This is a genomic window from Rhizorhabdus sp. P4_G6 (assembly GCF_056401045.1).
The window spans coordinates 1-106,790 of record NZ_JBFUKC010000002.1 but is presented as its reverse complement, the minus strand read 5'-3'; the positions used below and the strand labels follow the sequence as shown (position 1 = coordinate 106,790).

General features: G+C 64.1%; 122 protein-coding genes, 2 tRNA genes and 5 pseudogenes (1 of these 129 running past the window's edge). 53 read left to right on the top strand and 76 right to left on the bottom strand.

Annotated features, from left to right (window positions below; translation table 11 throughout):
- From AC1DPF_RS02780 to AC1DPF_RS02770, 3 genes are all read right to left on the bottom strand, one after another.
- On the bottom strand, positions 1-462 hold the beginning of the coding sequence (locus tag AC1DPF_RS02780; RefSeq protein ID WP_477871965.1) for an L-histidine N(alpha)-methyltransferase. It extends 528 nt beyond the left edge of the window; the window shows 462 of its 990 coding nt (coding positions 1-462); the start codon lies at positions 460-462; its stop codon lies off the left edge, out of view.
- 217 nt (positions 463-679) lie between these two features.
- Positions 680-756, bottom strand: a tRNA-Ile gene (locus tag AC1DPF_RS02775).
- A gap of 70 nt (positions 757-826) precedes the next feature.
- Complete coding sequence (locus AC1DPF_RS02770) at positions 827-2,665, bottom strand: sensor histidine kinase (protein WP_477871967.1); 1,839 nt, start codon at positions 2,663-2,665, stop codon at positions 827-829.
- 172 nt (positions 2,666-2,837) lie between these two features.
- On the opposite strand from AC1DPF_RS02770, the gene AC1DPF_RS02765 reads away from it, so the two are divergent.
- A complete protein-coding gene (locus AC1DPF_RS02765; RefSeq protein ID WP_477871969.1) occupies positions 2,838-3,314 on the top strand; it encodes an Lrp/AsnC family transcriptional regulator in 477 nt (158 codons plus the stop codon).
- Between the two features lie 44 nt (positions 3,315-3,358).
- Here the strand turns inward: AC1DPF_RS02765 and AC1DPF_RS02760 are convergent, their stop codons facing one another.
- Positions 3,359-4,627: a tetratricopeptide repeat protein gene (locus AC1DPF_RS02760; RefSeq protein WP_477959594.1), complete on the bottom strand. Its 1,269-nt coding sequence runs from the start codon at positions 4,625-4,627 to the stop codon at positions 3,359-3,361.
- Between the two features lie 198 nt (positions 4,628-4,825).
- Here AC1DPF_RS02760 and yaaA point away from each other — a divergent pair, with 198 nt between their 5' ends.
- From yaaA to gyrA, 3 genes are all read left to right on the top strand, one after another.
- Positions 4,826-5,602 (top strand): peroxide stress protein YaaA, encoded by a 777-nt coding sequence (gene yaaA, locus AC1DPF_RS02755; protein WP_477871973.1) that lies wholly within the window; start codon positions 4,826-4,828, stop codon positions 5,600-5,602.
- 62 nt (positions 5,603-5,664) lie between these two features.
- Complete coding sequence (locus AC1DPF_RS02750; protein WP_477871975.1) at positions 5,665-5,832, top strand: hypothetical protein; 168 nt, start codon at positions 5,665-5,667, stop codon at positions 5,830-5,832.
- 142 nt (positions 5,833-5,974) lie between these two features.
- Entirely contained in the window at positions 5,975-8,728 is a 2,754-nt protein-coding gene (gene gyrA / locus AC1DPF_RS02745; RefSeq protein WP_477871977.1) for a DNA gyrase subunit A, read from the top strand.
- A 35-nt stretch (positions 8,729-8,763) separates the two neighbouring features.
- On the opposite strand, the gene AC1DPF_RS02740 is transcribed toward gyrA, so the two are convergent.
- Entirely contained in the window at positions 8,764-9,498 is a 735-nt protein-coding gene (locus AC1DPF_RS02740) for a hypothetical protein (protein WP_477959592.1), read from the bottom strand.
- A 69-nt stretch (positions 9,499-9,567) separates the two neighbouring features.
- Entirely contained in the window at positions 9,568-9,852 is a 285-nt protein-coding gene (locus AC1DPF_RS02735) for a hypothetical protein (RefSeq protein WP_477871981.1), read from the bottom strand.
- Positions 9,853-9,872: 20 nt separating this feature from the next.
- Between AC1DPF_RS02735 and AC1DPF_RS02730 the strand changes: the two genes are divergently transcribed.
- Entirely contained in the window at positions 9,873-11,003 is a 1,131-nt protein-coding gene (locus AC1DPF_RS02730) for a hypothetical protein (RefSeq protein WP_477959590.1), read from the top strand.
- Entirely contained in the window at positions 10,996-12,384 is a 1,389-nt protein-coding gene (locus AC1DPF_RS02725) for a cytochrome P450 (protein WP_477959588.1), read from the top strand. The genes AC1DPF_RS02730 and AC1DPF_RS02725 overlap by 8 nt, the downstream gene beginning before the upstream one ends.
- A 105-nt stretch (positions 12,385-12,489) precedes the next feature.
- On the opposite strand, the gene gph is transcribed toward AC1DPF_RS02725, so the two are convergent.
- Positions 12,490-13,875, bottom strand: coding sequence for a phosphoglycolate phosphatase (gph, locus tag AC1DPF_RS02720; protein ID WP_477959586.1), 1,386 nt, complete (start codon positions 13,873-13,875; stop codon positions 12,490-12,492).
- Between the two features lie 59 nt (positions 13,876-13,934).
- Here gph and glmU point away from each other — a divergent pair, with 59 nt between their 5' ends.
- The 5 genes from glmU to AC1DPF_RS02695 all read left to right on the top strand — a co-directional run bounded on the left by glmU (position 13,935) and on the right by AC1DPF_RS02695 (position 20,744).
- Entirely contained in the window at positions 13,935-15,290 is a 1,356-nt protein-coding gene (gene glmU, locus AC1DPF_RS02715) for a bifunctional UDP-N-acetylglucosamine diphosphorylase/glucosamine-1-phosphate N-acetyltransferase GlmU (protein WP_477959584.1), read from the top strand.
- A gap of 182 nt (positions 15,291-15,472) precedes the next feature.
- Positions 15,473-17,299: a glutamine--fructose-6-phosphate transaminase (isomerizing) gene (gene glmS, locus AC1DPF_RS02710; RefSeq protein ID WP_477959582.1), complete on the top strand. Its 1,827-nt coding sequence runs from the start codon at positions 15,473-15,475 to the stop codon at positions 17,297-17,299.
- Between the two features lie 401 nt (positions 17,300-17,700).
- Positions 17,701-18,351, top strand: coding sequence for a sugar transferase (locus tag AC1DPF_RS02705; RefSeq protein WP_477871994.1), 651 nt, complete (start codon positions 17,701-17,703; stop codon positions 18,349-18,351).
- Positions 18,352-18,615: 264 nt separating this feature from the next.
- The gene (locus tag AC1DPF_RS02700; RefSeq protein WP_477959579.1) at positions 18,616-19,920 is read left to right on the top strand and encodes a UDP-glucose dehydrogenase family protein; all 1,305 of its coding nucleotides are present in this window, start codon (positions 18,616-18,618) and stop codon (positions 19,918-19,920) included.
- 509 nt (positions 19,921-20,429) lie between these two features.
- Complete coding sequence (locus tag AC1DPF_RS02695) at positions 20,430-20,744, top strand: hypothetical protein (protein ID WP_477959577.1); 315 nt, start codon at positions 20,430-20,432, stop codon at positions 20,742-20,744.
- A gap of 145 nt (positions 20,745-20,889) precedes the next feature.
- On the opposite strand, the gene AC1DPF_RS02690 is transcribed toward AC1DPF_RS02695, so the two are convergent.
- Positions 20,890-21,654 (bottom strand): class I SAM-dependent methyltransferase, encoded by a 765-nt coding sequence (locus tag AC1DPF_RS02690; RefSeq protein ID WP_477959576.1) that lies wholly within the window; start codon positions 21,652-21,654, stop codon positions 20,890-20,892.
- A 161-nt stretch (positions 21,655-21,815) separates the two neighbouring features.
- Between AC1DPF_RS02690 and AC1DPF_RS02685 the strand changes: the two genes are divergently transcribed.
- The gene (locus AC1DPF_RS02685; RefSeq protein ID WP_477872002.1) at positions 21,816-21,971 is read left to right on the top strand and encodes a hypothetical protein; all 156 of its coding nucleotides are present in this window, start codon (positions 21,816-21,818) and stop codon (positions 21,969-21,971) included.
- Positions 21,972-22,041: 70 nt separating this feature from the next.
- On the opposite strand, the gene AC1DPF_RS02680 is transcribed toward AC1DPF_RS02685, so the two are convergent.
- Positions 22,042-22,182, bottom strand: coding sequence for a hypothetical protein (locus AC1DPF_RS02680; protein WP_477959574.1), 141 nt, complete (start codon positions 22,180-22,182; stop codon positions 22,042-22,044).
- 172 nt (positions 22,183-22,354) lie between these two features.
- Between AC1DPF_RS02680 and AC1DPF_RS02675 the strand changes: the two genes are divergently transcribed.
- The 4 genes from AC1DPF_RS02675 to AC1DPF_RS02660 all read left to right on the top strand — a co-directional run bounded on the left by AC1DPF_RS02675 (position 22,355) and on the right by AC1DPF_RS02660 (position 25,126).
- Positions 22,355-22,666 carry a DUF6481 family protein gene (locus tag AC1DPF_RS02675; RefSeq protein WP_477872006.1) on the top strand — a complete coding sequence of 104 codons (312 nt, stop codon included), beginning with the start codon at positions 22,355-22,357 and terminating at the stop codon, positions 22,664-22,666.
- Between the two features lie 9 nt (positions 22,667-22,675).
- The gene (locus AC1DPF_RS02670) at positions 22,676-23,365 is read left to right on the top strand and encodes a spermine/spermidine synthase domain-containing protein (protein WP_477959572.1); all 690 of its coding nucleotides are present in this window, start codon (positions 22,676-22,678) and stop codon (positions 23,363-23,365) included.
- Positions 23,366-23,451: 86 nt separating this feature from the next.
- Positions 23,452-24,162, top strand: coding sequence for an SDR family NAD(P)-dependent oxidoreductase (locus tag AC1DPF_RS02665; protein ID WP_477872010.1), 711 nt, complete (start codon positions 23,452-23,454; stop codon positions 24,160-24,162).
- On the top strand, positions 24,152-25,126 hold the full coding sequence (locus AC1DPF_RS02660) for a 50S ribosomal protein L11 methyltransferase (RefSeq protein ID WP_477872012.1): 975 nt from the start codon (positions 24,152-24,154) through the stop codon (positions 25,124-25,126). The genes AC1DPF_RS02665 and AC1DPF_RS02660 overlap by 11 nt, the downstream gene beginning before the upstream one ends.
- Positions 25,127-25,481: 355 nt before the next feature.
- Here AC1DPF_RS02660 and guaA read toward each other — a convergent pair whose 3' ends face one another.
- On the bottom strand, positions 25,482-27,074 hold the full coding sequence (gene guaA, locus AC1DPF_RS02655; RefSeq protein WP_477872014.1) for a glutamine-hydrolyzing GMP synthase: 1,593 nt from the start codon (positions 27,072-27,074) through the stop codon (positions 25,482-25,484).
- A gap of 280 nt (positions 27,075-27,354) precedes the next feature.
- Here guaA and AC1DPF_RS02650 point away from each other — a divergent pair, with 280 nt between their 5' ends.
- Positions 27,355-28,203: a hypothetical protein gene (locus AC1DPF_RS02650; protein WP_477872016.1), complete on the top strand. Its 849-nt coding sequence runs from the start codon at positions 27,355-27,357 to the stop codon at positions 28,201-28,203.
- An 8-nt stretch (positions 28,204-28,211) separates the two neighbouring features.
- On the opposite strand, the gene AC1DPF_RS02645 is transcribed toward AC1DPF_RS02650, so the two are convergent.
- The 8 genes from AC1DPF_RS02645 to rpsM all read right to left on the bottom strand — a co-directional run bounded on the left by AC1DPF_RS02645 (position 28,212) and on the right by rpsM (position 35,264).
- Positions 28,212-28,847, bottom strand: coding sequence for a glutathione S-transferase (locus tag AC1DPF_RS02645; protein WP_477872018.1), 636 nt, complete (start codon positions 28,845-28,847; stop codon positions 28,212-28,214).
- Positions 28,840-29,802: an oxygen-dependent tRNA uridine(34) hydroxylase TrhO gene (trhO, locus tag AC1DPF_RS02640; protein WP_477872138.1), complete on the bottom strand. Its 963-nt coding sequence runs from the start codon at positions 29,800-29,802 to the stop codon at positions 28,840-28,842. The genes AC1DPF_RS02645 and trhO overlap by 8 nt, the downstream gene beginning before the upstream one ends.
- 64 nt (positions 29,803-29,866) lie before the next feature.
- Positions 29,867-30,334, bottom strand: coding sequence for a hypothetical protein (locus AC1DPF_RS02635; RefSeq protein ID WP_477872020.1), 468 nt, complete (start codon positions 30,332-30,334; stop codon positions 29,867-29,869).
- 120 nt (positions 30,335-30,454) lie between these two features.
- Positions 30,455-32,596, bottom strand: a complete 2,142-nt coding sequence (locus AC1DPF_RS02630; protein ID WP_477959570.1) for a prolyl oligopeptidase family serine peptidase — start codon at positions 32,594-32,596, stop codon at positions 30,455-30,457.
- An 87-nt stretch (positions 32,597-32,683) separates the two neighbouring features.
- The gene (gene rplQ / locus AC1DPF_RS02625; protein ID WP_340317069.1) at positions 32,684-33,106 is read right to left on the bottom strand and encodes a 50S ribosomal protein L17; all 423 of its coding nucleotides are present in this window, start codon (positions 33,104-33,106) and stop codon (positions 32,684-32,686) included.
- A 191-nt stretch (positions 33,107-33,297) separates the two neighbouring features.
- Positions 33,298-34,359 carry a DNA-directed RNA polymerase subunit alpha gene (locus AC1DPF_RS02620; protein WP_477872024.1) on the bottom strand — a complete coding sequence of 354 codons (1,062 nt, stop codon included), beginning with the start codon at positions 34,357-34,359 and terminating at the stop codon, positions 33,298-33,300.
- 86 nt (positions 34,360-34,445) lie between these two features.
- Positions 34,446-34,835, bottom strand: coding sequence for a 30S ribosomal protein S11 (rpsK, locus tag AC1DPF_RS02615; protein WP_011952170.1), 390 nt, complete (start codon positions 34,833-34,835; stop codon positions 34,446-34,448).
- Positions 34,836-34,895: 60 nt separating this feature from the next.
- Complete coding sequence (gene rpsM / locus AC1DPF_RS02610) at positions 34,896-35,264, bottom strand: 30S ribosomal protein S13 (protein WP_046194300.1); 369 nt, start codon at positions 35,262-35,264, stop codon at positions 34,896-34,898.
- A 266-nt stretch (positions 35,265-35,530) separates the two neighbouring features.
- Here rpsM and AC1DPF_RS02605 point away from each other — a divergent pair, with 266 nt between their 5' ends.
- Positions 35,531-36,664 (top strand): acyltransferase family protein, encoded by a 1,134-nt coding sequence (locus AC1DPF_RS02605; protein ID WP_477959568.1) that lies wholly within the window; start codon positions 35,531-35,533, stop codon positions 36,662-36,664.
- Between the two features lie 36 nt (positions 36,665-36,700).
- Here the strand turns inward: AC1DPF_RS02605 and gdhA are convergent, their stop codons facing one another.
- The 31 genes from gdhA to AC1DPF_RS02450 form a co-directional block, all read right to left on the bottom strand.
- Entirely contained in the window at positions 36,701-38,062 is a 1,362-nt protein-coding gene (gdhA, locus tag AC1DPF_RS02600; RefSeq protein ID WP_477959566.1) for an NADP-specific glutamate dehydrogenase, read from the bottom strand.
- 473 nt (positions 38,063-38,535) lie between these two features.
- Positions 38,536-38,748 (bottom strand): hypothetical protein, encoded by a 213-nt coding sequence (locus AC1DPF_RS02595; RefSeq protein WP_477872031.1) that lies wholly within the window; start codon positions 38,746-38,748, stop codon positions 38,536-38,538.
- A 70-nt stretch (positions 38,749-38,818) separates the two neighbouring features.
- Positions 38,819-39,466 carry an adenylate kinase gene (locus tag AC1DPF_RS02590; protein ID WP_477959564.1) on the bottom strand — a complete coding sequence of 216 codons (648 nt, stop codon included), beginning with the start codon at positions 39,464-39,466 and terminating at the stop codon, positions 38,819-38,821.
- A gap of 31 nt (positions 39,467-39,497) precedes the next feature.
- The gene (secY, locus tag AC1DPF_RS02585; RefSeq protein WP_477959562.1) at positions 39,498-40,865 is read right to left on the bottom strand and encodes a preprotein translocase subunit SecY; all 1,368 of its coding nucleotides are present in this window, start codon (positions 40,863-40,865) and stop codon (positions 39,498-39,500) included.
- A gap of 106 nt (positions 40,866-40,971) precedes the next feature.
- Complete coding sequence (gene rplO, locus AC1DPF_RS02580) at positions 40,972-41,526, bottom strand: 50S ribosomal protein L15 (RefSeq protein ID WP_477872037.1); 555 nt, start codon at positions 41,524-41,526, stop codon at positions 40,972-40,974.
- Positions 41,527-41,641: 115 nt separating this feature from the next.
- Positions 41,642-41,824 (bottom strand): 50S ribosomal protein L30, encoded by a 183-nt coding sequence (rpmD, locus tag AC1DPF_RS02575; RefSeq protein ID WP_340317061.1) that lies wholly within the window; start codon positions 41,822-41,824, stop codon positions 41,642-41,644.
- Between the two features lie 6 nt (positions 41,825-41,830).
- Entirely contained in the window at positions 41,831-42,562 is a 732-nt protein-coding gene (gene rpsE, locus AC1DPF_RS02570) for a 30S ribosomal protein S5 (RefSeq protein ID WP_477959560.1), read from the bottom strand.
- A complete protein-coding gene (gene rplR / locus AC1DPF_RS02565; protein ID WP_477872041.1) occupies positions 42,563-42,919 on the bottom strand; it encodes a 50S ribosomal protein L18 in 357 nt (118 codons plus the stop codon). It lies immediately after the preceding gene.
- On the bottom strand, positions 42,919-43,452 hold the full coding sequence (gene rplF / locus AC1DPF_RS02560; RefSeq protein WP_477872043.1) for a 50S ribosomal protein L6: 534 nt from the start codon (positions 43,450-43,452) through the stop codon (positions 42,919-42,921). The genes rplR and rplF overlap by 1 nt, the downstream gene beginning before the upstream one ends.
- Positions 43,452-43,847, bottom strand: a complete 396-nt coding sequence (gene rpsH / locus AC1DPF_RS02555; protein ID WP_477872045.1) for a 30S ribosomal protein S8 — start codon at positions 43,845-43,847, stop codon at positions 43,452-43,454. Before rpsH ends, rplF begins: the two co-directional genes overlap by 1 nt.
- 12 nt (positions 43,848-43,859) lie before the next feature.
- The gene (gene rpsN / locus AC1DPF_RS02550; RefSeq protein WP_477872047.1) at positions 43,860-44,165 is read right to left on the bottom strand and encodes a 30S ribosomal protein S14; all 306 of its coding nucleotides are present in this window, start codon (positions 44,163-44,165) and stop codon (positions 43,860-43,862) included.
- Positions 44,166-44,197: 32 nt separating this feature from the next.
- Positions 44,198-44,779 carry a 50S ribosomal protein L5 gene (gene rplE / locus AC1DPF_RS02545; protein ID WP_477872049.1) on the bottom strand — a complete coding sequence of 194 codons (582 nt, stop codon included), beginning with the start codon at positions 44,777-44,779 and terminating at the stop codon, positions 44,198-44,200.
- On the bottom strand, positions 44,772-45,089 hold the full coding sequence (gene rplX / locus AC1DPF_RS02540) for a 50S ribosomal protein L24 (protein ID WP_477872051.1): 318 nt from the start codon (positions 45,087-45,089) through the stop codon (positions 44,772-44,774). The genes rplE and rplX overlap by 8 nt, the downstream gene beginning before the upstream one ends.
- Entirely contained in the window at positions 45,089-45,460 is a 372-nt protein-coding gene (gene rplN / locus AC1DPF_RS02535; protein ID WP_011952186.1) for a 50S ribosomal protein L14, read from the bottom strand. Before rplN ends, rplX begins: the two co-directional genes overlap by 1 nt.
- A 19-nt stretch (positions 45,461-45,479) precedes the next feature.
- Positions 45,480-45,740 carry a 30S ribosomal protein S17 gene (gene rpsQ / locus AC1DPF_RS02530; protein WP_477872054.1) on the bottom strand — a complete coding sequence of 87 codons (261 nt, stop codon included), beginning with the start codon at positions 45,738-45,740 and terminating at the stop codon, positions 45,480-45,482.
- 12 nt (positions 45,741-45,752) lie between these two features.
- Entirely contained in the window at positions 45,753-45,956 is a 204-nt protein-coding gene (rpmC, locus tag AC1DPF_RS02525) for a 50S ribosomal protein L29 (protein ID WP_477872056.1), read from the bottom strand.
- A gap of 1 nt (position 45,957) precedes the next feature.
- Complete coding sequence (rplP, locus tag AC1DPF_RS02520) at positions 45,958-46,389, bottom strand: 50S ribosomal protein L16 (protein WP_477872058.1); 432 nt, start codon at positions 46,387-46,389, stop codon at positions 45,958-45,960.
- Between the two features lie 63 nt (positions 46,390-46,452).
- Positions 46,453-47,148 (bottom strand): 30S ribosomal protein S3, encoded by a 696-nt coding sequence (gene rpsC / locus AC1DPF_RS02515; RefSeq protein WP_477872060.1) that lies wholly within the window; start codon positions 47,146-47,148, stop codon positions 46,453-46,455.
- A gap of 1 nt (position 47,149) precedes the next feature.
- Positions 47,150-47,533, bottom strand: a complete 384-nt coding sequence (rplV, locus tag AC1DPF_RS02510; protein WP_477872062.1) for a 50S ribosomal protein L22 — start codon at positions 47,531-47,533, stop codon at positions 47,150-47,152.
- Complete coding sequence (gene rpsS / locus AC1DPF_RS02505; protein WP_046194320.1) at positions 47,533-47,805, bottom strand: 30S ribosomal protein S19; 273 nt, start codon at positions 47,803-47,805, stop codon at positions 47,533-47,535. The genes rplV and rpsS overlap by 1 nt, the downstream gene beginning before the upstream one ends.
- 3 nt (positions 47,806-47,808) lie before the next feature.
- On the bottom strand, positions 47,809-48,645 hold the full coding sequence (gene rplB / locus AC1DPF_RS02500; RefSeq protein WP_477872064.1) for a 50S ribosomal protein L2: 837 nt from the start codon (positions 48,643-48,645) through the stop codon (positions 47,809-47,811).
- Positions 48,646-48,649: 4 nt separating this feature from the next.
- Positions 48,650-48,964 (bottom strand): 50S ribosomal protein L23, encoded by a 315-nt coding sequence (locus AC1DPF_RS02495; protein WP_477872066.1) that lies wholly within the window; start codon positions 48,962-48,964, stop codon positions 48,650-48,652.
- A complete protein-coding gene (gene rplD, locus AC1DPF_RS02490; RefSeq protein WP_477872068.1) occupies positions 48,957-49,583 on the bottom strand; it encodes a 50S ribosomal protein L4 in 627 nt (208 codons plus the stop codon). Before rplD ends, AC1DPF_RS02495 begins: the two co-directional genes overlap by 8 nt.
- Positions 49,584-49,585: 2 nt before the next feature.
- On the bottom strand, positions 49,586-50,341 hold the full coding sequence (gene rplC / locus AC1DPF_RS02485) for a 50S ribosomal protein L3 (protein WP_477872070.1): 756 nt from the start codon (positions 50,339-50,341) through the stop codon (positions 49,586-49,588).
- Between the two features lie 269 nt (positions 50,342-50,610).
- Entirely contained in the window at positions 50,611-50,922 is a 312-nt protein-coding gene (gene rpsJ / locus AC1DPF_RS02480) for a 30S ribosomal protein S10 (protein WP_011952197.1), read from the bottom strand.
- A 140-nt stretch (positions 50,923-51,062) separates the two neighbouring features.
- On the bottom strand, positions 51,063-52,253 hold the full coding sequence (tuf, locus tag AC1DPF_RS02475) for an elongation factor Tu (RefSeq protein ID WP_477872073.1): 1,191 nt from the start codon (positions 52,251-52,253) through the stop codon (positions 51,063-51,065).
- Positions 52,254-52,329: 76 nt separating this feature from the next.
- Positions 52,330-54,405, bottom strand: coding sequence for an elongation factor G (gene fusA / locus AC1DPF_RS02470; RefSeq protein WP_477872075.1), 2,076 nt, complete (start codon positions 54,403-54,405; stop codon positions 52,330-52,332).
- Between the two features lie 117 nt (positions 54,406-54,522).
- Positions 54,523-54,993 (bottom strand): 30S ribosomal protein S7, encoded by a 471-nt coding sequence (gene rpsG, locus AC1DPF_RS02465; RefSeq protein ID WP_477872077.1) that lies wholly within the window; start codon positions 54,991-54,993, stop codon positions 54,523-54,525.
- A 13-nt stretch (positions 54,994-55,006) separates the two neighbouring features.
- Positions 55,007-55,378 carry a 30S ribosomal protein S12 gene (rpsL, locus tag AC1DPF_RS02460; protein WP_340317024.1) on the bottom strand — a complete coding sequence of 124 codons (372 nt, stop codon included), beginning with the start codon at positions 55,376-55,378 and terminating at the stop codon, positions 55,007-55,009.
- A 248-nt stretch (positions 55,379-55,626) separates the two neighbouring features.
- Positions 55,627-55,965: a divalent-cation tolerance protein CutA gene (gene cutA, locus AC1DPF_RS02455; RefSeq protein WP_477959558.1), complete on the bottom strand. Its 339-nt coding sequence runs from the start codon at positions 55,963-55,965 to the stop codon at positions 55,627-55,629.
- On the bottom strand, positions 55,965-56,888 hold the full coding sequence (locus tag AC1DPF_RS02450; protein ID WP_477959557.1) for a cation diffusion facilitator family transporter: 924 nt from the start codon (positions 56,886-56,888) through the stop codon (positions 55,965-55,967). The genes cutA and AC1DPF_RS02450 overlap by 1 nt, the downstream gene beginning before the upstream one ends.
- A gap of 180 nt (positions 56,889-57,068) precedes the next feature.
- On the opposite strand from AC1DPF_RS02450, the gene AC1DPF_RS02445 reads away from it, so the two are divergent.
- The 3 genes from AC1DPF_RS02445 to AC1DPF_RS02435 all read left to right on the top strand — a co-directional run bounded on the left by AC1DPF_RS02445 (position 57,069) and on the right by AC1DPF_RS02435 (position 60,227).
- A complete protein-coding gene (locus AC1DPF_RS02445; protein WP_477959555.1) occupies positions 57,069-58,355 on the top strand; it encodes a L,D-transpeptidase family protein in 1,287 nt (428 codons plus the stop codon).
- 171 nt (positions 58,356-58,526) lie between these two features.
- A complete protein-coding gene (locus AC1DPF_RS02440) occupies positions 58,527-59,165 on the top strand; it encodes a murein L,D-transpeptidase catalytic domain family protein (RefSeq protein WP_477872140.1) in 639 nt (212 codons plus the stop codon).
- 138 nt (positions 59,166-59,303) lie between these two features.
- Positions 59,304-60,227 carry a D-alanyl-D-alanine carboxypeptidase family protein gene (locus AC1DPF_RS02435; RefSeq protein ID WP_477959553.1) on the top strand — a complete coding sequence of 308 codons (924 nt, stop codon included), beginning with the start codon at positions 59,304-59,306 and terminating at the stop codon, positions 60,225-60,227.
- A 128-nt stretch (positions 60,228-60,355) separates the two neighbouring features.
- On the opposite strand, the gene AC1DPF_RS02430 is transcribed toward AC1DPF_RS02435, so the two are convergent.
- From AC1DPF_RS02430 to AC1DPF_RS02415, 4 genes are all read right to left on the bottom strand, one after another.
- Positions 60,356-60,559 carry a hypothetical protein gene (locus AC1DPF_RS02430; RefSeq protein ID WP_477959551.1) on the bottom strand — a complete coding sequence of 68 codons (204 nt, stop codon included), beginning with the start codon at positions 60,557-60,559 and terminating at the stop codon, positions 60,356-60,358.
- 128 nt (positions 60,560-60,687) lie between these two features.
- Positions 60,688-62,085 (bottom strand): dihydrolipoyl dehydrogenase, encoded by a 1,398-nt coding sequence (gene lpdA, locus AC1DPF_RS02425; RefSeq protein WP_477959549.1) that lies wholly within the window; start codon positions 62,083-62,085, stop codon positions 60,688-60,690.
- A gap of 15 nt (positions 62,086-62,100) precedes the next feature.
- Entirely contained in the window at positions 62,101-62,499 is a 399-nt protein-coding gene (locus tag AC1DPF_RS02420) for an acyl-CoA thioesterase (RefSeq protein ID WP_477872090.1), read from the bottom strand.
- A complete protein-coding gene (locus tag AC1DPF_RS02415) occupies positions 62,499-63,803 on the bottom strand; it encodes a pyruvate dehydrogenase complex dihydrolipoamide acetyltransferase (RefSeq protein WP_477872092.1) in 1,305 nt (434 codons plus the stop codon). The genes AC1DPF_RS02420 and AC1DPF_RS02415 overlap by 1 nt, the downstream gene beginning before the upstream one ends.
- A 147-nt stretch (positions 63,804-63,950) precedes the next feature.
- Between AC1DPF_RS02415 and AC1DPF_RS02410 the strand changes: the two genes are divergently transcribed.
- Positions 63,951-64,406 (top strand): universal stress protein, encoded by a 456-nt coding sequence (locus AC1DPF_RS02410; RefSeq protein WP_477872094.1) that lies wholly within the window; start codon positions 63,951-63,953, stop codon positions 64,404-64,406.
- Positions 64,407-64,432: 26 nt separating this feature from the next.
- On the opposite strand, the gene AC1DPF_RS02405 is transcribed toward AC1DPF_RS02410, so the two are convergent.
- Entirely contained in the window at positions 64,433-64,921 is a 489-nt protein-coding gene (locus AC1DPF_RS02405) for a GAF domain-containing protein (RefSeq protein WP_477872142.1), read from the bottom strand.
- A 79-nt stretch (positions 64,922-65,000) separates the two neighbouring features.
- On the opposite strand from AC1DPF_RS02405, the gene AC1DPF_RS02400 reads away from it, so the two are divergent.
- Positions 65,001-65,477, top strand: coding sequence for an HXXEE domain-containing protein (locus tag AC1DPF_RS02400; RefSeq protein WP_477959547.1), 477 nt, complete (start codon positions 65,001-65,003; stop codon positions 65,475-65,477).
- 6 nt (positions 65,478-65,483) lie between these two features.
- On the opposite strand, the gene arfB is transcribed toward AC1DPF_RS02400, so the two are convergent.
- Both arfB and AC1DPF_RS02390 read right to left on the bottom strand, forming a co-directional pair.
- Positions 65,484-65,909, bottom strand: coding sequence for an alternative ribosome rescue aminoacyl-tRNA hydrolase ArfB (gene arfB / locus AC1DPF_RS02395; protein WP_477872098.1), 426 nt, complete (start codon positions 65,907-65,909; stop codon positions 65,484-65,486).
- Positions 65,910-65,914: 5 nt separating this feature from the next.
- Positions 65,915-66,568 carry an RluA family pseudouridine synthase gene (locus AC1DPF_RS02390; protein ID WP_477959545.1) on the bottom strand — a complete coding sequence of 218 codons (654 nt, stop codon included), beginning with the start codon at positions 66,566-66,568 and terminating at the stop codon, positions 65,915-65,917.
- Between the two features lie 158 nt (positions 66,569-66,726).
- Between AC1DPF_RS02390 and AC1DPF_RS02385 the strand changes: the two genes are divergently transcribed.
- From AC1DPF_RS02385 to AC1DPF_RS02360, 6 genes are all read left to right on the top strand, one after another.
- The gene (locus AC1DPF_RS02385) at positions 66,727-67,353 is read left to right on the top strand and encodes a 50S ribosomal protein L25/general stress protein Ctc (protein ID WP_477872102.1); all 627 of its coding nucleotides are present in this window, start codon (positions 66,727-66,729) and stop codon (positions 67,351-67,353) included.
- 109 nt (positions 67,354-67,462) lie between these two features.
- Positions 67,463-68,035, top strand: coding sequence for an aminoacyl-tRNA hydrolase (gene pth, locus AC1DPF_RS02380; RefSeq protein WP_477959543.1), 573 nt, complete (start codon positions 67,463-67,465; stop codon positions 68,033-68,035).
- A gap of 48 nt (positions 68,036-68,083) precedes the next feature.
- Entirely contained in the window at positions 68,084-68,725 is a 642-nt protein-coding gene (locus AC1DPF_RS02375; RefSeq protein ID WP_477872106.1) for a glutathione S-transferase family protein, read from the top strand.
- A gap of 106 nt (positions 68,726-68,831) precedes the next feature.
- Positions 68,832-69,446 carry a hypothetical protein gene (locus AC1DPF_RS02370; RefSeq protein WP_477959541.1) on the top strand — a complete coding sequence of 205 codons (615 nt, stop codon included), beginning with the start codon at positions 68,832-68,834 and terminating at the stop codon, positions 69,444-69,446.
- 131 nt (positions 69,447-69,577) lie between these two features.
- The gene (ychF, locus tag AC1DPF_RS02365; protein WP_477872110.1) at positions 69,578-70,678 is read left to right on the top strand and encodes a redox-regulated ATPase YchF; all 1,101 of its coding nucleotides are present in this window, start codon (positions 69,578-69,580) and stop codon (positions 70,676-70,678) included.
- The gene (locus tag AC1DPF_RS02360) at positions 70,678-71,133 is read left to right on the top strand and encodes a MaoC family dehydratase (protein WP_477872112.1); all 456 of its coding nucleotides are present in this window, start codon (positions 70,678-70,680) and stop codon (positions 71,131-71,133) included. Before ychF ends, AC1DPF_RS02360 begins: the two co-directional genes overlap by 1 nt.
- A gap of 40 nt (positions 71,134-71,173) precedes the next feature.
- Here AC1DPF_RS02360 and AC1DPF_RS02355 read toward each other — a convergent pair whose 3' ends face one another.
- Complete coding sequence (locus tag AC1DPF_RS02355; RefSeq protein ID WP_477959539.1) at positions 71,174-72,385, bottom strand: cytochrome P450; 1,212 nt, start codon at positions 72,383-72,385, stop codon at positions 71,174-71,176.
- A 176-nt stretch (positions 72,386-72,561) separates the two neighbouring features.
- Here AC1DPF_RS02355 and AC1DPF_RS02350 point away from each other — a divergent pair, with 176 nt between their 5' ends.
- Entirely contained in the window at positions 72,562-73,347 is a 786-nt protein-coding gene (locus tag AC1DPF_RS02350) for an SDR family NAD(P)-dependent oxidoreductase (RefSeq protein WP_477872115.1), read from the top strand.
- Here AC1DPF_RS02350 and AC1DPF_RS02345 read toward each other — a convergent pair.
- The 4 genes from AC1DPF_RS02345 to petA all read right to left on the bottom strand — a co-directional run bounded on the left by AC1DPF_RS02345 (position 73,340) and on the right by petA (position 77,015).
- Positions 73,340-74,203 carry a phosphorylase family protein gene (locus AC1DPF_RS02345; protein ID WP_477872117.1) on the bottom strand — a complete coding sequence of 288 codons (864 nt, stop codon included), beginning with the start codon at positions 74,201-74,203 and terminating at the stop codon, positions 73,340-73,342. The genes AC1DPF_RS02350 and AC1DPF_RS02345 overlap by 8 nt on opposite strands.
- Positions 74,204-74,291: 88 nt before the next feature.
- A complete protein-coding gene (locus AC1DPF_RS02340; protein ID WP_477872119.1) occupies positions 74,292-75,134 on the bottom strand; it encodes a cytochrome c1 in 843 nt (280 codons plus the stop codon).
- A gap of 16 nt (positions 75,135-75,150) precedes the next feature.
- On the bottom strand, positions 75,151-76,437 hold the full coding sequence (locus AC1DPF_RS02335; RefSeq protein WP_477959537.1) for a cytochrome b: 1,287 nt from the start codon (positions 76,435-76,437) through the stop codon (positions 75,151-75,153).
- Positions 76,438-76,448: 11 nt separating this feature from the next.
- On the bottom strand, positions 76,449-77,015 hold the full coding sequence (gene petA, locus AC1DPF_RS02330) for a ubiquinol-cytochrome c reductase iron-sulfur subunit (RefSeq protein ID WP_477872124.1): 567 nt from the start codon (positions 77,013-77,015) through the stop codon (positions 76,449-76,451).
- Between the two features lie 194 nt (positions 77,016-77,209).
- Between petA and AC1DPF_RS02325 the strand changes: the two genes are divergently transcribed.
- From AC1DPF_RS02325 to AC1DPF_RS02315, 3 genes are read left to right on the top strand one after another with little or no spacing between them, the layout of a single operon-like run.
- The gene (locus AC1DPF_RS02325; protein ID WP_477959535.1) at positions 77,210-77,659 is read left to right on the top strand and encodes a tRNA (cytidine(34)-2'-O)-methyltransferase; all 450 of its coding nucleotides are present in this window, start codon (positions 77,210-77,212) and stop codon (positions 77,657-77,659) included.
- The gene (hemF, locus tag AC1DPF_RS02320) at positions 77,656-78,516 is read left to right on the top strand and encodes an oxygen-dependent coproporphyrinogen oxidase (protein ID WP_477872128.1); all 861 of its coding nucleotides are present in this window, start codon (positions 77,656-77,658) and stop codon (positions 78,514-78,516) included. Before AC1DPF_RS02325 ends, hemF begins: the two co-directional genes overlap by 4 nt.
- A gap of 43 nt (positions 78,517-78,559) precedes the next feature.
- Positions 78,560-79,144 (top strand): GNAT family N-acetyltransferase, encoded by a 585-nt coding sequence (locus AC1DPF_RS02315; RefSeq protein WP_477872130.1) that lies wholly within the window; start codon positions 78,560-78,562, stop codon positions 79,142-79,144.
- An 87-nt stretch (positions 79,145-79,231) separates the two neighbouring features.
- On the opposite strand, the gene AC1DPF_RS02310 is transcribed toward AC1DPF_RS02315, so the two are convergent.
- Positions 79,232-80,029, bottom strand: coding sequence for a hypothetical protein (locus AC1DPF_RS02310; RefSeq protein ID WP_477869882.1), 798 nt, complete (start codon positions 80,027-80,029; stop codon positions 79,232-79,234).
- A 108-nt stretch (positions 80,030-80,137) separates the two neighbouring features.
- Here AC1DPF_RS02310 and lipB point away from each other — a divergent pair, with 108 nt between their 5' ends.
- From lipB to AC1DPF_RS02295, 3 genes are all read left to right on the top strand, one after another.
- Positions 80,138-80,803, top strand: a complete 666-nt coding sequence (gene lipB, locus AC1DPF_RS02305) for a lipoyl(octanoyl) transferase LipB (protein ID WP_477869880.1) — start codon at positions 80,138-80,140, stop codon at positions 80,801-80,803.
- Positions 80,804-80,860: 57 nt separating this feature from the next.
- Entirely contained in the window at positions 80,861-81,115 is a 255-nt protein-coding gene (locus AC1DPF_RS02300; RefSeq protein ID WP_477869879.1) for a hypothetical protein, read from the top strand.
- Between the two features lie 87 nt (positions 81,116-81,202).
- Positions 81,203-81,856, top strand: coding sequence for a hypothetical protein (locus AC1DPF_RS02295; RefSeq protein ID WP_477869877.1), 654 nt, complete (start codon positions 81,203-81,205; stop codon positions 81,854-81,856).
- 57 nt (positions 81,857-81,913) lie between these two features.
- Here the strand turns inward: AC1DPF_RS02295 and queE are convergent, their stop codons facing one another.
- On the bottom strand, positions 81,914-82,546 hold the full coding sequence (gene queE, locus AC1DPF_RS02290; RefSeq protein WP_477869875.1) for a 7-carboxy-7-deazaguanine synthase: 633 nt from the start codon (positions 82,544-82,546) through the stop codon (positions 81,914-81,916).
- Positions 82,546-83,238, bottom strand: coding sequence for a 7-cyano-7-deazaguanine synthase QueC (queC, locus tag AC1DPF_RS02285; protein WP_477959533.1), 693 nt, complete (start codon positions 83,236-83,238; stop codon positions 82,546-82,548). The genes queE and queC overlap by 1 nt, the downstream gene beginning before the upstream one ends.
- Positions 83,239-83,465: 227 nt before the next feature.
- Here queC and AC1DPF_RS02280 point away from each other — a divergent pair, with 227 nt between their 5' ends.
- The gene (locus AC1DPF_RS02280; RefSeq protein WP_477959532.1) at positions 83,466-84,218 is read left to right on the top strand and encodes a proteasome-type protease; all 753 of its coding nucleotides are present in this window, start codon (positions 83,466-83,468) and stop codon (positions 84,216-84,218) included.
- Between the two features lie 155 nt (positions 84,219-84,373).
- On the opposite strand, the gene AC1DPF_RS02275 is transcribed toward AC1DPF_RS02280, so the two are convergent.
- The 4 genes from AC1DPF_RS02275 to AC1DPF_RS02260 all read right to left on the bottom strand — a co-directional run bounded on the left by AC1DPF_RS02275 (position 84,374) and on the right by AC1DPF_RS02260 (position 88,123).
- Positions 84,374-84,820: a hypothetical protein gene (locus AC1DPF_RS02275; RefSeq protein WP_477869869.1), complete on the bottom strand. Its 447-nt coding sequence runs from the start codon at positions 84,818-84,820 to the stop codon at positions 84,374-84,376.
- 127 nt (positions 84,821-84,947) lie between these two features.
- Positions 84,948-85,868: an Hsp33 family molecular chaperone HslO gene (gene hslO / locus AC1DPF_RS02270; RefSeq protein ID WP_477959529.1), complete on the bottom strand. Its 921-nt coding sequence runs from the start codon at positions 85,866-85,868 to the stop codon at positions 84,948-84,950.
- Positions 85,869-86,006: 138 nt separating this feature from the next.
- Positions 86,007-86,936, bottom strand: a complete 930-nt coding sequence (gene argF / locus AC1DPF_RS02265; protein ID WP_477869865.1) for an ornithine carbamoyltransferase — start codon at positions 86,934-86,936, stop codon at positions 86,007-86,009.
- Positions 86,933-88,123: an acetylornithine transaminase gene (locus AC1DPF_RS02260; protein ID WP_477869863.1), complete on the bottom strand. Its 1,191-nt coding sequence runs from the start codon at positions 88,121-88,123 to the stop codon at positions 86,933-86,935. The genes argF and AC1DPF_RS02260 overlap by 4 nt, the downstream gene beginning before the upstream one ends.
- Positions 88,124-88,328: 205 nt before the next feature.
- Between AC1DPF_RS02260 and AC1DPF_RS02255 the strand changes: the two genes are divergently transcribed.
- From AC1DPF_RS02255 to AC1DPF_RS02240, 4 genes are all read left to right on the top strand, one after another.
- The gene (locus tag AC1DPF_RS02255) at positions 88,329-89,333 is read left to right on the top strand and encodes a hypothetical protein (RefSeq protein ID WP_477959527.1); all 1,005 of its coding nucleotides are present in this window, start codon (positions 88,329-88,331) and stop codon (positions 89,331-89,333) included.
- Between the two features lie 148 nt (positions 89,334-89,481).
- Entirely contained in the window at positions 89,482-90,882 is a 1,401-nt protein-coding gene (gene thrC, locus AC1DPF_RS02250; protein ID WP_477959525.1) for a threonine synthase, read from the top strand.
- Between the two features lie 5 nt (positions 90,883-90,887).
- Positions 90,888-92,120, top strand: a complete 1,233-nt coding sequence (locus AC1DPF_RS02245; RefSeq protein WP_477959523.1) for a M16 family metallopeptidase — start codon at positions 90,888-90,890, stop codon at positions 92,118-92,120.
- A 122-nt stretch (positions 92,121-92,242) separates the two neighbouring features.
- Complete coding sequence (locus AC1DPF_RS02240) at positions 92,243-93,109, top strand: class I SAM-dependent rRNA methyltransferase (RefSeq protein ID WP_477959521.1); 867 nt, start codon at positions 92,243-92,245, stop codon at positions 93,107-93,109.
- A 432-nt stretch (positions 93,110-93,541) separates the two neighbouring features.
- Here AC1DPF_RS02240 and AC1DPF_RS02235 read toward each other — a convergent pair.
- Positions 93,542-93,658: pseudogene (locus AC1DPF_RS02235) on the bottom strand (HGGxSTG domain-containing protein); the annotation flags it as partial.
- 221 nt (positions 93,659-93,879) lie between these two features.
- On the opposite strand from AC1DPF_RS02235, the gene AC1DPF_RS02230 reads away from it, so the two are divergent.
- The 3 genes and pseudogenes from AC1DPF_RS02230 to AC1DPF_RS02220 all read left to right on the top strand — a co-directional run.
- Positions 93,880-95,271 (top strand): NfeD family protein, encoded by a 1,392-nt coding sequence (locus tag AC1DPF_RS02230; protein WP_477959519.1) that lies wholly within the window; start codon positions 93,880-93,882, stop codon positions 95,269-95,271.
- A complete protein-coding gene (locus tag AC1DPF_RS02225) occupies positions 95,272-96,054 on the top strand; it encodes a slipin family protein (protein WP_477869852.1) in 783 nt (260 codons plus the stop codon). It begins immediately after the preceding gene.
- A gap of 137 nt (positions 96,055-96,191) precedes the next feature.
- A pseudogene (locus AC1DPF_RS02220) lies at positions 96,192-96,620 on the top strand (tryptophan--tRNA ligase); the annotation flags it as partial.
- 273 nt (positions 96,621-96,893) lie between these two features.
- Here AC1DPF_RS02220 and AC1DPF_RS02215 read toward each other — a convergent pair.
- A pseudogene (locus AC1DPF_RS02215) lies at positions 96,894-97,010 on the bottom strand (HGGxSTG domain-containing protein); the annotation flags it as partial.
- A gap of 445 nt (positions 97,011-97,455) precedes the next feature.
- Between AC1DPF_RS02215 and AC1DPF_RS02210 the strand changes: the two are divergent.
- Positions 97,456-97,674: a hypothetical protein gene (locus AC1DPF_RS02210; protein ID WP_477959517.1), complete on the top strand. Its 219-nt coding sequence runs from the start codon at positions 97,456-97,458 to the stop codon at positions 97,672-97,674.
- A 93-nt stretch (positions 97,675-97,767) separates the two neighbouring features.
- On the opposite strand, the gene AC1DPF_RS02205 is transcribed toward AC1DPF_RS02210, so the two are convergent.
- Together AC1DPF_RS02205 and AC1DPF_RS02200 are read right to left on the bottom strand one after the other, a co-directional pair.
- Positions 97,768-97,932: a hypothetical protein gene (locus AC1DPF_RS02205; RefSeq protein ID WP_477959515.1), complete on the bottom strand. Its 165-nt coding sequence runs from the start codon at positions 97,930-97,932 to the stop codon at positions 97,768-97,770.
- Positions 97,929-98,408 carry a hypothetical protein gene (locus AC1DPF_RS02200; protein WP_477959513.1) on the bottom strand — a complete coding sequence of 160 codons (480 nt, stop codon included), beginning with the start codon at positions 98,406-98,408 and terminating at the stop codon, positions 97,929-97,931. The genes AC1DPF_RS02205 and AC1DPF_RS02200 overlap by 4 nt, the downstream gene beginning before the upstream one ends.
- Positions 98,409-98,689: 281 nt before the next feature.
- Here AC1DPF_RS02200 and AC1DPF_RS02195 point away from each other — a divergent pair, with 281 nt between their 5' ends.
- Positions 98,690-98,920, top strand: coding sequence for a hypothetical protein (locus AC1DPF_RS02195; protein ID WP_477959511.1), 231 nt, complete (start codon positions 98,690-98,692; stop codon positions 98,918-98,920).
- Positions 98,921-99,285: 365 nt separating this feature from the next.
- On the opposite strand, the gene AC1DPF_RS02190 is transcribed toward AC1DPF_RS02195, so the two are convergent.
- The gene (locus AC1DPF_RS02190) at positions 99,286-99,579 is read right to left on the bottom strand and encodes a 4a-hydroxytetrahydrobiopterin dehydratase (RefSeq protein WP_477959509.1); all 294 of its coding nucleotides are present in this window, start codon (positions 99,577-99,579) and stop codon (positions 99,286-99,288) included.
- A gap of 53 nt (positions 99,580-99,632) precedes the next feature.
- Here AC1DPF_RS02190 and AC1DPF_RS02185 point away from each other — a divergent pair, with 53 nt between their 5' ends.
- The 4 genes from AC1DPF_RS02185 to AC1DPF_RS02170 all read left to right on the top strand — a co-directional run bounded on the left by AC1DPF_RS02185 (position 99,633) and on the right by AC1DPF_RS02170 (position 102,283).
- Entirely contained in the window at positions 99,633-100,037 is a 405-nt protein-coding gene (locus tag AC1DPF_RS02185) for a metallopeptidase family protein (RefSeq protein WP_477959507.1), read from the top strand.
- Positions 100,034-100,618: a heme ABC exporter ATP-binding protein CcmA gene (gene ccmA, locus AC1DPF_RS02180; RefSeq protein ID WP_477959505.1), complete on the top strand. Its 585-nt coding sequence runs from the start codon at positions 100,034-100,036 to the stop codon at positions 100,616-100,618. The genes AC1DPF_RS02185 and ccmA overlap by 4 nt, the downstream gene beginning before the upstream one ends.
- Positions 100,619-100,626: 8 nt before the next feature.
- Entirely contained in the window at positions 100,627-101,274 is a 648-nt protein-coding gene (ccmB, locus tag AC1DPF_RS02175) for a heme exporter protein CcmB (RefSeq protein ID WP_477959821.1), read from the top strand.
- 172 nt (positions 101,275-101,446) lie between these two features.
- Entirely contained in the window at positions 101,447-102,283 is an 837-nt protein-coding gene (locus tag AC1DPF_RS02170) for a TIGR00266 family protein (RefSeq protein WP_477959503.1), read from the top strand.
- 127 nt (positions 102,284-102,410) lie between these two features.
- On the opposite strand, the gene AC1DPF_RS02165 is transcribed toward AC1DPF_RS02170, so the two are convergent.
- Positions 102,411-104,474, bottom strand: a complete 2,064-nt coding sequence (locus AC1DPF_RS02165; RefSeq protein WP_477959501.1) for a S9 family peptidase — start codon at positions 104,472-104,474, stop codon at positions 102,411-102,413.
- Between the two features lie 8 nt (positions 104,475-104,482).
- On the bottom strand, positions 104,483-104,998 hold the full coding sequence (locus AC1DPF_RS02160; protein WP_477959499.1) for a hypothetical protein: 516 nt from the start codon (positions 104,996-104,998) through the stop codon (positions 104,483-104,485).
- Positions 104,999-105,080: 82 nt separating this feature from the next.
- Here AC1DPF_RS02160 and AC1DPF_RS02155 point away from each other — a divergent pair.
- The 3 genes and pseudogenes from AC1DPF_RS02155 to AC1DPF_RS02145 form a co-directional block, all read left to right on the top strand.
- Positions 105,081-105,157: transfer RNA gene (locus tag AC1DPF_RS02155), tRNA-Arg, on the top strand.
- 305 nt (positions 105,158-105,462) lie between these two features.
- A pseudogene (locus AC1DPF_RS02150) lies at positions 105,463-105,873 on the top strand (helix-turn-helix transcriptional regulator); the annotation flags it as partial.
- Positions 105,874-105,879: 6 nt separating this feature from the next.
- A pseudogene (locus tag AC1DPF_RS02145) lies at positions 105,880-106,277 on the top strand (transposase); the annotation flags it as partial.
- A gap of 136 nt (positions 106,278-106,413) precedes the next feature.
- On the opposite strand, the gene AC1DPF_RS02140 reads toward AC1DPF_RS02145, so the two are convergent.
- Positions 106,414-106,790, bottom strand: a 377-nt coding sequence (locus AC1DPF_RS02140) for a TonB-dependent receptor domain-containing protein (protein ID WP_477959497.1), incomplete at its 5' end; no start/stop codon positions are given.

Below are 106,790 nucleotides of genomic sequence, written 5' to 3'. Positions count from 1 at the left end.
ATCGAATGCCTCGCGCATATTGGCGCGCACAGCCTCGACCCAAAGCTTTGGATATCGCGCCTGGACGCGGCGGGCGTCCTCGAGCAGGGCGGCGTGCTCGTGATCGACCGCGACATAGCCCCACGGACGGTCAAGCATGGCGAGCAGCAGCGCCGCCTGCGCACCGAAGCCGCGGCCGAGGTCGATCAGTTGCGCGCACGGCCCCGTCGCCGCCGCGATCGCCCCCGAATAGCCGCGCAGGATCTCCAGTTCGGCACGAGCCAGATAATATTCAGGAAGAGCGGTGATCCGCAAGAAGGCCGGAGAGCGCCGATCGAGCAGCATGTAGTCAGCGACGCTTTTCTCTTCGCGCAGCACACCGGCGAGGAAAAGCGCTCTAAAGTCGCCAGGTGGCGGCCCATGATCGTGGAAAGCAGCGATCTCGGAGCGCCGCCCCGGGTCGGCCGCAGGATGATCGGTCAAGCAACGTCTCCGCACCTGACGAGCGCGCCGCGATCGCCATTTTCCAGCCCCCGATCGGATGCGTAACAGATGGCTCCGACGCTAAACAGATCGTTATGCTGCGTAAGCCGCCGAACGTACCGCTTTGGGTCATAGTGGCAGCGTGGCGCTGGCGGTTGGGCCGCTGGTCGGCATTCGGCGATTTTCCGTTCGCGGAGCGCCGAACTGGCAGAAGCGCTGGTGGGCCCGGCAGGACTTGAACCCGCAACCTAGCCGTTATGAGCGGCCAGCTCTAACCAGTTGAGCTACAGGCCCCTACCAGCGCGGCGTCGCGATAGCCGAGGCTTTCGCGCGCGGCAAGCGGCTCGCGCGACCTTGCCGGTGCTCAAACCGCTCCCTGCTCCGCCCGCCCGTCATCATGGCGCAGCGGCAGGCTCAGGTGGAAACGGGTGGTGTCGATCTCGAGCATGCCGCCGCTGGCGATGGCGAGGTTACGGACCAGGCGTAGGGCGAAGCCGAGACCGAGCACCGGAGCGTCAGGCCAGTTGCCGCCGGGATTATAGCCCGGGTCGAGCAGCATCTTCTCGTCACGGCCATCGAGCGCCCGCGGGCGCATGATCGTCAGCAGCAAATGGGTCGCGCGGCGCGGATCACGTTGCAGGTCGACGCTGATATGCTCGCCCTCCCCCGCCATCGCAATGGTTGCGGCCAGCAGGCGCGACAACATGCGCTCGACCGTCGGCGCATCGACCGCGACCGGCGGCAGCGTCGAATCTATGCGGAAAGCGAGGCCGCTCGCGCGCTCCCTGGCGACGGTTTCGAAATTGGCGTGGAGCCGGGTCAGGATGGAGGCCGCATCGACTGCCGACGGCCCGCCGGCCGCGTCGGCGCGCGCCGATGCGACGAGATCGAGATCCTCCACCGCACTGAGCAGCTTCTTGCTCTGTTCGAGGATGTCCTGGGCACGGCTGCGATAGGGTGCTGCTGCGGGGCCGCGCATCTGGCCTTCGATCATCTCCGAAAAGCCGATGATCGCGTTGAGCGGCGTGCGCAGTTCGTGAGCGAGCTGGCGGAGCGAATCGTTGCGGTTCGGGTCTGGTACCGCCGGATCGCCGCCCATGGCGGTGGCGCTCTCATCCGCCCGCGGCCGTCGCGCGGTGCCGCGATAGCCGCTGAAACGCCCATCCTTCTGATCGAAGAACGGTACTGCCGAAATGCGCCACTCGCCCGAGGCCGGCCCATGGCCCGCGATCGTGAGCCGCGCATCCCGGAACGGCGTACGGCTGCGGTAGGCGCCTGCCGCGTGGCCATCCACGCCATGATCGGTCTGATGCGCGGCAACCGCTATGGTTTCCCCTATCAGCGGCCCGCGCGGTGCGCCCTGAACCCAGGAGATCACCCCATCGACACCGGTCTCGAAGCGGAAGCCCGAGACCGACGCAACCGGTTCCGCGGGGTCGCCAGTTTGTGCCGGTTCGGTCGCGACACCCTCAGAGGGGCTCGTCTGCGGATGACGCGTCCGGAATGTCTCGATACGGGACAGAAGTTCGCGGATCTGGCTCTCGCTGTTGGACATCGGCATCGCTGCGGGAATCGGCGACACCGCCACTTGAGCGGATGCCGGCTTCGGGTCGCCACGATCCGGATCGGCAGGGATAGCATCCGGTTCGAAAGCGAGCGGACGCGCATCGCTGTTCCGCGACTCTGCCACCAGCGCCTCAATCGGCGCGGCAAGCGGCGCGAGGCTGGTCTGCGGCGTCTGCACCGGCCCCGGGATCAGGAAGTCGCTGCTCCCGAAGCGTTCGAGCGCCTTTTCCACGTCGGCGCCAAGATCGCGCCGATTGCGGAGCAGGTTGCGCGCGCTGGGGTTGAGGCGCGGCAGAAGGTCCAGCCATTGCTGGGTCGCCAGGATGACATGGCCGAGCATCGGCGCGGCGATATGCGGCAGATCTTCTGCGAACAGCAGGACGAGATCGGGCGGCACGCGGCGACCGGCCAGGCCCCGACCGGCGGCCAGCCGAAGCTCCACTGGCATCTCCGCCCGGACCGAGCGCAGGAAATTATAGGCGTCCGTTGCACGCGGCGCATCGACAAGCGGATCGTCGGCGTGATGACCGCGTCCCTGCGCGAGCACATCGACGACCTGACGCCACAGGACCGCCCGCGCCTCGGGCGTCGGCGCGGGCTGGGCGAGCAACGTGGCCAACATGTCATCGAAACGCAAAGCCCGTCTCCACTCGGCCACGGACATGATCCGGGCCATAACCGACGGCGCCAGTGTAAATCGCATTGCGCCGCCCGAAAAGGGGCGTTCGGCCAATAGGCACATGCTATTTTAATTGCACTCCGTCGAAACTTTATTCTAAGAATAGCACCTCATTTTGAAAGGTTGCTCCGTGGCTGCCCCCTCCCTTGATCAAGTCGATCGGACGATTCTGCATGAATTGCAGGAGGCCGGCCGCATGACCAATGTCGATCTCGCTCGCAAGGCAGGGCTGACCGCTCCGCCGTGCCTCCGCCGCGTCCGGGCGCTCGAAGAGGCCGGCGTCATCGAAAGCTATCATGCCCGACTGAACGCAGCGTCGCTAGGTTATGGCATAATGGTGTTCGCGCTGGTCTCGCTGCGCAGCCAGGCGGAAGAAGACCTGCGGCATTTCGAGGCTCATGTCGCCGCGCTCGCCGAAGTCCGGGAATGCCACATGCTGAATGGCGAGATCGACTTCATCCTGAAGATCGTCGCGCACGACCTGCAGGCCTTTCAGCAATTCCTGACATCGCAGCTGACGACGGCGCCCAACGTCGCCAGCGTCAAGACCTCGCTGACGATCCGCACCTCGAAGGACATTCCCGGAATCCCGGTGGACGGTCTGTAAATTGCGAGCCGCCCTCGGATGGCCAGCATCCGAGGGCGGGTACTTCATGCTGCGGGGTGCTCCGCCCAGGTCTTCCCATAGGCTGCGAGCGGCGCATAGGGCCCCGACTGGACTGCCCCGAATGCCGCTGCCGCGCCAGCCTTGTCTCCCGACTGGGCGAGCGCAAGACCAAGGCGGAAATTGGCTTGGGAGACATCGGCGCCGGGCTTGGTCAGGGCGAGCCGGTACATTTCCGCAGCCTTGGCGAAATCCTTGTAACCATATTCCAGGTCACCGGTCGTCATTACCGATTTGAACGTGGCCTTCGGTCCGCTCGCGGCGGACACCGCGGCTGGGATCGATGCCTTGTCGGGGGCGAGCTTCGGCTTCGACAAAGCGAGTATTTCGCGGGTATTCTGGCTGGTGGCCGGGTTCAGCTTGCCGGCGGACACGCCCTCGTTCAGCACGTCCACAGCCTCATTCGGGAACTTCAGGTACACCGCCAGGGCATAGTCGACATAGTTGGCTTGCGCCGACAGTGGCAAGACGCCCGCGGCGCGCGCCAGGCGCAGCAGATCCAGATCGGGTTCACCCGACAGCGCCGCGATCTGGCGATAGATGAACAGCGAGTCGTGCCAGTTCTGTTTGACCGGATATGCCGCCAGCCAAGCAGCGGTGATCTTGACGAATTCGGCCGGCATCTTCGCGCGCGAAGCCATATCCGCGCCGCGGCCGTACCATTCGGACGGCACGGGCTTACCGGCGGCGGCGTTCGCATCCATGACCTTCTGCAGCGTGGCGATCGCCTGGGCCGGCTTGCCGTTGCGGGATTGGCTGTCCGCAAGGATTGCATAGGCATCCTGCTCGGTGGACCCGGCAGCGAGCGCCCTGGTCAACGCGGCCTCCGCCTTCGCGTAATTCTTCCCCTGATAGGCGAACTGCCCCTGATACCAATAGAATTTGGCACGCTGCGGATCATCGAGCCGGTTGGCTGCTTCACCGGTGGCGATCATCTCGTCGAGGGCGGTCGCGAGCTTCGCCTGATCACCACTGGCCTGTGCCACGTTGAGCGCATATTGCGCGACGACATATTTTTCATCCGGCGTGGTGGCAACCGAACGAGCGCTCACCACGGCGGTCTCGGCAGCTGGGATATTCTTGGCCTTGAGCGCGGCGTCCGCTTCCCCGAGCGGCTTGCGGACGGCGTCACCGAGCTTGAGCGCCGGCGCAGCCGCTTCATCCTTCTTCTTTGCGAACGCGGGCGTACCCGGCGCAACTGCGGCGATCGCCATGCCAAGTGCGGCGATCAGCGCATAACGGGACGGTGAATTCATGCTTCAGGCCTCCTAAAAGGCGACCGATAAGGGGCCGGCCGCCCATAAAACACGCCGGTTGACTAATGGGTCCGTCGCCTGCGCACAAGCACAGGCGGAACGATCCGGCTTCACCCGTCGCGCTCTAGGCACCGTTGGCTGAATGAGGATTGAACCGGCGCGGTTGATTGGTCCGTTCGGGGGGACTAGGTCAGCGTGATGATCCTTCTTCTATCCCCAGCCAAGTCGCTCGATTATACGAGCCCACTACCCGATCTGACGCCGACGACGCCGCGTTTCGCCGGCGAGGCGCTGGCTACTGCGCAGGCCGCCGCGAAGCTCGGTCCGAAGAAGCTGTCCAAGCTGATGAGCATATCGGACAAACTCGCGAGGCTGAACGCCGACCGCTACGCCGATTTCGCCGCACAGGATGAGAGGCCCGCGCTCTATGCCTTCTCCGGAGATGTCTATGTCGGTTTCGAGGCCAAGAGCCTGGACCAGCCCGCGATCGATTTCGCACAGGATCATGTGCGGATCCTGTCCGGGCTCTATGGGCTGCTGCGGCCGCTCGACCTGATCCGGCCCTACCGCCTTGAAATGGGCACCCGATGGGCGCCGGGACGCAAGAAGACGCTCTACCAGCTGTGGGGCAACAAGATCTCGGGCGCACTCGCAGCCGATCTCCTGGCCGAGCGCTCCGATGTGATCGTCAATTGCGCGAGCAAGGAATATTGGCACGCCGTCGAGCAGGCGCCTCCCAAAGGGGTGCGGATCATCACGATCGATTTCCGCGAGGACGGACCGGGCGGCCTGTCGTTCAACAGCTTCGCCGCCAAGAGGGCGCGCGGCATGATCGCGCGCTGGATGTGCGAGCACAGGATCACCGACCCGGAGGGCCTGAAGGGTTTCGACAGCGATGGCTATTCGTTCGCCGCCGACGGTTCCGATGACAATATCTGGCGCTTCGTGCGCGATCGTGCCCGCCTGGCGGCGTAACGCTGTCAGGAACTTGGCCGGCTCCCGCCCGTTGACCGGGTCAATTTCATGGGAGCTGATCAATGAGCGGCGATCGACATCATGACGATGGCAGCCCAGCCCATCTGAGCACCGAGGAAGCGCGCTCCGGTGCGACGCCGCACATGACGCGCCATATCCTGGGATGGGGACTGGCGCTGGTCATCGTCGGTTTTCTCGCCGTTCTGCTCTACTATATGCTCAGAACCTGAGCCGCCATTCTGCCCGGCTCAAGCTGGCCCGCAACTGACAGCGCCATCGGCTCTAGCCTTCCCGACCGTCCTTCGTTAGGAGCTTTCTGCTTGCCCCGTTTCGCGGGCGCAGAATAGCTCTAACGATACGGACGAACATACTTTGGCCAGCGTACCGCCGCCCATCGAAAACAGCGATATTTCTCCGATCTCGATCGTAGACGAGATGAAGTCGAGCTATCTCGACTATGCGATGTCGGTCATCGTCGCCCGGGCGCTGCCCGACGTGCGCGACGGCCTGAAGCCGGTTCATCGCCGCATTTTGTTCGCCTGCCAGGAAGGCGGGTTCGTCCCTGGTCGCCCTTACCGCAAGTCCGCAAAGATCGTCGGCGACGTGATGGGCAATTACCACCCGCATGGCGACAGCTCGATCTACATGGCGCTTGCCCGCATGGCGCAGGATTGGGCGATGCGCGTCATGCTGATCGACGGACAGGGCAATTTCGGATCGATGGATCCGGATATGCCCGCATCGATGCGTTATACCGAGGCGCGGCTCAGCAAGCCGGCGATGGCCCTGCTCGAGGATATCGAGAAGGACACAGTCGACTTCGGCCCTAACTATGACGGCTCGCTGAAAGAGCCGCTGGTCCTGCCGGCCCGCTTCCCCAACCTGCTGGTCAACGGCGCCGGCGGCATCGCCGTCGGCATGGCGACCAATATTCCTCCGCACAACCTGGGAGAGGTGATCGCGGCCTGCAAGGCGTACATCGCCAATGGCGGGATAAGCATCGAGGAACTGCACGAGATCGTGCCGGGCCCCGACTTCCCGACCGGGGGCCTGATCCTCGGCAAGGGTGGCGCGCGCAATGCCTACCACACCGGCAAGGGCTCGATCATCATGCGTTCGCGCCATGTGGTCGAGGAAGGCCGTGGCGACAAACGCTCCATCGTTCTCACCGAAATCCCCTACCAGGTCGGCAAGAACGGCCTGGTCGAAGGCATCGCGGAAGCGGCCAAGGACAAGCGGATCGAGGGCATCAGCGACATCCGCGACGAATCCAGCCGGCTGGGCGTGCGGATCGTCATCGAGTTGAAGCGCGACGCCACGCCGGAAGTCGTGCTCAACCAGCTATGGCGCCACACCCAGGCGCAGACCAGCTTCCCGGCGAACATGCTCGCAATCCGCGGCGGCCGCCCCGAAGTGCTCACGCTGCGCGACATCATCGAAGCCTTCGTGAAGTTCCGCGAGGAGGTGATCACCCGCCGCTCGAAGTTCGAATTGGCCAAGGCGCGCGATCGCGCCCACATCCTGCTCGGGCTGGTCATCGCCGTCACCAATCTCGACGAGGTCGTCCGCATCATCCGCGGTTCGGCGAGCCCGGCCGAAGCGCGTGCCGCGCTGATTTCGCGCGAATGGCCGCGCGGGGAGATCGAACCCTATATCAAGCTGGTCGAGGCGGTAGAATCGATCGGCACGTCGCCGACCTACCAGCTCAGCGAGATCCAGGTTCGCGCGATCCTCGACCTGCGCCTGCACCGCCTGACCGCGCTGGGCCGTGACGAGATCGGCGGAGAGCTGGCGACGCTGGCGTCCTCGATCGCCGAACTTCTGCACATATTGAGCGACCGCGCGCGGCTCTACGAGGTGATGATCGAGGAATTCGACGCGATCCTCACCGAGTTCGCGACACCTCGCAAGACCGAGATCGCGCCTGCCGGCGACACGATCGACGACGAGGACCTGATCGAGCGCGAGGACATGGTCGTCACCGTCACCCATGGTGGCTATATCAAGCGCACGCCGCTCGAGGCGTTCCGGGCGCAGAAGCGCGGCGGCAAGGGTCGTTCCGGCATGGCGACCAAGGACGAGGACGCCGTCACCGAGCTGTTCGTGACAAGCACGCACACGCCTGTCCTGTTCTTCTCCGATCATGGCAAGGTCTACCGCAAGAAGGTCTGGCGCCTGCCCGAGGGCGCGCCACAGGCGCGCGGCCGACCGATGATCAACCTGCTGCCGCTGGCGCAGGACGAGAAGATCACCACGGTGCTGCCGCTGCCGGAGGACGAGGAAAGCTGGGGCGCACTGCACGTCGTGTTCGCGACCGCGCATGGCGGCATCCGGCGCAACTCGATGGATGCGTTCGCCAACGTGCCGACCAACGGCAAATTTGCGATGCGCTTCGACGAGGACGCGACCGATCGGCTGATCGGCGTCGCGCTGCTCACCGAGACCGACGACGTGATGATGGCGACGCGCGGCGGCAAGGCGATCCGCTTCGCCGCCACCGATGTCCGCGAGTTCCAGAGCCGCACGTCGACCGGCGTCCGCGGCATATTGCTCAAGGATGGCGACGAGGTGATCTCGCTTTCGATCCTCAGGGGTTTCGAGGCAACCACCGAGGAACGCGACGCCTATCTCCGCGCGGCTCCCTGGAAGGACAATGGCACCGAGCCGACCTTGCCGCCCGAGCGGATGAAGGAGTTCGAGGAAGCCGAGGAGTTCATCCTCACGGTCTGCGCCAACGGCTATGGCAAGCGCAGCTCGGCCTATGAATATCGCCGCACCGGCCGCGGCGGCCAAGGCATCACCAGCATCGACAATCTCGAGCGCAACGGCCCGGTGGTCGCCAGCTTCCCCGCGCATAATGGCGAACAGCTGATCCTTGTCACCGACCAGGCCAAGCTGATCCGCATGTCCGTGGGCGACACCCGCGTGATCGGACGCAATTCAGCTGGTGTCCGCTTGTTCCATGTCGCGGACAACGAGCATGTCGTGGGCGCTGCACGCATCGAGGAAAGCGAAGAGGAAGCCGAGGTCGACCTGAGCGACGGGACCACCGAAACCGCTCCCCTGGATGACGCCGAAGTGGGCGATGACCTGGCCGATGGCGGCGAGGCTTCGGAGGAGAACTGACGTCGGGCGCGGCGCGCTCGACGACCTCGGCTGCTTCAGGCGTTACCGAGCTTGCCCGTTCCCCACATCACCGGCTCTCGATAGACCCGCCGGTAAGCGGCGAAGAAGGCCGAGGCGGTGGTTGCGATCACGACCGGAACCATTGCGGCTTCGCCGATCCGGAACAGCCATGCGAATGGGTCATCGATCAGCCTGAGCCCAAGGCGAAGCGCTATTCCCACCGCCAGCAGCGGCAATATCGCGCCGATCACGAGGGCGAAGGCGGGAATCCAGCCGGCCTGGGCGTGCCCAAGTGATCTGCGCAGCGTCATTCGACGATCATCCGTGAACAGAGCCACATACCAGGGCAGGAACGGAATCGAGATGAACAGCCATAGCAGCAGGGCGCCGGCAGGAATGAACATCCGCCCGGTGCGATAGAGCGGGGCCAGCGCGTCGCCGAGGCTGGTGAGCAGGAATTTGCTCGTCAGCTGGATCGCCATCATGACCGTGGCGCCCCAGGCGACCCGAAGGTTCAGCCGGACCATATGGTGGCGGTCACCACGAAAGCGCCACCAGCGCAGCGCGTAGATCATGACGATGAGCATGATGACGGTGTCGACGATGTTCGTGCCGATCAGGAAGGCCTGCTTGTAGCCGGCGGGCACGCTGCCAAAGACGATCAGCGCCCGCCGCAGCAGTTGCCAGGCAAGCAACAATCCCATCACCACCGGATTGGCGCTCGCAAATCCATATGCACGACGATAGATCGCCCCGATAGCCGAGCCCATTTCAGTATCCCCCACGGCCCGCGTCAGCGGGCTCGCCCCAGGACGTTATCACTGTTCCGCAGCCCGAACTCAATAGCGCGGGAAAATCTTGCGGATCAGCTGTCCCTGCCAGGGACGACCATGATAGTTGAAGAAGAACCAGCCGTAGAAAGTCGTGAAGAACAGCACCACCGGCGCCAGCCAGTCCTGGTTGGCGCGCATATGCCGATAGAGCGCCAGATCCGCGGCGCGGCGGTCGTGCTCGGTGCCGCCGCCATATATGCCATAGGCATTGTCATGGGCACGGCAGCCAGCGTTCCGATTATGCTTGGAGCCATCCATGAAGATGCAATAGTGACGCTCTTTGTCAGCCATCAGGCGAGTAAGCAGCGGCGATGCCGGCGTTCAAGCGCAAAATCTTCTATCTCAGCGGTTTCGATCCCAGGGGTGCACGCTTCTACCACCAACTCTTCGCGGAGCAGGCGGAGGGGTATAATCGGGTTGCGGACCGGCAGGTCAGCGTCGGCAAGCGCCGCCGCGAGCCGCCGCATTCGACGGCCTGGACGATCCGCGACGAGAGCCAGGACAGCGAGACCGACTACGTCTTCCTCGGCTGGGACGATGTGGTGCGCAGCCACTGGGTGAAGAACCCGCTGGCGCTGCTCAAGCGTTCGGTCGCGGCCTATTGGAACTTCACCCGCCTGCTCGACTGGCCGATCGTGCGGACCTTTCCGTTCGGCGTCAAATTCGCCTTCTACTATCCTGGCGTAACGACGATATTGCTGCCTATCCTGTTCGGCATCCTGCTGTGGTTGCCATTCGGCGCGCTGCTCGGCTGGCGTTGGGGATTGCTCGCGGCCGCGCTGATCGGCCTCGCCGTGGCGATGTTCGTGGTGAAGAAGATCCAGGGCTTCTGGCTGCTGCGGTTCATCATCTTCAACGACACGCTGGCCGGCGAACGCCTCCCCCCCGACGTCGACGCCCGCATGGACGAGTTCTCCGATCAGATCCACGCCAGCCTCGACGAGGACTGGGACGAGATATTGTTCGTCACCCATAGCAACGGATCGATCATGGCGGTGCCGATCATGGCCCGCCTGCTCAATGCCAGCGGCGGAACGCTGCCGGATCGCTTCAGCCTGGTAACGCTGGGCTCATGCATCGCGCTCATCGGCAACCGCAAGGACAGCAAGCGCTTCCACGGATTGCTGGATGCCGTCGGCCAGGGCGATTTCCGCTGGCTCGATATCGGATCGATCACCGACGGCGCCTGCATAGCGGGCATCGATCCGTGCATCAGCTGCCCTCGGCCGCGCAAGGCGCGCCTGTTCCAGACCAGCCCGCGCTGGTTCAAATATTGCGATCCGGCCAGCTATCAGGCGCGCCGGCGCAACAAATATGAGACCCATTTCGATTATCTGCGGACATTCGATCGGATCTCCCCGCTGGATTATATCGCGATAGCTTCGGGCGCGCGGCCGATCGAGCAGTCGATCGAGGCTTTCAAGGCCGAGAACGATGCCTGATCATCAGGGACATGACGGGCCACTGTTCACGCCCCCCTACCCCATACCGCACAAGAGCAAGGCATCGCTGCTCAAGCGTTTCCTGACCGGCTGGAACAGCTGGATCCACACGCTGTTCGACCGCAGCTACACGATGAAGATGGGCGAGATCCGCCTGCCCAAGCTGGACTTCTTCATCGCCAACGACCTGTCGGTGGTCGATCGGGTGATGGACGACAGGGACAGAGTCTTCCCGAAACATCGCTTCCTCAACGATCTGCTCGACCCATTGATCGGCAACAGCGTCTTCTCCGCAAATGGCCAGGACTGGGAAGATCAGCGCGAAATGGTCAACCCGGCCTTCGCGCACACGAACCTCAAGCGCGTCTTCCCGGCGATGCAGGCAGCGGTCGACGATCTGCTGGCGCACATCGCGACGCTCGATCGATCGCGGCCTCTCGAGGTCGATCCGCTGATGACCCACGTCGCCGCGGACATCATCTATCGCACCATCTTCTCGGTGAAGCTCGACCAGTCGAGCGCCGACCATATCTATCATTCCTTCCATCGCTATCAGAAGAATATCCAGCCGGGCGCGATGCTCCGGCTCTACGGCCTTCCGATGCTGGGCTATCGCAGGCGCGCCAAACGGGCCGCGGCAGAAATCCACGGCGTCTTTGGCCCCATCGTGAAGGCGCGCTACGACGCCTGGCACGATGGCGGTGAGGCCGGGGACGACATCCTCCAGTCGCTGCTGGAGGCTCGTCACCCGCGGACTGGCGAATCCTTCACCTATGGAAAGATCATGGAGCAGGTCTCGACGATCTTCCTGGCAGGCCATGAAACCGCTGCCTCTGCGATGACGTGGTCACTCTACCTGCTGTCCGAATGCCCGCATCTGCAAGAGGCGCTGGTCGCCGAGATCGAGCGGGAAACGGGCGGAGACCCGATCGCCTTCGAGCATCTCCGCGGGATGAACGGCATCCGCAATCTCTTCCGTGAAACGCTGCGCCTCTATCCGCCGGTCAGCTTTCTCGTCCGCGAGGTCACCGCCCCGACGACTTTCCGCGACAAGCTGGTCCAGGCCGGGGCGATGATCGTGGTTTCGCCGTGGCTGATCCAGCGCAACCGGGACAACTGGAAGTGCCCGCACGCCTTCGCGCCGGAGCGTTTCGACGACCCCGAAGAGGCCGAGGCCTGCCGCCGCGCCTATCTGCCGTTCGGCAAAGGGCCCCGCATCTGCATCGGCGCCGGGTTCGCGCAGCAGGAGGGAATGCTGATCCTGGCCAGCCTGATCCGCACGTTCCGGCTGCGCTATCCGGATATAGCCAAGCCCGAGCCGGTGAGCAGGCTGACCCTTCGACCGAAGCGGGCGGTGCGGCTGTGGTTCGAGCGTCGCTGACCCAAGCCGTCATGCCCGCGAAGGCTGGCATCCATGTCGGTCGCGCGGTCAGATGACATCTGATATGAGAGTGCTAGGCCCCAGACTTCGCTGGGGCGACGACTGTCACGGCCTCAGCAAAAGATCGTCCTTCTCGATCACCAACACGGAATTGGGCGACCAGCCGCGCCAATTGATGCGGGGAATTGCATGGCGGATCAAGGTCGCCGCATCGAATTCGCGTGTAAGATCATACTCATCTGGCAGCGCGAAGATCATGCCGAGCGTTCGCTGGATATCCTCGCCGCCGAAGGTGCGGACATGATCTTCCTGTCCGAATCTCGTTAAAGCTTCGGACTCAGCGATCGGACCGAGATCCTCGCCATAGTGGCCGCCGCGAATAATCGGCACACAACAAATATGCTTGCCCGACGGTGTCAACGCTCGATGGAGATGGAACAGGATCGCCGTGATGTTGCACGGAATATGCTCCATCACGTGGGAATGCAGGATCAGGTCGTAACGTCCCAGAGGGAGACGCGCAGCATCCTCGACCAGATCGATCCTTCGGATGTTGGGTGCGAAATCATAGAGGTCCGGATCGATGTCGACGGGCTCATAACCATCGCCGTAGAATGCGTGCAGGCGCTCCGCAAGCGGCCTTTCGGGTGCAATGTGCAGCACCCGCAGACCCGGTCGGAGCATGCCATGCTTCTCCAGCATCAGCCACAGGAGCCGCGCACGCTCGTTCGATCCGCAATCCCCGCACTGCACGTGGCCACGCTGCTGTCGCGCGACGAATTCCGTGGACCCGCAGATGTTGCAGCTCAGCCAGCTCTCCTCCTTTCCGAGCCGCTCCAGCGTCGGGATGAGATCGTCGAAATGGTCGACCAATGCGGTCGCGTCGAGCTGGTCGTGCGGTCGGTCCGAGAAGCCGAAGGTCACAGCAACCGTAGGGATATTTGCGTTACGCCCGGTGTCGGTATCGGTGATCGAGTCCCCCACATAGGCGGCGCGGCCCCCGCCGCATCTGGCAATCGCCTCGAACAGCGGCGCTGGATCGGGCTTGCGCACGGTCAAGGTGTCACCACCCACCAGCGCATCGAAACGGTCCTGCCAGCCGAGCGCATCGATGCATCGGCGCGCAAGCAGCTCAGCCTTGTTTGTGCATACCGCCAGCTTCACGCCCCGCGCTGCCAACTGATCCAGCGCCGCGTTCAGGCCTGGAAAAACCGTCGTACCATCGGCGATATGATCGAGATAATAGTCGATGAAGATGGGAAAACCTTCCTCGACCAGCGCCTCGGTCATCTCGCCGGTCGCCGCCAGCCCCTTCTGGAGCAGGGCGCGAGCACCATGGCCCACCATGTGACGGACATCCTCGGCCGGCACCGGCGGACGGCCGAGCACCAACAGGGCATGGTTCAGCGCGGCGGTAAGATCGGGGGCGGTGTCGGCAAGCGTGCCGTCGAGATCGAAGGCGACCACGTCGAAGGGGAAATCGGCTGTCATCGCGCGCTCCATCCCCGGCCGATATGGAAAAGGCAAGCGCTTCGTGGCAGACGACGCAGATGCAGACGCGCTCCTTCGCCGCGCTGATCCTTGCCGCAGGCAAGGGGACGCGCATGAAATCCGATCTCCACAAGGTGCTTCACCCGATCGCAGGCCGCCCGATGCTCGGCCATCTGATCGCGGCCGTCGACCAGCTGGGTGCCGCAAAGAAACTCGTGGTGACCGGCGCCGGGCGCGAGCAGGTCGAGAGCTTCGTGGCGCCGCTTGGTGTCGATGTCGCTACGCAGGAACCGCAACTCGGCACCGCTCATGCCGTCCAGCAGGGCGCGGCGGCGCTGGCCGGCTTCGATGGCGACGTGCTGATCCTCTACGGTGACGTACCGCTGGTGCGGCCAGAAACAATGGCACGCATGCTCGACCGGCTCAACGCCGAGGACCAGCCGGCCTGCGTTGTCCTCGGCTTCCGCCCGGCCGATCCGCTCGCTTATGGACGCATTCTCGTCCGGCACGACGGCATGATCGACAAGATGGTCGAGTATAAGGATGCGAACCCCGCCGAGCGCGCGGTGGATCTGTGCAATTCCGGGCTGATGGCCGTGCGCGCCGCGGATTTGTGGCCGCTGCTTGCCCGCGTCGGCAACGACAATGCCGCGCAGGAATATTATCTGCCCGACATCGTCATGATCGCGAAGGCAGACGGGCGTTCGTCGGCGGTGATCGAGGCCGAAGCCTGGGAGGTCGCCGGGGTGAATAGCCGTGCTGAACTCGCCCTGGTCGAGGGCGAATGGCAGAAGCGACGCCGCGACGCCGCTATGGCCGACGGCGCCACCCTGATTGCCCCCGAGACGGTGTGGTTCGCCCACGACACCTTCATCGGGCGCGACGTCGTGATCGAGCCGAACGTCTTCTTCGGCCCCAAGGTGCGGATCGGCGATGGCGTCACCATCCATGGCTTCAGCCACATCGAGGGCGCAACGGTTCGCAGCGGCGCGGAGATCGGCCCCTATGCTCGGCTGCGGCCCGGCGCCGACATCGGCGAGGGCGCGAAGATCGGCAATTTCGTCGAGGTCAAGAACGGCCGCTTCGGCCCGGGCGCCAAGGCCAATCACCTGTCCTACATCGGCGATGCCGATGTAGGAGCGAAGGCCAATATCGGCGCCGGCACGATCACCTGCAATTATGACGGCTTCCTCAAATATCGCACCGCCATCGGTGAAGGCGCGTTCATCGGATCGAACAGCGCGCTGGTCGCCCCCGTCACCATCGGCAGCGGAGCAATCGTCGCGGCAGGATCGGTGATCACGCGTGATGTCGAAGCCGATTCGCTGGGAGTTGCACGCGGCACGCAGGAGACGCGACCGGGCTGGGCCGGGCGCTTCCGCGAGGCGATGAAGGCGAAGAAAGCGACGAGGTGATTCCCGATCATGCCGACCGGAATCCACTTCTTTCCCACCGGCCCTTCAGAAAGGCTGCATCCGCCTGCCGACCGGGCTGGGTAGCGACAGAAGTGGCAATACTGCTCCCGCATTGTCAGCCGCGGTTAATAGTGCTTTGACCATCGGCGGGCTGGAATCGCGGGTAAGTGGGGCGTTCGTCGATGTGTGGCATTATCGGCATAGTGGGCAGGCAGGACGTGGCGGGCCGTCTCGTCGAAGGTCTTCGCCGGCTCGAATATCGCGGCTATGATTCGGCCGGCGTCTGCACCGTCCACGATGATCGGCTCGATCGCCGCCGCGCCGAGGGCAAGCTCGACAATCTCGCCCGCAAGATGGAGGCCGAACCGCTCGCCGGCCTGATCGGCATCGCCCACACCCGCTGGGCGACGCATGGTGCGCCGACCCAGGACAACGCCCATCCTCATGCAACCGGCGAGGTTGCCCTGGTCCACAACGGCATCATCGAGAACTTCAAGCCGCTGCGCGACGAACTCATCGCCAAGGGGCGGGTCTTCGAGAGCCAGACCGACACCGAAGTCGTCGCCCATCTCATCTCCTCGGATGTCGAGGCGGGAATCGATCCGGTCGAGGCGGTGCGCACCAATCTGAAGCGGCTGCACGGTGCCTTCGCGCTTGCGATCCTGTTCCGGCAGGATCCGGACATGCTGATCGGCGCGCGGCTCGGCTCGCCGCTGGTTGTCGGCTATGGCGAGAATGGCGAAACCTATCTCGGTTCGGATGCGCTCGCGCTTGCGCCGCTGACCCAGCAGATTTCATATCTGGAGGAGGGTGACTGGGTCGTCATCACCCGCGAGAAGACCCAGATCTACGATCGCACGGATCAGCCGGTCGACCGCGCGGTGGTCAATTCGGGGGTTTCGAACCTGACCATCGACAAGGGCAATCACCGCCACTTCATGCTCAAGGAAATATATGAGCAGCCGATTGTCGTGGCGCAGACGCTCAAATCCTATCTCCGTCGGCTCGAGGGTGAGGTATCGCTCCCCATTCCCGACTTCGACCTGAGTGCGATCCGCCGCGTCACGATCGTCGCCTGCGGGACGAGCTTCTATGCCGGCATGGTTGCGAAATACTGGTTCGAGCAATTCGCGCGCGTACCCGTGGACCTCGATGTCGCTTCCGAATTCCGATATCGCGAGCCGGTCATGGAGGATGGCGGTCTCGCGCTCTTCATCAGCCAGTCAGGTGAGACCGCGGACACGCTCGCGGCTTTGCGCCATGCGCGGGCCGAAGGACAGAAGATCGCCGTAGTGGTCAATGTGCCGACCTCCACCATGGCGCGCGAAGCCGACCTGTTGCTGCCGACGCATGCCGGACCCGAGATCGGCGTCGCCTCCACCAAGGCCTTCACCTGCCAGCTGGCGGTCCTCGCCGCGCTCGCGGCTAATATCGCGCGCGCCAAGGGGCGCCTGAGCGTCCGCGAGGAAAAGGAAATCGTCCGCCATTTGTCCGAGGCTCCGGCGGCGATCAACGGCGCGCTGGCTTATGATCAGGCGATCGAGTCGATGGCGGGCGTGATCGCGGTGGCGCGCGACGTGCTCTATCTGGGGCGCGGCACCGATTATCCTTTGGCGCTCGAAGGCGCGCTGAAGCTCAAGGAAATCAGCTATATCCACGCCGAAGGCTATGCCGCCGGCGAGATGAAGCACGGTCCTATCGCCCTGATCGACGAGAATGTACCGGTGATCGTGATCGCGCCTTCGGGCCCGCTGTTCGAGAAGACCGTGTCCAACATGCAGGAAGTCCAGGCGCGCGGCGGCAAGGTGGTGCTGATCTCCGACTATGACGGGATCGCCGCGGCGGGCGAAGGCTGCATGGCAACGATCACGATGCCCAAGGTGCATCCGCTGATCGCTCCGATCGTCTATGCCATTCCGGTCCAGCTGCTCGCCTATCACGTCGCGGTCGCCAAGGGCACGGATGTCGATCAGCCACGCAATCTCGCGAAGTCGGTGACAGTCGAGTAACGGGGCCCCGATACTCGACGCGCCAGCGGCGGAAAGCCTCCGGAATATCCCCGCCAGCATGTACACGGCGCAACCAGAGCGCTATTTTTCGCAGTTGCGAAATAAAATCAGGGCGGTTAACCTACCCTTAATAGTTGTTGGTGGAACATCGTTTCGCCTACGAACACAACCTCAGTGCGGAGCCAACGATCGAATCACGCCGAGAAATCGGCGGAAATTAGCGAATGTTACATCGGCGTGAATTCTCAGCCAGCCTCTTGTATCGGTCAATTGGTCGCCAAGTCGTTGATCGTCTATCGAAGCGATGCCATCAGGGGTAGGCTAGTATTCCGCAACGCAGCAAAAATGGGGTGGATATGCTTGCTGATATTGAATCGGGGGCGATTCAAAGGATTAGCTTCATGGCCGATGACAGGAATACTGCGCGCAGATCGGCCCAGTTCGATGCCCTGGCGGTACGCGCGCTGGATATCGTCACCGCCTTGGGGCTTCTGATCTTTCTCGCACCGCTGATGCTGATCGTGGCGGCGCTCGTATATCTCGTGGATCCAGGCCCCATATTCTTTGCTCACCGGCGGCTGGGCCGTGATGGCCGGACCTTTCCCTGCCTGAAGTTCCGGTCGATGGTCGTCGATGCAGAGCAGCGGCTCAGCCACCTGCTGGCGACCGATGCGGCGGCCCGCGACGAATGGGCCCGCGATTTCAAGCTTCGTCGCGATCCGCGGATTACGCGGATCGGCAACTTCCTGCGCCGGACGAGCATCGACGAACTGCCGCAGTTCATCAATGTGCTGCGCGGGGAAATGAGCATCGTCGGCCCCCGTCCGATCGTCGAGGGCGAAATCCCGCGCTACGGCCGCTATTTCGCCGAATATAGCAGCGTCAAGCCGGGCATCACGGGCCTGTGGCAAGTCAGCGGGCGAAACAACATCCATTATCGCCGTCGCGTGGCGCTGGATGTCAGCTATGCGCGCAACAGGAACCTGGGGCTCGACCTTCGCATATTGGCGATGACCGTTCCGGCCGTGCTGCTGGCAAGAGGCAGCTTCTGAGATCGGGACGCTGGCAATCTGGACCGGCGCGGTTTCTCTCGAATATCGGCGCGCATCGGCGCATCGCGTCGCCCCTTTCCGCATGATCCATGACATGCTCAGCAGCATAAGATTGGCATGGCATGTTGCGTAGCCACCGCGCATCCGGCAATCCACAGACCAACGGACCGATCCATCGTGACGTGGCGCATAACGCCCGTCACGCACCGACGGCATGATCCACGGATATGCTTTCGGAGGAAAGGTCATGAATAAGGAGCGAACATGCGTTTAGCGATTATCGGCACGGGTTATGTCGGTCTGGTTTCGGGGGCCTGCTTTTCCGAGTTCGGCCATGAGGTCACCTGCGTCGATATCAACGAAGCGACGATCGCGAAGCTCAAACAGGGCGAGATCCCGATCTTCGAACCGGGCCTCGATGAGTTGGTGAAGCGCAACAGCCGCTTCGGCCGTCTCAAGTTCACAAGCGACATCAAGGAAGGTGTCCGCGACGTGGACGCCGTGTTCATTGCGGTCGGAACCCCCTCGCGCCGCGGCGATGGCCATGCGGATTTGTCCTATGTCTATGCCGCCGCCCAGCAGGTTGCGGAATCGATTACCCGACCTTGCCTGATGGTGACGAAATCGACGGTGCCGGTAGGGACCGCCAAGCATGTCGCAGCCATCGTCGCCAAGGCGCGGCCGGATATGACGATCGATGTCGCGTCGAACCCCGAATTCCTCCGCGAAGGGTCCGCCATCGAGGATTTCATGCGGCCCGACCGGGTCGTGTGCGGCACCTCGAGCGAGAGCGCGCAAGCGGTGCTCCGCGATATCTATCGCCCACTGTCGCTGCGCGAGGTCCCGATCCTGTTCGTCGAGACCGAGACGTCGGAAATGATCAAATACGCCGCCAACGCCTTCCTCGCGATCAAGATCACTTTCATCAACGAAATCGCCGACCTGTGCGAGAAGACGGGCGCCAACGTCCAGAATGTCGCGCGCGGCATCGGCATGGACAATCGCATCGGCGGCAAATTCCTGCACGCCGGTCCCGGCTATGGCGGATCCTGCTTCCCCAAGGACACGACCGCCCTGCTCAAGACCGCCGAGGACCATGAGAGCCCGATGCAGATCGTCAAGGCGACGGTGGACGTCAATAATCAGCGCAAGCGCATGATGGGGCGGCGCGTGATCACTGCGGCAGGCGGATCGGTGGCGGACAAGAAGATCGCTCTGCTTGGCCTGACCTTCAAACCCAATACTGACGATATGCGGGACTCACCCAGCATCGACATTGTACGCGTCCTCCAGGACAACGGCGCGCGGGTCAGCGCCTTCGATCCCGAGGGGCGGCACCAGGCCGAGAAGATGCTCGAGAATGTCGAGTTCGCCGAAGATGCCTATGACGCGATGCAGGACGCCGATGTGCTTGTCCTCGTCACGGAATGGAACGAGTTCCGTGCGCTCGATCTGGAGCGGGTGAAGCGGCTTCTCAAGAGCCCGACGATCGTCGATCTGCGCAACATCTATCGTCCCGACCAGATGCAGGCCGCAGGCTTCGCCTATACGTCGATCGGGCGCCCGTGAAAGCGGCGCCTCATAACGCCCTTATGGCGAGATAGATAAGGCTCCAGAGCACGACCGGGGATCCAATGATCAGGAGCAGCCGCAGCGCCCGCGGCGCCTTCTGAACATCGGGCGGGTCAGCGTATCGGCTCTGCCCGGGCAATCGTGGGTGGGGGGGCGCAAGACTTTCGTCAGGGCGCTCGATCGGAGCATCGATGATCCGTTCGTCTGCTTTGTCAGCCTCGCGAACGCGGGTGATCGGCAATCTATCCTCTCCGTCCCCTGCGAGGGGCAGGCTTGTTGCCGCTCCGAGGCCTGTTGGTTGCGCGCCGATGCGCTTCCCTTTGATCCAAGCCCCGAGTGGCTAATCCAAGATAGGTACAACATTAGTCTAACTCAAGGAAATACGCGGAATTACGTGAGTCAGAATGGGTATGCGATGAACGGGAGCTTTCGGCGGCATTCAGCGCGGCCTCATCGCGCCGATGCTACTGGTCTCCCAACGCCTGTACAATATGAGGAGAGTAGCGATGCGTATCAAAGCTGGCCTGATCGGTGCCGCGGCGCTTGCCGCCACCGTCATTCCCGCCGCAGCCCCGGCCCAGATCGTGAGCTTCAGCATCTCAAGCGGCCATTATGATCGAGGCTATTATGGAAGCCCTTACGGCTATGGCTATGGCTATCCCACCTACGCCTATGGATATGGCCGGGCTTACCCGTATCGCTATGACCGCGGCTATCGCGGTTGGGATCGCGATCGTTGGGATCGCGGCCGGCATCATGGTTGGCGCCACGAGCGTCGCCATGATCGACATGACCGGCGCGACTATTGGGACCGGGACTGATTGACGAGCCGGACGAGGAGGCGCCGGGCAACCGGCGCCTCCAAACGCGTCTTCAGGCAGACAAATGATCCGTTGCGACATTCACCGCGCCGCCTTGTATGACAATTGTCAGGTCATAGCTGGCGGCGCTGTTCATGCGACTTGCTCATTTCGGCTTGCGGAACCGGTAGAGGAAACGGTCGGTCTTTCCGCGTATGGCCGGGTCGAACACAAGCTTGCGATGGTCGTCGGAGGTATTGGCGAGCAACGGACTGGCGGCTTCGAAGCGGAATCCCGCGGCGGCAAAATCGGCCTTCACGGTCGATGGATCGATGCGGTGAAGCTTGTCCACCAGCGCGCGGGTATCTCCCGCCGGCCCGACATGATCGATGATGCCGACGACGCCGCCGGGCTTCACCGCGGCGAACAGTTCCTTGAGGAAAGCCCGAGGATCGGTGCGGGGTATGCCATATTTCGCCGACTCCCAGTATAGATCGTGGTAGTTCAGGTTGATGATGACGAAATCGAACTGGCGCCCGCCGGCGGTGAATGCCTCGAACGGATAGCGCACGAAGTCGATGTCCGGGCGTCGCTCGGTTAGCGTTTTCCACACCTTCTGCTCGTCCGGATCGTTATAGAATTGCGCCGGTTCGAAGGCCGTGACCTTGCCCTTCGGCCCGACCGCAGTTGCCATGATCTCTGCCCAATAGCCGGAGCCGGTCATGATGTCGGCCGCGTCCATGCCAGCTTTGAGGCCAAGAAAGGCAAGCACTTGCGCAGGCTTGCGGCCGGCGTCGAGCGCGACCGCCTGGGCGGGGCGCCCGCTGGCGGACACCGCTGCGGATAGATAGGCCGGCGTTCCCGCCTGCGCCGCCGTGGCCATGAGCAGCATTGCCCCCGCCAGCGCGGGGAACATCATCTTGAAACGCATGAGCCGTCTCTCCCTTGTTGAGCAACCATGGTGCGCCACGGGCGGAACCAGCTCAACGCCGGAATGTGGCAGTCGTCGACCGGGCAAGATGTTCGTCGAAAGACGCGCGCCGATCCGCTACGCTGGCCGATCACGCAACAGCGGCAACACAGGATTGGACCATGACCGACTCGCTCGACGACCGCATCATCGACACCCCGGAAGGTCCGATGCGCTGGGGCGACTGGAAGAAGAAGAACCCGGTGCAGGTGCCGTCGCGCCGCACCAAGGGCAAGAAGCTGCCGAACAAGATCCCGATGCGGACTGGCGAAAGCTGATCAGCGGCCGATCGACACGCTTGTAACAGGCGAACGGATCGCCGCTTATCGCGGCACGTTCGACTGGCGGTCAGCCGCCGCCATGTCCCAGCCGGGTGACCCAGAAGACCAGGAAACCGAACGCGCTCAGGCCCGCCAGCAGCGCGGCAAGCTTCAGCCAGACCGCGAGCGCACCGCTCGTCGACGAAGCATCGGGGGGCTGGTCGTTCATCACATTTTGCTCGCTGCTGGCCAAGGACGGCGCGGGATAGCATGGCGAATGAGCACCCCCGCATTAAATCAGCCCTAAGGCGCAAATCTTTGCTATGGGGCCCGCATGCCATGTGGCGGCGCACGTCGTCGCCCTCTCTCCAGCCCATCACATCAACCAGGAAAATATCTACATGCCGCCGTTTAAGGACAGCTTTCAGGAACGCCTCGCCCGCGCCAACCAGGCCAAGACTACCGCGCTCGTCAAGCTGCGCGAAAAGCCGGCCCTCGATCCCGAGGTGGTTGCTGCGCGACAGGCGGCACAGGCCGCCCGCGAGGCCGCCAAGATCGAGGCGAGCGCAGCCAAGCGAGCCGCCATCGCACAGGCCAAGGCGGACAAGCTGGCGCGCGCCGCCGAAGCTGAGGCGCGCAAGCCCGTTCCCAAGACTGAAGCCGAGAAGAAGGCGGCCCGCGATGCCCGCTATGCCGCCCGCAAGGCGCGCTAGGTAGCGAGCATGATTCCGCTGGAATTGGTCGATACTGCTCGGATCCCAGGAACCGACGGCGAGCTACGCCTGATGCGTCGCGGCCAGGATCATATGATTCTGTTCGGCCGTAATGAACTGATGAGCAGCCGGTTGCGGGGATCCGAGGAAGCGTTGGCCACCCTCCCCTGCGAACGGCTTCAGGACCGGTCGCGGCCGCGCCTTCTGATCGGCGGGCTCGGCATGGGCTTCACCTTGCGGAAAGCGCTCGCGGTACTGCCGCCCAAGGCAGAGGTCGTCGTCGCCGAACTGGTGCCGACGATCGTCGATTGGGCGCGCGGGCCTCTGGCCCATCTCTTCGGCGACAGCCTCGACGATCCGCGCGTTACCGTCAGGATCGGCGACGTGGGTGAGACGATCGCGGCAGCGGGCGCCGGCTTCGACGCCATCCTGCTCGATGTCGACAATGGGCCCGATGCGCTGATCCATCCGGACAATGGCAGGCTTTATGGCAAATATGGGCTGCGCGCCGCCCATGCTGCGCTTACGCCGGGCGGCGTGCTCGCCATATGGTCGGCCTATCAGGACAAGGTCTTCGCGGAGCGCCTCAAGCGCGGGGGCTTCGCTGTCGATGAGATCAAGGTGCGGGCGACCGGGGTCAAGGGCGCGCACCATGTCATCTGGCTGGCGATGAAACAGAACGGAACGACGCAAGATTGAAGGCCGCCAGGGGCTGCTAGGCCAATTAAGGCACGGGCCGCCATCCCGTCGTTGCCCCTGCAGCCCACTGCCCCTATCCCGCCGCCATGACTATTTCGATCTTCGCCACCGGCACCAGCCGCGGCATCGGCAAGGCCATCGTCGACCGTTTCACCGGAGAGGATGTCCGACTTATCGGCCACCGCTCCAGCGATGGCGATGACAGCACACTTGCGGCCGATCTGCTCGATCCCACTGCACCTCGCAGGATCTGGGATCAGGCGCTGGCCCAGCTCGATGGCCGCATCGACGTACTGGTCAACAACGCCGGCATCTTCGAGGCCGCCTCGATCGACGCACCCGACGCTTCCTGGACCGAGGCGTGGAACCGGACGATGCAGATCAACCTTACGGCATCGGCTGAACTGTGCCGCCTCGCCGTCCTCCATTTCCGGCGCCATGGCGGCGGCCGCATCATCAACATCGCCAGCCGCGCCGCGTATCGCGGCGATAGTCCGTCGCATTGGCATTATGCCGCCTCGAAGGCCGGCATGGTCGCGATGACCAAGACGATAGCGCGCGGCTATGCCGCAGAAGGCATCCTGGCCTTTGCGCTGTGCCCGGGCTTCACGATGACCGGCATGGCGGAGGATTATCTCTCCAGCCGGGGCGGCGACAAGCTGCTCGCCGACATTCCGCTCGGCCGCGTGGCGGAGCCGCTGGAAGTCGCCGATACCGTAAAATTCCTCGCGCTCGACGCACCCGCTTCGATGACCGGAGCGGTGATCGACATCAATGGAGCAAGCTATGTCCGCTAAACGCAGGGAGCCGAGAGGCGATGAGGTAACCGGCTTCCCGTTCGCGCCGGATCGCGCCGGCAGCTGGAAGATCACCCTCCCCTGCACGAAGGCCGAGGCCGAGATGCTTGCCGGAGACGTCGTCGAGATCGCGCTGCTCGATCCGCAGCCGACACTGATGACGAGCGAGCCGGATCCTGCCCGGCCGGACGCCTGGCAGCTCGATGTCTATGTCGAAGGGAAGCCCGCCCAGGCCCTGATCGATCTGACCATGGCGCTGGTGCCGAGCGCCGCGGGGACCATGCCCGAGATCAGCCACATCCCCGAAGAGGATTGGGTGACGCTGTCGCAATCGGGTCTCGAGCCGATCCGCGCCGGCCGCTTCTTCGTCCACACGCCGCACAATGCCGATCATGTGCCCGAAGGATCGACCGGCTTCGTCATCGATGCGGGCCGTGCCTTCGGCACCGGCCATCACGAGACCACCACCGGCTGCCTGATGATGCTCGACCGGATGAAGCGCAACGGCCGGCGTTTCGCCGACATCGCCGATGTGGGAACCGGCACCGGCCTCCTTGCCTTTGCGGCGCGATCGCTGTGGCCGGCGGCGAAGCTGATCGCATCTGACATCGATCCGGTGTCGATCGACGTCACGGCTGAGAACGCGGCGGCCAATGGTATCCGCGTCGGCCGGGGGCGCGGTCAGGTCGAACTGGTGGTCGCGGCTGGGCTGGCCGACCGCCGGCTGAGGGCCCGGTTGCCCTATGATCTGCTGATCGCCAATATCCTGGCCGGCCCGCTGATCGAACTCGCGCCCATTTTCGCCGGCGCCGTGCTGCCCGGCGGCTCGCTCATCCTGGCTGGCCTGCTCGACAGCCAGGCCGAGGCCGTGGCCCGGGCCTATCGCCGCCAGGGGATGTATCTTGCTGATCGCATCGTCCTCGGCGACTGGCCGACCCTCAGGATGGTGAAGCGCCGCCGCTGAGTATTCGCCTCAATATTATGCAAGCATAATATCTCCTCGAACTGCCAGGTTCGGTGACCAAGCCGGCGCGCAGCCGGCTGCCGCCGCCACCGCCCGGCTTCTGGAACCGCCTTCGCTCCCGCATCGCGCGCCGGCTGCTCGGGCGGGTAACGACATTGGCGGAGGATTCAGGGCCTGGCCGCAGTCCCTGAGCATCATCATGCCTAGTTCGACAGGAGCGGTGATGGCGCGTCCGGCCCCGATCAATCCAAAGCGTGGGCGGCACCACAAGCGGGCATTATTCGGTATCTATCGAGATGTGTGAGCCGCCTACACTAGGACACAGTCTCGCGCAGTATCCGAAACTATACTCCGGTTACTCCCACTCGATCGTTCCCGGAGGCTTCGACGTATAGTCGTAGGTCACCCTGTTGATGCCCTGCACTTCGTTGACGATGCGGGTCGCGACGCGGCTGAGGAAGGACGAATCGAACGGATAGACGTCGGCGGTCATGCCGTCCGTCGAGGTGACGGCGCGTAGCGCGCACACATAGTCATAGGTGCGGCCGTCCCCCATCACGCCGACGGTGCGGACCGGCAGCAGCACTGCGAACGCCTGCCAGATCGCGTCGTAGAGCCCCGCGCGGCGGATCTCGTCGAGATAGACGGCATCGGCCTTGCGCAGGATGTCGCAGCGCGCCTTGGTGACTTCTCCCGGGATGCGGATCGCCAGACCCGGCCCCGGGAAGGGATGGCGGCCGACGAATATCTCCGGCAGGCCGAGTTCGCGGCCGAGTTCGCGGACTTCGTCCTTGAACAGTTCGCGCAACGGCTCGACCAGCTTCATGTTCATCCGCTCGGGCAGGCCGCCGACATTGTGGTGGCTCTTGATCGTCACCGAGGGGCCGCCGGTGAAGCTGACGCTTTCGATCACGTCGGGATAAAGCGTGCCCTGCGCCAGGAAATCGGCGCCGCCGATCTTGCGCGCTTCCGCCTCGAAGACCTCGATGAAGGTCTTGCCGATGAACTTGCGCTTGGCTTCGGGATCGGTGAGGCCCTTGAGCCCGTTGAGGAACAGGGTCTCCGCATTCACATGCACCAGCGGGATGCCGTAATGACCGCGGAACAGGCCCACGACCTGGTCCGCCTCCTCCAGCCGCATCAGGCCATGGTCGACGAACACGCAGGTCAGCTGATCGCCGATCGCCTCGTGGATCAGGACCGCCGCCACCGCCGAGTCGACGCCGCCCGACAGGCCGCAGATGACCTTGCCGTCGCCGACCTGGGCACGGATCTCCGCGATCTTGGTGTCGCGAAACTCCGCCATCGTCCAGTCGCCGGCCAGCCCGCAGACGTGCCGCGCGAAATTGGCCAACAGCTTGCCGCCATCGGGCGTATGCACCACTTCGGGGTGGAACATCATCGAATAGAAGCGGCGCTTCTCGTCGGTGGCGATGGCGAAGGGTGCGCCTTCCGAACTCGCGACGATCTTGAATCCTGGCGGCAGCACCTCGACGCGGTCGCCATGGCTCATCCAGACCTGATGCTTTTCGCCGATCTTCCAGAGCCCGTCGAACAGCGCCGAGTCGTCGACCACGTCGATGAAGGCGCGGCCGAACTCGCGATTGTCCGATGGCGCGACCACGCCGCCGAGTTGATGCGCCATCGTCTGCTGGCCGTAACAGATCGCGAGCACCGGCACGCCCGCCTCGAATATCTCCTGCGGCGCGCGCGGGCTGTCGTCCCACATGACCGACGACGGCCCCCCGGACAGGATCACGCCTTTCGGCTGCAGCCGCTCGAATGCGGCCGCGGCGGCGTTGAACGGGGCGATCTCGCTATACACGCCGGCCTCGCGGACGCGTCTGGCGATCAGCTGGGTGACCTGGCTGCCGAAGTCGACGATCAGGATCGAGTCGTGCGGCTGGCTGGGCTTCGGGGCGACGGAGGCGGGAAGCTGGGCTGTCATGGGGAGCCGATAATGGGGGACGGCGCGCGAGTCCAGTCACCGGATGGCGACCGATATGGGTAAGACGGGGCTTGCATCGTGACGGCAGTCATAGCAAATGGAACATATAGGGATCAAAACGTCGACCGAAGTCGCGGCCTGATCAGCGGGGGCAGCTATGAAGCATATTTGGATGGTGATCATCTCGATGGTACTCGTGGCCTCGGCAGCCGCGGCCTCGACCACGACCACGACCGGGACCGCCCCTCCCGCCAACTACCAGCATGTCGGCAGCGGCTTCATGTTCCCGCTGGCGATCGGGCCATTCCAGCGCAGCTCCCTCCAGCTGATTTCGCCGGATGGTCTTCACGTCGCCGCGCAATATGACACCAGCTCTGCCGGTCACGAAATGAGCGTGACCGTCGAGATCTATCCTGCCCCTTATATTCTTCCGGGAGCGCGCAACGCGCAAGTCGAGGCCGAGGTGTGCACCAACCATTCCACCAGCTTCGACGAGGAAATGAAAGAGGAGTATCGCGCCCGGCGAGTCAGTGTCGGACCGGTCGCCCTGCCTTCCCTGCACTCCGAAGGATCGGGCAGGCGCTCATCCTTCGAAGCGAAATCGAAACGCGACGGTGGGCAAAAGATCGAGACCTATCTGTTCTGCCCGATCGCCAAGGAATGGATGATCACCTATATCGCGATCGCGCCGGCCAAAAACGACCTGACCGCCGATCTCGCTCGCTTTGCCAACTGGTTTCCCTGGCCCGAACTTACCGTCACGCCGCTGGCGGGCGATCGCCGCACGACGATCGTCGCTCGTTCGACTTTCGGGGAGCCGATCTACTTCGTCAGGGGCGCGATTGTCAGCGGCTCGCAGCGGGACATGGATATCTTCAACGCCGCCGCGGCGTCGCTGGGTCTGGAAACGCATTCGGTCACTGATGAACCGACATCACAATATTTTACCGTCTTCAACCGTGACACAAGGGCTCTGGCCGCCGTCGACATGCTCCGCGCGGCTCGGGACGGCAAAATGGGCGCGCTGAAGCTCGATCTGATGCTTCTACCGTTGAGCGCCGCCAACGGCGCTGGCGATGAAAGCGATGCGATCGTGGTCGCGCCGCCGGACGGTATTGATGGGCTATAAGGCCACGCCTATCCGGACCGGCACAGCAGAACCGGCTCTTGGCCGGCAACCCAAGGCGGAAATCGCGCCATCGCGGCTTCGAACAGAGCGGATTCGACATGGCGCGCGAGCCATGCCTGCAACGCGGGTAGCGGCTGCAGGTCGAACCATTGCCGATCGGTCTCGGCAAACTGCCGCACGAAGGGCATGATTGCGATATCGGCCAGCGTGCGACGTGGGCCGCGCAAGTCGACCTGCCGCGCCAAGGCAGTTTCATAGCGTGCGAGCATCGCCAACCCGGCTGCTCGATGCTCGAGCGGATCGCTGCCGTGGCGGCCGGGATATTTGTAACGATCCAGATGATGCTTGAAGGGTCCGTCATTATTGGCGATCAGCGCCGCGTCGTCGCCGTCCATCCAGCCTTCGGGATCGTGACGCGCAAGCGACCAGCGCATGATGTCCAGACTTTGATCGATGACCTCGCCGTCAGGCAGGACGAGCACTGGCACCGTGGCTTTCGGCGACACTGCGATCATCTCCGTGGGCTTGGCCGAGAGCTTGACCTCGCGCAGTTCGCAGATTGTGCCGCTGACGATCAGCGCCATCCGCGCCCGCATGGCATAGGGACAGCGGCGGAAGCTGTAGAGGACCGGCCTTTCACCCATCCCGGGCAGGCCGCGCCGCGCCCACATGCAGCTCGCCGCGCGCCTCGGCGAGCCGGGTCTGGCGCTCCCGTTCGGCATAGCCGCTGCGCTGTGCCTCCGTCCGATCGGCATGACAGGCCGGGCAACTCACGCCGGCCGCATAGAGCGGCGAGGCAAGATCCTCCGCGGAGATGGGATGACGGCATCCGCGGCACAGCTGATAGCTGCCAGGCGCCAGGCCGTGCGCCACCGTGACCCGTTCGTCGAAGACGAAGCATTCGCCTTCCCACCGGCTCTCCTGGGCTGGCACCGTCTCGAGATATTTGAGGATGCCGCCCTGCAGGTGATAGACGTCGTCGATACCTTCGGCCTTCAGGAAGGCGGTCGCCTTTTCGCAGCGTATTCCGCCGGTGCAGAACATGGCGACCCTGGGCGCAGCCTTGTCGCCAAGCAATTCGTCGCGCTTCCCCCGGAACCAGGCCGGAAAGTCGCTGAATGAACGCGTCTCGGGATCGATGGCGCCGGCAAAGCTTCCGGCCTTGACCTCATAGTCGTTGCGCGTGTCAATCAGGATCACGTCGGGCTGCGCGATCAGCGCATTCCAGTCCTCAGGCGCGACATAATGGCCAACGCCGGCCGATGGATCGATGCCGGGCTCCCCCATCGTGACGATCTCGCGCTTGATGCGCACCTTCATCCGATGGAAGGGCATGCGGGCGGCCCGCGATAGCTTGGCCTCCAGATCGGCACAGCCGGGCTGCTTGCGCAGCTCGGCAAGGACCGCCGCAATGGCATCATCGGAGCCCGCGATCGTGCCATTGATGCCTTCGCGGGCGAGCAGCAGCGTGCCCTTGATCCCATGCGCGCAGCAGATCTTCGCGAGCGCCGTGCGCTTGGCTTCCAGATCGTCGAATGGCGTGAAGCGGTACAGCGCAGCGACGCAGATCGGGAGGGAGGGAGAAGGATCGTCGCTGATGATACACCTGGCGCGGCTGTGGGACGCCGCGCCTTCTAGCGACAGTCGAGCGTCACGGCCAGCTTCAGCGCGCTGCGAGGCGCTCGCGCAGCTGGACCGACTCGACCTGGCCTTCGCGGACGTCGCACAGGAACTGGCGATCACCGCGCTCGCCGCGGACCACCCCGTCGACCCGCCAGGCATCGTCGCCATCGCGACCTACGGAATCGACCGACGACACCGGCCCCTTGGCCATATTCTCGACGGCGTTGGTGCAGATCGAGGACACTTCACGCGCATCGTCGCCCGAGTCGCGAAGATCGTCGCGCTGGTCCGCACCCCGGCGCGAAGAGATGCCCTTGTTCTTGCCGACCGAGCTGGCCACCGCGATGGCACCGCCGGCGATCACTGCACCGAGCAGGATGTTTCCGAAGGTGTCGCCGCCGCCGTGATGATGGCGATAGCCGCCCCAATAGGGTCGCGCCTGCACCGGAGCGCTTGCGCTCGCCACCAGAGCCAATGCCGTTGCCGAACCGATGAATGTCTTGAACATGATCCACGCCCCGATGACTGATACGCATATTATGGCAGAGCTACGATTAGCCGCCAGTTGCTTGCGGTGAGCTGAATGGCATCCCCTGCGTCTCGGGCAGCCGATGCGTGTGCAGATGCCCTATTTCGGCAGCGCCATGCCCGTCCAGTGGCCGAGGAATGCCCACAGGTCGGCATATTCCTCGATCACCTTTTCGGTGGGCTTCCCCGAGCCATGGCCGGCCCGGGTCTCGATGCGGATCAGGTGCGGCCGCGAGCCGATGTCGGCGGCCTGGAGCGCGGCGCCATATTTGAAGCTGTGGCCGGGGACGACGCGGTCGTCGGTATCCGCGGTCGTCACCATCACCGCGGGATACTCGACGCCTGACCTGATATTGTGATAGGGGGAATAGCGGCGCAACACCCTGAAATCCGCCTCCTTGGCCGGATCGCCATAGTCGTCGACCCAATATCGGCCAGCGGTGAAGCGGTTGAACCGGAGCATGTCCATGACACCGACGCCGGGATTGGCCGCGGCGAAGAGGTCGGGTCGCTGGTTGATCACCGCACCCACCAACAGCCCCCCGTTGGAGCGCCCGATGGCCGCCAACCGCCCCTTGGCGCTGATGCCGCTGGAGATCAGATATTCGCCGGCGGCGATGAAATCGTCGAACACATTCTGCTTGGCCTCGAGCCGACCGGCATCATGCCACGCCTTGCCATATTCGCCGCCGCCCCGAAGATTGGCCACGGCATAGACGCCGCCCATCTCCATCCAGCCGAGCACCGCCGGAGAAAAGGCCGGAGTCACGGCGACGTTGAAGCCGCCATAGCCGTACAGCAGCGCCGGTGCGCCCGGCGGCGTGCTTTTCCTGCGGGCGACGAACATGGGAATGCGCGTGCCGTCCTTAGACGCGTAAAATCGCTGGTCGACGACATAGTCCGCCGGATCGAAGGCGAGCTTGGGCTGGATGAAGAGCTCCATCCGGTTGGTCGATGTATCGAGCCGATAGATGGTCGAAGGCGTTGCAAAGCTGGAAAAGCTGAAGAAGGTTTCGGGATCGCCGACCCGCCCGCCGAAGCCCGCGCCGGAGCCGACATCCGGCAGGTTGATGGCGCCGACCAGCGTGCCGTTCAATTCATAGAGCAACGCTTCGGTCTTCGCATCGCCGAGATAGGCGAGGATCAACCGACTCCCGACGAGCGAAACGCCCACAAGCGTCTCCGCCGCTTGGGGGATTATCTCCACCGCCTTCGGCCGCGGCCGCGAAACGTCGAGCATCACCACGCGCTGCCGCGGGGCGGCAAGATTGGTGCGGAAGAAGAGTTGGCTGCCGATGCTGCCGGCCAGCGCCCATTCGTGCCTGAAGCCGCGTATGAGCTTCCTCGGCCGGGGCTGGGCCTCAGCTAGATCGAACAAGGTCAGTTCGTAGCGCTCGTCGGTGCCGGCGCTCGACGTGACCAGCGCATAGCGGCCGTCCTGGGTCGTCTCTACCCGGTGGTTGAGCTCCGGCCTGGCCGGTGTCGCATAGAGCAGGCGGTCGGCTGACTGCGGCGTGCCGATCAGGTGATAATAGACCTGTTGATTCAGGTTGAGCTGTTGGAACGCGTCGCCATCCTCCGGCTCCGGGAACCGCGAATAGAAGAAACCCTTGCCGCCGCCGTCCCAGGCGAGCACCGAGAACTTCACCCACTTGATCTCGTCCGCGAGCGTCTTGCCGGTAAGAACGTCGAGAACGCGCAGCGTTCGCCAGTCGCTGCCGCCATCCTGGATCGAATAGAGCAGCAGATCGCCATTGTTCGACGGGCGCCAGTCGTCGAGCGCGGTAGCACCGTCGCTGGCCCATTGGTTGGGATCGAGCAGTTCACGCTCGCTCCCAGCCAGTCCGTCGCGCACCATCAGCACCGGTTGGTTCTGGAGCCCGCTATTATAGGCGTAGAAATAGCGCCCGCCCCGTTTCCGCGGCACGCCGTAGCGCTCATAGTTCCACAGCAGCTTGAGTCGGGCCTTGATTGCATCGCGACTGCCGCCGAGCGACCGGAGATAGTTGTCGGTCAGCTTGTTCTCGGCATCGACCCACCTCGCCACGGCCTTGTCGGTGCGCACGTCATTCTCGAGCCAGCGATAGGGGTCCGCCACGGCTTCGCCGAACTGCATGTCGACGATGTCGTCGCGCCTCGCCGCGGGATAGGTCATGGCAGCAGCCTGGGCGGCGGTCGCGGACAAGGTGATGCTCATCGTCAACATGGCAAGGAAGGTGGCGCGCACCTGGATCGGCGGCATCAGGCGGTGTCTCGCAAGCACGAACGAAGAGAGCCGCGAGCGTAGCGCCCGCGGCTCTCTTTGCAATGCCGTCGGTAACGAAACCGGTCAGGCGGCTTCGGCGACGTCCTCGTCGCTGGCGACCGGGCCCGAATCCTGGCCCTTGGCCGAGACGTCGCGATCGACGAACTCGATGATCGCCATAGAGGCTGCGTCCGAAGCGCGGATGCCAGCCTTGATGATGCGGGTGTAGCCACCGTTGCGCGATGCGTAGCGCTCGGCCAGCACGTCGAACAGCTTCCGGAGCTGGGTATCGTCGAGCAGGCGCGCATGGGCAAGGCGGCGATTGGCCAGGCCGCCCTTCTTGGCGAGCGTCACGAGCTTCTCGACATAGGGGCGAAGCTCCTTCGCCTTTGCGAGGGTCGTGACGATCTGCTCATGCTTGATGAGCGCTGCCGACTGGTTGCGGAACAGCGCGGTACGATGTGATCCGGTCCGCTGAAGCTTACGACCGCCTACGCGATGGCGCATGATTTTGTCCTTCGTTTGTCAGAGGGCCGTACGAGGTACCCCAAGCCAGGCGGCCGTTTAGGGCGCCGCCCTTTCCCTTTCCTCCCTCGTCATTCCAGCGAAAGCTGGAATCTCTCTTCCTTAGCGGAAGAGAAAGGGAGACCCCGGCTTCCGCCGGGATGACAGGCGGGAGGATTGCTCCTCCAACCTCATCAGAATTCCTGTTCGAGCTTCTTGGCCATTTCCTCGATATTCTCAGGCGGCCAGCCTGGGATTTCCATGCCCAGGCGCAGCCCCATCGAAGCGAGGACTTCCTTGATCTCGTTGAGCGACTTGCGGCCGAAGTTCGGCGTGCGCAGCATCTCGGCTTCGGTCTTCTGGACCAGATCGCCGATGTAGATGATGTTGTCGTTCTTKAGGCAGTTCGCCGAGCGGACGCTGAGCTCGAGCTCGTCGACCTTCTTGAGCAGGTAACGATTGAGCTGGTTGGCATCGCCTTCCGGCTCCGCTCCGCCGGCTGCCGGCGAGGCGGTGCCCGCAGTCGGCTGCGAGATCGCCATGCCATCGTCGAAGTGGACGAACAGCTGGAGCTGGTCCTGCAGGATGCGCGCCGAATAGGCCAGCGCGTCCTCTGGGGTCACGGTGCCGTCGGTCTCGATCGTGAGGGTGAGCTTGTCATAGTCGAGCTCCTGCCCGACGCGGGTGTTCTCGACCTTGTAGGCAACCTGGCGGACCGGCGAATAGAGCGCGTCCACCGGGATCAGGCCGATCGGCGCGTCCACCGGGCGGTTCGCCGCGGCGGTGACATAGCCCTTGCCGATATCCGCGGTCAGCTCCATGTTGAGCGTCGCGGCATCGTCGAGGTGACAGATCACCAGATCGGGGTTCATCACCTCGATGTCGCCGGTGGCCGCGATCATGCCCGCGGTGACTTCGGCGGGGCCCGTCGCGGAGAGCTGAAGGCGCTTCGGCCCCTCGCCCTGCATCTTGAGCGCGATCTGCTTCACGTTGAGCACGATATCGGTCACGTCCTCGCGCACACCCGCGAGCGACGAGAACTCGTGAAGCACGTTCTCGATCTTGATCGAGGTGACGGCCGCGCCCTGCAGCGAGGACAGCAGCACGCGGCGCAGCGAGTTGCCGAGCGTCAGGCCGAAACCCCGCTCGAGCGGCTCGGCGACGAAGGTCGCCTTGCGCTTGCTATCGCCGCCCGACTTCTTTTCGAGGCCGTTCGGCTTCTTGAGTTCCTGCCAGTTCTTTGCGTTGACAGCCACTGTGTTCCCCTTGGGGTATGGCAGGCGCGGAAGGCAACCTGCCGGAAATCGTTGAGAGCGGAAGGCACGCGGCCTTCCGCGCCGGATCAGACGCGGCGACGCTTCGAAGGGCGCACGCCATTATGCGGGATCGGCGTCACGTCGCGGATGGACGTGATGTGGAAGCCGACCGCCTGCAGCGCGCGCAGCGCCGACTCGCGGCCCGATCCGGGACCCTTCACCTCGACCTCGAGCGTGCGGACGCCGTGCTCGGCGGCCTTCTTGCCCGCGTCTTCGGCGGCGACCTGGGCTGCGTAAGGCGTCGACTTGCGGCTGCCCTTGAAGCCCATCATGCCTGCCGACGACCAGGCAATCGCATTGCCCTGTGCATCGGTGATCGTGATCATCGTGTTGTTGAAGCTGGCGTTCACATGCGCGACGCCGGCGGTGATGTTCTTGCGCTCGCGGCGGCGAATGCGCTGAGGTTCACGTGCCATGTTATCCGTTTCCTACCTGAAGGAGCGAGCGCCGGAGCGAAAGCCCGGCGCTCAAGCCCATTACTTCTTCTTGCCGGCGATCGGCTTGGCCTTGCCCTTGCGGGTGCGCGCATTGGTATGCGTACGCTGACCGCGGACCGGCAGGCCCTTGCGATGACGCAGGCCGCGATAGCAGGCCAGATCCATCAGGCGCTTGATGTTCATCGCCACCTGGCGGCGAAGATCGCCTTCCACGGTATAGCTCGCGTCGATCGCCTCGCGGATCTGGAGAACTTCCTGATCGCTGAGGTCCTGGACGCGACGCTGCGGCTCGATGCCCAGCTTGGTGGTGATTTCCTTGGCCTTGGTCGAACCAATGCCGTGAATGTAGGTAAGCGCGATTTCGACGCGCTTGTTGGTCGGGATATTTACACCCGCGATACGTGCCACTGTGCTATTCTCCTGCTCCACGGTGCGGCTGGCAGACCGCTCCATCTCGACGCTCGCCCCATCGGACCGGGGCCGCCCCCCAGAACGCAGCAAACACGGCACGCGCGCGAAGCGGTACCGGTTGGAAGGTTAAGGGAGCGAGGGTCACTAGTCAGGTGATCGAGTCGTGTCAACCCGGAGGTCCGCGATCCGACGAAGATCCGCCGGATATGGGCTTGAGCCGCGTAATCGGGCAAGAAGAGATCGGAAATCCATGGGGGGCTCAGGTGATCGCGACGACCAGGCGGCTCGTTCCGTCCGACAGCAGCCGTTTCGGACATAATAATTTCGATGCGATCCGGCTGACGATGGCGCTGCTGGTGGTCTTCTCACACAGCTATGCGCTCCGCTTCGGCAGCGAGGCCCGCGAACCGATGTCGATCGCCACCAACGGCTTCTACAACAGCGGCGAGATCGGCGTCTGGGTGTTCTTCATCATCAGCGGCTTCCTGATTGCGCACAGCTACGAACGATCGGCTTCAAACCGCGCCTTCATGATCAAGCGCGTCCGCCGCATCTACCCCGGCTATCTGGCCGCTACCACGATCTGTGCCCTCGCGATCACCCCGCTGTTCGCGCCAGGTTTTACGATCGGGATCGGCGAAGTCGTGCGCACGATCGTGGGGAATCTGGTGCTTGCCAACCGCTTCCCCCTGCCCACGCTGTTCGCCGACAATCCGATCCCGGCGATCAACGGTTCGCTGTGGAGCATCAAATATGAGTTCCTCTGCTATCTCGGCGTGCTGATGCTGGGTATCCTCGCCCTGCCGGTGCGGCGCCTGACAGCGCTACTGGTCTATGCCGCCATTGTGGTGGCCTGGTGCTGGCTCGATCTCAGCGGCCGCAAACCGGGCGGCCCGGAACTGCTGCGCGCTGCGATCGGCTGGCCCTATCTCTGGTTCCAGATCCTTCCCAATTTCCTCGCGGGCATGATCGCTTACCTCTACCGTGACAGCATTCCGCGCTCCACGCTCCTGCTCGGCACGGGCGTGATCGCCTGCTTCATGGCTTTCCACTTCGGCGGCCGCGGCGCCATCGGCATCGTCGCGGCGCATCTGCTCGCTCCGCCCGTTCTCGCCTACCTCATGCTGTGGTGCGCCTTTCACCCCGCCATCGCGCTGTCGGGCGCCGCTCGCTACGGCGATTTTTCCTACGGTACCTATCTCTATGCCTTCGTCATCCAGCAGATGCTGGTCGCGACGCTCGATCTGTCCTTCCCGCTGTTCGTGCTGCTGTCGCTGATCCTCGCGCTCTCCGCCGGCGTCGCCAGCTGGTGGGTAGTGGAGCGTCACTTCCTAAGGCACGGCGGAGCCCCCGGCCGGCATCTCGCAGCCAAAGAAAGGGCGCCCGCTCACTTCTGAGCGGGCGCCTCGTCCTTCAGTCCGGGATCGGGGCGATCACACCACCCCGTAGGCCAGCATCGCGTCGGCGACCTTCTTGAAGCCGGCGATGTTGGCGCCCTTCACATAATCGATATGATCGGACCCGGCCGAGCCGCCATATTCGACGCAGCGCGAGTGAATGCCCTGCATGATGTCGATGAGGAGGCGCTGCAGTTCTTCTTCCTTCCACGAGATGCGGGCCGAGTTCTGGCTCATCTCGAGACCGGATACCGCGACGCCGCCGGCATTGGCGGCCTTGCCAGGTGCGAACAGGATCTTGGCCTTCTTGAAGACGTGCGTGCCATCCAGCGTGGTCGGCATGTTGGCGCCTTCCGACACCGCGAAGCAGCCATTCTTGACCAGCGTTGCGGCTTCTTCGGCGTTCAGCTCGTTCTGCGTTGCGCAAGGCACCGCCACGTCGCAGGGGACGCTCCACGGACGCGCGCCATTGCCATGGAACTGGGCGCCCTTGAACTCAGTGACATATTCCGAGATGCGGCCGCGGCGCTTGTTCTTGAGATCCTTGATCCAGTTGACCTTCTCCTGCGAGATGCCGTCCGGATCGTAGATATAGCCCTCGGAATCCGACAGGGTCAGCACCTTGCCGCCGAGCTGGTTGATCTTCTCGGCCGCATGCGTGGCGACATTGCCCGAACCCGAGATGACGGCGTTGAGGCCGACCATGTCCTTGCCCTTGGTCTTCAGCATTTCGAGCAGGAAGTAGACGGCGCCATAGCCAGTGGCCTCGGTGCGGATCAGTGAGCCGCCATATTCGAGGCCCTTGCCGGTGAGAACGCCGGTGAACTCGTTGGTGAGGCGCTTATACTGGCCGAACATGTATCCGATCTCGCGGCCGCCCACGCCGATGTCGCCAGCGGGAACGTCGGTGTCAGCACCGATGTGGCGATAGAGCTCGTTCATGAAACTCTGGCAGAAGCGCATGACTTCGTTCGCGCTCTTGCCCTTCGGGTTGAAGTTCGAGCCGCCCTTGCCGCCGCCCATCGGCAAGCCGGTCAGTGCGTTCTTGAAGGTCTGCTCGAAGGCGAGAAATTTGAGCACGCTCTCGGTAACCGACGGATGGAAGCGGATGCCACCCTTGTACGGCCCGATGGAATTGTTGTTCTGGACGCGCCAGCCACGCTGCACGCGGATATTGCCGTTATCGTCTTCCCAGCAAACGCGGAAGCTGATGACGCGGTCGGGCTCGGCGATGCGGCGCAGGATCTGGTATTTGTGATACTGCTCCTTATCGGCGATGAAGTCGAAGATGTCCTCGGCGACTTCCTGCACGGCCTGCGCGAATTCCGGCTGGCCTGGATTGCGCTTCTTTACACCCTCGACGAACGACGCGAGATCGACATGATCAGAAACTGCCATTGGTTATCCCCTGCTCCTAAGACGCTGACCGTATCCCCGTGAGACTCGGCGTCCGTGACCAGAGGCATCCCGCGATTCCGTTACGCTAGCAAGTGCTTTCAGTGGAAAAATAATGGCATGACCCAGCTTCGGCGCCGGGCAGCGACAATGGTCCAGACCCATAACTTATGAGGCCGTGATGGCGCGAAAGCGGGATGAGACGCGAGGAGGACGGCCGAAGGCGTGGCGGCGCCACGTCGAGATCGTTCGACGCTGCGGATCGCCCGCTTTCGCGCCACCCGAAGGGCAAGGGGAAAGAGCGCCCGTGGCCGCGTTGCGCGCTTGTCGGATAGCGCTGTGCTATCCGCCTGCGCTTGCGCCTGCCCCGAGCCTTCCTTCCCCTTGTCACGACCTCATAAGTTATGGGTCTGGACCTTAGAGTTGTGCCGACTTGCGGGCAGGCAGGCAGGCTGTCGAAAATAGGCGCCGTCGCCTTACCAATGCTTCCAGAAGCCCAGCACCGAATCCAGTACCGTCACGGGCACGCCCAATCCGAGCGTCAATATCACCGCGAGGATCGCGATGAGCCCTGCCCAGGAATAGGCCCGCCTGGCAAGGCTGATCACATAAGCCAGCCATGCCAGCCCCTCGCGCCGGGCCTTCGAGGATCGCCTCCGTCTACGCCGCCTAACCGGTTGCTGTTCCATTATGCAGGGAACATGCACCAAAATACGTCAAAGCCAAAGTGACTTTGACGACACTCGACCCGACAGTCGGTCAGGCGCCCAATATTCCCGCGATTGCGGCCGACACTTCATTCATGTCGGCCATGCCATCGACCCGCTGGACCAGCCCACGCGCTTCGTAGAGCGGCAGTATCGGCGCGGTCTTTGCCCGATATTCGGTCATGCGCGTACGAACCGTTTCTTCGTTGTCGTCCGGGCGTCGCTTGAACTCGGCGCCGCCGCATTTGTCGCAGATGCCGGCGACCAGGGGCTTCTTGAAGGCATCGTGATAGCCCTCGCCGCAGCTCGCGCAGGTATAGCGGCCGGTGATCCGCTCGACGAGCGCATCCTCATCGACGTCCAGCTCGATCACATGATCGAGCGTGCGGCCGCGGCTTTTGAGAATCTGATCCAGCGAATGGGCCTGCGCCTCGGTACGGGGATAGCCATCGAAGATGGCGCCTTCGGCCGGCGCCATGCTGTCCAGCTTCTCGCCGATCAGGCCGGAAACGATCTCATCCGAGACGAGTTCGCCCGCATCCATGACAGCCTTGGCCTTGAGGCCGACCGGGGTGCCGGCCTTGACCGCGGCGCGCAGCATGTCGCCGGTCGAGAGCTGCACCATGCCGCGATCGGCGACGAGTTTGGACGCCTGCGTACCCTTGCCGGCGCCGGGCGGTCCCAGCAGGATGATATTCACGAACGCTTGCTCCCCGCGAAATTCTGAAAGATCACCTGCGCTGCCCCCCCTTTAGTTTCGCCTTCTTGATAAGGTCGCCATATTGATGCGCCAGCAGATGGCTCTGGATCTGCGTGACCGTGTCGATGGTCACATTGACCACGATCAGCAGGCTGGTGCCGCCCAGCGCGATGCCCAGACCGTAGTGCGAAGTGACATATTCAGGCACCAGGCAGATGAAGGTCAGATAGGCAGCGCCGATCACGGTGATGCGCGTCAGAACATAATCGAGATAGTCGGCGGTATTCTTGCCCGGCCGGATGCCGGGGATGAAGCCGCCATAGCGCTTCAGGTTGTCCGCGGTCTCTTCCGGGTTGAACACCACCGCGGTGTAGAAGAAGCAGAAGAAGATGATCCCCGCGGCATAGAGAGCCATGTAGAGCGGCGTGCCGTGGTGGAGATACTGGTTCAGCGCGATGATGAAATCGCCCCACATGCTTTCACCCGCGGTGCGCTGGCCGGCGAACTGGCTCACCGTCAGCGGCATCAGCAGCAGTGACGAGGCGAAGATCGGCGGGATCACATTGGCGGTGTTGATCTTGAGCGGCAGGTGGCTCTTGTCGGCCTGCATATGGCCCCGAGCGGTTTGCCGTTTGGGATATTGGATCAGCACACGGCGCTGGGCGCGCTCCATGAAAACGATGCCGGCGACCAGCGCGACCACGCCCACGACAGCGGCGATGATGAACACCGCCGAGAGCGATCCGGTGCGGCCGCCTTCAAACAGGTTCGCCAGCGCGGTCGGCAGCTGCGACACGATACCGGCCATGATGATCAGCGAAACGCCGTTGCCGATGCCACGGCTGGTGATCTGCTCACCAAGCCACATCAGGAACATGGTGCCGCCGATCAACGAGATCACGGTGGTGGCGCGGAAAAGATAGGGATCGACCACGACCGCATCCATCCCGGCGCTGGCACCCCAGCTTTCAAGGCCCACGGCTATGAAATAGCCTTGGATGCCGGTCAGCAGCACCGTGCCGTAGCGGGTATATTGGTTGAGCTTCTTGCGCCCGCTCTCGCCTTCCTTCTTGATCGCGGCAAGCGTCGGCGACAGCGAGGTCGCCAGCTGCACCACGATCGAGGCGGTGATATACGGCATCACGCCGAGCGCGATCAGCGACATGCGCGTCAGCGAGCCGCCCGAGAAGGCGTTGAAGAAATCGAGCACGCCACCTTTGGTGGTGTCGAACAGCGATGCCAGCGCGCGCGGATCGAGCCCCGGCAGCGGCACATGGCTGAGCAGACGGAAGACGATCAATGCGCCCAGGGTGAACCACAGGCGCTTCTTGAGCTCGGTCGCCTTGGCGAACTGGCCCAGATTCACATTGGCGGCCATTTGTTCGGCTGCGGATGCCATAGTATTCACTGACCCCGGAAATGGAAACGGCGGGGGAGCCGATCAGCCCCTCCGCCGCCTCATATAGTGTTCGCGTCGGGCTTGTCTAAGCCCAATGCGAGGCGGCTCAAGCTTTGGCCGCAGCCTTCTTGGCTTCCTTGTCGGCAGCGCGCACCTTCTGGACGGTGCGATGCTTCGCCTTCGCCTTGTCGGCGGCGGCCACGACCTCGATCACCTCGACCGAACCGCCGGCCTTCTCGATCGCCGCCTTGGCGCCGGCCGAGATTCCGGCGACCTTGAACGACAGCTTCGCCGTCAGCTCGCCCTTGCCGAGCACGCGCACGCCGTCCTTGCCGCCGCGGGCCACGCCGGCCGCCTGGAGAACGGCATGATCGATCACGCCGCTGGCCTCCAGCTTGCCGGCATCGACCAGCTTCTGGATCGCGCCGAGGTTCACCTCGGCATAATCCTTGGCGAAGATGTTGTTGAAGCCGCGCTTCGGGAGCCGCATGTGGAGCGGCATCTGGCCGCCTTCGAAGCCCTTGACGGAGACGCCGGAGCGGCTCTTCTGGCCCTTCTGGCCGCGCCCGGCGGTCTTGCCCAGGCCGGAGCCGATGCCACGTCCGACGCGCACCCGGCTCTTGCGGGCGCCTGCATTGTCGCGGAGATCGTTCAGTTTCATTTTGTGCACTCGCTTTCGCTATGTTCGCGCTGAAAATGATGGAAAGGGGCGGACGACCTTCACCGTCCACCCCGTTTCATCGCGGCCCTCCCCCTAGGGGCAGGACCATCGAGGATCAATCCTCGATTTTGACCATATGCTGGACCTTGGAGATCATGCCACGCACGGCCGGCGTGTCCTGGAGCTCGCGGGTCCGGTGCATCTTGTTGAGACCGAGGCCGATCAGCGTCGCGCGCTGATCGTCGGGGCGACGGATCGGCGAACCGATCTGCGTTACCTTGATCGTCTTGTCAGCCATCGTCACTTACTCCGTGATCGCCGCGGCATCGGCCTCGGCAACCGGAGCCGAAACACCACCACGACCCAGCAGGTCGGCGATCTTCTTGCCACGGCGTTGCGAAACCGACTTTGGCGAAGTCTGCTCGCCGAGCGCCTCGAAGGTCGCCCGGATCATGTTGTACGGGTTCGAGGTGCCGACCGACTTGGTCACGACGTCATGGACGCCGAGGCTCTCGAAGATCGCGCGCATCGGACCGCCGGCGATGATGCCGGTGCCCGGAGGCGCGGTGCGGACCGTCACGCGGCCGGCGCCGAAATGGCCCTTGCCGTCATGATGCAGGGTCCGGCCCTCACGCAACGGAACACGGACCATCGCCTTCTTGGCCGCCGCGGTCGCCTTGGCGATCGCTTCCGGCACTTCGCGCGCCTTGCCATGGCCGAAGCCCGCACGACCCTTGCCGTCGCCCACGACGACCAGCGCCGCAAAGCCGAAGCGCTTGCCGCCCTTCACCGTCTTCGAGACGCGGTTGATGTGGACAAGCTTCTCGATCAGCTCTTCGCCCTGATCGTCGGTGTTCTTGTTGCGATCGTCGCGACGGCCACGGTTGCCGTCACGGCCACGGCCGCCACGATCGTTGCCACCGCCGGCGCCACCGCCACGACCACGGCCGCCACGGCCTCGACGCTCGCCCTGGGGCTCGCCGCCAGGTACGGCTTCCACTGGGGCTGCTGCCTGGATTTCGGTTTCGTCAGCCATTTAGAACTCCAATCCGCCTTCGCGGGCAGCATCGGCCAGCGCCTTGACGCGACCATGGAACAGGAAGCCGCCACGATCGAACACCACCTGGGTGACCCCGACCGCCTTGGCACGCTCGGCGACACGCTTGCCGACCGCTGCCGCCGCTTCCGCGGTGGCGCCGGTGCTGCCCTTGACATCCTTGTCGAGGGTCGACGCCGCTGCGACCGTGCGGCCGGCCTCGTCGTCGATGACCTGAGCGTAGATATGACGGCCCGAACGATGCACCGAGAGGCGCGGACGCATGCCGCCCTTCGAGCGAAGCGCGGTACGAACGCGCCGACGGCGGCGCTCGAAAAGAGAAAGACCCTTGGCCATTACTTCTTCTTCCCTTCCTTGCGGAAGATATACTCGCCGGCATATTTGATACCCTTGCCCTTGTAGGGCTCGGGCTTGCGCCAGCGGCGGATTTCGGCGGCGACCTGGCCGACCTGCTGCTTGTCGATTCCGGAGATATTGACCGTGGTCTGATCCGGCGTCGCGATCGTGATACCCTCGGGGATCGCGAAGTCGACATCGTGGCTGTAGCCGAGCTGCAGCTTCAGGTTCTTGCCCTGGACGTTGGCGCGATAGCCGACGCCGGTGATCTGAAGGGTCTTGGTGTAGCCCTCCGTCACGCCGGTCACCAGGTTCTGCACCATCGTGCGCTGCATGCCCCAGAAGGACCGGGCGCGCTTGGTCTCGTTGGCTGGCAGGACCTGGATATGGCCCTCCTCGATCGCGTAGCTGACCTCGTCGGCCAGGCTCAGCGTGAGGGCACCCTTCGGGCCCTTGACCGAAAGCGTCTTGCCTTCGATCGAGGCGGTGACGCCGGCCGGCACGGGGACCGGCTTCTTACCAATGCGGCTCATCAGAAGACCTCCGCGAGAACCTCGCCGCCGACATTCTGCTCACGCGCTTCCGCGTCGGACAGAACACCCTTTGGCGTCGAGACGATGGTGATGCCCAGGCCGTTGCGAACGCGCGGCAGGTCCTTCGAACCCGAATAGACGCGGCGACCAGGCTTGGAGACACGGGCGACATGCTGAATAGCAGGCTGCCCTTCGAAATATTTCAGCTCGATGCGCAGGCCGTTGTGACCGGCGAGCTCTTCCTCGCTATAGCCACGGATATAGCCTTCGCGCTGAAGCACGTCGAGAACGCGGGCACGCAGCTTGGAAGCGGGAGAAGTCACGCTGTCCTTGCGGGCGCGCTGCCCATTGCGGATGCGGGTGAGCAAATCACCCAAGGGATCGGTCAGAGCCATCTTCTATCTTCCTTACCAGCTCGACTTCGTAACGCCGGGGATCAGGCCCTTGTTGGCCAGATCACGCAGCTGAATACGGCAAAGCCGGAACTTGCGATAATAAGCGCGGGGACGGCCCGTCACTTCGCAACGGTTGCGCACGCGGGTCGGATTCGCATTGCGCGGGATTTCAGCCAGCTTCAGCCGGGCGATCAGCCGCTCGGAATCATCCTTGCCTTCGTCGTCCGCGATCGCCTTGAGACGCGCATATTTGCCCGCATAAGCCTTGACCAGCTTCTTGCGACGCTCGTTCTTGTTGATCGAACTCAGTTTCGCCATGACTTAAGTTCTTCCTTCTCTGAGCAGACCGCTTACGCGGCCTGCTTCTGATCCTGATTTTCCACCGGGAAGGGGAAGCCGAACAGACGCAGCAGCTCGCGCGCTTCATCGTCGGTCTTCGCCGTGGTGGCGATGATGACATCCATGCCGCGGATCTTGTCCACCGAGTCATAGCTGATCTCCGGGAAGATCAACTGTTCCTTCAGGCCGGTGGCATAGTTGCCACGGCCGTCGAACGACTTGGGGTTCAGTCCACGAAAGTCGCGAACGCGAGGCAGCGCGACGGTAACGAAGCGGTCGAGGAACTCGTACATGCGCTCGCGGCGGAGGGTGACCTTCGCGCCGATCGGCATGCCCTCGCGCAGCTTGAACTGCGCGATCGACTTCTTCGCCTTGGTGATCACCGCCCGCTGGCCCGCGATCTTCGTCATTTCGTTCGCGGCCTGCTCGACCTTCTTCTTGTCCTGGGTAGCCTCACCAACGCCCATGTTCAGGACGATTTTGGTGATCTTCGGCACTTCCATGACATTCTTGTAGCCGAACTTCTCGGTCATCGCCTTGATGATGGTGTCATCATAAAGCTTCTTGAAGCGCGGGATGTAGGCATCAGCCATTGATCGTCTCCCCGGTCTTGACCGCGACGCGGACCTTCTTGCCATCCTGGACTTCGAAGCGAACGCGCGTCGGCTTGCCGTCAGCGGTCGCGATCGCGACCTTCGAGACATGCATCGGCGCTTCGACACGCTCGAGACCACCCTGGGGGTTGGTCTGGCTCGCCTTGCGATGGCGGGTCGAGACATTGACGCCCGACACGATCACCTTGCCGTCCTTCGGAAAGGACTTGGTGACTTCGCCGGTCTTGCCCTTGTCCTTGCCGGACAGGACGACGACGCGGTCGCCCTTCTTGATCTTAAGCGAGGACATTACAGCACCTCAGGCGCGAGCGAGATGATCTTCATGTGGTTCTTGGCGCGGAGCTCGCGGACAACCGGGCCGAAGATGCGGGTGCCGATCGGCTCACCGCTGTTCTTGTTGATCAGGACGGCGGCATTGCCATCGAACCGGATCGTCGAACCGTCCGGACGGTGAATGTCCTTGGCGGTGCGCACGATGACCGCGCGATGCACGTCACCCTTCTTGACCTTGCCGCGCGGCGCCGCTTCCTTGATCGAGACGACGATGACGTCGCCCACGGTCGCGAAACGGCGCTTGGAACCGCCCAGCACCTTGATGCACTGCACCCTCTTGGCGCCGCTGTTGTCAGCTACGTCGAGGTTCGTCTGCATCTGGATCATTGTTCAGACCCTTCCGTAATCAGGCGTGGTTCGGCGTCGCGTGGGTATCAACCCGCTCGATCACCTTCCACGACTTAAGCTTCGAAATCGGCGCGGTCTCTTCGATGCGCACCGTCTCACCCTCGCGATACTGGTTAGTCTCGTCGTGGGCGTGATACTTCTTCGACCGCTTGATGATCTTGCCGTACATCGCGTGCTTCACGCGACGTTCGACCTTCACCACGACGGTCTTGTCGGTCTTGTCGGAGACCACCGTTCCGGTCAGCACGCGCTTCGGCATGGCTGGCGCTCCTTACTTTGCAGCCGCAGCATTACGCTGCGTCTGCAGGGTCTTGATCTGCGCGATGGTCCGACGGACCTCACGCACGCGGCTGGGCTTCTCGAGCTGGTTGGTCGCAGCCTGGAAGCGCAGGTTGAACTGCTCGCGCTTCAACTCGCCCAGTTCCTGGGAGAGCTGATCGTCGGTCTTTGCAGTGAGATCGGCAATCTTCGCCATCTTATGCGTCCTCGTAGATGGACTCGCCGAAGCGGGCGACCACCTTGGTCTTGATCGGGAGCTTCTCCATCGCACGCTCGAAGGCGACGCGGGCAAGCGGGCCGGGCACGCCGTCCAGTTCGAACAGGATGCGGCCGGGCTTGACCCGCGCGGCCCAGAATTCCGGCGAACCCTTGCCCGAGCCCATGCGGACTTCGGCGGGCTTCGACGAAACCGGAACGTCCGGGAAGATGCGGATCCACAAGCGGCCCTGGCGCTTGATGTGGCGCGTGATCGCGCGGCGGGCCGCCTCGATCTGGCGTGCGGTGATCCGGTCCGGCTCAAGAGCCTTGAGGCCGAACGCGCCGAAGTTCAGCGTGGCGCCGCCCGGGGCGTTGCCATGGATCCGGCCCTTGTGGGCCTTACGGTATTTAGTGCGCTTTGGTTGCAGCATTTCTTATCGCCTTCTGACACCGATTGTCCGGTCGATCAGGCGACGCTGATAAGGGAAAATCCCTTATCGCGCCGGCCGGACCCCCGACGTCTGAGCTTCCATCATCAGCCTGTCCTGGGCCAGCGGATCATGGCCGAGAATCTCGCCCTTGAAGATCCAGACCTTGATCCCGCACACGCCATAGGCGGTGTGGGCTTCGGCTTCGGCATAATCGACATTGGCGCGCAGCGTATGCAGCGGCACACGACCCTCGCGATACCATTCGGTCCGGGCGATCTCCGCGCCGCCGAGGCGGCCCGCGCAGGTGATCCTGATGCCCTCGGCACCGAGACGCAGCGCCGACTGAACCGCACGCTTCATGGCGCGGCGGAAAGCGATACGACGCTCGAGCTGATCGGCGACGCCCTGGGCCACGAGCTTCGAGTCGATCTCGGGCTTGCGGATCTCGACGATGTTCAGCGAGACTTCCGACGAGGTCATCTTGCCGAGCGTGCGGCGAAGCTTCTCGATGTCGGCGCCCTTCTTGCCGATGATCACGCCGGGGCGTGCGGCATAGACCGAGATCCGGCACAGCTTGGCAGGACGCTCGATGACGACCTTGGAGATCGCGGCCTGCGGGATCGCCTTCATGATGTGCTTGCGGATCTTGAGATCCTCGAGCAGCAAACGACCATAATCGGCGCCGTCGGCGTACCAGCGGCTGTCCCAGGTGCGGTTGATCTGCAGCCGCATGCCGATGGGGTTGGACTTCTGACCCATGTTATTCAGCCTCTTCCTGCTGCTCGCGCACGACGACACGAAGACGCGCGAACGGCTTGATGATGCGGGTCGACTTGCCGCGGCCACGCGTTGCGAAGCGCTTCATGACGATCGACTTGCCGACCGAAGCTTCCTTCACGACGAGCGCATCGACGTCGAGGTTGTGGTTGTTCTCGGCATTGGCGATCGCCGAGGCGAGCACCTTGCGCACGTCGATGGCCATCGCCTTCTTCGAGAAGGTGAGGATGTTCAGCGCGTCGCCGGCCTTGCGGCCGCGGATCAACGCGGCGACGAGGTTGAGCTTCTGCGGGCTGCCGCGGACGGTGGTGGCGACCGCAAGGGCCTCCTTGTCACCGACCTTGCGCGGGGATGCGGGCTTCGACATCAGCGCTTACCCTTCTTGTCGGCATGGCCGGGGAAGTAGCGCGTCGGCGCGAACTCACCCAGCTTGTGGCCGACCATGTCCTCGTTGACCGAGACCGGCACGAACTTGCGGCCATTATAGACGTTGAACGTGAGCCCAACGAACTGCGGCAAGATGGTCGAGCGACGCGACCAGGTCTTGATCGGAGCGCGCGCGCCACTGTCCTGAGCGCCTTCCGCCTTCCTGAGAAGGTGGAGATCGACGAACGGACCTTTCCAGACGGAACGGGCCATGGATTACCTCTTCTTCTTCGCGTGGCGCGAACGGATGATGAACTTGTCGGTCGACTTGTTGTGACGCGTGCGCGCACCCTTGGTCGGCTTGCCCCACGGCGTGACCGGGTGACGGCCGCCCGAGGTCCGGCCTTCACCACCGCCGTGCGGATGGTCGACCGGGTTCTTGGCAACGCCGCGGGTCAGCGGGCGCTTGCCCAGCCAACGGTTGCGGCCAGCCTTCGCGAGGTTCTGGTTGGCGTTGTCGGGGTTCGACACCGCGCCCACCGTGCACATGCAATCCGACCGGATGTAGCGCTGCTCGCCCGAGTTGAGGCGAACCATCACCATGCCCTTGTCGCGACCGACGATCTGCACATAAGTGCCCGCCGCTCGTGCGATCTGACCGCCCTTGCCAGGCTTCATCTCGACATTGTGGACGATCGTGCCGACCGGCGCCTGGCCGATTTCCATCGCGTTGCCCGGCTTGGTGTCGGTCTTCTTCGCCGCGACGATGACGTCGCCGGTGGTCAGCCGCTGCGGTGCGATGATGTAGGCGAGCTCGCCGTCCTCATACTTCACCAGCGCGATGAACGCCGAACGGTTCGGGTCATATTCGAGATGCTCGACGGTCGCGGGCTGATCCCACTTCCGACGCTTGAAGTCGATGATCCGGTACTTCTGCTTGTGGCCGCCCGCGATGCCACGCGCAGTCGCATGGCCCATATTGTTGCGGCCGCCCGACTTGCGCTTGCCTTCGGTCAGCGCCTTGACGGGCTTGCCCTTGTGCAGTGCGGACTTGTCGACGAGGATCAGGCCGCGGCGGGCCGGGCTCGTCGGGTTATAATGCTTCAGCGCCATGGCGTCAGATTCCCGTCGTAACGTCGATGGACTGGCCCTCGGCCAGCGTCACGATCGCCTTCTTCACGTCGGAGCGCTTGTAGGGGGTGCCCTTCCAGCGCTTCGTCTTGCCTTTTGCGACGATCGTGTTCACGCCCGTCACCTTGACGTTGAACAGGGCCTCGACCGCAGCCTTGATCTCCGGCTTGCTGGCATCGCCGGCAACCTGGAAGACCACGGCGTTATGCTCCGAAAGCAACGTCGACTTCTCGGTGATGTGGGGCTTGAGCACCACGTCATAGTGGCGGTTGTCCACCACGCTGTCCTGCTTCTTAGCCATTGAAACGCGCCTCCAGCTTCTCGACCGCGGCGCGCGTCAGCACCAGCGTTTCATGCTTCAGGATGTCATAGACGTTCGCACCGACGGCCGGCATCACGTTGAGCTTCGGGATATTCGAAGACGCCAGCGCAAAGCCGTTGTCGACCATGTCGCCGTCGATGACGAGCGTCGTGTTGCCGAAACCCAGCTTGCCGATTTGCGCGAGCAGCAGCTTGGTCTTGGGCTCCGAGACGGTGAGCGTGTCGAGCACGACCAGCTTGCCGTCCTTTGCCTTCGACGACAGCGCCATCTTCAGGCCGAGCGCGCGAACCTTCTTGTTCAGCGACGGGTTGAAGTCGCGAACCCGCGGACCGTGCGCCTTGCCGCCGCCGATGAAGATCGGGGCGCGGCGATCGCCGTGACGAGCCGTACCGCCGCCCTTCTGGCGACCGAACTTCTTGCCCGAACGGGCAACGTCCGACCGCTCGCGAGCTCCGCGGGCAGTGCCGCGGCGCTTCTCGAGCTGCCAGGTGACGACGCGGTGGAGGATGTCGGCGCGGGGCTCGACGGCGAAGATCTCGTCGTTGAGCTCGATGTCGCCCGATGCCGTGGCGTCGAGGGTCTGAACCTTGACCTTCATGATCAGCCCTCCTGGCCTTCAGCCGCTTCAGGCGCTGCGGTGACTTCCGCAGGCGTCTCGGCGGGCGCGTTGTTGCTGTTGGCCGCGGACTTCAGGCCGGCCGGGAATGGCGCGTCCTTGGGAGCGGCGATCTTGACCGAGTCCTTGACGAGCAGCCAGCCACCCTTCGAGCCAGGCACCGAGCCCTTGACGAAGAGAAGGCCGCGCTCGGCGTCGGTCTGGACGATTTCGAGGTTCTGCTGGGTGCGGTTGGCGGCGCCCATGTGGCCGGCCATCTTCTTGTTCTTGAAGACCTTGCCCGGATCCTGACGCTGGCCGGTCGAACCGAGCGAACGGTGCGAGACCGAGACGCCGTGGGTCGCGCGCAGGCCGCCGAAACCCCAGCGCTTCATGCCGCCCTGGAAACCCTTGCCCTGGGTGCTGCCCTGGATGTCGACGAACTGGCCCGCGACATAATGGTCGGCGGAGATCTCCGCGCCCACGTCGAGCAGACCATCTTCCGACACACGGAATTCGGCGACGAACGCCTTCGGCTCCACCTCGGCCTTGCCGAAATGGCCGCGTTCCGGCTTGCTGAGATTCTTTGGCTTGGCCGAGCCGGCGCCGAGCTGAACCGCGACATAGCCATCACGATCCTGTTCGCGGCGAGCCACGACCTGTACATTTTCCAGCTGCAGGACGGTTACCGGCACATGCCGGCCATCATCCTGGAACAGGCGGGTCATCCCCATCTTCTTAGCGATCACGCCAGTGCGCATGATCCGTTCCCTTCAAACAGAGGCTCGCGTTAGCGGCGAGCGTGCCACGAAAAAAGCTTCGGTATGAACCGAAGCCTCCAGCCCAACATGGTAGTGACCCCCGCCCGGGCTCGGTTTTTCGCATTGCTGCGAAAAGGCGGGGACCAGGACACCGGCACCTTTCCGAAGAATGGGCCGGTCGGTATCCCTAACTTTTCCGCCAAATCTCGATCCCGAGGGAGAGAAAAGGCAAACGCGGGACCGACTCGATCCCGCGTGGAGCCGGCCTCTTAGGCCAGTTTGATCTCGACATCAACACCTGCCGCGAGATCGAGCTTCATCAGCGCATCGACCGTCTGCGGGGTGGGCTGCACGATATCCAGCAGCCGCTTGTAGGTCCGGACCTCGAACTGCTCGCGCGACTTCTTGTCGATGTGCGGGCCGCGGTTCACGGTGAACTTCTCGATGCGGGTGGGCAACGGGATCGGACCACGGATGAGAGCGCCGGTACGGCGGGCGGTGTCTGCGATGTCGCCGGTAGCCTGATCGAGAACTCGATGATCAAAAGCCTTCAGACGAATACGAATATTCTGCGTTTCCATGTCCACACCGATGCGAAAGAGCCGCGCCTTGCCAAAGAGAAGGCGACCCGGTGGGCCGCCCTAACCTCCGGCGGAGGCAAAAATATCAATCAAAAGCGCACCGCCCGACTCCCGGAGGAGCCGAGCGGTGCCGCCCTATATTACTTCGAGATCGCGCTGACAACCCCGGCGCCGACGGTACGGCCGCCTTCACGGATCGAGAAGCGAAGCCCCTCTTCCATGGCGATCGGGGCAATGAGCTTGACGCCGAGCTGGACGTTGTCGCCAGGCATGACCATCTCGGTGCCCTCGGGCAGCTCGACCGTGCCGGTCACGTCGGTCGTGCGGAAGTAGAACTGCGGACGATAGTTCGCAAAGAACGGCGTGTGACGGCCACCCTCTTCCTTCGACAGGACGTAGACTTCCGAGGAGAAGTCGGTGTGCGGCTTGATCGAGCCCGGCTTGCAGAGAACCTGGCCACGCTCGACCTCTTCACGGCCGACGCCGCGGATCAGCGCGCCGATGTTGTCGCCGGCCTGGCCCTGATCGAGCAGCTTGCGGAACATTTCGACGCCGGTCACGACCGTCTTGCGGGTATCCTTGATGCCGACGATCTCGACTTCCTCGCCAACCTTGACGATGCCGGTCTCGACGCGGCCGGTGACGACCGTGCCGCGGCCCGAGATCGAGAACACGTCCTCGATCGGCATCAGGAACGGCTTGTCGAGCGGACGCTCGGGCTGCGGGATGAACTCGTCGACGGCCTGCATCAGCTTGAGGACGGCGTCATGGCCGATCTCGGGCTTGGTGCCGTTCAGGGCGCAGACGGCCGAACCCTGGATGACGGGGATGTTGTCGCCATCGAAGTCGTAGGACGACAGCAATTCGCGGATTTCGAGCTCGACGAGCTCGAGGATCTCGGCGTCATCGACTAGGTCGACCTTGTTCATGAACACGACGAGCTGCGGCACGCCGACCTGGCGGGCGAGCAGGATGTGCTCGCGGGTCTGCGGCATCGGGCCGTCGGTGGCGGACACCACGAGGATACCGCCGTCCATCTGGGCGGCGCCGGTGATCATGTTCTTCACATAATCGGCGTGGCCCGGGCAATCGACGTGCGCATAGTGGCGCTTCTCGGTCTCATACTCGACGTGCGCGGTCGAGATGGTGATGCCGCGCTCGCGCTCTTCCGGCGCCTTGTCGATGTTGTCATAGCTGGTGAAGGTCGCGCCGCCGGTCTCGGCGAGCACCTTGGTGATGGCTGCCGTGAGCGACGTCTTGCCATGGTCGACGTGTCCGATGGTGCCGATATTGCAGTGCGGCTTGGTCCGCTCAAACTTAGCCTTAGCCATTTTTCGCCTCTTCTCTTCGAATCAATTGCCGGACGCGCCGCCCTGTGCGGACGCGCCCATAACTACAAATTTGCGATTATGCCAGCTTTGCCTTGACCTCTTCGGCCACGTTCGCTGGCACTTCTTCATAATGCGAGAACTGCATCGTGTACTGGGCCCGGCCCTGGGTGAACGAGCGGAGCTGGTTCACATAGCCGAACATGTTCGCCAGCGGCACCTGAGCCTCGACAACCTGCGCGTTGCCGCGGGTGTCGGTGCCCTGGATCTGGCCGCGACGGCTGTTCATGTCGCCGATGACGTCGCCGAGATAATCCTCGGGGGTGACGACTTCGACCTTCATGATCGGCTCGAGCAGCTTGATGCCCGATTTCTGGGCCGCTTCGCGCATCGCGCCACGGCCGGTGATTTCGAACGCCAGCGCCGACGAATCGACGTCGTGGTACGCGCCGTCATAGAGCGTCGCGGTGAAATCGATGATCGGAAAGCCGATCAGCGAGCCCGAAGCGGCGATCTCGCGGATGCCCTTCTCGACCGACGGAATATATTCCTTCGGAATATTGCCGCCCTTCACCTCGTCCTTGAAGATGACGCCCTGACCGCGCTCGCCCGGCTCGACCGACATCTTGACGCGGCCGAACTGGCCCGAGCCACCCGACTGCTTCTTGTGGGTGTAGTCGACCTCGACCTTGCGGCCGATCGATTCACGATAAGCCACCTGCGGCGCGCCGATGTTCGCTTCGACCTTGAACTCGCGCTTCATGCGATCGACGAGGATTTCGAGGTGGAGCTCGCCCATCCCCTTGATGATCGTCTGGCCCGATTCGGCGTCCGACGAAACGCGGAACGACGGATCTTCGCGCGCCAGGCGATTGAGGGCGATGCCCATCTTCTCCTGGTCGGCCTTGGTCTTCGGCTCCACCGACAGCTCGATCACGGGGTCCGGGAACTCCATGCGCTCGAGGATGATCGGTGCGTTCTGCGCGCAGAGCGTGTCACCGGTCGTGGTGTCCTTGAGACCCGCCAGGGCGACGATGTCGCCGGCATAGGCTTCCTGGATGTCCTCGCGGCTGTTGGCATGCATCAGCAGCATGCGCCCGACCTTTTCCTTCTTGTCCTTGACCGAGTTGAGCACGGTCGTGGCGGCGTCCATCTTGCCCGAATAGATGCGGGCAAAGGTGAGCGTGCCGACGAACGGATCGTTCATGATCTTGAAGGCGAGCGCCGACATCGGCGCGTCGTCGGTCGCCGGACGGCTGTCCGGCGTCTCGCCATCGAGCTTGAGGCCTTCGACGGGCGGAATGTCGAGCGGGCTCGGCAGATAGTCGACGACGCCGTCGAGCAGCGGCTGAACGCCCTTGTTCTTGAACGCCGAGCCGCACAGCACCGGCACGAACGAGAAGTTCAGCGTTCCCTTGCGGATCAGCTTCTTGAGCGTGGCGACGTCGGGCTCGGTGCCTTCGAGATAGGCTTCCATGACGTCGTCGTCCTGCTCGACCGCCATTTCGATCAGCTCGGACCGCGCCGTAGCAGCCGCATCGGCCAGCTCCGCCGGGATCTGCTGATATTCGAACTTGGCGCCAAGCGATTCCTCGAGCCAGATGATCGCGCGGTTTTCGACCAGGTCGACGAGGCCCTTGAAGCCGCCCTCGATGCCGATCGGGAGATAGAGCACGGCCGGACGGGCGCCGAGACGGTCCTTGATCATCTCCACGCAGCGTTCGAAGCTCGCGCCGGTGCGGTCAAGCTTGTTGACGAAGCACATCCGCGGCACCTTGTACTTCTCGGCCTGCCGCCACACCGTCTCCGACTGCGGCTCCACGCCGGCGACGCCGTCGAAGCACGCGACCGCGCCATCGAGGACGCGCAGCGAACGCTCGACTTCGATGGTGAAGTCGACGTGGCCTGGCGTGTCGATGATGTTGATGCGGTGATCGTCCCAGAAGCAGGTAGTCGCGGCCGACGTGATCGTGATGCCGCGCTCCTGCTCCTGCTCCATCCAGTCCATCGTGGCGGTGCCCTCATGGACCTCGCCGATCTTGTAGGACTTGCCGGTATAATAAAGGATACGCTCGGTGGTCGTCGTCTTGCCGGCATCGATGTGGGCCATGATGCCGATGTTGCGATATTTATCGAGCGGGTGGCTGCGGGCCATGATCTTAAAACTCCGATGTCGGGGAGGGCTTTGAAGGCCCAGCCCCGACGATATGGGAACCTACTGTTACACTTTCGAGGCCCGCCCCTCGCGGAGCAGGCCCGATAAGCAACGCTGTTACCAGCGGTAGTGCGAGAAGGCGCGGTTCGCTTCCGCCATGCGGTGCGTGTCTTCGCGCTTCTTGACCGCGTTGCCGCGGTTGTTCGCGGCATCCATCAGCTCGCCCGACAGGCGACCGGCCATGGTGTGCTCGGAACGGGCACGCGCGGCCGCGATCAGCCAACGGATGGCCAGGGCCTGCGAACGCTCCGGACGGACTTCGACCGGGACCTGGTAGGTCGCACCACCGACGCGGCGGCTGCGGACCTCGATACCGGGCTTCACATTGTTGAGTGCGTCATGGAACACGCCGAGCGGCTCGCGCTTCGCGCGGGTCTCGACGGTTTCAAGGGCGCCATAGACGATGCCTTCTGCGACGGACTTCTTGCCGTCGAGCATGACACTGTTCATGAATTTGGAGAGCACCTCATCACCGAACTTCGGATCGGGAAGGATGATGCGCTTTTCTGGGCGACGACGACGAGCCATTTCGATCTACCTCTTACTTAGGACGCTTGGCGCCGTACTTCGAACGGCTCTGCTTGCGGTCCTTGACACCCTGCGTATCGAGCACACCGCGCAGTACGTGATAGCGCACACCGGGAAGGTCGCGCACACGGCCGCCGCGGATCAGGACCACGGAATGCTCCTGAAGGTTGTGGCCTTCACCTGGGATGTAGCTGATCACCTCGCGGCTGTTGGTAAGGCGGACCTTTGCCACCTTGCGCAGCGCCGAGTTCGGCTTCTTCGGGGTCGTCGTGTAGACGCGCGTGCAAACGCCGCGCTTCTGCGGATTCTTGTCCATCGCAGGGACCTTGGACTTGGCCTTCTGCGGCTCGCGACCCTTGCGGATCAGCTGATTGATCGTTGGCATGAAGCCCTTCACCTCTAAGAGAGTTACTTTACCAATGCCCGACTTGCCTTTCCCGGCCCGAAAAATCAGGCCATACGGAAATGCACGAAAGCCCCGGCGGTCATTACGACCCCCCAGGCCCTCACACGCATCAGCAATGTTCAAGCTCCCAGCTGCGGCAAGCCACCCCTGGGAAGGGCGCGCCTATAGAGAAGGAGTCGGATTGGGTCAACCAGTCGAAGCCGGCCAAATCGTCGCCCGGCTGTCGACTATAGGGCGGACCCTGCCGTTCCGTCTCTGGTCTCCGCTTCGATCCAGGCAAGATAGTCGCTGGATCCCCCAACCACCGCCAGACCCATGAACTCGGGCAGTTCGTAGCTGTGCAAGGCCTTCACCCGCGCCTCGACGCGTGCGGCCAGCGCCGCACGCGTTTTGATGACAAGGACGTGCTCCTCGGCCCGCTCAATCGCGCCCTGCCAGCGATAGACGCTCATTGCCGGCAGAATCTGGACACAGGCGGCAAGCCGCTCGCCGACCAGCGCTGCCGAGATGCGATCGGCCTCGTCCCGTGATCCACAGCTGGTGGTCATCACCATGGCCCCCTCCATCACGCGCTCCTCTCCGACTTCGCCTGCGGCTTGATATAAATGGCGCGGATCGATGGCCACCGCGCCCGCAGCTCGGTTTCGACCTCGGCGACCATCGCCTCGATCCGGCCGGCCGGCACGCGATCTTCGAAATCGACCGACAGGCCCACGAAGATGTTTCGCGGCCCCAAATGGATGGTCACGATCTCGTTGACCCCGGTCACCTCCGGGCGCCGGTCGACCGCGGCGCGCACGGCCGCTTCCAGCGCGGGATCGGCCGGCTCTCCGATGAGCAGGCCCTTCGACTCCCGCGCCAGCGCCAGCGCGACGCCTGCCAGCGCGCACCCGATCACGACGGAGGCGACCCCATCCCAGCGTGGATCACCCATGATCAGACTCAGCGTGATACCGGCGCCTGCCACCAGCAGCCCGAACAAGGCCGCCGTGTCCTCGAACAGCACGATGAAGCTCGGCGGATCCTTCGAGCGCCGAATCGCCTGCCACCAGCCCAAATCGCCCCGCGCAGCGTCGAACTCCCGCATGGCGATGAACCAGCTGGTACCCTCGAGCAGGAGGGAAATGGCGAGAACCACATAATTTATCAGCGGCGATCGAATCGGGTCCGGTTCCGCGATGTGCTTGACGCCCTCATAGATCGACAGCCCGGCGCCCGTTGCGAAGATCAGGATCGCGACCACGAAACTCCAGAAATAGAGTTCGCGGCCATAGCCGAACGGATGCCTCGCATCGGGCGGTCGGGCGGATCGCTTCTGACCGTAGAGCAGCAGCAACTGGTTGAGGCTGTCGACCACCGAATGGAAGCCCTCGGTCAACATCGCCGAAGAGCCCGAGATCGATGCCGCCACGAACTTGGCCACCGCGATACCCAGATTGGCTGCGAGCGCCGCAAAGAGCGTCAGGCGACTATTGGGTTGTTCGGCCATGAGGCTCCTGACGTGGCTGCATCGATGCCGAAACGCGCCCGATATGGAAAATGTACCATCGCAGCTTTATTCGATTGCGAGGAGACTAAGAAGTTCCCGAGCAAAATCGTCTATATTTGCGCCCTGTCGATGGATCGGCAGCAACCCTCGGTCGTTTCTTCGTGGACTGGGAGGTTCACGATGTTGAGTTTCGGCGCATCCCTTCGCAACCGTCCAGCTCACGTCAGCAGCCCAGCGTTCACGCGACGGTTCGGGCGGCGCGGAAAGCTGCGCTACTGGCTCGCCGCGCTGCCGCTGGTCGCAGTCGCGGCTGCGACCTTCGAAGGCCCCGCGCCGGCGAAGATGTCCAGCGACGGCGGCGCCCGGCTGGCCGCTCCCCAACAGCAGGGCCGTTGGTCGATCGACGGTGCCAGGCAGTTGATCGAGATGATCGAAGACGCCGCCAAGGACGGACTGAACCCAGCCGACTATCACCCCGAGGCGCTCCGGGCGGCGATCACCTCGAACAGAACCGGCGCGCCGCTCGATGCCGCGGCCACCGCTTCGGCGCTCGGCCTGGCGCATGACTTCGCTTATGGCCGCATCGACGACAAGGCCGCCTTCGACTGGCACTTCGCACCACAGGCCGATGCGAGCCTGCTCGCGGCCGATCTCGAAAATGCCGTCGCGTCAGGGCAGGTCGCAAGCTGGCTGCGCACCCTGCTCCCTGACAACGAACAATATCGCGCATTGAAAGCCGCCTATGTAGCGACCAACCCGTCCGACGCAGCTGCCCGTGGCCAGCTGCGCGCCAATCTTGAGCGGTGGCGCTGGATGCCGCGGTCGCTCGGCGAGCGCTATATCTACGTGAACATCCCCAGCTACCGGCTGGAACTCATCGAGAATGGCGTCCGGCAGGCGACCTATAATGTCATTGTCGGCGCGCCAAGGACCCCTACACCGCAGCTCGCGCTGCAGGCCCAATCCGTGGTGGCCAATCCCAGCTGGATCCTGCCGCCCAGCGTGCTCAAGGAAGGTGGGTGGTACCGGAAAGGCTATAGCGTGTCGCGCCGCAGCGACGGCAGCCTGATGGTACGCCAGGCGCCCGGTCCGCGAAATGCGCTGGGCCGCATCAAGATCGACATGCCGAACCCAATGGCGATCTACCTGCACGATACGCCTCATAAGGCGGCGTTCGATCGCGCCGACCGAGCGCTCAGCCATGGCTGCATCAGGGTACAGAATATCGAGGAGCTGGCGGCGATGCTGAGCGGTGGCACCGATCTCGACGATGCCTTGGCGGAGCCTGCGAAGACCAGGGTGCTCCAGCTCCAGAAGAGCGTTCCGGTCTACCTCGTCTACTTCACCGCCCAGGCGGAGGCCGACGGCACGGTCAGCCTGCTCGCCGACCCTTATCGACGTGACCAGGCGTTGCTCGAGCGCATCGGCAAGCCGGGCGACAACCCGGTTCGAATGGCCGCTCGCTAACGCGCCGTCGATCTGCAAACCTTCTGCCAGCTCACGCTCCATACGGCGAACCGTGCCGGAAAAGCGGCCAGCCTGCATAAGCACAGGAACTAATGTGGCCTAGGCCAATGAAATAGTTAACCCGATCTGATAAGGTCCGACCCTTGTTAGCGTAAGAGCGGGTTGGGCAAATTGCAGAACATCATCGACACGCCGGTCAGCCGGCGCGGATTACTGGGTTCAGCTATTTTCGGTGGATTGGCGCTCGCAGTGACGGGCACTTCTGTGGCAGCACCGCTGCTGCCGGCGGCAAAGCTGCGGCCTGAAGTACGGGCGCGGGCACTTGCCGCGATGAGCCGCCACGTCGGCAGCATCAAGTGCCGCGACCTGATCGGCATCTGCGATTTCGATGATCCGTCATCGACACCGCGCTTTCACCTTCTCGACGTGGCATCGGGCAAGGTCGACAGCTTGCTCGTCGCACATGGTCGTGGGTCCGATCCAAGCCACACGGGCTGGCTGCAGAAATTCTCGAATGCGATGGGGTCCGCAGCCTCGTCGAGTGGCGCCTTCGTGACCGCCGAAGAATATTTCGGAAATCATGGCCGCTCGCGCCGGATCGATGGCCTCGATCCCACCAACAGCAACGCGCGCTCGCGCGCCGTCGTCATCCACGGCGCCTGGTATGCGGAGCGGGAAATGATCGCGCAGCATGGCAAGCTCGGCCGCTCCGAAGGCTGCTTCGCCTTTGGCGAGGGTGACTTGGCCAAGGTGATGGCGCGGCTCGGACCGGGCCGCCTCATCTACGCCGACAAGATCGACCGTGCCTAAAATGAGTCGAACCGCATGATCAAGCATGATCAAGCGGCTGTTGCGATTCCAGAAAATGCTTTAGATTCAATCCTATCTGGTCAATAAAAAGGGGACTGGATAGTGACTGGATCTGCTTTTTATCGATGGTTGGGCCACATGGCCCTTGCCGTCGCCGCGATCACCGCCCCCCTGCTCCCGGCACACGCCGCCAGCCCGCTTGGGGCGCCGCGCTTCGCAGCGGTGCTGATGGACGCCGACACGAGCGAAGTCCTGTTCTCCGAACAGGCCACCGCAATCCGCCATCCAGCCTCGATCACCAAGGTGATGACGCTCTATATCGTGTTCGATGCGCTCGACGCAGGGCGGCTCCGGCTCGATGACCGCGTTATGCTGTCGGCGCATGCGGTCAGCCAGCGCCCCTCCAAGCTCGGCCTGGGCATCGGTCAGTCGCTGTCGGTCGAGGAAGCGATCAACGTCGTGGCGGTGAAATCCGCCAACGACGTGGCTGTCGCGCTCGCCGAGAAGATCGGCGGCAGCGAAGCGAACTTCGCGCGGATGATGACGGCGAAGGCGCGCGACCTCGGCATGCGTCAGACGGTTTTCGCCAATGCCAGCGGCCTGCCCGACCCCGCCCATTTCACCTCGGCGCAGGATATCGCCATCCTGTCCGCATCGATGATCCGCAATCATCCCGATCGATATCGCTGCTTTTCGGAGCAGAGCTACAGCTATGGCCGGCTGCGGATGGCCAACCACAACAAGCTGCTCGGCACCGTCGCCGGTCTTGATGGGATCAAGACGGGCTTTACCAACGACAGCGGCTTCACCCTGACCGCCTCTGCGGTGCGCGGCGGCCGCCGGCTGATCGCGGTGGTGCTGGGCTCACCCTCGGGATGGCAGCGCGATCGCGACATCACCGCACTCCTCAACGCAGGATTCACCGCGCTCGATATTCGTCGCAGCGGCGGCACCGAAGATATCCCGGCGCTGCTCGCCAGCAGCGGCTTCGCCCTCAACCGCAGCCTCCGCTCAGCCCCGCGCATCGCCGCGATCGATATCGAGGAAGGCGACGGCGAATAGTCAAGTCCCTCCGCATAACGAGAGGGCGTCTCGTCGAAGGCCATGACTGAGATCCCGGCCGCGACGAGACAGATAAAGGATGGGGCAATGGATTGGACGGGCTGAGGGCCCGTCCTTTTTTGGTCCGGCTATTGCAGGATGAGCCGGCGGCTCGGAGCGGTATAGGAGGGCTCGCTCCGCGTGATAATCAGCCTGTCCAGCTTGATCGGCTTGCGCAACGCTTCTGCTGCCGAACGCGGCACATGGCGCAATTCGCACGCGACCAATCCATGCGCATGGGCTGCGATCATCAACGCGCCGGCGCCGAGCAACAGATTCTTCCCCAGGCCCAAGGCTGCCTCCCTGATGACGCCTCTATCCGCACACAGCATAGCAGCAGGTCGGCACGCCCCCACAGCATGATTCTGCCAATCGCCACAGGATGTCGACCAACAACATCCGTGGCGGCCGGCCTGTCGGACTACATGTGCAGCGTGCGGCCGAACGCCGCCAGCACGCTCTCGTGCATTGCCTCGCTGATCGTCGGGTGGGGGAATACCGTTCCCATCAGCTCGGCCTCGGTGGTCTCCAGAGTCTTGCCGATGGTGTAGCCCTGGATCATCTCGGTCACTTCGGCACCGACCATATGCGCGCCGAGCAGCTCGCCGGTCGCCTCGTCGAACACGGTCTTCACAAAGCCCTCAGGCTCGCCCATCGCTATCGCCTTGCCGTTGCCGATAAACGGAAACTTGCCCACCTTGACCTTATATCCGGCTTCCTTCGCCTTGGCTTCGGTGAGGCCCACGGAGGCGACTTGCGGCCTGCAATAGGTGCACCCCGGGATATTGCGCTTGTCCATCGCGTGCGGATGCTGGCCAGCGATGTGCTCGGCGGCAATGACCGCCTCATGCATCGCCTTGTGCGCCAGCCACGGGCCGTCGACGACATCGCCGATCGCATAGATGCCTTCCACGTTGGTCCGGCAAAACTCGTCTACCTTGATGTGGAAGCGCTTGTCCGGTTCCACGCCGACCGCTTCCAGCCCGATCTTCTCGACGTTGGGCACGATGCCGACGGCGACGATCACATGGCTGAATTCCTCGGAGGTGACCTTGCCGTCCTTGTCCTTGATCTCGGCTGTGACGCCCGCGGCCGTGGTCGCGATCTTCTGTACGCCGGCCGACGTGCGAATCTTCATGCCCTGCTTGGTGAGCGCCTTGGTCATGAAGGCGCTGACCTCCTCGTCCTCGACCGGCAGGATGCGGTCGAGCATCTCGACAACCGTCACATCGGTGCCGAGGTCGCTGTAGAAGCTCGCAAACTCCAGCCCGATCGCGCCCGATCCGATCACCAACAGTTTCGTCGGCATCTCGGATGGGGTCATCGCGTGGCGATAGGTCCATATCCGTTTCCCGTCGGCCTTGGCAAAGGGCAGGTCGCGAGCGCGGGCGCCGGTCGCGATGATGATGTTCTTCGCCTCCAGCTCGGTCTTTGCCCCATCGCGGGTCACGGTCAGCTTGCCTTTGGCGGTGATTTCGCCATCGCCCATGTGGACGGTGATCTTGTGCTTCTTCATCAGGCCGGTAACGCCCATGTTAAGCTGCTTGGCGACACCGCGCGAACGGCTCACCACCTTGGCAAGATCGAACGACGGCTTGCCCGCATCCAGCCCGAAATCGGCGGCGTGGAGCATGTGGTGGTAGATCTCGGACGAGCGCAGCAGCGCCTTGGTCGGGATACAGCCCCAATTGAGGCAGATGCCGCCAAGCAGCTCGCGTTCGACGATAGCGGTCTTGAGACCCAGCTGGGCTGCACGGATGGCTGCAACATAGCCGCCCGGTCCCGAGCCGAGAACGATAAGATCGTAGGTTTCCGCCACCTGACTGCTCCTCACTTAAGGCTGTGCAACGACGGCACGTGGCCGCCCATCATCATCGATCGCGACGAACGTCATCGTCGCATGGGTAACCTTCTCGCTCTCAAGGCCCGCCCGCGCGCGCCGCCAGGCCGTCACGTCGATCTTCATCGATGTCCGCCCGACCGACATCAGCTCGGCATAAACCGACACGACGTCGCCGATCTGGACAGGCCGATGGAAGGTCATGCCGTCCATCGCCACGGTCGCGGTGCGCCCCCGGCTATGGGTCGACGCGACCGTACCGGCCGCGAGATCCATCATACTTACCAGCCAGCCGCCGAAGATATCCCCATTCGCATTGGTATCGGCTGGCATCGCCACCACCCGGATCGCCGGCTCTCCACTGGACGGCAATGCCTCGCCGGGGTCGGCCATCAGGCAAGCATGCTCAGGGGATTTTCGACCAATCGCTTGAACGCCGCCATCAGCTGTGCGCCGACCGCGCCATCGATGGCGCGGTGATCGAAGCTGCCGGTCGCCGTCATGATCGTTGCAGTCGAAAGCACATCGTCGACGATGTAAGGCCGCTTCTCGCCCGATCCCACCGCCATGATCATCGCCTGTGGCGGGTTGATCACCGCGGTGAAGTGTTTGATGCCGAACATGCCCATGTTCGAGATCGAGGCGGTGCCGCCTTGATATTCATCGGGCAGGAGCTTGCCCTCCTTCGCGCGCTGGGCAAGATCCTTGGCTTCGGTCGCGATCGCGGCAATGCCCTTGGTGTCGGCGCCCTTGACGATCGGCGTGATCAGCCCGCCGGGGATGGCCACGGCGATGGAGATATCCGCGCGCTTGTACTTCACCAGCATGTCTCCCGCAAAAGAGACATTGCAGTCCGGTACTTCCATCAATGCGATCGCCAGCGCCTTGATCAGCAGATCGTTGACCGACAATTTGACGCCGCGGGTCTCAAGCGACTTGTTCAGATCGCTCCGCAGCTTGAGCAAAGCGTCGAGGCGGATATCTACGGTCAGGTAGATATGCGGGCTCTGCTGCATCGATTCGGTCAGCCGCCGCGCGATGACCTTGCGCATGCCCGAAAGCTTGACGACTTCCTGCGGGATTTCGCTGGAAATGGCGCTGGCCGCGGGCGCGGGCTTGGCTGCAGCTGCGGGAGCCGCGGCAGCGACAGCAGCGCCTGCAGGCTTTGCGACACCCTGGGGCGCACCGTCGAGGTCGAGCTTCACGATCCGCCCGTTGGGGCCGGAGCCGGTGATTACGGTTAGATCGATGCCTTGCGCTGCCGCCAGCCGCTTCGCGAGCGGGCTGGCCTTCACCCGCTCATTCGATCCAGCCGGCGTGGCAGCGAGCTTGGGAGAAGGCGCAGGGGCCTTCGCTTCGCCGGAAGACGGCGGTGTCGGCTGAGCCGCGGCAGCAGGCTTCGTGTCTTCCTGGGGCTTTTTCGGTGCGGCCGCAGGCGTCGTCGCGGCGTCCTCATCTTCGCCCTGGATCAGCGCGATCACCGCGCCGACCTTCACGCCCTCGGTCCCTTCAGCGACAACGAGCTTCGCAATTGTCCCCTCGTCGACCGCCTCGAATTCCATCGTCGCCTTGTCGGTTTCGATTTCAGCGAGCAGATCGCCCGACTTGACGACGTCACCCTCCTTCACAAGCCATTTGGCCAGGTTGCCCTCCTCCATGGTCGGCGAGAGCGCGGGCATCTTCAACTCAATTGGCATATTATATGTCCCCTGAGGGCGGAAATGGGGTCGATGCGGGTTTCTCTTTCCCGCTCAATGTGACGAGGTCAAGGGCTAGGATGGGGCGCTTGCGCAAAATGCTCAAACGGCGCACCGTTCAATCGATAGACGGGGAGCGGAACGGGCGTGCGTACCTACTTGGTGGTCATCGACGACAACGACGCGTCGCGCGTGGCGCTGCGCTTTGCCGCGCGCCGTGCCACCAAGACTGGCGGCGCGGTCGAGATCCTGGCGCTGGTGGCCCAACAGGAGTTCGTCCAGTGGGGGGCCGTGCAGGCGGCGATGGAGGAGGAGGCCCGGCTCCGCGCCGAAGCCATGGTAGCGCAGGCTGCGAGCGCCCTGATCGAGGAGACCGGCATCATGCCGTCGATCACCGTCCGGCAGGGCGATCCCGTTATGGCGGTCCGCGAGATTCTCGCCGAGCAGCCGCATGTCGCGGCGCTGGTGCTCGGTGCCCCCGCCGGCGGGCCGCCGAGCAAGCTGATCGGCCATTTCGCCGGCGCCGAGGCCGGGCAGATGCCCTGCCCGCTGATGATCGTGCCGGGCTCGCTGAGCGAGGAAGCGCTCGACCGGATGAGCTGAACCGCGTTGCCGCTTGGACCTCTCCGTCAGCCGGCAATCCGCGGGCCGAGCACGGCTACCAGCTCCGCACAACCGGTCACATCCGCCGCATCGAACCGCCCCGCCACCGGACTGTCGAGATCGAGCACGCCGATGAGCCGCCCCTCGTGCACGATCGGCATCACCAGCTCGGACGCGGAGGCTGCGTCGCACGCGATATGGCCGGGAAAGGCATGCACGTCGGCTATGCATTGCGGCTCGCGCGTCGCCGCAGCGGTCCCGCACACGCCCTGGCCGAACGCTATCCGGATGCACGCCGTCTTCCCCTGGAACGGGCCGAGCACGAGCTCATCATCGATCGCGCGATAAAAGCCTGCCCAGTTCAGGTCGGGAAGATATTCCCAGATCAGAGCGGCCGCATTGGCCATATTGGCGATCGCGTCGGGCTCATCCGCCGTCAGGGCCGCCAGCGCCGCCGCCATGTCCGCATAAAGCTCCGCCTTGCCGCCATGCTGGTCGATATCGAACTCGTACATCATTCCGGTCTGGCCTCGCTTTGCTTGCGCTTCAACCCGCTTGCGATATCGTCTCGCCAATAGTGCGGGGGAGCTTGCCATGACGATGTCCTTTTTTCGACTGATCTGGCTGTTGCCGATCATGTTCGCCGCCCATGTCGCGGAAGAATATCTCACCGGCTATCCAGCCTGGGCGACCGAGGTCACGGGCCAGCCCATGGAGCTGCCGACCTTCCTCGCCAGCAATGCCGCCTTCATCGTCATCATGCTGCTGCTGACGCGCTGGGCCGCTAGATCGAAATCGCCGGCCGCGATCTTCTGGCTGCTGGCCTGGGCGGCCGGCAACCTGTTCTGGAACTTCGTCTATCACCTCATGAGCGTTGTCGCCTATGACAGCAGCTCGCCTGGAATCATGACGGCGACGCTGATCTACCTTCCGCTCTCGCTGGCGACATGGCGCGCCGCGCTCGACGAAAAGCTGATCCGGCCGGCCGCGCTGCTCGGGGCGATCGCAATCGGCGGCGCCTTCATGGGCGCCGTCACGGCCTTCGGCATCTATCATCTCGGCGGGGTGTGATCCGCTTCAGTCTATCGCGGGTTTTCCGCGCCCGGCCTTCACCCCGGACCGCTTGGACTTGCCCTCGAGCCGCTTCACCTTCGACGAGAAGCTTGCCTTGGTCGGCTTGCGCCGCTTCGGCACGATCGTCGCCTGGCGAATGAGATCGAGGAGCCGCTCCAGCGCCGCCTCGCGGTTGCGCGGCTGGTCGCGATATTCCTGGGCCTGGATGACGATCACGCCGTCAAGCGTCAGACGGGAGCCCGCGAGCTTCTGCAGGCGGGCCGATACCGCGTCGGGCAGCGAGGGCGAGCGCCGGGCATCGAAACGCAGCTCGACGGCACTCGAAACCTTGTTGACGTTCTGCCCGCCCGGCCCACTCGCCCGGATGAAGCGCTCCTCGATCTCGTCGGCATCTATCGAGATGTGATCGGTCACGGCGATGCGCGGCATGGCGGTCAGGCCGGGTCGGCGAAACCCAGCGCGGCGAAGCGCTCGGGCAAGGGCGCCCGGGCGGCGATCGGCGGCTTGCCGTCGCGCGGCACGCTGATCGCGAGCGCGTGGAGCAGGGTTACGCCGCCGCCCCGGCCATAAACCGGATCGCCGAGAATCGGCACGCCGATGCCGGTCGCGGCATGCACGCGGATCTGGTGCGTGCGGCCCGTTGTCGGTTTGAACTCGACCAGCGCCTTGCCGCCGGACGTGGCGACCAGCCGCCAGGCGGTGCTGGCAGGCTTGCCCCTGGGGTCGCCGACCATCCGCCAGCCGCTCTCGCGGGTCGAAACTTTCGCGAGGGGAAGGTCGATCATCCCCTCGGTGGCCGTCGGCACACCGTCGAGGATCGCAAGGTAGGTCTTCTGCACCAGCCCCTCCTCAAAGGCGAGTGCGAACCGTTTGTGGGCCTTGGGATTGCGCGCGAGCAACAGGCAGCCGGAGGTATCGCGGTCGAGCCGATGGACCGCGCTGGGCCAGCGCTTGAAACCGAAGCTGAGCGACTGGAGATGGTTCTCGATGCTGATGCTGCCGTCGCGCGGCGCATCGACCGGCAAGCCGGATGGCTTGTCGATCACGATAGCTTCGCCATCGATGAAGAGGATATGTTCGTCCAGCATCGCGCGCTCATGCACGTCTGCGGCCGTCACCGCAATCGAATGCGGATGGCGGCCCCGCTTGCCTTTCGCGCCGGTTGCCTCTATGCGCGCCCATCCCGTCTGGTCATCCCTGGAGGCAGACGGGTCTTGGAAACTCAAATGCGAACTGGAGACATGTTATGAGCGAAGTGCTCGACCTGTCGGCCGAGGCGCGCGATCGGGCAGGCAAGGGAGCCTCCCGAGCCATGCGTCGTGAAGGCCGCGTCCCCGCCGTTATCTACGGCAACAAGCAGGAGCCGACTGCGATCCACCTCGAAGAGAAGGTGCTGATGAAGATGCTCCACACCGGGCATTTCTTCAACAGCGTCGTCATGCTCGACGTGGCCGGCGAGAAGATCCGCACCCTGCCGAAGGACGTCCAGTTCCATCCCGTCACCGATCGCCCGCTCCATGCCGACTTCCTGCGGATCGGCGAGCATTCGAAGGTGACCGTCAACGTCCCCGTCCACTTCATCGACGAAGATCTGTCGCCGGGCATCAAGCGCGGCGGCGTGCTCAACATCGTCGTGCATGACCTTGGACTGTCGGTCGACGCGGCCGAGATCCCCGACGAGATCACTATCTCGCTGAAGGGCCTCGAAGTCGGCGACAATATCCACCTGTCGCAGATCACCCTGCCGAAGGGCGCCACCGCGGTCGATCACACCGACATCACCCTCGCGACGATCGTCGCCCCGTCAGCTCTGAAGAGCTCCGAAGGTGGTGAAGACGCCGGCGAAGCTGGCGCCGAGGGCGCCGAGGGCTGATCTCCCTCCCTTCGACCGAACAGAGCCCCGCCCGCGCAAGCCGGCGGGGCTTTTTCTTTGTGGCAATCGTCATCTGGTATGGCGGGCCGTGAGCGGATAGGACACCGCCATGCAAATCTGGGTCGGTCTCGGCAATCCGGGCGCGCAATATGCGATGCATCGGCATAATGTGGGCTTCATGGCGGTCGACACGATTGCCGAGTTCCACGACTTCGACCCTTGGAAGAAGCAATTCCAAGGCTGGGCCGCGGCGGGCCGGATCGGTACGCAGCGCATCCTGCTGGTAAAGCCCGCGACCTTCATGAACGACAGCGGCCGATCGGTCGGCGAAGCGATGCGCTTCTTCAAGGCGGAGACCGGCGACGTCACCGTTTTCCACGACGAACTCGATCTCGCGCCGTTCAAGGTCAAGGTGAAGACCGGCGGGGGCACCGCGGGGCACAATGGCCTGCGTTCGACCGAGGCCCATATCGGAAATGCCTTTCGTCGCGTCAGGATCGGCATCGGCCATCCCGGGCATAAGGATCGCGTGACCGGCCATGTCCTGGGCAATTATATGAAGTCCGAACTCGATCCGCTCGCCGAGATGCTCGGCGTGATAGCCCGCGAAGCGCCATGGCTTGCCTCGGGAGAGGACGCCCGCTTCATGAGCGAGGTTGCCCTGAAGCTCGTCGGCGACTGAGCCATTTAACGATTGTGTTCACTATCTCGCTGTCGGATTATCCGCAGCATGTCGCTGACGCTCTGGTACCACCCCTTCTCGTCCTTCTGCATGAAGGCGCTCATCGCACTGTACGAATGCGGCGCAGCGTTCGATCCGGTCATCGTCGATCTGGGTGATGAACACTCCCGAGCCGCATTTTACGCGCAATGGCCGCTCGGCAAGTTCCCGGTCATGCGCGACGAGGCGAGCGGGGAACTGGTTCCCGAATCGACGATCATCATCGAATATCTCGCGCATCATTATCCGGCCGCCGGGCTGATCCCGGCCGAGCCTGCCGCCGCGCGCGGGGTACGGCTCTGGGACCGGCTGTTCGACGACCATGTCCATCATCACATGCAGAAAGTCGTCGCAGACCGGCTTCGCCCCACGGCCTCCCGCGATCCAAGCGGCGTTGCCGAAGCGCGCGCGCGGATTCGCCAGTCCTATGACCTGATCGAACGCCATATGGAGGGGCGTGAATGGGCGGCCGGCGACTTTTCCATGGCCGACTGTGCCGCCGCTCCTGCGCTGCACTATGCGTGGAAGGTCGAGCCTTGGGGCGACCGGCCTGCGCTGTCCGCCTATTTCAGCCGTCTTGCCAGCCGTCCGTCCTTCGCGCGCGTTCTCGCCGAGGCGGAACCCTACGCCGATTTCTTTCCGCAGGAATAGGCCTCGCCGCGTTCATAGCGCGGGGCGGCGCGAAAGTCCGTTTATCGGCGGTTCAGCTTGGGCGATTTAAATTTCTCGCCCTGATTCCAACAATGGAGGCAAAGCCATGCGTTTTGTTCGGACCGCCATCATTGCCATCGCCGCCACGGCGGCTCTCGCCGGAGCGGCCATCGCCGCGCGTGACGACAGCAAGATGATGCTGGTCGCCCTGCCCGACGGCTCCGTCGAGCATATTCGCTATGAAGGTGATGTCGCTCCGCAAGTGATGTTCGTGCGTGATCCCGTGCCTGACCCGATCTTCGTTGCGGCCTCAGGCCCCGGCTCCGCTTTCGCCGAGATGGAGCGCATCTCGGCGGCGATGGAAGCGCATGCCCAGGCTATGATGCGCCAGGTCGCGGCCATGCAGGCTCAGATGTCGGCGGCCGACGGCAGGGGCATCTTGATGACGAACGCAGCGGGCCGGCCGGTCGGCGTGATGCACTATAGCTATGTGTCGAGCACGACCACCGCCGACGGTTGCACCCAGACGGTCCAGTACAGCTCCGACGGATCGAGCAGCCAACCGAAGCTGATCCGGACCAGCGCGGGATCATGCGGCACCGCCAAGGCCGCGCCGGCGGTCACGCCGACCAGCGCGGCTCCGGCTGCCAAGCCTGCACCGAAGATCACCCCCGCAAGCGCGCCCAAGCCGCTGGCGCAGTTCACGCCGTCCAGAACCTGATCGCTCTCGATAGCACATCAACAAGGCTTCGAAGCATGCTTCGGGGCCTTGTTGATACCCAGGTCGCTTCCACTGGCCTTTGTCGTCGCCACCGGCTATCGCGCGCGCATTCGAACAGGGCTTGAGGCAATATGGGTTTTCGCTGTGGAATCGTCGGGCTGCCGAATGTCGGCAAGTCCACCCTCTTCAACGCGCTGACGGAGACGGCGGCCGCGCAGGCGGCCAATTATCCCTTCTGCACGATCGAGCCGAACATCGGCCAGGTGGCGGTGCCCGATCCGCGCCTGTACGAAATCGCTAAGATCGGCGGCTCGGCCAAGATCGTCGAGACCCAGCTTGCCTTCGTCGACATCGCCGGCCTGGTGCGCGGCGCGTCGAAGGGTGAAGGGCTTGGCAATCAGTTCCTCGCCAATATCCGCGAGGTCGACGCGATCGTCCACGTGCTTCGCTGCTTCGAGGATGGCGACGTCACCCATGTCGAGGGCAAGGTCGATCCGATCGCCGACGCCGAGACTGTCGAGACCGAGCTGATGCTGTCGGATCTCGAAAGTCTCGAGAAGCGGGTGCCCGCCTTCGTCAAGAAAGCGGCGCAGGGCGACAAGGAATCCAAGACTGCCGCCGCGGTGCTCGGCCAAGCGCTCGAACTGCTACGGGAAGGCAAGCCCGCCCGGCTCACCCAACCGAAGGATGACGACGAGGCGCGCATTTTCTCACAGGCGCAACTGTTGACCGCAAAACCGGTGCTTTACGTGTGCAACGTCGACGAAGGATCGGCTGCCGAAGGCAACGCGCTGTCGGCCCGCGTCTTCGAAAAGGCGAAAGCCGAGGGCGCCAAGGCGGTGATCGTCTCGGCCGCGATCGAGGCCGAGATCGTTACGCTGGATCCGGCCGACCGCGCCGAGTTCCTGTCCGATCTTGGCCTGTCGGAAACCGGGCTCACCCGCGTTATCCGCGCTGGCTATGAACTGCTCGACCTGATCACCTTCTTCACCGTCGGCCCCAAGGAAGCTCGCGCCTGGACTGTCGAGAAGGGCGCAAAAGCACCGAACGCCGCCGGCGTGATCCACAGCGATTTCGAGCGCGGCTTCATCCGCGCCGAGACGATGGGCTATAAGGACTATGTCGCGCTGGGCGGCGAGGCGGCGGCGCGCGAAGCCGGCAAGCTGCGCTCCGAAGGCAAGGAATATATCGTCCACGACGGCGACATCATGCTGTTCAGGTTCAATGTCTGATGCGCTATTTCGAGGATTATGATGAGGGGAGGATCGAGCGCTTCGGCGCTTATCCGGTCACGCGAGAGGAAGTGATCGAGTTCGCTTCCAAATATGACCCCCAACCCTTCCACCTCGACGATGCCGCCGCTGCGGCCAACCCGATCTTCGGCCGGCTCGCGGCGAGCGGCTGGCACAGCTGCGCCATGGTCATGCGAATATTGACCGACCACTGGACCGAGCAAGGCCATTTTTCGCTGGGTGGCGTCGGCGTCGACGAGTTGCGCTGGGTGAAGCCGGTTTATGCCGGTGATACCCTCAGCGTCGAAGCCGAGATATTGTCGAAGAGCGCACCGCGCTCGAAGCCCGAAATGGGCTTCGTGAACTTCCGCCTGACCGTCTTCAATCAGCATGACGAGGTCGTGATGACAATGAAGGTCACCAATATCCAGAAGCGCCGCGCGGCCGAGGGCTAGCCTGGCCGGAGGCCTCGTGCGGCCTCCGCTGCACCAACCGCTACCAGATGAGCGGCAGATACTCGACGCTGCCATTCACGCCCGTGCGTATCCTCGGCGGATCATCAGGATCGAGTCCGAACTCCGGGATGCGCGGCAGCCATTCCTCCAGCAGGATCTTGATCTCGATCCGGGCCAGCATCGATCCGGGACAGACGTGCGGCCCGGCTCCGAAGACGGTCTTGGTGTTCGACTTGCGCCGGAAGTCGACCTTCAGAGGCTCGGGATAATCCGCCGGGTCGACGGCTGCGAACGGCGTCGCCAGCATCACCTTGTCGCCCTTCCGCATGGGCGCTCCATGGAAATCGATGTCTTGCACCACGGTCCGGCCGGGATTGGTGAGCGCGAAACGGCGAAGGAACTCTTCGGTAGCCGACGCGACAATCGCCGGATCCTCCACGAGCTGGCGGCGATGATCCGGGTTCAGCGCGAGGAAATGCATGATGTGGCCCATCATCGACGCTACCGTATCGAGACCACCGATCAGCAGCAGCGCCGTCACGCCGACCGCCTCGTGCATGGCGATCGGCCGCCCTTCCACCTCGGCGGTAGCGATCTTGCTGATCAAGTCGTCGCCCGGATTCACGGCACGCGCGGCAACATGCCTGCCGGCATATTCGAAAAGCTTGGCCATCGCTTCATGCTTCGGCGAATCGACGGCGACCTGTGCGTTGGCAAGCGGCAGCAGAGTGAGACGATCGCTCTCCGGCAGGTCGACCATCTTCATGAAAATGCGGATCGGCAGGTGTTGGGCGAAGTCGGTGACGAACTCGCAGCGTCGCATCGGCTTCAGCTGCTCGACCAGCTCGATCGCCAGCGCGCGCGCTTCCTGTTCACGGGCCTTGAGAGCGGTTGCCATGAAGGCCGGCGAGAACAGCTTTCGAAAGATCTGCTGGCGCGGCGGATCCGCTTCGATCGGGACGAGCTTGGGCCGGGCAGGATCGACGGGGTCGACCGACGCTCCCTGCGCCGACGAGAAACGCGAGAAATCGGCGAACGCCTCGGCGAGGACCTGGCGATTCGCGATGATCCAGTGCCCGCCATTATACGGCGACCAGAACACCGGCGGCACGCCCCGGTCCTGCCACCGCGCGTAGGATTCGTGATAGCTGGCATCGCCGACCAGCGGTCGGTAGCCATCGAAGTCGAGCACGAGGCTCTCGGGCACATGGTTCGGGATCGGCGATCTGGTCGCAGGCTGGGGTGCGTTCATACTGGTCTCCTGCGGCATCGTCGCAGGGGCGATAATCTCTTACAACCGGAGCGGCAGATCATCGCAAATGAGATGGTTGCACCGCCGGGGGTGCTTATGCGGTGTCGGTGGAGTTATCCGGTGGCTCGAGCGTAGCCAGGCAGGCGGCGTACCTGCCGATGATGTGAGGATGGGTCTTGGACGAGATCGAACAATTGCTCCGGCTGGACGGCAAGGTAGCACTGGTGACCGGTGGGGGCCGGGGCATCGGCGCCGCCGCCAGCACGTTGTTCACCCGCGCAGGCGCCGGGGTCGCCGTCTGCGACATCGACCCGGACACCGCGGCTGACGTGGCAAGCCCCTTGCCGGGCGCACGGGCATATCAGGCGGATATCTCCGACGAGCAGGCCGTCGAACAGCTTTTTGCGCAGGCAGTGTCTGACTTCGGCCGGCTCGATATCCTCGTCCATGTGGCGGCGATCTTCCCAAAGCGCCCATTCCTGGAGATGACCGCTGCACAATGGGACCAGCTTCAGGCGGTGAATACGCGTGGTACGTTTCTCGTCATGCGGGAGGCGATTAAGGCGATGAAGCAGGGCGGGCGCGGAGGCGCGATCGTCAACGTCTCCTCCGTCAGCGGCGAACGGGCTGCGGTCACGCATAACAGCTCCTATGGCGCCTCCAAGGCGGCGGTGACCAACCTCACACGGTCGGTCGCGCTCGAGGTCGCCAGCGACGGGATCCGCGTAAACGCGGTGCTGCCCGGCGGCGTCGCGACGGAAGGGGCGAAGGAGGCCACCGACCTGATGAAGCAACAGGGGCTGCAGATTGGCGGACCGATGACGATCCCCGGGCGTCTCCCGCTCGGTCGAATGGCCGAGCCGCTCGAGATCGCCAATGCCTGCCTGTTCTTCGCCGCCCCGGCCTCTTCTTATATCACCGGGCAGGCGCTGGCCGTGGATGGCGGCTTCCTGATCAGCTGAACAGCCTCGGCGTCAGCGTCGCCAGACGCCGACGCGTCGCTACCGGCCAGGCTTCGCGCGCCGTTATAATGGCGCCGTCAAGCGCATGGTCGCAGCCTTCCCGGCAGGCTGTGCCGCCATCGGTGCGGCCCGCCACCGCGGCAACCAACGCCTGGGCACGCGTGACATTGGCGTTCATGATCGCGATCACCGTAGATACGTCGACATGATCGTCGGACCAGGCGTCATGATCGGTCACCATCGCCACGCTCGCATAGCAAAGCTCAGCCTCGCGGGCGAGCCGGGCTTCCGGCAGTCCGGTCATGCCAACCACGTCACAGCCCCAGCTTTTGTGGAGCAGTGATTCGGCGCGCGTGGAGAATTGCGGGCCTTCGATCACGAGCATCGTGCCCCCGATCCGATGCGCGCCACCGTCGGAAAGCAGCGCCGCTGCGACGGCATCGCCCAGCCTGGCGCAGGTCGGGCAGCCGAACCCCACATGCCCGACGATGCCGTCTCCGAAGAAGCTGCGCCCGCCGCGCACGGTGCGATCGACATATTGATCCACCATCACGAAGGTGCCCGGCGGAACATCTTCCCTGAACCCGCCGACCGCCGACACCGCCAGGATCTCTGTGCAGCCCGCCGCCTTGAGCGCCGCGATGTTCGCGCGATAGTTCACCTCGCCAGGCGCCATCCTATGGCCTCGTCCATGGCGCGGCAGGAAGGCGATCTCGCGCTCGCCGATCGTGCCGATGAGCAGCGCGTCCGATGGCTTTCCCCACGCGGTATCGACATCGATCCACTCGCCATCGGCGAGCGCCGGCATCCGATAGAGCCCGCTGCCGCCGATGAGGCCGAGCCGGTTGGTGGTCATTGCCGGCTATCTCCTGCCAGAATATGAGAAACGAAAAAGGCCGCCCGGCTTCGCCGGACGGCCCCTTTTCTCATCGAGCCGCATAGGCTCAGTGCTTAATGCCCGCCCAGATGTTCCGGTAGGACAGATAGGCCAGCGTGGTCGCGATCAACAGGAAGATGATCACTGCGAGCCCGGCCCGATGCCGCGCCTCGAGTTTGGGCTCGGCCGTCCAGGTGAGGAACGCCGCGACGTCCTTCGCCATCTGGTCGACGGTCGCCTTGGTGCCGTCGGCGTAAGTCACCTGCCCATCCGCCACCAGCGGCGGCGGCATCGCGATGTTGAGGTTCGCGAAATAGGGGTTGTAATGCAGCGACGGCGGCGTCTTCGAATCCGGGAACTTCTTGAGCAGTTCCGCGGGCTGCGCCTGATAGCCGGTCAGCAGCGAATAGACATAGGCCGGCCCGTCATGACGCGCCTTGGTCATCAGCGATAGATCCGGCGGCAACGCGTTGTTGTTGCCAGCCCGCGCCGCGACCTCGTTCGGATAGGGCGACGGGATCTTGTCCGCAGGCGTGCCCTTGCGGGTCGCCGGCTCGCCGGTCTCGGGGTTGATCGAGGGAACCTCGGTCGACCAGCCCTTGGCAATCGCCTTGACCTCGGGATCGGTGAACCCGAGATCCGCAAAGTCGCGGAACGCGACCTGATGAAGCGAATGGCAGGCCGAGCAGACTTCCTTGTAAACCTGGAAGCCGCGCTGCAGCTGCTGGCGGTCGAACTTGCCGAACGGCCCGTCCGACGCGAACGAGACTTCCTTCGGGTGAAGGTGGAACTCGTGCTCGGCGGTGGGCTGCGGCGGCTCGCTGATATAGGCGGCCGCGCCCATGATCAGCGAGTAGAGCAGGATCCCGGCAAAGCCGAGGCCTACCAAGAATGCGACGGGACGAACCATGGTCTCTATATCCCCTTTAGGCCTGCGTGCTCGTCGAGAGCGTTGCGCCGCTCTTTCCTTCCAGCACCGCCTCGGTGATCGAGTTGGGCAACGGCAACGGACGCTCCATCCGCGACACGATCGGCAGGATGATCAGGAAGTGCGCGAAATAATAAGCTGCGGCGAGCTGCGAGATCATCACATAAGGCTCTTCCGCCGGCGATCCGCCGCAATAGCCCAGCACGATCACGTCGGCGCACAGCAGCCAGAAGAACTTCTTGAACGCCGGGCGATAATTGCCCGAGCGCACCGGTGACTTGTCGAGCCACGGCAGGAAGAACAGCAGCAGGATCGCCGAGAACATCGCCACCACGCCCAGCAGCTTGGCCGGGATGCCGAAGATGTTGAAGGTGAAGGCGCGCAGGATCGCGTAGAAGGGCCAGTAATACCATTCGGGCACGATGTGCGCCGGCGTCGAGAGCGGGTTGGCCGGGATGTAATTATCCGGGTGGCCGAGCGCGTTCGGCGCGTAGAACAGCACCAGGCAGTAGAGGATCAGGAACACGCCCAGTCCGAAACCATCCTTGGCGGTGTAATAGGGGTGGAATGGAACCGTGTCCTGCGGCCCCTTCACCTCGATGCCGGTCGGATTGCTCGAACCGGGGATATGCAGCGCCCAGATGTGCAGGATGATGACACCCGCAATCACGAACGGCAGCAGATAATGCAGCGAGAAGAAGCGGTTAAGCGCGGCGTTATCCGGCGCGAAGCCGCCGAGCAGCCAGGTCTGGATCGGCGTGCCGACGACCGGGATGGCGCCGAACAGGCCGGTGATCACCTTGGCGCCCCAGAAGCTCATCTGCCCCCAGGGAAGCACATAGCCCATGAAACCGGTGGCCATCATCAGCAGATAGATGACGAGGCCGAGCAGCCACACCATCTCGCGCGGCGCCTTGTACGATCCGTAATAAAGGCCGCGGAAGATGTGGAGATAGACCACGATGAAGAAGAAGCTCGCGCCGGTGGCGTGCGCGTAGCGCAGCATCCAGCCCGAGTTCACATCGCGCATGATGTGCTCGACCGAGTCGAACGCCACCGCGCCATTGGCGGCATAATGCATCGCCAGGATGATGCCGGTGATGATCTGGATGCCCAGCGCCGCGCCCGAAAGCACGCCGAAGTTCCAGAAATAGTTCAGGTTGCGCGGCACCGGATAGCCCGCACCGATCGCATTGTAGACGAGGCGCGGCAGCGGAAGCCGCTCGTCGAGCCACTGCATCATCGGATGCTTAGGCGCGTAATGATTTGCCCAGGGGAAGCTCATGTCGTTCTACCTCAGCCCACTGCCACGACGGTGTCGGATTTGAAGGCATATTTCGGCACTTCGAGATTCTTCGGCGCCGGGCCTTTGCGGATGCGCGCGGCGGTGTCGTAGGACGAGCCGTGGCAAGGGCAGAAATAACCGCCAAACTCGCCCTTGATCTCGCCTTCGCCGGCCCCCAGCGGAACGCAGCCGAGATGGGTGCAGACACCCATCGTGATCAGCCACTGCTTCTTGCCGCCGACGGTACGCTGCTCGAGCGTCTGCGGATCGCGCAGCGACGCCGGGTCCACCTTGTCGGCAGCGGCGATTTCGGCCGCAGTCAGGTGGCGGACGAACAGCGGCTGCTTGCGGAAGATCGTTTTGATCGCCTGGCCTTCCTTGATCGCCGAGAGATCGACCTCGATCGACGCCAGAGCGAGCACGTCGGCCGAAGGATTCATCTGATTGATCAGGGGAAGCAAGACCGTCGCGGCGCCGACGCCTGCGAAACTCACTGCCGCTATGTTAATGAAATCACGGCGACGGACGCCGTTTCCGGCGTCTTCACCGGGCGTATCTATATGTTCGAGCGTCGCCATTCCGGAACCCTTGCGCTGCCACGATGCTGGCGCGTGCGACGAGGGTAAGAGCGAACTGCCATTGCCCCCTGCGCATGCGCGACCGCCCGCAAAATCCCCGGCGGCTGCGCGCTGATAGCGCCGGTTCGTCGGCTTTGCCAATCCCATTTCACGATTATTGCCGCATCGCGACACATTCCGATATCAGCAGGAACATGCGGATCGCCCTATACCAGCCGGATATCGCCGGAAACGTCGGCACAATTCTCCGACTCGCCGCGTGTCTCGGCGTCGCCATCGACATCATCGAACCTTGCGGATTCGCCTTTTCGGATCGGGGCCTGAAGAGATCCGGCATGGATTACGCTGCGGACGCGGACATTGTCCGCCATGCCGACTGGGAAGCGTTCAACAGCGGCAGGCGCGGCCGCATCGTGCTTCTATCGACCCGCAGCGAGCTGACGCTCGTCGATGCCTGCTTCGCGGCCGATGACATATTGCTGCTCGGGTCGGAGGGCGCAGGTGTACCACCCAGCGTCCACGATCAGGCGGATCTGCGCGTCCGCATTCCGATGCGGCCGGGTTTCCGGTCCTTGAATGTCGCGGTCTCGGCTGGCATCGCGCTCGCCGAAGCGCTGCGACAAACCAAAGGATGGCCCGAATGACATTGCAACTCGATGCTGATCAGGCGGCGGCACGGGCCTGGTTCGAGTCCCTGCGCGACCGTATCTGCGCCACGTTCGAGGCGATCGAGGCCGAGGCCGGCAGCGACGCGCGCTTCACTTACTCGCCCTGGAATCGCGATGGCGATCCAGAAGCCAAGGGCGGAGGCGGCGTCCAGGGACTGATGAAGGGCCGGGTGTTCGAGAAGGTCGGGGTCAACGTCTCGACCGTCGGCGGCGCCTTCGCACCCGAATTCGCCAGCACCATCCATGGCGCAGGCGCCGACAATCCGGCGTTCTTCGCGACCGGCATCAGCCTCGTCGCGCACATGGCCAATCCGCACGTTCCAGCGGTCCACATGAATACCCGCTTCCTCAACACCACGAAGCGCTGGTTCGGCGGCGGTGCGGACCTCAACCCCCCGCTCCCCTATGCCGCGGACACCGAAGCCTTCCACGCGCGCCTGAAGCTCGCCTGCGATACACATGCGCCCGACTATTATGAACGCTTCAGCAAGTGGGCCGACGACTATTTCTGGATTCCGCACCGCCAGGTCCATCGCGGCGTGGGGGGCATCTTCTACGACCATCTCGACTGCGACGGACCAGCCGACTTCGACGCCCATTTTGCCTTCACGCGTGATGTCGGCGATGCCTTTCTCGACATCTTCCCGAAGATCGTGCGCGCCCGCATGGCCGCTACGGCGACCGAGGACGACCGACGCCGCATGCTCGCCTTCCGCGGCCGCTATGCCGAGTTCAATCTCGTCTATGACCGGGGAACATCGTTCGGCCTGAAGACCGGGGGCAACATCGACGCGATCCTGATGAGCCTGCCGCCGGTGGCGACATGGGAGTAGCGGACAGCATCCACGACCTGGCAGGGAGGCTGAAACAAACGCGATGCCGCTGACGTCGGTCCCTTCGCACATGATAGCCACCATCGTCACATCTCTGGAGATGCGCGAACGGCCAAAGGCACGGATGCTGCCGGCGGCACCGTTCCGGCTGACGCGCTGGAAACAGCCCGGCGCTGCGAAATATCAGGCGCTGTTCCGCCGCATCGGCGAACCCTGGATGTGGTTTTCAAGGCTGGTGATGGCCGAGGACGAGTTGCTCGCGACCATCCATCATCCTGCGGTCGAGATTTATGCGGTGGAGGATCGGCGGGGGATCGAAATCGGGCTGCTGGAGCTCGATCGCAGGCAGCAGGGCGAGGTGGAAATCGGCTTTTTCGGGTTCGTCACCGAACTGACCGGCAAGGGTCATGGCAACTGGCTGATGGCGCAGGCGCTGGCGCTGGGCTGGCGTCAGGACACCAGGCGGATGTGGGTCCATACCTGCACGCTCGATCACCCCGGCGCGCTCGGCTTCTACCGGCGGCACGGCTTCGTCGCGTTCGAGCGCGCCGTCGAGACCTTCGCGGATCCGCGACTGGCAGGTATATTGCCGCGCGAGGCTTGCCCGCACATCCCGGTGCTTGGGTAACGCGATTTCCAGTCAGCTGGAATCAGCTGACGACTCGGAAACCACGGTAGAACAACAGCGTGGAGCGGCTAGCCCGGTGATCAAGGTCTAGGACATCGCGATCCTGCGATAGATCAACGCGATATACACCGCCATCACCAGCGACAGCATCGCCTGCAGCCCCGCACTGATCAGCGCCTGGGCGACCACCAGCAATTCTCCGTCGCTGACCGCCAGCTTGAGCAGTTGGACAAGCGAGCCGATCACCAGCTGGTCGACCAGCGCGACGATGATCTGCAGGAAGATGAACAGCACCCAGAAACCCGCAAAGCGCAACACGTTGTCGCGGCCGAGCGCCCAGATCCGGCGGAGCACCTGCGCCGTGCCAAGCTGCTCCAGCGCCAGCACCGGCGCTGCGACCAGCATCCGCACCATGATCACCAGCATGGGAATGATGATGAGCAAGGAAAACAGCGTGGACACCGCCGGAGAGGCGGGGCTCGCACCGAACGCGATCGCAGCCAGCGTGCCCATGGTGACGACCCCGATCGCTATGACGATCCAGATCGACATGACGACGAGGCCCGCCAGCAGCGCCGCCGGCGCCCGCTTCAACGCCCCGAGCAGCGCCTCTCCGACGCTGATGCGTGGCACCAGAACGATCAGCGACACCGCCAGATACCCATAGATCGCCAGGATCAGCGCCGGCAGGACGAGCAGCATCTGGGGGCTTGCGGTCCCGGTGCCGGCGGCGCTGCGCATCGCGGGCGCGCTGGCGATGGCAATGCCCAGCAGAACCTGCATCGGCCCGAAGATCGCCAGGCCCACCGGGATCAGCAGCCCGCTCTCCCGGCGCATGAAAGCTATCGTCTCTTCCCAGACAGTCCCGAGCGAGAAAGCGGTCATTCGATTGCATATCCCCAGACAGAACATCTCTCGCCTATCCTGCCGGGCCCTTGCTGTGCAATCGCCTCGCTCTTGATCGCGCAAGAAAATAGGCATTATGCGGTCAGCATGACGATCGATCACGACGCGATCGAGTGGCGGGTATCCCCCGGCCTCTCCCCTTATGCCGACACGCTCGCAGAGATGGAGGAGCGCGCCGCAGCCATCCGGGCCGGCGAAGCGCGAGAGTTGATCTGGCTGCTCGAGCACCCGCCGCTCTACACGGCCGGCACCAGCGCTGCGATCGACGAACTGCTCGCGCCGGACCGGTTTCCGGTGTTCAAGGCAGGACGTGGCGGGCGCTATACCTATCACGGCCCTGGGCAGCGGGTCGGCTATGTGCTGCTGGACCTCGAGAAAAGGGGCCGCGACGTGCGCCGCTTCGTGTCGGGGATGGAGGCGTGGCTGATCGCCGCTCTGGCGGACTTCGGGATTGTGGCGCGCAGCGAGCCGGGGCGGGTCGGTATCTGGACCGGCCAGGGTGCCGACGAGGCCAAGATCGGCGCGATCGGCGTTCGGATCCGGCGCTGGGTCAGCTTCCATGGCTTCTCTCTCAACGTGGATCCCGACCTTTCACATTTTCTGGGCATCATTCCCTGTGGCTTGGGCGATTTCGCAGTGACCAGCATGGCCCAGCTCGGTGTTTCGCCGGGCATCGACGCGGTCGACGCGGCGTTGCGTCGCCATTTTCCGGACATGCTCGCAGGACTGTGCGGCAACGCATCCGTCGCTTGAGTGGCCGAGTCGTTCCCTGTATCTTGAGCGCAACTCAACAAAATCAGGGAGTTCCTCATGAATCGTCCGATCAGCATCCTCCTCACCGGTAGCCTCATCGTGACGGCCGCTGTCGGCCTTTCGGGCTGCGGCAAGAAAGCAGGAGACAGCGACACCAATGTCGTAGAGATGAATGCCAGCGATGGATCGATGAACGACATGACGGTCGTCGAGAGCGCAACGCTCGACCAGGCGGGCGGCGCAGTATCTGCCGACAATGCGGTAGCCGTCGATAACGGCGCCGAAGCCGGCAATGCGAGCAACGCGAACTAAGACGGGGGACTATCAGGCGGGGGCGCTTCGATTTGTCCGGGAGAGGTAAGAATGGCGTTCCGATGGCTGGTTTTGGCGGCGGCTGGCATGATGGCGATCGGCCAGGCCGGTCCGGCATCCGCCTATTTGTTCTGGGTCCAGCCCACCTTCAAGGGTGGTCCCGTAAATGGCGACGAGCCGGGCTTGGGCATGGAAATGCCGAAGGCGACTCCCGCGGAACTCCGGGCGCATATGTTGTGGAATATGCGCGCCGGGCTCAACGTCGCGGCGCTGCAGTGCCAGTTTTCACCAATGCTGCTGACGGTGCCCAACTATAACGATCTCCTGTCGAAGAACGCCGTCGAGCTCAACACGGCCTACAAGACGCTGAACGCCTACTTCAGGCGCACCGGCGGCAAGACGTGGCAGAAGGCCTTCGATCAATATACCACCAAGACCTATAACGGCTTTTCGACGATGCACGCCCAGCTCGGCTTCTGCGAGACCGCGAGCGCAATCGGCCGCGATGCCCGCAAGCTCGGCCGCGGCAATCTCACCCAGCTCGCGGTCGATCGGATGCGGGAGTTTCGCAACAGCCTGATTCCGGTCGGCGACATGATTCGCGCGCARCGATGGATCTCGGTGTCGGTCCAGCCGCCATCGATGGTCAAGGAATGCTGGACCCGCAAGGATCTGCTGAAGGCGGCGTGCGTGCCGGCCGGCTATCAGCAGGCCAGCACCAATCCGCAGGCTGCCGGATAATATCTCCAGCCGCCTCGTGAGCTGGTCGAGCCAGGCGCGAGGCGATGGACGACGCCCTCAGCGAATGCCCACCACCTTGTGGGTCTGGGTCGACAGCCGCCATTTCGGATGCCGAAGGATGAACGCGATGGCGGCTTCGCGCGCATAGGCGAGATCCGGACCATCCATCGGCTGGATCAGCAGATGCTCGAAATCCCAGGTCTCGAATTCCTGCGGATCGAGACCGGCCTGGGGCCAGACCAGCTTGAGTTCATTGCCTTTGCGCAGCACCACGTCGGTACCGGACTTGGGGCTGACGCAGATCCAGTCGATGCCCGGCGGAGGCGGCTGCGTGCCGTTGGTTTCCACCGCCGTCTCGAATCCGCGCGCCTTCAATGCCGCGATCAGCGCGATGTCGACCTGCAGCAGTGGCTCGCCGCCGGTCATCACGAGAAAGGGCGCGTCGAACTCCCCCCATAGCTCGGCGGCGCGATCCGCCAGCGCATCGGCATTCGGATAGCGGCCACCATTGTCGCCATCGATGCCCACGAAGTCGGTGTCGCAGAATGTGCACTGCGCGCCGGCGCGATCTTCCTCGCGCCCGCTCCACAGATTGCAGCCGGCGAAGCGCAGGAACACGGCACGCCGCCCCACCTGCATGCCTTCGCCCTGCAGCGTCAGGAACATCTCCTTGACCGCATAGCTTCCCATCAGGCGTACACCGCGGGATCGGCCAGCCCTGCCTCGGCAAAGCCCTTGGCGCGCAACCGGCAGCTGTCGCACAGGCCGCAATGACGCCCGTCCGGCGTCGGATCGTAGCAGGACCAGCTCATGCCGGCGTCCAGCCCCAGCCGATTGGCCTCGCGGGCGATGTCGGCCTTGGTCATGTGCTGGAGCGGCGCGTGGATGGTAAAGCCCTGCCCTTCCACTCCCATCCGCGTCGCCAGGTCGGCGAGCTGCTGGAAGGTAGCGATGAACTCGGGTCGGCAATCGGGGTAACCCGAATAATCGAGCGCATTCACGCCGAGGAAGATGTCGCGCGCGCCGGTCGCCTCCGCGAAACCGAGCGCCAGCGACAGGAAGATCGTGTTGCGGGCGGGCACATAGGTCACCGGGATGCCGGGCTCGACGCCGTCCTTCGGTACCGCGATATCGTCGGTCAGCGCCGATCCGCCGAAGGCCCGCAGGTTCAGCGGGAGGGTGACGTGCCGGACGACGCGGAGCGCCGCCGCGATGCGCTTCGCCGCTTCGAGTTCGACACGGTGGCGCTGGTTATAGTCGATCGTCAACGCCGCAAGCTCGAAGCCGCGCTCCAACGCCAAAGCTCCGGAGACCATCGAATCCAGTCCGCCCGACAGCAGCACGATTGCCCGGCGGCCCGCGGTGTTCACATCGTCAGACATGGCGCGCGCTTAGGCGATTTTGGCGCGTCGGTCTACCGGCCGACGCGGCCCGCCATCCGCCCGCGCCGCCGAGCGTTCCAGCCCGCGAACGGCAGGCTCGACAAAAAGAAGCTCTTACAATTTCCCGCGTTCGTATATGCATAGCGCAAGTCGGCTGGGGAAGCCGGCGGACGAGGGGGGATGCTATGACTTATTGCATCGGCATAATGCTCCGTCAGGGGCTGATCATGATTGCCGACACCCGCACCAATGCCGGGATCGACAACATCTCGACCTATCGCAAACTTCATGTGCTTGCCGACAATGATCAGCGGCTCTGCGTCGTCGCGAGCGCCGGCAATCTGTCGGTCACCCAGCTTGTCCTGGGCATGCTGGCCGAAGGCCTGCCGCCGCTCGGTCCGGAAGACGCTCCGCGCAAGGTCGAGCATATGCCGACGATGTTCCGCGTCGCCCAGCTTGTCGGCGAGGCGGTGATGGCCGCCGGCCGCCAGCTCAAGCCCGCCTTGCACGCCGCTGGCGTGTCATCCGGGATCTCGTTGCTGCTCGGCGGCCGGATCGGTGACGGGCCGCCCCAGCTGTTCCTGATCTACGACGCCGGAAACTTCATCGAGTGCCAGCGCGACAGCCCCTTCTATCAGATCGGCGCCACCCAATATGGCAAGCCCATCCTCGATCGCGCGATGAACTTCGAGAGTTCCATCGATGAAGCGGTGAAGGTCGGCCTGCTGTCGTTCGATTCGACGATCCGGTCGGACAAGTCGGTCGGCCTTCCGTTCGATGTGATGGTGATCCGCGCCGATCCGAACCTGCCGGTGATCACGCGACGGATCGAGATCGACGATCCCTACATGCGCACTTTGTCGGCGCGCTGGTCGGTCGTCCTGAACGAAGGCCGCGCCGCGATCCCCGATCCTCCTTTCCTCGCCGACGAGGAAGGCACGCACGATGGCGATGTCGTGGAGCTGAAGTCGGTCAGCTGAGCAGGCAAAAAAATGGGCCGCCCTGGAGCGGCCCAGTGAGGCTGTGAAGCCTGCTAAGGGAGGAAAATGTACCTAAAGGGGAAGGCACGATTTGCTTCTAACCCGATGGGGATAAACAAAGCGTTAACCGGCTGGTGGGGCCGGAAACCCGGGACCTATTTCGCGGCAGTCTGGGCAGTGCAAACGCCCACCCGATGCGCCTGCGCCGAATAGTCGAACGGTTCGTTATGAGCGATTCCCTGCGTCTGGATCGTCGCCAGGGTAGGTGATTGCACCCGCACGGTCGTGCGGCCCCAGCCGGCGCGCTGGCAGCTGTAGTGAACCGTGGAACTCTTGGGTTCATTTGCGATCACGAAGCGCGAGCAGCCCGGCTGGTCATGCTCGATCTGCACCAGCCGGATCTGGTCGGTTACGCACATCAGCTTCGGCGAACTGCCCTTGACATCGAGCTGCCACAACCCGCTTTCAAGCTGCTTCAGCGCCGCGAGCGACAGCTCCGGCGAGGCCGCCACCGGCGGGGCGATGGCGGCCGGCGCGGCCATCGTCTGCGACGCCGCCAATAGCAGACCAACCGTCGCCGCCCTGAATGCGAAACCCATCATCGCCCTCTCGTACACAATAGAGCACTCGATTCGCTTATCGCGTCACGCAGGATAGCCAAGTTCGACCAACGGTCGTTATCATACGATCGATATATGAACGGCCGAAGATGGCTGTGATGTGCGCCACTCAGGCGATCGAGCTCAGCGCCAGCGAGAAGCGTCTTGCGCAGAACTCGCAATCGACGTGGATATCGCCCTCGGCATCGGCCATCTCGGCGCGATCTTCGACGGGAAAACGGGTGATCACGCCACGGATATGCTCCGGATCGCAGCGGCAGCCGCGGGCCAGCGATACCGCAGCCATGGTGCGGACCTCGTCCTCCTCGTTGAACAGGCGCCACAGCACGGTCTCCAGCCGGAGATCGGCGTCGGTCAGTTCGTCGAGAGTAAGCGTCTGGCCCAGGGCACGGACATGGTCCCATTCGGGATGGTCGAGTCGGGTGTGGATTCTATCCCGGCCCTCTTCGCCTTCGGGCAGGTGCTGGATCAGGATGCCGCCGGCGACATGGCGGCCATCGGGCATCCGTCGGCTCGCGAGCCGGACCAGGCTCGGCAGTTGCTCGGACTGGCTGAAATAGCGTTCGGCGGCTTCGGCGAGCGATCCGCCCTCGAGCGGCACGATTCCCTGATAGCGTTCGCCGGTGATCGCCTGGTCGAAGGTGATGGCGAGATAGCCCTTGCCGAACAGCGCGAACAGCGACGGATCGGCAGGGATTTCGGCCAGCCGCTCGGGATCGTGGCGAATATAGCCGCGCATCTCGCCGCCCTTGTAGTCAGCGACCATCAGCTGGACCGCGCCGGCCTCGGCCTGCGCCTGCAGCGTCAGCTGGCCCTCGTCATGCTTCAGTGTCGAGCCCAGCAGTGCAGCCAGCATCAGCGCTTCGCCAAGCAGCCTTTCGATGACCGGAGGATAGCCGTGCGCGCCGAGGATCACGTCCAGCATCGGCCCAAGCCGCGCGAGCCGCCCGCGGGCATGCCGCTCGGGAATCGTGAAGCCCAAGGCGATGTCGAGATCGTTACGGCCGGGATCATTAGGTTCGGAAGCCAAAGAACAGTCCCCATCGTCACCCTGAACCTGTTTCAGGGCCCACTCCCCCACAAGCCCCACCCGGGAGGAGGATGGGTGGATGCTGAAACAAGTTCAGCATGACGAGCGGGATTTTCAAGCCCGCTCGCCTCTCAACATTTACTGGAGCTTCCCCAGGCACCAGAGCAAGACCGCCTTCTGGGCGTGGAGCCGGTTCTCGGCTTCGTCCCAGATCAGCGATTGCGGCCCGTCAATCACCGCGTCGACCACCTCCTCACCGCGATGCGCGGGCAGGCAGTGGAGAAAGGCGGCGCCCGGCGCAGCCTGCGCCATCAGCGCCTCGTTGACCTGGAACGGCATCATCGCCGCCAGCTTCGCCTCGGCATGCGCCTGGCCCATCGAAATCCAGGTATCGGTGACGACGACATCGGCGCCAAGCGCAACCTCGCCGGCATCGCGCGAGAACGCTATGTCGCCGCCTCGCGCTTTCGCTGCGGCCACCACCGTCGGATCGGGATCATAGCCGTCGGGACAGCCGATGCGCACCGGGAAGCCGAGCAGGCTTCCCGCCTCGATGATGGAATGCAGAACATTGTTGCCGTCGCCCAGCCAGGCCCAGCTCAGCCCCGCAACCCTGCCCTTGTGCTCAAGCACGGTCAACAGGTCCGCCATGATCTGGCACGGATGCGAATGATCGGTGAGCCCGTTGATCACCGGCACCTCCGCATATTTGACGAGATCGGCGATCTTCCCGTGATCGTCGGTGCGAATCATGATCGCATCGACATAGCGGCCAAGTACGCGCGCGGTGTCGGCAATCGTCTCGCCGCGGCCAAGCTGCATGCTGCCGGCGTCCATCACGATCGTCGTGCCGCCGAGCTGGCGCATCGCCATGTCGAACGAAACGCGCGTCCGCGTCGAGTTCTTCTCAAAGATCATGGCCAGCGTATAGCCGGCCAGCGGGGCATCGCTGTCCACCGTGCCCCTCGGCAAAGCCTTGCGGGCCTCCTTGCGGGCCTTGGCGGCGTTCAGCATCGCATTCAGCCCATCGGGGCCGGCATCGGCGAGGTCGATGAAATGCCGGGTCATTGGGCCGGCGCGTAGGACCGCGCCCCTGCCGACAGCTTCTCGATGCACTCGGCGATGTGGCTTTCCTCGATCACCAGCGGCGGCAGGACGCGGACGACATTCTCGCCCGCCGACACCGTCAGCAACCCGTGATTGTCGCGCAGATGCGCTACGAAGTCGCGCGCCTCGGCGCTATCCTTCAGCTTGATGCCCAGCATCAGGCCCACGCCGCGCACGCTGTCGAACAGCGTGTCGTGGTTGGGGATGAGCTGTTCGAGACTCTGGCGCAGCCGATCGCCCATCTTGCGGACATTGGCGAGGAACGCGTCGTTGACCGCGACCTCGAACACGGCCTCGCCCGCGGCCATCGCCAGCGGATTGCCACCATAGGTCGAACCATGGGTACCGAACACCATGCCCTTCGCCGCTTCTTCGGTCGCCAGGCAGGCGCCGAGCGGGAAGCCGGCGCCGATCCCCTTGGCCACCGCCATGATGTCGGGCGTGATGCCATATTGCTCATGCGCGAAGAAGGTACCGGTCCGGCAGTAGCCGCACTGGACCTCGTCGAGGATCAAAAGCAGCCCCTGCTCGTCGCAGATCTCACGCAAGCCTTGCAGGAACTCCGGCGTCGATGGCGTCATGCCGCCCTCGCCCTGGATCGGCTCGACCAGGAAGCCCGCGGTGGTGGCATCAACCGCGGCGCGCGCTGCCTCAAGGTCGTTGAACTTCACCACCTCGAAGCCCGGTAGCAGCGGTTCGAAACCTTCCCGCATCTTGGGCTGGTTCGTGGCCGAGATCGCGCCCAGCGTCCGGCCGTGAAAGGCGCTGGAGAAGCTGATGATCTTGGTCCGCTCGGGCGCGCCGTTGACATAATGATAGCGGCGCGCGGTCTTGATCGCGCACTCGACCGCTTCGGCGCCCGAATTGGTGAAGAACACCGTGTCGGCGAAGGTCTTGTCGACCAGCTTCTGCGCGAATGCCTCGCCCTGGGGGCTACCGTAGAGGTTGGAGACATGCATCAGCGTCGCCGCCTGGTCGGCAATCGCCTTCACCAATGCCGGATGGCCATGGCCGAGCATGTTGACCGCGATGCCCGCGGCGAAATCGAGATAGCGCTCGCCGCCCTCACCGATCAGATAGCAGCCTTCGCCTCGCACCGGACGCACGCCGCACCGCGGATAAACCGGCATGAGCGGGGTGATGGTCATGGCAAAGCTCCCTCTTTCCTCTGATCGCTGTTGAACTGTCCCGAAAACGCAAAAAGGCGACCACCCGGCCGCCTGTCGGAGCGCGCATATAGTGAAGCAGCACCACGCTCGTCAAACGCTTCATCGCATGCCGCTGGGCACGTTAACCGACTGCTGATAAAATTGGCCGAAAATCCCGTAAATCCCGAACCATCATAGGTCGTCGATGCGTCGCCTGCTGGCCCTTCCCTTGCTCTCCATCCTTGCGCCGGCCGCTTCGCTCCGCGCGCAGGACATCATCGTGTCGCCGCTCTTCGGCACGGAGCTGCGTTATGAGCAATATTCGGCGGAGCGGCTGTTGAGCCCCGAGGACGCGATCCTGATCCGCGCACGTCCCGGCCTGGGCCTCTCGACCGGCCCCTGGTCGATCGCCGCGGTAAGCGATGCGGCGGTGACGGTCCGGCGCAACGAGAGGAGCGCGCTCGGGGGCCGGGTGCCGATTCGCCCCGAGGCGGTGCAGGTCGACGAGTTGCGGCTCGATTATCGCGGCCTGGCCAAGACCGAGATAAGCCTTGGCCGGCAGCACCTGGGAATCGCCGATCCGGCGATCACCGGCGACCGCGATGGCCAGCAGACCTTCGATGCCGCGCGCCTGCGCTGGACCGGGCTGCCCGGGCTCAGCGCCGATCTTGCTTATGCGTGGTCGAGCAGCAGCCTGTGGGCAGCATCGCAAGCGCCGCTTCCGGCGACCGTGGCCGGCGATAATATCTTCGCGCAGCTCAGCTGGACCAGCGGCCTCGGCACGCTGAGCGGCTATGCCTATCAGATCGACCAGCGCAACACCGCGCAAAGCGATTTCCGGCTGCTCAACCAGGTCTATGGCGCCCGCTTCGCTGGCAACCGGCGCATCGGCGAAAGTCTCAGCCTCGCTTATTCGCTCGGCTTCGTCCGCCAGACCGGATCGCTCGCAAATGCCGTCAGCCGGATGCCGACCTATTGGCAGATCGGCAACCGTCTCGACCTTGGCGACCTGAGCGCGTCGCAGATCAGCTATCGCCGCTTCGCCGCCAACGGCATCAGCACGCTCAACGGCAACACGCTGAGCCTGGCGACCAGCGCTACCCGCGGCAAGCTGACGGTCGGTGCGGCCTACAAGGATTTCCGGCCGCTGCCCGAGAGCGGCGCGATGTCGACCCAGGACCTGCGCATTTCGATGGGACTGATTTTCTGACTTGATTGGTCGCCCAGCCCCTAGCCTTCGGATCCTGCGACGCCCAAGCCCGCGGAAGGCGACGATGCGATACCGCCGCCCGGTGAAGGCTCCCCAAAAGGCTAGCATCCTTGCCGCGACCCGCGCGTACCGCTAAGGCGCGCCGGTCATGCAGTATGTCAGCACCAGGGGTGACGCGCCCCGTCTCGGATTCGAAGATGTAACGCTCGCGGGGCTCGCCTCCGACGGAGGGCTTTACGTACCCGAACATTGGCCCAGCTTCAGCACGGCCGAGATCTCGGCTTTGCGCGGGCTTTCCTATGTCGACACGGCGGTCGCGGTCATGCGCCCGTTCGTCGCGGGCGCGCTCGACGACGCGGCGCTCAGGAGCCTGTGCGAGGCTGCCTATGGCCGCTTCGCCCATGCCGCGGTGGTACCGCTCAAGCAGCTCGATCATCGCCAATGGCTGCTCGAACTGTTCCATGGCCCGACGCTGGCTTTCAAGGATGTCGCGCTCCAGCTTCTCGGCCTGCTGTTCGAGCGCTTCCTGGCCGATCGCGACACCCACCTGACCGTCATCGGCGCGACCAGCGGCGACACCGGCTCCGCCGCGATCGATGCGCTGGCCGGCCGCGCCAAGGTCGACATCTTCATGCTCCACCCCAAGGGCAGGGTGTCGGACGTCCAGCGGCGGCAGATGACCACCGTGCTGGCGCCGAACGTCCATAACATCGCCATCGAGGGCAGCTTCGACGACGCCCAGGCCCTGGTGAAGGCGATGTTCGCCGACAGGCCCTTTGCCGGCCGCTTCAACCTCTCCGCGGTCAATTCGATAAACTGGGCCCGGCTGATGGCCCAGATCGTCTATTATTTCTACGCCGCGGTCCGGCTTGGCGCACCCGAGCGCCCGGTCGCCTTCTCGGTGCCGACCGGCAATTTCGGCGACGTCTTCGCCGGCTATGTCGCCGCGAAGATGGGCCTGCCGGTCGCGAAGCTGATCGTCGCGACCAACGTCAACGACATCCTCCACCGCGCGCTGTCGGCCGGCGACTATTCGGTCGGCTCGGTGACGGCTACCGCCGCGCCCTCGATGGATATCCAGGTCAGCTCGAACTTCGAGCGGCTGCTGTTCGATCTGCATGGGCGTGACGGTCCCGGCCTCGCTGCCTCGATGAAGGGCTTCGAGTCGAGCAGGCGCTACAGCCTGCCCCAGGCGATGCGCGACGAATCGAGTGCGCTGTTCAGCAGTGCGCGGATCGACCCCGACCGTATGCAGCAGGCGATGCGCTGGGCGCACGACCGTGCCAATGAGGTGATCGATCCGCACAGCGCGATCGGCCTGGCCGCGGCGCAGGATGCCGCGCTCGATCCGGACATCCCCGTCGTCACGCTGGCGACAGCGCATCCCGCCAAGTTCCGCGATGCGGTGGAGCGCGCAACCGGCATCCGCCCGTCGCTGCCGACCCGGATCGGCGAACTGTTCGAGCGCGAGGAGCGCTATGCGGTGCTTCCGGCTGAGATCGGCGCGATCGAGGCATTCGTGGCCGATCAGACCGCGGCGGTCGCCTGACCATCATGTCCGGCCCGCACATTCACCGGCTGGCTAATGGCTTCACCATCGCGGCCGAACCGATGGCCGGCGTGGAGACGATTGCGATCGGCCTGCATGTCGATTGCGGCGCCCGGCATGAGGACGCCCGCGCCAACGGCTTGGCCCATCTGTTCGAGCATATGGTGTTCAAGGGCGCCGGCGGCCGCAGTGCGCGCGAGATCTCCGAAGCGGTCGAAAATGTCGGCGGCTATCTCAACGCCTTCACCTCGCGCGACCAGACCGCCTTCCAGGCACGCCTGCTCGCCGAGAATCTCGATCTCGGCGTCGAACTGATCGCAGACCTGGTCCGCAAGCCGCATTTCGACAGCGGCGACCTCGCCCGCGAGAAGGACGTCGTGCTGCAGGAACTCGGCGAGGCGCGCGATCTGCCCGACGACATCATCAACGATCATTTCCACGCGACGGCCTGGCCTGGCCAGGCGTTCGGCCGGCCGGTTCTGGGCAATGAGGATACGATCGCCGCGATCTCGGTCGACGACCTGCGCGGCTGGACCCGCAAGCATTATCGCCCCCAGGGCATGGTGCTCGCCGCCGCCGGCAAGATCGATGTCGACGCGTTGGTCGCCATGGCCGAGGCGCGCTTCGGCGACATGGAACCCGCGCCCCGCCCCGTCGCCGAATTGGCGGTCTATGAAGGCGGCAGCTTCGTCGAGCGGCGGCGGCTTGAATCCGCGCACATATTGTTCGGCTACGAAGCCGTCGGCTATTTCGACGCCGATTATTATCCGCTGATGCTGTTCAGCCAGGCCGCCGGCGAGGGCAGCTCGTCGCGGCTGTTCCAGGCGGTGCGCGAGGACCGCGGCCTCGCCTACTCGGTCGGCAGCTCGGTCGCCGCCTGGCGCGATACCGGCATGCTGACGGTCTACCTCGCTACCGCGCGTCGCGAGGCGCAGAACGCCGCGGATCTTTCGCGGGACATATTGCGCGAAGCGGCAGCGACTCTCACCCCCGTCGAGCTCGCCCGCGCCAAGGCGCAGATCCGGGCGACGATCCTGATGACGCTCGAATCGGTCCAGGGCCGCGCCGATCGCCTCGGCTTCCAGACGCTGGTTCACGGCAAGCCGCTCGATCCGGCGATGATCGTCGCGAAGATCGAAGCCTGCACCCTCGATCAGGTCCGCGCCGTCGGCACCCGAATGCTGGAAGGCCGCGAGACGCTCGCGACGGTGGGGCCGGCGCTCAAGGCCGCGGCGTGAGGCTGTTGGCCGATTGCGTCATTCCAGCGGAAGCTGGAATCTCCCTTCTTCCTCGCCACCGGGAAGGCAACGAGATCCCAGCTTTCGCTGGGATGACGCACTTGGGCTAGGGGCTGGCGGTAATGAACCTCCACACCCTCATCACCGAAGCCTGGGACGATTACGGCCTCGTCGACTCCGGCCATGGCCGCAAGCTCGAGCGCTATGGCCGCTTCCGCTTCATCCGTCCCGAACCGCAGGCAATGTGGGCGCCGGCATCCGATAACTGGGAAGCGGACGGCGACTTCATCGGCGCGTCCGACGAGGACGGCGGCGGCAAATGGCATCTGTCGCGCGACGTGCCGCGCGGCGGCTGGCACATGCGCTGGGAGGAGGTGCGCTTCACCGCGCAGAACACCCCCTTCCGCCACCTCGCCTTCTTCCCGGACATGGCGCCGCAATGGCAATGGATGCGCGATCGCACCGGCGACGGCGACGAGGTGATGAACCTGTTCGGCTATACCGGCGTCGGCACGCTGGCGCTGGCCGCCAAGGGTGCCAGGCTGACCCATGTCGATGCCTCGAAGAAGTCGGTCGACGCCGCCAAGGCCAACGCCTTTCTCAGCGACATGGCCGACCGCCCGATCCGCTGGATGGTCGACGACGCCGCCAAGTTCACCGCGCGCGAAGTGCGCCGCGGCCGCCGCTATGACGGCATCTTCCTCGATCCGCCCAAGTTCGGCCGCGGCCCCGAAGGCGAGGTCTGGCGGCTCGAAGAACATCTCCCCGCGCTGATCGCCAATTGCCGTGCGCTGCTCGACGACAAGTCCAAATTCCTCGTCCTCACCGTCTATGCGATCCGCATGTCGGCGCTGGCGATCGGCGAGCTGCTGTCGCAGGCGATGGCCGACCTCGGCGGCACTGTCGAGGTGGGCGAGATGGCGGTGCGCGAAGAAGCCCGCGGGCTGCTGCTGCCCACCGCGATTTTCGCGCGGTGGCGGCGCGACTAAGCCCCCGGCCCCACGCCAGGGGCGGCAATCGGGCGATCCAGCCGGCCCTGACGACGACGACGCCATAGCTGCCGAAAGCCGCGTCCGGGTCGAAATTTCCGGGTGCATGGGGTTGTTCGGCCGTTTTTTAATTTTTTCGGATTCGGTGGCGGTGCCGGCGCCTGACCTATTCACCTGAATCCGTTCGTCCCGAGCCCTTCGACTGCCTGCAAGGCAGGCGCTCAGGACGGGCTTCGGCCTCCGGCCGAAGTCGAGGGACGGAAGCGTGTCTCGACTTCGCTCGACACGAACGGGTGGTTCTATGGCACCCGCCAGCATCCGGCGCATCGCCGCGGGGCTGGTCGCGCGCAAATAGTGCCTGATCGCAAGGATGCGGGCGGAATGGATACTGTGCTTCCATGCATTGCGATTGCCGCGCGGCGCGCCGCTGCCTTTGCCGCCATGCATCCGGCAGCGCCGGGCGCCATGCACCGCCGGCGAGCGGCACGCCCCACCCGCCCGCGTCCGCGCGCCGCAGCGGGGTGCGTTAGCGAGGATGTCTGGCTGCATCGGCGTGCGGTCTCCGTATCAGGTTCCGATCGCTTAGCAGAAGAGGGGCGAAAACGCCAGAACAAATGAGGAACACTCGGAAGATCGGGAGGCCTTCCGGTGCAGCTATCTGGTGCCAGTGCTTCATACAGGAGCGGGGCAGGCGCACTTAAGAGCGCCGGCCGATCAGGTTTCGATTTTCCGGATTCGCCATCGAATTCATGCTAAGATGGGCCGATCGGATGACGGCGATGCATGTCACGCACGCGCGAATAGGCGGCCTGTGCTGCTTCCTGCTAATGCTTTTGGGCACCGGCTTGCCGTTTCTCCTGCCGGCAGCCACCGCGACCCCGCGAGCGCCCGCCGTCGTCCTGCATCTCGACGGCGCGATCGGGCCCGCCAATGCCGATTATGTGGTGCGTGGGCTGAAGATGGCAGCGAGCCGCAAGGCCCCGCTCGCCATCCTGCGTTTGGACACGCCGGGCGGACTGGACAGTTCGATGCGCGACATCATCCGCGCCATCCTCGCTTCACCGGTGCCGGTCGCGACCTATGTCAGCCCCAGCGGCGCGCGCGCGGCGAGCGCGGGAACCTTTATCCTCTATGCCAGCCATATCGCTGCCATGGCCCCCGGCACCAATGTCGGCGCGGCGACGCCGGTCCAGATCGGCGGCGTGCCTTCGCTTCCCGGCGGCGATGAGCGGAAAAAGGACGAGAAGAAGCCCGGCCGCCCCCCGACCGACCATATGGAGGCGAAGGCGATCAACGACGCGGCCGCCTTCATCCGTTCGCTGGCAGAGTTGCGCGGGCGTAACGCCGATTGGGCGGAGAAGGCGGTTCGCGAAGCCGCCAGCCTATCGGCCGCGGCGGCGCTGAAGGCGCATGTCATCGACCTCGAGGCGCGCGATCTCCCCGACCTGCTCCGGCAGATGCAGGGGCGCATGGTCACCGTCGCCGGCCGGCGGGTCGCGATCGACAGCGCGGGGGTTGCGCCCATTCATGTTCTGCCGGACTGGCGCACACGGATGCTGGCGGCGATCACCAATCCCAATGTCGCCCTTCTTCTGATGATGATCGGCGTCTACGGACTGATCTTCGAATTCATGAACCCAAGCTCCTTCCTGCCCGGCACGCTCGGCGCGATCTGTCTGTTGACCGGCCTGTATGCCTTCGCGGCGCTGCCGGTGAACTATGCCGGGCTCGCGCTGATCCTGCTCGGCATCGGAATGCTGGTCGCGGAAGCGTTCCTGTTCTCGCACGGCATCCTCGGCACGGGCGGCGTGGTCGCCTTCGCGCTCGGCGCTTCGATCCTGGTCGATGCCGAGTTGCCCGAACTGCGCATCTCCTGGTCGCTGATCGGGGGGATCACCGTGGCGAGCGCGGCCTTCATCCTGCTCGTCATCCGCACCGCGCTGGGCTCGCGGCGGCGCAAGGTCGTGACGGGCGCCGAGGAAATGATCGGAGCACCTGGCACCGTCCAGGATTGGAGCGGCGGCAACGGCCATGTGTTCGTCCATGGCGAGCGCTGGTCTGCATTTGGCGATGGGCAGCTCCACAGGGGTCAACCGGTCCGGGTGAAGGGGTTGTCGGGCCTGACGGTCGAAGTCGAACGCGCTGCGACAAAGGAGGACTGAATGTTGATGAACCTGGCTTTCTACGCGCCCATCGTTCTTCTCCTGCTCCTGTTCCTGACGGCGGCGATCAAGATATTGCGCGAGTATCAGCGCGGCGTGGTGTTTACCCTCGGCCGCTTCACCGGCGTCAGAGGACCCGGGCTGATCATCCTCATCCCCTTTGTGCAGCAGATGGTCCGCACCGACCTGCGCACGACCGTGCTCGACGTGCCGACGCAGGACGTTATCTCGCACGACAACGTGTCCGTCCGCGTCAATGCAGTCATCTATTTCCGCATCATCGATCCCGAGCGGGCGATTATCCAGGTCGAGGATTTCCTGAACGCGACCAGCCAACTCGCCCAAACCACGCTCCGCTCGGTGCTCGGCAAGCATGAGTTGGACGAAATGCTCGCCGAACGCGACAAGCTCAACAACGACATTCAGGAAATCCTGGACAGCCAGACCGCCGCATGGGGCATCAAGGTCGCCAATGTCGAAATCAAGCAGGTCGATATCACCGAGACAATGGTGCGGGCGATCGCCCGCCAGGCCGAGGCGGAGCGCGAGCGGCGCGCCAAGATCATCAATGCCGAAGGCGAGCAGCAAGCAGCGCAGAAGCTTCTGGAGGCGGCGGCGATCCTGGGGCAGCGGCCCGAGGCGATGCAGTTGCGCTACCTCAGCACGCTCAACGTCATCGCCGGCGAGAGGAGCTCGACCATCCTCTTCCCCTTCCCGATGGAATTAGCCCAGTTGCTAAATGCGGGGGCACCGAAGCAGCGAGAAGGGATGCCCGAAGGCTGACGATCGGGAATTTTCCAACCATTGCGAATAAATCTACGCGGCGTTTGAAGAGATTCGGCGACACGATACTTAGTCACTTTCGAGCACGCCCGACCGCCGACGTCAGCGGTATTTAGTATTGTGTCCCCGGAATTATGCTGCGCGACGGTTCGGCGAAGATGTCCAAGTCCGATCCTTCGGACATGAGCCGCATCAACCTGACCGACGACGCCGAGACGATCATGTCCAAGGTGCGCAAGGCCAAGACCGACCCCGAGCCGCTGCCCGCCACGCTCGAGGGGCTGGAGGGACGCCCCGAGGCACGCAACCTGGTCGGCATCTATGCAGCGATGACCGACAGCACCCCGGCCGACGTGCTGGGCCAGTTCGGGGGCCAGGGATTCGGCGCGTTCAAGCCGGCGATGGGCGAACTGCTGGCGGGAAAGCTGGGGCCGATCGCCGAACGGCTGAAGGCGCTCAAGGCCAACCCGGCCGAGCTCGACGCGATCCTGGCCAAGGGCGCGGAAAAGGCCCGCGCGCTGGCGGCGCCCACGCTCGCCGCGGCATATAAGGCGATGGGCCTCTGATACCCTCCCCTCCCTTGCGAGGGAGGGGATCGAAGGATGGGCGCGAGCATGGCGAGCATCCGCGTCGGCGATGACCCGAGGCGCCGGAATTTCCGGGTGCATAGGGTTGTCTGCGCGTTTATTTGTTTTTTCCGTCTCAACCCCGGCCCGCGACAGCATCCGAGCCATGGCCGAGGCGCCCGTCGCGCGGACATAGCGGGCGATCTCCCGGAACCGGGCAGAGTGCACACCGTGCTTCCAGGCATTGCGATTGCCGCGCGGCGCGCCGCTGCCCTTGCCGCCATGCATCCGGCAGCGCCGCGCGCCGCCCACCGCCGGAGAGCGGCAAGCCCCACCGACCCGCGTCCGCGCGCCGCAGCGGGGCGCCCTGGCGAGAATGTCTGGCTGCATGGGCGTTCGGCCTCCGATTCGAGTGCCAATCGCTTAGCAGCAGGACGCCGGAAAAGATAGAACAAAAAGCGAACAGCGGCCGAGATCGGGACGCTTTCGATGGTGCAGAGGAAAGCACATAATGAGGGCTCGTGCGGCAAAGGCACGGGCCACGGAGGCCCGGCTTCGGGCGCAGGAAGCGCAGCGAATGCGAAAGCGATGCGGGAAGCGCGTCGTTCGCTCATTGCAGACAGCAAAGCCTTCGTGGTGGATATGCAGCGACGACGTCACCATTAGCTACCCCGCCCGACCATAGACATACGTTCAATTAAGAAACGACCATGCTCCCCCAGATTGGCACATCATCGTTACGGGCTGAATACGAGCACAAGGAACTGGCGGATGGTGATCTGGGTCATCACCATGCTCAGGGGTCAGCGGGAGCGAGGTCCGGATTTGCGTTCAGATGCAGATGCTCTTCATCGATCAGGCGCTGCTTTTGCCACCGGAGGGTGTCGGCGATCAGGCGCGTCCGCTCCCGGCGCGCTTCGCGATCCTCCGCCGCTTCGGCCTCGGCACCCCACGCGGTGGCGGCTTTCTGCGCTACCGTGCGGATATTTGCCAGTGGCGATGTCTCAGCACGGTCGCGATGATAGGCTTCCTGGCTTCGGCACAAGGTGGCTGAGGGGTACATGTACTGCCTTTCGGCCGCTGGTCGACGGCTGGATGAGGGTGTATTTGCGACCCGACGTAGTCGCCGCCGCGCGGCAGACCGTGCCTATTCTCTGCCGGGGTCGCGCCTTTCATCTCGCTCGGCCTGAGCGACCGCGTCGCTGAGCTGGGAATAGCGGTATTCCTTGTAAAGGTACTGAGCGATCAGGCTGCGCCTGATGCCGTGACGATCCATCACGCCAGCTTCATCTCGGTTCGGGTCCAAGTTCATCTGTCGCCTCCTACACGCCGCGTTTCGGGGTCACTGTGTTCATCCGCAACCGGACGTAGGCGCATGTGCTCCAGTTTCTGGAGCCCCTGCCGGATCACTCGACTGCGGTGCTGAAAGGTGTTCGATCCGGTGCCCACCCTGCCTTCGGCGAAGTCATCGGCCAAGGCACGATCCATCTCCTTGACGCGCCGCTTCAGGTCATCGAACTCAGGGAAGTCCATTGCTCGCTGCTGAGCAGGCGTAATCGCGTCGAAATCGTGGGGCTTCCGAGACGGAAAGGGTGTCGAGTCGATCAACACCCGGGCGCGTCGGGCCAAGGCGCGCTGCTCGTCGCGAACGCCGGTCTCGCCGGTCGCTTCGGCGCGCATGATGGCATCCTGCTCACGCGCCAGAAGAAGGTTGAGATCCGGCGGGCTGTCTTGAGCAGCGACTCCGAGAGCGACTGGACGTTCTGGTCTGCTGGGGGGATCTGTCATGGCGTGCTCCCTTGTCGCGGGAGCACAATCCTGTCTCTCAGCCGTGCCTTGCGATGCGATGGCGCGATACGACTAATATGGGGGGCGGATGCCAAAGTACTAGAGTGGTGCCCGATTATCAAACTGGCAATCGTCGTGACGCCCCCTAATGACCGAGCCAGACCTGTCCGGCTCGCTTGTAATCTTCAGGCGCACAACCACATAGTATGTATGGCGTTGGTCCGGCCCGCCGCTGCTGCGGCTGAGGGACATGTCGGCGCCGGCGTTAGCAGGAGGACCACATGTCCCTTCCACGCAACTCCAAGATATTTTCCGACAAGGCCGTCGCGTCTAGGCGCAACCGTGACGCGGCTCAAGATCAACATGAAGCGCATGTTGAAGACTTGACGGCTGACATTTACCAAAGTTTATCGGACAAGGCGCTCATCATAGAGGAGCGTCAACAAGACCAGTCCGACGACGAGCGCTGGGTAAGTGAAGGCGGATCTTCAAGAAAATCTCGCAAGGGTTAATTCGTTACGCCCCCCATCGGACCTCCCGAGTGTCTCCGGCGGTGCGCTGACGTTTGTCGTGCTAGGGGATAGCGTTGGGGTGGCCCTCGCGTCGCTACAGGGGGGACGCAGGCTAACGGCTTCGTCGGATATGTCGGCTTCTGTCCTGCGCTTCCCGGAAGCGGGCCGGCAGCACTCCACCCCCAAGCCGTCATATTCTTTGCCCGTGCGAAGCAGATAGCTGACTGTCAGCTTCCGGGCGACCGCAACGAGCGGTTTTAGGGCACAAACCCGCCGCACATCCTTTCCCCGACGTGCCCGGTCAACAGCCGGCGGAGCACCGCCCCCCTTTTCGAGGTCTCACGCCGCACCGTCCCGCGCGCCGATCACTCCACCAACCCCTCGATCGCCTCGGCCATCGCCACGTCGCGTCCCGACAGCCCGCCCGCGTCATGCGTGGTCAGCAGGATATCCACCCGGTTCCAGACGTTCGTCCATTCGGGATGGTGATCGTGCTTCTCCGCCAGCAGCGCGACCCGCGTCATGAAGGCGAAGGCGGCCGAGAAGTCGGGGAAAGTGAAGCTGCGGCTGATCGCGTCGCGGGCCTCGTCATAGTCCCAGTCGGGCAGGCCATCGAGCGCGTCGGCGCGCTCGTCGTCGCTGAGGGGCTCGATCGGCATGGCTGCATCCTCTCGCTGGCATGATGTGGATATGCTCTCTATGTCGGCGCTTGATGAGCGAAGGTCAAACCATGGCGCCGGGCGCGGAGCGGATCGAGGCGATCGCGCGCGCGACGATCGCGCGGCTGCCCGCCGAATTCGCGCGGCACCTGGGCGATGTCGTCCTCAGGATCGAGGATCTGGCCGACGACGCAATCCTGGCCGAGATGGGCATCGAGGATCCGTTCGAGCTGACCGGGCTCTACACCGGGCTGCCGGTCGGGTCGAAGTCGGTCGACCATTCGGGCACGCTGCCCGACATGATCCACCTGTTCCGCCGCGCGATCCTGGACGAATGGATCGAGACCGGGGTGAGCCTCGAGGCACTGGTCGCGCATGTCGTGGTCCACGAGATCGGCCATCATTTCGGCCTGTCCGACGCCGATATGCACGCGCTCGAGGACTCCGTCGCGGGATGAGTGCGCGGTTGGCTTTCACGAACGTCGCCTGCATCCGCGGCGACCGGCTGTTGTTCGAAGCGATGGGCTTTGCGCTCGGCAAGGGCGATGCGGCGTTGCTGACCGGTCCCAACGGGGCGGGCAAATCGAGCCTGATGCGGATCGCCGCCGGGCTGCTCGCGCCCTCGGCCGGCACGATCGAGCGCGAAGGCGGCATCGCCTTCACCGGCGAGGCGGCGGCGCTCGATGCGCGGCTGCCGCTCAAGCAGGCGCTGCTGTTCTGGGCACGGCTCGACGGGGTCGGCCGGACCGACGTCGAAGGCGCGCTCGACATGATGGGCATCGCCAATCTGGCGCAGGTGCCGGTCCATATGCTCTCGACCGGACAGCGCAAGCGCGCCGCGCTTGCCAGGGTAATCGCCGGCCATGCCGCGATCTGGCTGCTCGACGAGCCCGGCAACGGCCTCGACGCCGCCTCGCTCGACCGGCTGGCGGCGGCGATGGCGATCCACCGCGCGCGCGGCGGCATCGTCGTCGCGGCGACCCACCAGCCGCTCGACCTGCCACAGGCGATCGGGATCGCGCTGGGGGCCCAGCCATGAACGCAGCCATGAATCCTTGGGGCGCGATCATTCTGCGCGACGTGCGGCTCGCCTATCAGGGCGGCGGCGCGATGCTGCCGCTGATCTTCTTCCTGCTGGTGGCGACGCTGTTTCCGTTCGCGGTCGGCCCCGATGGCGCGCTGCTCGACAAGGTCGGCGGCGGCGCCTTGTGGATGGCGGCGCTGCTCGCGGCACTGCTGCCAGTCGACCGGCTGATCGCGCCCGATGCCGAGAGCGGCGTGCTCGATCAATATGCGGTGCGCGGTCTTTCGGACGAAGGCATCGCCGCCGCCAAGATCGTCGCGCACTGGCTGGGCTTCGGCCCGCCGCTGATGATCGCCGCCCTGCCCGCCGCCGCGCTGCTCAAGCTCGATGGAGCGACCCTGCTCCATCTCGAACTCGGCCTGGCGATCGGCACCCCGGCGTTGGCCGCGCTCGGCGTGATGACCAGCGCCCTCACCCTGGGCCTGCGCGGTGCGGGCGCGCTCGCCGGGCTGGTGATGCTGCCACTCGCGGTGCCGCTGCTGATCTTCGGCGCCGGCGCGCTGGGCGATCAGGGCGCTGGCGCGATCAAGCTGCTGGCCGCTACCGCCCTGCTGCTGACGGCGCTCGCGCCGTTCGCCGCGGGCGCGGCGCTGCGGGCGGGGCGGGACTGAGCGTCCCTCCCAAAAGGCCGTCATGCTGAACTTGTTTCAGCATCCACCAGGCGGCATGAGCAGGTTGCGAGGCCCCTGTGGCGAGGTTCCGCTCTACCCGTCTGGACAGTCACGGTGGCGTGGTGGATCCTGAAACCAGTTCAGGATGACATGATTCTGATGAGGAGCCCGAATGCCCGACCATAGCCCCTGGAGCCATCACCGCCGCGCCGGCATCGCCGACGATATCGACTTCGAGATCAAGGGCCAGGAACTGCAGTTCCTCGAGATCGAGCTTGATCCCGGCGAGAGCGCGGTCGCCGAGGCCGGAGCGCTGGTCTGGAAGGAAGCCAGCGTCGGCATGACCACCGTGTTCGGCGACGGCAGCGGCGGCGGCAATGGCGGCTTCATGGGCAAGCTGCTGGGCGCGGGCAAGCGCCTGATCACCGGCGAGAGCCTGTTCACCACGGTGTTCACCCACAATGGCCAGGGCAAGGCACGGGTGGCGTTCGCCTCGCCCACGCCCGGCGCGATCGTGCCGCTGCGGCTCGCCGACCTCGGCGGCCGGCTGATCTGCCAGAAGGACAGCTTCCTCGCCGCCGCCAAGGGCGTGTCGATCGGCATCCACTTCCAGCGCAAGGTGATGACCGGGCTGTTCGGTGGCGAGGGCTTCATCATGCAGAAGCTCGAGGGCGACGGCTGGGTGTTCGTGCAGATGGGCGGCACCGTGGTCGAGCGCGAGCTCGGGCCGGGCGAGGAACTGCACGTCGATACGGGCTGCCTCGCCGCCTATACCGCAGGGGTGGAGTTCGACCTGGTCACCGCGGGTGGGGTGCGCAGCGTGCTGTTCGGCGGCGAGGGGCTGTTCTTCGCGCGCCTGACCGGACCCGGCAAGGTCTGGATCCAGTCGCTCCCCTTCTCGCGCCTGGCCGGCCGCATGCTCGCGGCGGCGGGAAGCCGCGGCGGCCAGAACCGCGGCGAAGGCTCGGTGCTCGGCGGCTTGGGCGATTTCATCGGGGGAAATGACTGAGGAGGGCGGTTCGCCCGCCTCTCATTCGTCATCCCGGACTCGATCCGGGATCCCGCTTTTCTTGACAGCGTACGAGGGAGAAGCGGGATCCCGGATCAAGTCCGGGATGACGGGGAAACTTGGGCAGTCACTCTACCTGCGTCAGCACGAAAGCATAAGCCTCGGCGTCCTCGCGCAGCGAATCATAGCGCCCCGATTTACCGCCATGCCCCGCCCCCATGTTGATCTTGAGCAGCAGCAGATTGTCGTCGGTCTTGGCGGTGCGAAGCTTCGCCGCCCATTTGGCCGGTTCCCAATAGGTGACGCGCGGATCGTTCAGCCCGCCGGTGATCAGCATCGGCGGATAGGCCTTGGCCTCGACATTGTCATAGGGGCTGTAGCTGCGGATCAGCTCGAATGCCGCCTTGTCGGTGATCGGATTGCCCCATTCGGGCCACTCGTTCGGCGTCAGCGGCAGGCTCTCGTCCTGCATCGTGTTGAGCACGTCGACGAAGGGCACGTCGGCCACCACCGCGCCCCACAGGCCGGGATCGGTGTTCGCGACCACCCCCATCAGTTCGCCGCCCGCCGAACCGCCGTTGATCGCGATCCTGCCCGCGCTGGTGAAGCCCGCAGCGATCAGCCCCTTCGCCGCGTCGGCGAAGTCGCGGAAGGTGTTCCAGCGCTGCTCGGCCTTGCCCTGGAGATACCAGTCATAGCCGAGATCGTCGCCGCCGCGGATATGCGCGATCGCATAGGCCCAGCCGCGATCGACCATCGACAGCCGCACCGTCGAGAAACCCGGCGGGATCGCATGGCCATAGGCGCCATAGGCATAGAGGAAGAGCTTGCCCGACCCATCCTTCGGAAAGCCCTCGGGATAGAGTATCGACACCGGGATCGACTTGCCGTCACGCGCCGGCACCATCAGCCGCTCGGTCGCATAGAGCGACGGATCATAGCCCGACGGTATCTCCTGCACCTTGAGCGTGGCCAGCCTCCGCGCCGCCGGATCATAGTCGAACACGGTCTGCGGGGTGACCATCGACGCATAATGCAGCCGGTAGGCGGCGGGATCATATTCGGCATTGCTGCCGAGCCCGGCGGTGTAGCTGGCCTCGGGGAAGGCGATACGGTGCTCGCTTCCGTCATAGCCTCGCAGCCGGACCTGATCGAGGCCGTCGACCCGTTCGGTGAGCACGAGATGCCGCGCGAAGCTGGTCAGCCCGCGGATATAGACGCTTTCCGATCCGGCGATCACCGTCTCCCACCGGCCCGGATCGGCCGGATCGGCGCGGGCGACGCGGAAGTTGACATGCTCGTCATTGGTCAGGATCCACAGCGATCCATGCGCGCTGTCGACCCGATATTCGCGCTTGGTCTGGCGCGGGCTGATCAACACCGGTTCGGCGCCCGGATCGGCGGCGGGCACCAGCCGCACCTCGCTGGTCTGGTTGTCCCCGGTCGAGATCAGGATCCAGCGGTCGTCCTGGGTCTTGCCGACGCCGACGTTGAAGCCGAGCTCCTCGGTCTCCTCGTAGAGCGTCCGGTCGGTCGCCGGATCGCTGCCGAGGATGTGCAGCCGCGCCCGATAGGTGCGCCAATTATCGTTGACCTCGGTGTAGACGAGGCTCTGTGAATCCGCGCCCCAGGCGACCGCGCCGTTGGTGACGCGGCTGACCGTCTCGATATCGGCGCCGGTCGCCAGGTCGCGGATCTTGAGCACGAAGCGCTCGGCGCCGCTCGTATCGGCCGACCAGGCTGCGAGCCGCCCATCGGGGCTGACGCTGAGCACCTGCAGCCGGAAATATTCGACCGTGGCGGCTTCGGCCGGCTCGTCGAGCAGGATGCTCTCCGCGCCACCGGTGGCCGGCTTGCGATACCAGATCCGATATTGCCCGCCCGGCTTGAACGCCCACCAGTATAGCCAGTCGCCGTCCCTGTGCGGGACGCTGGCATCGTCCTCCTTCAGCCGCCCCTTCATCTCGGCGAACAGCGTTTCGACGAGCGCGGCATGCGGCGCCATCGCCGCTTCGAAATAGCTGTTCTCGGCGCGCAGATAGGCGAGCACATCCGCGTCGTCGATGACCGGATATTTCTGGTCCTTGAGCCAGAAATAGGGGTCTTCGATGGTATAGCCATGGCGGCTGTAGCTGTACGGGCGGCGCTCTGCGGCGGGGGCGGCGACGGGCGTCCGGGAACGGTCGGGCATGGGCGCGTTCAAGCCGGCACCAGCCCTGCGAGCACCGCCCGCTCGGCCTCGTCGAGCGCCTGCACCTGCATCGTCGCCTCGGCGATCACCGCCTCGTCGCCGCCCTTGCCGCCCGCCACCGCGGCCTGGCGGCGGCGATCGAGTTCGGCGAGCGCATTGCCGATCGGAGCACGCGCGGACTCGACGTCGCTATAGGCCTGCTGCGCGACCACCCACGGCTCGCTGCCCTCCGCCGCGCTGCGCCCCGCCTCGATCTGCGGCCGCGCCTTCTCCAGCGCCGCCTTGAATGCAGCGTCGGCGGCATTGGCGCTGGCCAGGATCTCGGCGATGTCCGCCGACGCCGCCAGAGGCGGCGGCGCGGGGGGCGGCACCGCCGGCGCAGCTTCCGCCTGCATCATGGCCCGCTCGATCGGGCGAGGCGCCAGCGAGGGATAGCCGCTACGCGTATCGGCGCAGCCGGCAAGCGTGGGGAGCATGGCGAGAGCAGGGAGCGCCAGCAGCGCGGCGGAACGGCGGGTCATCATGGCGCGAAATCTAGGCCCCCGATAAAAACTGCGCAACGGGGTTGCGCCCGCCGCGACTGCCGACTAGGAACCCCGTCACAACGCGCCCGTAGCTCAGCTGGATAGAGCATCAGACTACGAATCTGAGGGTCGGACGTTCGAATCGTTCCGGGCGCGCCATTTTTCAATCACTTAGCCATCAAGAGTCTGGAAGTCCGGCATTTGGACGGGCTTTTGAACGGAGCCGCACTCGATCGAATGAGTGCGTAGCGCTTCCTATTCCATCGCGCCGAATCATAAGCAGCTTTGATGAGCGATGCGTCAGCTCATTTTTGCAGCACGTTCAGCACCGAAATGAAGTGGTCCTCAATGGCCTCTGACTGCACCAGACAGGCAGTGTTCGCCAATCCGCTTTAGGATTACCCTTAGGGTGAGATGACCGCACCAGCAGCCTCACCGACGGAGCCTCTCCGTTCCTTTCAAACGCCGAAGCGGCTCGTTACCTGCGTCTATCACCTCGCACGCTCGAGAAGTTTCGAGTGACAGGAGGCGGGCCAAAATCCAGAAAGCTTGGTCGACGCGTCGTCTACGCCGTGACCGACCTCCATGAATGGGCCGGCTCCCGCGTATACGGCATAGCGGCAAAGCCGTTGCCAAGATGGAGAGCCGCGCGTTCCAGGCCTCATAAAAACGACGGCATCAGAGTGCCATTTTTTGACTCAGACTGTCGGAACGCCGGTATACCGTCAGGCCATCTTCRAAATTCCTCCSGCAGACATTTCGTGGGTCAGCCGGCGATCCCSCCGTTGACCGATTGCATCAGGCGGTCGTTGCTCGTCGGGCCGAGAACACTGTTTCTCGCCGCATCAGGACCCACGCGAATGCGCCGACCCTAGCCGAGCTTGGCGCAAATCCCCGAGGATGAGCTGATCCTCAGCGTTGGCGGCGATGGCGCCTATAATACCAGAGACTGTCACGCCGCCATTGCCGGGCGCGGGGCCGATCCGGTCATCCCGGTTAGCCGCAATGGCCGGACATGGATCAAAGATTCGGCCCCGGCGTCGATGCCCGCAATGAAGCGCTGCGTGCGATGAAGCGGCTTGGCAGGGCCATTTGGAAGAAGTGGAGCGGCTACCACAGCCGCAGCCTGGTCGAAACCAAGATGCACGGCTTCAAGCTGCTCGGCCAGCGCCTCTGCGCGCGCGCCTTCGATCGTCAGAAAACCGAACTCAAAGTCCGTGCCGCAATCCTCAATCGCTTCTCGCAAATCGGAAAGCCCAATACCGTCCGTATCTCGTAATAATATCAAATAATCAGGAATTTATTCTCATATCGCGTTATGCGACAAAGCCATTCGCCCTTGGTTAGGGAAGCAGGAAATGTTGACGGCGCGCACGATATAATCGTACGCGCCGCAATTAATATTAGGCTTAATTTTAGAACCGTACGCGCGCTCCGAATGTAATGCGGCGGCCGCTGTCTTCATAGTAACGAACAATGTCGAGGTTGTCGTAGTTGACAGACGGCTCGTTGAACAGATTGGCTACGTCGAGGTTTAGCGAAATGTTGCTGTTCACGTCGTAGCTGAGCGATCCGTCAACCTGACCGAACGAACGCTGGAAGTCACCGTCGCCGAAGTAGCTGACTTGGTCGTTAGTGTACTTGCTGCGGTACGTATAGGAGATACGAGCGCCAAACCCGTACTTCTCGTAGTACAGCGCAGCGTTGTACGCCTTCTTGGACACGCCCGGCAGCGGTGTCGCGGCAGCGCCGCTCGCCGGAACGACGCTGCCGACATCAAGCAACGTCACGT

What these genes read in the sequence shown, in the direction of transcription:
- AC1DPF_RS02760 (WP_477959594.1), bottom strand. Translation starts at nt 4,627, where the DNA reads ATGAATTCACCGTCCCGTTATGCGCTGATCGCCGCACTTGGCATGGCG.
- yaaA (WP_477871973.1), top strand. Translation starts at nt 4,826, where the DNA reads ATGATCCTTCTTCTATCCCCAGCCAAGTCGCTCGATTATACGAGCCCA.
- AC1DPF_RS02750 (WP_477871975.1), top strand. Translation starts at nt 5,665, where the DNA reads ATGAGCGGCGATCGACATCATGACGATGGCAGCCCAGCCCATCTGAGC.
- AC1DPF_RS02740 (WP_477959592.1), bottom strand. Translation starts at nt 9,498, where the DNA reads ATGGGCTCGGCTATCGGGGCGATCTATCGTCGTGCATATGGATTTGCG.
- AC1DPF_RS02735 (WP_477871981.1), bottom strand. Translation starts at nt 9,852, where the DNA reads ATGGCTGACAAAGAGCGTCACTATTGCATCTTCATGGATGGCTCCAAG.
- AC1DPF_RS02730 (WP_477959590.1), top strand. Translation starts at nt 9,873, where the DNA reads ATGCCGGCGTTCAAGCGCAAAATCTTCTATCTCAGCGGTTTCGATCCC.
- AC1DPF_RS02725 (WP_477959588.1), top strand. Translation starts at nt 10,996, where the DNA reads ATGCCTGATCATCAGGGACATGACGGGCCACTGTTCACGCCCCCCTAC.
- gph (WP_477959586.1), bottom strand. Translation starts at nt 13,875, where the DNA reads ATGACAGCCGATTTCCCCTTCGACGTGGTCGCCTTCGATCTCGACGGC.
- glmU (WP_477959584.1), top strand. Translation starts at nt 13,935, where the DNA reads ATGCAGACGCGCTCCTTCGCCGCGCTGATCCTTGCCGCAGGCAAGGGG.
- glmS (WP_477959582.1), top strand. Translation starts at nt 15,473, where the DNA reads ATGTGTGGCATTATCGGCATAGTGGGCAGGCAGGACGTGGCGGGCCGT.
- AC1DPF_RS02705 (WP_477871994.1), top strand. Translation starts at nt 17,701, where the DNA reads ATGGCCGATGACAGGAATACTGCGCGCAGATCGGCCCAGTTCGATGCC.
- AC1DPF_RS02700 (WP_477959579.1), top strand. Translation starts at nt 18,616, where the DNA reads ATGCGTTTAGCGATTATCGGCACGGGTTATGTCGGTCTGGTTTCGGGG.
- AC1DPF_RS02695 (WP_477959577.1), top strand. Translation starts at nt 20,430, where the DNA reads ATGCGTATCAAAGCTGGCCTGATCGGTGCCGCGGCGCTTGCCGCCACC.
- AC1DPF_RS02690 (WP_477959576.1), bottom strand. Translation starts at nt 21,654, where the DNA reads ATGCGTTTCAAGATGATGTTCCCCGCGCTGGCGGGGGCAATGCTGCTC.
- AC1DPF_RS02685 (WP_477872002.1), top strand. Translation starts at nt 21,816, where the DNA reads ATGACCGACTCGCTCGACGACCGCATCATCGACACCCCGGAAGGTCCG.
- AC1DPF_RS02680 (WP_477959574.1), bottom strand. Translation starts at nt 22,182, where the DNA reads ATGAACGACCAGCCCCCCGATGCTTCGTCGACGAGCGGTGCGCTCGCG.
- AC1DPF_RS02675 (WP_477872006.1), top strand. Translation starts at nt 22,355, where the DNA reads ATGCCGCCGTTTAAGGACAGCTTTCAGGAACGCCTCGCCCGCGCCAAC.
- AC1DPF_RS02670 (WP_477959572.1), top strand. Translation starts at nt 22,676, where the DNA reads ATGATTCCGCTGGAATTGGTCGATACTGCTCGGATCCCAGGAACCGAC.
- AC1DPF_RS02665 (WP_477872010.1), top strand. Translation starts at nt 23,452, where the DNA reads ATGACTATTTCGATCTTCGCCACCGGCACCAGCCGCGGCATCGGCAAG.
- AC1DPF_RS02660 (WP_477872012.1), top strand. Translation starts at nt 24,152, where the DNA reads ATGTCCGCTAAACGCAGGGAGCCGAGAGGCGATGAGGTAACCGGCTTC.
- guaA (WP_477872014.1), bottom strand. Translation starts at nt 27,074, where the DNA reads ATGACAGCCCAGCTTCCCGCCTCCGTCGCCCCGAAGCCCAGCCAGCCG.
- AC1DPF_RS02650 (WP_477872016.1), top strand. Translation starts at nt 27,355, where the DNA reads ATGTTCCCGCTGGCGATCGGGCCATTCCAGCGCAGCTCCCTCCAGCTG.
- AC1DPF_RS02645 (WP_477872018.1), bottom strand. Translation starts at nt 28,847, where the DNA reads ATGGGTGAAAGGCCGGTCCTCTACAGCTTCCGCCGCTGTCCCTATGCC.
- AC1DPF_RS02635 (WP_477872020.1), bottom strand. Translation starts at nt 30,334, where the DNA reads ATGTTCAAGACATTCATCGGTTCGGCAACGGCATTGGCTCTGGTGGCG.
- AC1DPF_RS02630 (WP_477959570.1), bottom strand. Translation starts at nt 32,596, where the DNA reads ATGCCGCCGATCCAGGTGCGCGCCACCTTCCTTGCCATGTTGACGATG.
- rplQ (WP_340317069.1), bottom strand. Translation starts at nt 33,106, where the DNA reads ATGCGCCATCGCGTAGGCGGTCGTAAGCTTCAGCGGACCGGATCACAT.
- rpsK (WP_011952170.1), bottom strand. Translation starts at nt 34,835, where the DNA reads ATGGCACGTGAACCTCAGCGCATTCGCCGCCGCGAGCGCAAGAACATC.
- gdhA (WP_477959566.1), bottom strand. Translation starts at nt 38,062, where the DNA reads ATGGCAGTTTCTGATCATGTCGATCTCGCGTCGTTCGTCGAGGGTGTA.
- AC1DPF_RS02595 (WP_477872031.1), bottom strand. Translation starts at nt 38,748, where the DNA reads ATGGAACAGCAACCGGTTAGGCGGCGTAGACGGAGGCGATCCTCGAAG.
- secY (WP_477959562.1), bottom strand. Translation starts at nt 40,865, where the DNA reads ATGGCATCCGCAGCCGAACAAATGGCCGCCAATGTGAATCTGGGCCAG.
- rplO (WP_477872037.1), bottom strand. Translation starts at nt 41,526, where the DNA reads ATGAAACTGAACGATCTCCGCGACAATGCAGGCGCCCGCAAGAGCCGG.
- rpmD (WP_340317061.1), bottom strand. Translation starts at nt 41,824, where the DNA reads ATGGCTGACAAGACGATCAAGGTAACGCAGATCGGTTCGCCGATCCGT.
- rpsE (WP_477959560.1), bottom strand. Translation starts at nt 42,562, where the DNA reads ATGGCTGACGAAACCGAAATCCAGGCAGCAGCCCCAGTGGAAGCCGTA.
- rplR (WP_477872041.1), bottom strand. Translation starts at nt 42,919, where the DNA reads ATGGCCAAGGGTCTTTCTCTTTTCGAGCGCCGCCGTCGGCGCGTTCGT.
- rplF (WP_477872043.1), bottom strand. Translation starts at nt 43,452, where the DNA reads ATGAGCCGCATTGGTAAGAAGCCGGTCCCCGTGCCGGCCGGCGTCACC.
- rpsH (WP_477872045.1), bottom strand. Translation starts at nt 43,847, where the DNA reads ATGGCTCTGACCGATCCCTTGGGTGATTTGCTCACCCGCATCCGCAAT.
- rpsN (WP_477872047.1), bottom strand. Translation starts at nt 44,165, where the DNA reads ATGGCGAAACTGAGTTCGATCAACAAGAACGAGCGTCGCAAGAAGCTG.
- rplE (WP_477872049.1), bottom strand. Translation starts at nt 44,779, where the DNA reads ATGGCTGATGCCTACATCCCGCGCTTCAAGAAGCTTTATGATGACACC.
- rplX (WP_477872051.1), bottom strand. Translation starts at nt 45,089, where the DNA reads ATGTCCTCGCTTAAGATCAAGAAGGGCGACCGCGTCGTCGTCCTGTCC.
- rplN (WP_011952186.1), bottom strand. Translation starts at nt 45,460, where the DNA reads ATGATCCAGATGCAGACGAACCTCGACGTAGCTGACAACAGCGGCGCC.
- rpsQ (WP_477872054.1), bottom strand. Translation starts at nt 45,740, where the DNA reads ATGCCGAAGCGCGTGCTGACCGGAACGGTGGTCTCCGACAAGACCGAC.
- rpmC (WP_477872056.1), bottom strand. Translation starts at nt 45,956, where the DNA reads ATGGCGAAGATTGCCGATCTCACTGCAAAGACCGACGATCAGCTCTCC.
- rplP (WP_477872058.1), bottom strand. Translation starts at nt 46,389, where the DNA reads ATGCTGCAACCAAAGCGCACTAAATACCGTAAGGCCCACAAGGGCCGG.
- rpsC (WP_477872060.1), bottom strand. Translation starts at nt 47,148, where the DNA reads ATGGGTCAGAAGTCCAACCCCATCGGCATGCGGCTGCAGATCAACCGC.
- rplV (WP_477872062.1), bottom strand. Translation starts at nt 47,533, where the DNA reads ATGTCGAAGCCCGCATCCCCGCGCAAGGTCGGTGACAAGGAGGCCCTT.
- rpsS (WP_046194320.1), bottom strand. Translation starts at nt 47,805, where the DNA reads ATGGCCCGTTCCGTCTGGAAAGGTCCGTTCGTCGATCTCCACCTTCTC.
- rplB (WP_477872064.1), bottom strand. Translation starts at nt 48,645, where the DNA reads ATGGCGCTGAAGCATTATAACCCGACGAGCCCGGCCCGCCGCGGCCTG.
- AC1DPF_RS02495 (WP_477872066.1), bottom strand. Translation starts at nt 48,964, where the DNA reads ATGGCTAAGAAGCAGGACAGCGTGGTGGACAACCGCCACTATGACGTG.
- rplD (WP_477872068.1), bottom strand. Translation starts at nt 49,583, where the DNA reads ATGAAGGTCAAGGTTCAGACCCTCGACGCCACGGCATCGGGCGACATC.
- rplC (WP_477872070.1), bottom strand. Translation starts at nt 50,341, where the DNA reads ATGCGCACTGGCGTGATCGCTAAGAAGATGGGGATGACCCGCCTGTTC.
- rpsJ (WP_011952197.1), bottom strand. Translation starts at nt 50,922, where the DNA reads ATGGAAACGCAGAATATTCGTATTCGTCTGAAGGCTTTTGATCATCGA.
- tuf (WP_477872073.1), bottom strand. Translation starts at nt 52,253, where the DNA reads ATGGCTAAGGCTAAGTTTGAGCGGACCAAGCCGCACTGCAATATCGGC.
- fusA (WP_477872075.1), bottom strand. Translation starts at nt 54,405, where the DNA reads ATGGCCCGCAGCCACCCGCTCGATAAATATCGCAACATCGGCATCATG.
- rpsG (WP_477872077.1), bottom strand. Translation starts at nt 54,993, where the DNA reads ATGGCTCGTCGTCGTCGCCCAGAAAAGCGCATCATCCTTCCCGATCCG.
- rpsL (WP_340317024.1), bottom strand. Translation starts at nt 55,378, where the DNA reads ATGCCAACGATCAATCAGCTGATCCGCAAGGGTCGCGAGCCGCAGAAG.
- cutA (WP_477959558.1), bottom strand. Translation starts at nt 55,965, where the DNA reads ATGGAGGGGGCCATGGTGATGACCACCAGCTGTGGATCACGGGACGAG.
- AC1DPF_RS02450 (WP_477959557.1), bottom strand. Translation starts at nt 56,888, where the DNA reads ATGGCCGAACAACCCAATAGTCGCCTGACGCTCTTTGCGGCGCTCGCA.
- AC1DPF_RS02445 (WP_477959555.1), top strand. Translation starts at nt 57,069, where the DNA reads ATGTTGAGTTTCGGCGCATCCCTTCGCAACCGTCCAGCTCACGTCAGC.
- AC1DPF_RS02435 (WP_477959553.1), top strand. Translation starts at nt 59,304, where the DNA reads ATGGCCCTTGCCGTCGCCGCGATCACCGCCCCCCTGCTCCCGGCACAC.
- AC1DPF_RS02420 (WP_477872090.1), bottom strand. Translation starts at nt 62,499, where the DNA reads ATGGCCGACCCCGGCGAGGCATTGCCGTCCAGTGGAGAGCCGGCGATC.
- AC1DPF_RS02415 (WP_477872092.1), bottom strand. Translation starts at nt 63,803, where the DNA reads ATGCCAATTGAGTTGAAGATGCCCGCGCTCTCGCCGACCATGGAGGAG.
- AC1DPF_RS02405 (WP_477872142.1), bottom strand. Translation starts at nt 64,921, where the DNA reads ATGTACGAGTTCGATATCGACCAGCATGGCGGCAAGGCGGAGCTTTAT.
- AC1DPF_RS02400 (WP_477959547.1), top strand. Translation starts at nt 65,001, where the DNA reads ATGACGATGTCCTTTTTTCGACTGATCTGGCTGTTGCCGATCATGTTC.
- arfB (WP_477872098.1), bottom strand. Translation starts at nt 65,909, where the DNA reads ATGCCGCGCATCGCCGTGACCGATCACATCTCGATAGATGCCGACGAG.
- AC1DPF_RS02390 (WP_477959545.1), bottom strand. Translation starts at nt 66,568, where the DNA reads ATGCTGGACGAACATATCCTCTTCATCGATGGCGAAGCTATCGTGATC.
- AC1DPF_RS02385 (WP_477872102.1), top strand. Translation starts at nt 66,727, where the DNA reads ATGAGCGAAGTGCTCGACCTGTCGGCCGAGGCGCGCGATCGGGCAGGC.
- pth (WP_477959543.1), top strand. Translation starts at nt 67,463, where the DNA reads ATGCAAATCTGGGTCGGTCTCGGCAATCCGGGCGCGCAATATGCGATG.
- AC1DPF_RS02375 (WP_477872106.1), top strand. Translation starts at nt 68,084, where the DNA reads ATGTCGCTGACGCTCTGGTACCACCCCTTCTCGTCCTTCTGCATGAAG.
- AC1DPF_RS02370 (WP_477959541.1), top strand. Translation starts at nt 68,832, where the DNA reads ATGCGTTTTGTTCGGACCGCCATCATTGCCATCGCCGCCACGGCGGCT.
- ychF (WP_477872110.1), top strand. Translation starts at nt 69,578, where the DNA reads ATGGGTTTTCGCTGTGGAATCGTCGGGCTGCCGAATGTCGGCAAGTCC.
- AC1DPF_RS02360 (WP_477872112.1), top strand. Translation starts at nt 70,678, where the DNA reads ATGCGCTATTTCGAGGATTATGATGAGGGGAGGATCGAGCGCTTCGGC.
- AC1DPF_RS02355 (WP_477959539.1), bottom strand. Translation starts at nt 72,385, where the DNA reads ATGAACGCACCCCAGCCTGCGACCAGATCGCCGATCCCGAACCATGTG.
- AC1DPF_RS02345 (WP_477872117.1), bottom strand. Translation starts at nt 74,203, where the DNA reads ATGACCACCAACCGGCTCGGCCTCATCGGCGGCAGCGGGCTCTATCGG.
- AC1DPF_RS02340 (WP_477872119.1), bottom strand. Translation starts at nt 75,134, where the DNA reads ATGGTTCGTCCCGTCGCATTCTTGGTAGGCCTCGGCTTTGCCGGGATC.
- AC1DPF_RS02335 (WP_477959537.1), bottom strand. Translation starts at nt 76,437, where the DNA reads ATGAGCTTCCCCTGGGCAAATCATTACGCGCCTAAGCATCCGATGATG.
- petA (WP_477872124.1), bottom strand. Translation starts at nt 77,015, where the DNA reads ATGGCGACGCTCGAACATATAGATACGCCCGGTGAAGACGCCGGAAAC.
- AC1DPF_RS02325 (WP_477959535.1), top strand. Translation starts at nt 77,210, where the DNA reads ATGCGGATCGCCCTATACCAGCCGGATATCGCCGGAAACGTCGGCACA.
- hemF (WP_477872128.1), top strand. Translation starts at nt 77,656, where the DNA reads ATGACATTGCAACTCGATGCTGATCAGGCGGCGGCACGGGCCTGGTTC.
- AC1DPF_RS02315 (WP_477872130.1), top strand. Translation starts at nt 78,560, where the DNA reads ATGCCGCTGACGTCGGTCCCTTCGCACATGATAGCCACCATCGTCACA.
- AC1DPF_RS02310 (WP_477869882.1), bottom strand. Translation starts at nt 80,029, where the DNA reads ATGACCGCTTTCTCGCTCGGGACTGTCTGGGAAGAGACGATAGCTTTC.
- lipB (WP_477869880.1), top strand. Translation starts at nt 80,138, where the DNA reads ATGACGATCGATCACGACGCGATCGAGTGGCGGGTATCCCCCGGCCTC.
- AC1DPF_RS02300 (WP_477869879.1), top strand. Translation starts at nt 80,861, where the DNA reads ATGAATCGTCCGATCAGCATCCTCCTCACCGGTAGCCTCATCGTGACG.
- queE (WP_477869875.1), bottom strand. Translation starts at nt 82,546, where the DNA reads ATGGGAAGCTATGCGGTCAAGGAGATGTTCCTGACGCTGCAGGGCGAA.
- queC (WP_477959533.1), bottom strand. Translation starts at nt 83,238, where the DNA reads ATGTCTGACGATGTGAACACCGCGGGCCGCCGGGCAATCGTGCTGCTG.
- AC1DPF_RS02280 (WP_477959532.1), top strand. Translation starts at nt 83,466, where the DNA reads ATGATTGCCGACACCCGCACCAATGCCGGGATCGACAACATCTCGACC.
- AC1DPF_RS02275 (WP_477869869.1), bottom strand. Translation starts at nt 84,820, where the DNA reads ATGATGGGTTTCGCATTCAGGGCGGCGACGGTTGGTCTGCTATTGGCG.
- argF (WP_477869865.1), bottom strand. Translation starts at nt 86,936, where the DNA reads ATGACCCGGCATTTCATCGACCTCGCCGATGCCGGCCCCGATGGGCTG.
- AC1DPF_RS02260 (WP_477869863.1), bottom strand. Translation starts at nt 88,123, where the DNA reads ATGACCATCACCCCGCTCATGCCGGTTTATCCGCGGTGCGGCGTGCGT.
- AC1DPF_RS02255 (WP_477959527.1), top strand. Translation starts at nt 88,329, where the DNA reads ATGCGTCGCCTGCTGGCCCTTCCCTTGCTCTCCATCCTTGCGCCGGCC.
- thrC (WP_477959525.1), top strand. Translation starts at nt 89,482, where the DNA reads ATGCAGTATGTCAGCACCAGGGGTGACGCGCCCCGTCTCGGATTCGAA.
- AC1DPF_RS02245 (WP_477959523.1), top strand. Translation starts at nt 90,888, where the DNA reads ATGTCCGGCCCGCACATTCACCGGCTGGCTAATGGCTTCACCATCGCG.
- AC1DPF_RS02240 (WP_477959521.1), top strand. Translation starts at nt 92,243, where the DNA reads ATGAACCTCCACACCCTCATCACCGAAGCCTGGGACGATTACGGCCTC.
- AC1DPF_RS02230 (WP_477959519.1), top strand. Translation starts at nt 93,880, where the DNA reads ATGACGGCGATGCATGTCACGCACGCGCGAATAGGCGGCCTGTGCTGC.
- AC1DPF_RS02225 (WP_477869852.1), top strand. Translation starts at nt 95,272, where the DNA reads ATGTTGATGAACCTGGCTTTCTACGCGCCCATCGTTCTTCTCCTGCTC.
- AC1DPF_RS02210 (WP_477959517.1), top strand. Translation starts at nt 97,456, where the DNA reads ATGCAGATGCTCTTCATCGATCAGGCGCTGCTTTTGCCACCGGAGGGT.
- AC1DPF_RS02205 (WP_477959515.1), bottom strand. Translation starts at nt 97,932, where the DNA reads ATGAACTTGGACCCGAACCGAGATGAAGCTGGCGTGATGGATCGTCAC.
- AC1DPF_RS02200 (WP_477959513.1), bottom strand. Translation starts at nt 98,408, where the DNA reads ATGACAGATCCCCCCAGCAGACCAGAACGTCCAGTCGCTCTCGGAGTC.
- AC1DPF_RS02195 (WP_477959511.1), top strand. Translation starts at nt 98,690, where the DNA reads ATGTCCCTTCCACGCAACTCCAAGATATTTTCCGACAAGGCCGTCGCG.
- AC1DPF_RS02190 (WP_477959509.1), bottom strand. Translation starts at nt 99,579, where the DNA reads ATGCCGATCGAGCCCCTCAGCGACGACGAGCGCGCCGACGCGCTCGAT.
- AC1DPF_RS02185 (WP_477959507.1), top strand. Translation starts at nt 99,633, where the DNA reads ATGAGCGAAGGTCAAACCATGGCGCCGGGCGCGGAGCGGATCGAGGCG.
- ccmA (WP_477959505.1), top strand. Translation starts at nt 100,034, where the DNA reads ATGAGTGCGCGGTTGGCTTTCACGAACGTCGCCTGCATCCGCGGCGAC.
- ccmB (WP_477959821.1), top strand. Translation starts at nt 100,627, where the DNA reads ATGAATCCTTGGGGCGCGATCATTCTGCGCGACGTGCGGCTCGCCTAT.
- AC1DPF_RS02170 (WP_477959503.1), top strand. Translation starts at nt 101,447, where the DNA reads ATGCCCGACCATAGCCCCTGGAGCCATCACCGCCGCGCCGGCATCGCC.
- AC1DPF_RS02165 (WP_477959501.1), bottom strand. Translation starts at nt 104,474, where the DNA reads ATGCCCGACCGTTCCCGGACGCCCGTCGCCGCCCCCGCCGCAGAGCGC.
- AC1DPF_RS02160 (WP_477959499.1), bottom strand. Translation starts at nt 104,998, where the DNA reads ATGATGACCCGCCGTTCCGCCGCGCTGCTGGCGCTCCCTGCTCTCGCC.